105 protein-coding genes, 1 tRNA gene, 4 pseudogenes and 1 riboswitch (1 of these 111 only partly in view) are annotated in these 112,823 nt (G+C 63.0%); of the genes and pseudogenes, 64 read left to right on the top strand and 46 right to left on the bottom strand.

All coding sequences use genetic code 11. The annotated features are described in order from the left end of the window. Positions 1-99 precede the first annotated feature (99 nt). Positions 100-1,020, top strand: coding sequence for a glycine--tRNA ligase subunit alpha (locus FJ970_RS26715; RefSeq protein ID WP_181178672.1), 921 nt, complete (start codon positions 100-102; stop codon positions 1,018-1,020). Positions 1,021-1,023: 3 nt separating this feature from the next. Here the strand turns inward: FJ970_RS26715 and FJ970_RS26710 are convergent, their stop codons facing one another. Then, complete coding sequence (locus FJ970_RS26710) at positions 1,024-1,200, bottom strand: hypothetical protein (protein ID WP_181178669.1); 177 nt, start codon at positions 1,198-1,200, stop codon at positions 1,024-1,026. 313 nt (positions 1,201-1,513) lie between these two features. Between FJ970_RS26710 and glyS the strand changes: the two genes are divergently transcribed. Both glyS and FJ970_RS26700 read left to right on the top strand, forming a co-directional pair. Further along, a complete protein-coding gene (gene glyS, locus FJ970_RS26705) occupies positions 1,514-3,892 on the top strand; it encodes a glycine--tRNA ligase subunit beta (protein WP_140759991.1) in 2,379 nt (792 codons plus the stop codon). A gap of 110 nt (positions 3,893-4,002) precedes the next feature. Then, complete coding sequence (locus FJ970_RS26700; protein ID WP_140759993.1) at positions 4,003-4,293, top strand: ATPase; 291 nt, start codon at positions 4,003-4,005, stop codon at positions 4,291-4,293. 78 nt (positions 4,294-4,371) lie between these two features. Here the strand turns inward: FJ970_RS26700 and FJ970_RS26695 are convergent, their stop codons facing one another. Both FJ970_RS26695 and FJ970_RS26690 read right to left on the bottom strand, forming a co-directional pair. Continuing rightward, the gene (locus FJ970_RS26695) at positions 4,372-4,758 is read right to left on the bottom strand and encodes a hypothetical protein (RefSeq protein ID WP_140759996.1); all 387 of its coding nucleotides are present in this window, start codon (positions 4,756-4,758) and stop codon (positions 4,372-4,374) included. Between the two features lie 175 nt (positions 4,759-4,933). Further along, positions 4,934-5,398 carry a hypothetical protein gene (locus FJ970_RS26690; protein WP_227792203.1) on the bottom strand — a complete coding sequence of 155 codons (465 nt, stop codon included), beginning with the start codon at positions 5,396-5,398 and terminating at the stop codon, positions 4,934-4,936. A gap of 167 nt (positions 5,399-5,565) precedes the next feature. On the opposite strand from FJ970_RS26690, the gene FJ970_RS26685 reads away from it, so the two are divergent. From FJ970_RS26685 to FJ970_RS26670, 4 genes and pseudogenes are all read left to right on the top strand, one after another. Further along, entirely contained in the window at positions 5,566-6,540 is a 975-nt protein-coding gene (locus FJ970_RS26685; RefSeq protein WP_181178670.1) for an L-threonylcarbamoyladenylate synthase, read from the top strand. Between the two features lie 9 nt (positions 6,541-6,549). After that, positions 6,550-7,980 carry an FAD-binding oxidoreductase gene (locus tag FJ970_RS26680; protein ID WP_140760002.1) on the top strand — a complete coding sequence of 477 codons (1,431 nt, stop codon included), beginning with the start codon at positions 6,550-6,552 and terminating at the stop codon, positions 7,978-7,980. Between the two features lie 184 nt (positions 7,981-8,164). After that, a complete protein-coding gene (locus tag FJ970_RS26675) occupies positions 8,165-8,731 on the top strand; it encodes a DUF6101 family protein (RefSeq protein WP_140760005.1) in 567 nt (188 codons plus the stop codon). A 252-nt stretch (positions 8,732-8,983) separates the two neighbouring features. Continuing rightward, positions 8,984-10,837: pseudogene (locus tag FJ970_RS26670) on the top strand (ABC transporter ATP-binding protein). Between the two features lie 77 nt (positions 10,838-10,914). Here FJ970_RS26670 and ubiA read toward each other — a convergent pair. Next, positions 10,915-11,898, bottom strand: a complete 984-nt coding sequence (ubiA, locus tag FJ970_RS26665; protein WP_181178673.1) for a 4-hydroxybenzoate octaprenyltransferase — start codon at positions 11,896-11,898, stop codon at positions 10,915-10,917. A 68-nt stretch (positions 11,899-11,966) separates the two neighbouring features. Further along, positions 11,967-12,878, bottom strand: coding sequence for a LysR family transcriptional regulator (locus FJ970_RS26660; protein ID WP_140760010.1), 912 nt, complete (start codon positions 12,876-12,878; stop codon positions 11,967-11,969). 90 nt (positions 12,879-12,968) lie between these two features. Between FJ970_RS26660 and FJ970_RS26655 the strand changes: the two genes are divergently transcribed. Further along, positions 12,969-13,790, top strand: a complete 822-nt coding sequence (locus tag FJ970_RS26655) for a phytanoyl-CoA dioxygenase family protein (RefSeq protein WP_140760013.1) — start codon at positions 12,969-12,971, stop codon at positions 13,788-13,790. Positions 13,791-13,954: 164 nt separating this feature from the next. Then, positions 13,955-15,232 carry a phosphoribosylamine--glycine ligase gene (gene purD / locus FJ970_RS26650; RefSeq protein WP_140760015.1) on the top strand — a complete coding sequence of 426 codons (1,278 nt, stop codon included), beginning with the start codon at positions 13,955-13,957 and terminating at the stop codon, positions 15,230-15,232. A gap of 19 nt (positions 15,233-15,251) precedes the next feature. Here the strand turns inward: purD and FJ970_RS26645 are convergent, their stop codons facing one another. The 3 genes from FJ970_RS26645 to FJ970_RS26635 form a co-directional block, all read right to left on the bottom strand. Then, positions 15,252-16,364: a glycoside hydrolase family 25 protein gene (locus tag FJ970_RS26645; RefSeq protein ID WP_140760017.1), complete on the bottom strand. Its 1,113-nt coding sequence runs from the start codon at positions 16,362-16,364 to the stop codon at positions 15,252-15,254. A 169-nt stretch (positions 16,365-16,533) separates the two neighbouring features. Then, the gene (locus tag FJ970_RS26640) at positions 16,534-16,839 is read right to left on the bottom strand and encodes a DUF1778 domain-containing protein (RefSeq protein WP_227791923.1); all 306 of its coding nucleotides are present in this window, start codon (positions 16,837-16,839) and stop codon (positions 16,534-16,536) included. After that, positions 16,748-16,984 (bottom strand): hypothetical protein, encoded by a 237-nt coding sequence (locus tag FJ970_RS26635; protein ID WP_140760021.1) that lies wholly within the window; start codon positions 16,982-16,984, stop codon positions 16,748-16,750. The genes FJ970_RS26640 and FJ970_RS26635 overlap by 92 nt, the downstream gene beginning before the upstream one ends. A 207-nt stretch (positions 16,985-17,191) precedes the next feature. On the opposite strand from FJ970_RS26635, the gene FJ970_RS26630 reads away from it, so the two are divergent. After that, positions 17,192-18,961: an acyl-CoA dehydrogenase gene (locus tag FJ970_RS26630; RefSeq protein ID WP_140760023.1), complete on the top strand. Its 1,770-nt coding sequence runs from the start codon at positions 17,192-17,194 to the stop codon at positions 18,959-18,961. A gap of 19 nt (positions 18,962-18,980) precedes the next feature. Further along, positions 18,981-19,733 carry a crotonase/enoyl-CoA hydratase family protein gene (locus tag FJ970_RS26625; RefSeq protein ID WP_140760025.1) on the top strand — a complete coding sequence of 251 codons (753 nt, stop codon included), beginning with the start codon at positions 18,981-18,983 and terminating at the stop codon, positions 19,731-19,733. A gap of 9 nt (positions 19,734-19,742) precedes the next feature. Here FJ970_RS26625 and pdxH read toward each other — a convergent pair whose 3' ends face one another. Continuing rightward, positions 19,743-20,360 (bottom strand): pyridoxamine 5'-phosphate oxidase, encoded by a 618-nt coding sequence (gene pdxH / locus FJ970_RS26620; protein ID WP_140760027.1) that lies wholly within the window; start codon positions 20,358-20,360, stop codon positions 19,743-19,745. Between the two features lie 40 nt (positions 20,361-20,400). On the opposite strand from pdxH, the gene FJ970_RS26615 reads away from it, so the two are divergent. The 4 genes from FJ970_RS26615 to FJ970_RS26600 all read left to right on the top strand — a co-directional run bounded on the left by FJ970_RS26615 (position 20,401) and on the right by FJ970_RS26600 (position 23,458). Continuing rightward, on the top strand, positions 20,401-20,862 hold the full coding sequence (locus FJ970_RS26615) for an RT0821/Lpp0805 family surface protein (protein WP_140760030.1): 462 nt from the start codon (positions 20,401-20,403) through the stop codon (positions 20,860-20,862). A 99-nt stretch (positions 20,863-20,961) separates the two neighbouring features. Further along, complete coding sequence (locus FJ970_RS26610; RefSeq protein ID WP_140760073.1) at positions 20,962-21,894, top strand: DnaJ C-terminal domain-containing protein; 933 nt, start codon at positions 20,962-20,964, stop codon at positions 21,892-21,894. A 105-nt stretch (positions 21,895-21,999) separates the two neighbouring features. Next, positions 22,000-22,818: an enoyl-ACP reductase FabI gene (fabI, locus tag FJ970_RS26605; RefSeq protein WP_015318818.1), complete on the top strand. Its 819-nt coding sequence runs from the start codon at positions 22,000-22,002 to the stop codon at positions 22,816-22,818. Between the two features lie 52 nt (positions 22,819-22,870). Then, positions 22,871-23,458, top strand: coding sequence for a histidine phosphatase family protein (locus tag FJ970_RS26600; protein WP_140760032.1), 588 nt, complete (start codon positions 22,871-22,873; stop codon positions 23,456-23,458). 92 nt (positions 23,459-23,550) lie between these two features. Here FJ970_RS26600 and FJ970_RS26595 read toward each other — a convergent pair whose 3' ends face one another. Continuing rightward, on the bottom strand, positions 23,551-23,814 hold the full coding sequence (locus tag FJ970_RS26595) for a DUF1344 domain-containing protein (protein WP_023783490.1): 264 nt from the start codon (positions 23,812-23,814) through the stop codon (positions 23,551-23,553). A 183-nt stretch (positions 23,815-23,997) separates the two neighbouring features. On the opposite strand from FJ970_RS26595, the gene aroC reads away from it, so the two are divergent. Continuing rightward, positions 23,998-25,113, top strand: a complete 1,116-nt coding sequence (aroC, locus tag FJ970_RS26590; RefSeq protein WP_140760034.1) for a chorismate synthase — start codon at positions 23,998-24,000, stop codon at positions 25,111-25,113. Between the two features lie 91 nt (positions 25,114-25,204). Then, positions 25,205-26,305 carry a 3,4-dihydroxy-2-butanone-4-phosphate synthase gene (ribB, locus tag FJ970_RS26585; protein ID WP_140661422.1) on the top strand — a complete coding sequence of 367 codons (1,101 nt, stop codon included), beginning with the start codon at positions 25,205-25,207 and terminating at the stop codon, positions 26,303-26,305. A gap of 19 nt (positions 26,306-26,324) precedes the next feature. Here ribB and FJ970_RS26580 read toward each other — a convergent pair whose 3' ends face one another. Further along, positions 26,325-27,545 carry an MFS transporter gene (locus FJ970_RS26580; protein ID WP_140760036.1) on the bottom strand — a complete coding sequence of 407 codons (1,221 nt, stop codon included), beginning with the start codon at positions 27,543-27,545 and terminating at the stop codon, positions 26,325-26,327. 119 nt (positions 27,546-27,664) lie between these two features. Between FJ970_RS26580 and FJ970_RS26575 the strand changes: the two genes are divergently transcribed. Further along, positions 27,665-28,273 (top strand): TetR/AcrR family transcriptional regulator, encoded by a 609-nt coding sequence (locus FJ970_RS26575; RefSeq protein ID WP_140760038.1) that lies wholly within the window; start codon positions 27,665-27,667, stop codon positions 28,271-28,273. Between the two features lie 89 nt (positions 28,274-28,362). Further along, positions 28,363-29,346 (top strand): hypothetical protein, encoded by a 984-nt coding sequence (locus tag FJ970_RS26570; RefSeq protein WP_227791922.1) that lies wholly within the window; start codon positions 28,363-28,365, stop codon positions 29,344-29,346. A gap of 167 nt (positions 29,347-29,513) precedes the next feature. Here the strand turns inward: FJ970_RS26570 and bluB are convergent. Continuing rightward, positions 29,514-30,020: pseudogene (bluB, locus tag FJ970_RS26565) on the bottom strand (5,6-dimethylbenzimidazole synthase); the annotation flags it as partial. Positions 30,021-30,191: 171 nt separating this feature from the next. Continuing rightward, positions 30,192-30,371, bottom strand: a riboswitch (cobalamin riboswitch). 122 nt (positions 30,372-30,493) lie between these two features. On the opposite strand from bluB, the gene FJ970_RS26560 reads away from it, so the two are divergent. The 6 genes from FJ970_RS26560 (at position 30,494) to FJ970_RS26535 (ending at position 35,450) form a co-directional block, all read left to right on the top strand. Beyond that, on the top strand, positions 30,494-31,420 hold the full coding sequence (locus FJ970_RS26560) for a histone deacetylase family protein (RefSeq protein ID WP_140760042.1): 927 nt from the start codon (positions 30,494-30,496) through the stop codon (positions 31,418-31,420). Between the two features lie 3 nt (positions 31,421-31,423). Then, positions 31,424-31,675 carry an exodeoxyribonuclease VII small subunit gene (locus FJ970_RS26555; protein ID WP_140760076.1) on the top strand — a complete coding sequence of 84 codons (252 nt, stop codon included), beginning with the start codon at positions 31,424-31,426 and terminating at the stop codon, positions 31,673-31,675. 92 nt (positions 31,676-31,767) lie between these two features. Further along, a complete protein-coding gene (locus FJ970_RS26550; RefSeq protein WP_140760044.1) occupies positions 31,768-32,034 on the top strand; it encodes a DUF2277 domain-containing protein in 267 nt (88 codons plus the stop codon). 40 nt (positions 32,035-32,074) lie between these two features. After that, entirely contained in the window at positions 32,075-32,995 is a 921-nt protein-coding gene (locus FJ970_RS26545; RefSeq protein ID WP_140760047.1) for a pirin family protein, read from the top strand. A gap of 99 nt (positions 32,996-33,094) precedes the next feature. Beyond that, the gene (gene dxs / locus FJ970_RS26540) at positions 33,095-35,008 is read left to right on the top strand and encodes a 1-deoxy-D-xylulose-5-phosphate synthase (protein WP_140760049.1); all 1,914 of its coding nucleotides are present in this window, start codon (positions 33,095-33,097) and stop codon (positions 35,006-35,008) included. Between the two features lie 148 nt (positions 35,009-35,156). After that, entirely contained in the window at positions 35,157-35,450 is a 294-nt protein-coding gene (locus tag FJ970_RS26535; RefSeq protein WP_140760051.1) for a hypothetical protein, read from the top strand. A gap of 84 nt (positions 35,451-35,534) precedes the next feature. Here the strand turns inward: FJ970_RS26535 and FJ970_RS26530 are convergent. Further along, positions 35,535-35,935, bottom strand: a pseudogene (locus FJ970_RS26530) (GFA family protein). A 173-nt stretch (positions 35,936-36,108) separates the two neighbouring features. Here FJ970_RS26530 and FJ970_RS26525 point away from each other — a divergent pair. The 3 genes from FJ970_RS26525 (at position 36,109) to FJ970_RS26515 (ending at position 40,786) form a co-directional block, all read left to right on the top strand. Continuing rightward, complete coding sequence (locus FJ970_RS26525) at positions 36,109-36,873, top strand: TlyA family RNA methyltransferase (protein WP_140760053.1); 765 nt, start codon at positions 36,109-36,111, stop codon at positions 36,871-36,873. Then, positions 36,870-38,111, top strand: a complete 1,242-nt coding sequence (locus tag FJ970_RS26520; protein WP_140760055.1) for a class I SAM-dependent RNA methyltransferase — start codon at positions 36,870-36,872, stop codon at positions 38,109-38,111. Before FJ970_RS26525 ends, FJ970_RS26520 begins: the two co-directional genes overlap by 4 nt. 158 nt (positions 38,112-38,269) lie before the next feature. Then, positions 38,270-40,786: a caspase family protein gene (locus FJ970_RS26515; protein ID WP_140760057.1), complete on the top strand. Its 2,517-nt coding sequence runs from the start codon at positions 38,270-38,272 to the stop codon at positions 40,784-40,786. 121 nt (positions 40,787-40,907) lie between these two features. On the opposite strand, the gene FJ970_RS26510 is transcribed toward FJ970_RS26515, so the two are convergent. From FJ970_RS26510 to FJ970_RS26495, 4 genes are all read right to left on the bottom strand, one after another. Continuing rightward, a complete protein-coding gene (locus FJ970_RS26510) occupies positions 40,908-42,254 on the bottom strand; it encodes an IS5 family transposase (RefSeq protein WP_227791889.1) in 1,347 nt (448 codons plus the stop codon). A 290-nt stretch (positions 42,255-42,544) separates the two neighbouring features. Further along, complete coding sequence (locus tag FJ970_RS26505; RefSeq protein WP_415752052.1) at positions 42,545-43,090, bottom strand: transglutaminase-like cysteine peptidase; 546 nt, start codon at positions 43,088-43,090, stop codon at positions 42,545-42,547. A gap of 340 nt (positions 43,091-43,430) precedes the next feature. Next, on the bottom strand, positions 43,431-44,843 hold the full coding sequence (gene tldD / locus FJ970_RS26500; protein ID WP_140761114.1) for a metalloprotease TldD: 1,413 nt from the start codon (positions 44,841-44,843) through the stop codon (positions 43,431-43,433). Positions 44,844-45,014: 171 nt separating this feature from the next. Continuing rightward, positions 45,015-45,575, bottom strand: coding sequence for an invasion associated locus B family protein (locus FJ970_RS26495; RefSeq protein WP_140761112.1), 561 nt, complete (start codon positions 45,573-45,575; stop codon positions 45,015-45,017). A 259-nt stretch (positions 45,576-45,834) separates the two neighbouring features. Between FJ970_RS26495 and coxB the strand changes: the two genes are divergently transcribed. From coxB to FJ970_RS26420, 15 genes are all read left to right on the top strand, one after another. Further along, complete coding sequence (coxB, locus tag FJ970_RS26490) at positions 45,835-46,851, top strand: cytochrome c oxidase subunit II (RefSeq protein WP_181178702.1); 1,017 nt, start codon at positions 45,835-45,837, stop codon at positions 46,849-46,851. 38 nt (positions 46,852-46,889) lie between these two features. Beyond that, the gene (gene ctaD / locus FJ970_RS26485) at positions 46,890-48,542 is read left to right on the top strand and encodes a cytochrome c oxidase subunit I (protein ID WP_140761108.1); all 1,653 of its coding nucleotides are present in this window, start codon (positions 46,890-46,892) and stop codon (positions 48,540-48,542) included. Positions 48,543-48,617: 75 nt separating this feature from the next. Continuing rightward, complete coding sequence (locus tag FJ970_RS26480; protein WP_140761106.1) at positions 48,618-49,562, top strand: heme o synthase; 945 nt, start codon at positions 48,618-48,620, stop codon at positions 49,560-49,562. Then, positions 49,559-49,726, top strand: a complete 168-nt coding sequence (locus tag FJ970_RS26475) for a hypothetical protein (RefSeq protein WP_181178701.1) — start codon at positions 49,559-49,561, stop codon at positions 49,724-49,726. The genes FJ970_RS26480 and FJ970_RS26475 overlap by 4 nt, the downstream gene beginning before the upstream one ends. Continuing rightward, a complete protein-coding gene (locus FJ970_RS26470) occupies positions 49,726-50,358 on the top strand; it encodes a cytochrome c oxidase assembly protein (protein ID WP_140761104.1) in 633 nt (210 codons plus the stop codon). Before FJ970_RS26475 ends, FJ970_RS26470 begins: the two co-directional genes overlap by 1 nt. Position 50,359: 1 nt before the next feature. Continuing rightward, on the top strand, positions 50,360-51,241 hold the full coding sequence (locus FJ970_RS26465; protein WP_140761102.1) for a cytochrome c oxidase subunit 3: 882 nt from the start codon (positions 50,360-50,362) through the stop codon (positions 51,239-51,241). Positions 51,242-51,316: 75 nt separating this feature from the next. Continuing rightward, entirely contained in the window at positions 51,317-51,559 is a 243-nt protein-coding gene (locus tag FJ970_RS26460; protein WP_140761100.1) for a hypothetical protein, read from the top strand. An 18-nt stretch (positions 51,560-51,577) separates the two neighbouring features. Further along, positions 51,578-51,964, top strand: coding sequence for a DUF983 domain-containing protein (locus tag FJ970_RS26455; RefSeq protein ID WP_140761098.1), 387 nt, complete (start codon positions 51,578-51,580; stop codon positions 51,962-51,964). Next, on the top strand, positions 51,961-52,716 hold the full coding sequence (locus FJ970_RS26450; RefSeq protein ID WP_181178700.1) for an SURF1 family protein: 756 nt from the start codon (positions 51,961-51,963) through the stop codon (positions 52,714-52,716). The genes FJ970_RS26455 and FJ970_RS26450 overlap by 4 nt, the downstream gene beginning before the upstream one ends. A 70-nt stretch (positions 52,717-52,786) precedes the next feature. Further along, the gene (gene ispH / locus FJ970_RS26445) at positions 52,787-53,797 is read left to right on the top strand and encodes a 4-hydroxy-3-methylbut-2-enyl diphosphate reductase (protein WP_140761096.1); all 1,011 of its coding nucleotides are present in this window, start codon (positions 52,787-52,789) and stop codon (positions 53,795-53,797) included. Positions 53,798-53,803: 6 nt separating this feature from the next. Continuing rightward, positions 53,804-54,781 carry a homoserine kinase gene (locus FJ970_RS26440; protein WP_140761094.1) on the top strand — a complete coding sequence of 326 codons (978 nt, stop codon included), beginning with the start codon at positions 53,804-53,806 and terminating at the stop codon, positions 54,779-54,781. Then, positions 54,778-55,311, top strand: coding sequence for a ribonuclease HI (gene rnhA, locus FJ970_RS26435; RefSeq protein ID WP_140761092.1), 534 nt, complete (start codon positions 54,778-54,780; stop codon positions 55,309-55,311). Before FJ970_RS26440 ends, rnhA begins: the two co-directional genes overlap by 4 nt. Before the next feature lie 38 nt (positions 55,312-55,349). Beyond that, positions 55,350-55,928: a histidine phosphatase family protein gene (locus FJ970_RS26430; RefSeq protein WP_140761090.1), complete on the top strand. Its 579-nt coding sequence runs from the start codon at positions 55,350-55,352 to the stop codon at positions 55,926-55,928. 54 nt (positions 55,929-55,982) lie between these two features. Continuing rightward, a complete protein-coding gene (locus FJ970_RS26425; protein WP_411966599.1) occupies positions 55,983-56,327 on the top strand; it encodes a type II toxin-antitoxin system ParD family antitoxin in 345 nt (114 codons plus the stop codon). After that, positions 56,317-56,613: a type II toxin-antitoxin system RelE/ParE family toxin gene (locus FJ970_RS26420; RefSeq protein WP_140761087.1), complete on the top strand. Its 297-nt coding sequence runs from the start codon at positions 56,317-56,319 to the stop codon at positions 56,611-56,613. The genes FJ970_RS26425 and FJ970_RS26420 overlap by 11 nt, the downstream gene beginning before the upstream one ends. Positions 56,614-56,734: 121 nt before the next feature. On the opposite strand, the gene FJ970_RS26415 is transcribed toward FJ970_RS26420, so the two are convergent. The 3 genes from FJ970_RS26415 to FJ970_RS26405 all read right to left on the bottom strand — a co-directional run bounded on the left by FJ970_RS26415 (position 56,735) and on the right by FJ970_RS26405 (position 58,692). Continuing rightward, on the bottom strand, positions 56,735-57,211 hold the full coding sequence (locus FJ970_RS26415; RefSeq protein WP_140761085.1) for a DUF2938 domain-containing protein: 477 nt from the start codon (positions 57,209-57,211) through the stop codon (positions 56,735-56,737). A gap of 93 nt (positions 57,212-57,304) precedes the next feature. After that, entirely contained in the window at positions 57,305-57,787 is a 483-nt protein-coding gene (locus FJ970_RS26410) for a peroxiredoxin (protein ID WP_140761083.1), read from the bottom strand. A gap of 98 nt (positions 57,788-57,885) precedes the next feature. Then, positions 57,886-58,692, bottom strand: a complete 807-nt coding sequence (locus FJ970_RS26405; protein WP_140761081.1) for a protein-disulfide reductase DsbD domain-containing protein — start codon at positions 58,690-58,692, stop codon at positions 57,886-57,888. A 172-nt stretch (positions 58,693-58,864) separates the two neighbouring features. Between FJ970_RS26405 and FJ970_RS26400 the strand changes: the two genes are divergently transcribed. After that, positions 58,865-59,473, top strand: a complete 609-nt coding sequence (locus FJ970_RS26400) for a YqgE/AlgH family protein (protein WP_140761079.1) — start codon at positions 58,865-58,867, stop codon at positions 59,471-59,473. 8 nt (positions 59,474-59,481) lie between these two features. Here the strand turns inward: FJ970_RS26400 and FJ970_RS26395 are convergent, their stop codons facing one another. The 4 genes from FJ970_RS26395 to thrC are packed head-to-tail and all read right to left on the bottom strand — an operon-like array spanning position 59,482 to position 65,684. Then, positions 59,482-62,370 (bottom strand): EAL domain-containing protein, encoded by a 2,889-nt coding sequence (locus tag FJ970_RS26395; RefSeq protein ID WP_127873126.1) that lies wholly within the window; start codon positions 62,368-62,370, stop codon positions 59,482-59,484. A gap of 3 nt (positions 62,371-62,373) precedes the next feature. Beyond that, positions 62,374-62,970, bottom strand: a complete 597-nt coding sequence (locus FJ970_RS26390; protein ID WP_140761077.1) for a GNAT family N-acetyltransferase — start codon at positions 62,968-62,970, stop codon at positions 62,374-62,376. Between the two features lie 12 nt (positions 62,971-62,982). After that, positions 62,983-64,275, bottom strand: a complete 1,293-nt coding sequence (locus FJ970_RS26385; RefSeq protein ID WP_140761074.1) for a M16 family metallopeptidase — start codon at positions 64,273-64,275, stop codon at positions 62,983-62,985. 14 nt (positions 64,276-64,289) lie between these two features. Next, positions 64,290-65,684, bottom strand: coding sequence for a threonine synthase (thrC, locus tag FJ970_RS26380; protein ID WP_140761072.1), 1,395 nt, complete (start codon positions 65,682-65,684; stop codon positions 64,290-64,292). A gap of 130 nt (positions 65,685-65,814) precedes the next feature. Between thrC and FJ970_RS26375 the strand changes: the two genes are divergently transcribed. Next, entirely contained in the window at positions 65,815-66,534 is a 720-nt protein-coding gene (locus tag FJ970_RS26375) for a hypothetical protein (RefSeq protein ID WP_140761070.1), read from the top strand. A gap of 105 nt (positions 66,535-66,639) precedes the next feature. Here the strand turns inward: FJ970_RS26375 and FJ970_RS26370 are convergent, their stop codons facing one another. Further along, positions 66,640-68,202 (bottom strand): winged helix-turn-helix domain-containing tetratricopeptide repeat protein, encoded by a 1,563-nt coding sequence (locus tag FJ970_RS26370; RefSeq protein WP_140761068.1) that lies wholly within the window; start codon positions 68,200-68,202, stop codon positions 66,640-66,642. A 109-nt stretch (positions 68,203-68,311) separates the two neighbouring features. Here FJ970_RS26370 and FJ970_RS26365 point away from each other — a divergent pair, with 109 nt between their 5' ends. Beyond that, positions 68,312-68,773, top strand: a complete 462-nt coding sequence (locus tag FJ970_RS26365) for a cupin domain-containing protein (RefSeq protein WP_140761066.1) — start codon at positions 68,312-68,314, stop codon at positions 68,771-68,773. Between the two features lie 265 nt (positions 68,774-69,038). Here FJ970_RS26365 and FJ970_RS26360 read toward each other — a convergent pair whose 3' ends face one another. After that, complete coding sequence (locus tag FJ970_RS26360; RefSeq protein WP_140761118.1) at positions 69,039-69,728, bottom strand: HAD family hydrolase; 690 nt, start codon at positions 69,726-69,728, stop codon at positions 69,039-69,041. Positions 69,729-69,905: 177 nt separating this feature from the next. Between FJ970_RS26360 and FJ970_RS26355 the strand changes: the two genes are divergently transcribed. Continuing rightward, on the top strand, positions 69,906-71,039 hold the full coding sequence (locus tag FJ970_RS26355) for a site-specific DNA-methyltransferase (protein ID WP_140761064.1): 1,134 nt from the start codon (positions 69,906-69,908) through the stop codon (positions 71,037-71,039). Positions 71,040-71,104: 65 nt separating this feature from the next. On the opposite strand, the gene FJ970_RS26350 is transcribed toward FJ970_RS26355, so the two are convergent. Both FJ970_RS26350 and mutY read right to left on the bottom strand, forming a co-directional pair. Further along, entirely contained in the window at positions 71,105-71,716 is a 612-nt protein-coding gene (locus tag FJ970_RS26350; RefSeq protein WP_140761061.1) for an HAD family hydrolase, read from the bottom strand. Then, positions 71,709-72,848 carry an A/G-specific adenine glycosylase gene (mutY, locus tag FJ970_RS26345; RefSeq protein WP_140761059.1) on the bottom strand — a complete coding sequence of 380 codons (1,140 nt, stop codon included), beginning with the start codon at positions 72,846-72,848 and terminating at the stop codon, positions 71,709-71,711. Before mutY ends, FJ970_RS26350 begins: the two co-directional genes overlap by 8 nt. 53 nt (positions 72,849-72,901) lie before the next feature. On the opposite strand from mutY, the gene FJ970_RS26340 reads away from it, so the two are divergent. From FJ970_RS26340 to smc, 3 genes are all read left to right on the top strand, one after another. Further along, positions 72,902-73,402: a DUF721 domain-containing protein gene (locus FJ970_RS26340; protein WP_140761057.1), complete on the top strand. Its 501-nt coding sequence runs from the start codon at positions 72,902-72,904 to the stop codon at positions 73,400-73,402. Positions 73,403-73,565: 163 nt separating this feature from the next. Continuing rightward, positions 73,566-74,309: a DsbA family protein gene (locus FJ970_RS26335; RefSeq protein WP_140761055.1), complete on the top strand. Its 744-nt coding sequence runs from the start codon at positions 73,566-73,568 to the stop codon at positions 74,307-74,309. Positions 74,310-74,432: 123 nt separating this feature from the next. Next, complete coding sequence (gene smc / locus FJ970_RS26330) at positions 74,433-77,891, top strand: chromosome segregation protein SMC (protein WP_140761053.1); 3,459 nt, start codon at positions 74,433-74,435, stop codon at positions 77,889-77,891. A 151-nt stretch (positions 77,892-78,042) separates the two neighbouring features. On the opposite strand, the gene FJ970_RS26325 is transcribed toward smc, so the two are convergent. The 5 genes and pseudogenes from FJ970_RS26325 to FJ970_RS26305 form a co-directional block, all read right to left on the bottom strand. Beyond that, a complete protein-coding gene (locus FJ970_RS26325) occupies positions 78,043-78,798 on the bottom strand; it encodes a GGDEF domain-containing protein (RefSeq protein ID WP_140761051.1) in 756 nt (251 codons plus the stop codon). A gap of 146 nt (positions 78,799-78,944) precedes the next feature. Next, positions 78,945-79,607: a thermonuclease family protein gene (locus FJ970_RS26320; RefSeq protein WP_140761049.1), complete on the bottom strand. Its 663-nt coding sequence runs from the start codon at positions 79,605-79,607 to the stop codon at positions 78,945-78,947. Positions 79,608-80,708: 1,101 nt separating this feature from the next. After that, a pseudogene (locus FJ970_RS33955) lies at positions 80,709-80,852 on the bottom strand (ABC transporter substrate-binding protein); the annotation flags it as partial. 29 nt (positions 80,853-80,881) lie between these two features. After that, positions 80,882-81,250: a hypothetical protein gene (locus FJ970_RS26310; protein ID WP_140761044.1), complete on the bottom strand. Its 369-nt coding sequence runs from the start codon at positions 81,248-81,250 to the stop codon at positions 80,882-80,884. A 73-nt stretch (positions 81,251-81,323) separates the two neighbouring features. Next, entirely contained in the window at positions 81,324-87,362 is a 6,039-nt protein-coding gene (locus FJ970_RS26305; RefSeq protein WP_140761042.1) for an Ig-like domain-containing protein, read from the bottom strand. Positions 87,363-87,686: 324 nt separating this feature from the next. Here FJ970_RS26305 and FJ970_RS26300 point away from each other — a divergent pair, with 324 nt between their 5' ends. Further along, positions 87,687-88,640 (top strand): transglutaminase-like cysteine peptidase, encoded by a 954-nt coding sequence (locus tag FJ970_RS26300; protein WP_140761040.1) that lies wholly within the window; start codon positions 87,687-87,689, stop codon positions 88,638-88,640. 110 nt (positions 88,641-88,750) lie between these two features. Here FJ970_RS26300 and FJ970_RS26295 read toward each other — a convergent pair whose 3' ends face one another. From FJ970_RS26295 to FJ970_RS26265, 7 genes are all read right to left on the bottom strand, one after another. Next, positions 88,751-89,236: a ribbon-helix-helix domain-containing protein gene (locus FJ970_RS26295; RefSeq protein ID WP_265336198.1), complete on the bottom strand. Its 486-nt coding sequence runs from the start codon at positions 89,234-89,236 to the stop codon at positions 88,751-88,753. A gap of 145 nt (positions 89,237-89,381) precedes the next feature. Next, positions 89,382-90,671: an HlyD family type I secretion periplasmic adaptor subunit gene (locus tag FJ970_RS26290; RefSeq protein ID WP_140761036.1), complete on the bottom strand. Its 1,290-nt coding sequence runs from the start codon at positions 90,669-90,671 to the stop codon at positions 89,382-89,384. Between the two features lie 50 nt (positions 90,672-90,721). Next, complete coding sequence (locus FJ970_RS26285; RefSeq protein ID WP_140761034.1) at positions 90,722-92,854, bottom strand: type I secretion system permease/ATPase; 2,133 nt, start codon at positions 92,852-92,854, stop codon at positions 90,722-90,724. Positions 92,855-92,893: 39 nt separating this feature from the next. After that, complete coding sequence (locus FJ970_RS26280; RefSeq protein WP_140761026.1) at positions 92,894-94,339, bottom strand: TolC family protein; 1,446 nt, start codon at positions 94,337-94,339, stop codon at positions 92,894-92,896. A gap of 617 nt (positions 94,340-94,956) precedes the next feature. Beyond that, positions 94,957-95,406, bottom strand: coding sequence for a VOC family protein (locus FJ970_RS26275; RefSeq protein WP_140761024.1), 450 nt, complete (start codon positions 95,404-95,406; stop codon positions 94,957-94,959). Between the two features lie 42 nt (positions 95,407-95,448). After that, positions 95,449-95,871 (bottom strand): BA14K family protein, encoded by a 423-nt coding sequence (locus FJ970_RS26270; protein ID WP_140761022.1) that lies wholly within the window; start codon positions 95,869-95,871, stop codon positions 95,449-95,451. A 26-nt stretch (positions 95,872-95,897) separates the two neighbouring features. Further along, a complete protein-coding gene (locus tag FJ970_RS26265) occupies positions 95,898-96,320 on the bottom strand; it encodes an EF-hand domain-containing protein (protein ID WP_140761020.1) in 423 nt (140 codons plus the stop codon). A 235-nt stretch (positions 96,321-96,555) separates the two neighbouring features. Here FJ970_RS26265 and FJ970_RS26260 point away from each other — a divergent pair, with 235 nt between their 5' ends. From FJ970_RS26260 to FJ970_RS26240, 5 genes are all read left to right on the top strand, one after another. Beyond that, the gene (locus FJ970_RS26260; RefSeq protein ID WP_140761018.1) at positions 96,556-96,990 is read left to right on the top strand and encodes an EF-hand domain-containing protein; all 435 of its coding nucleotides are present in this window, start codon (positions 96,556-96,558) and stop codon (positions 96,988-96,990) included. A 27-nt stretch (positions 96,991-97,017) separates the two neighbouring features. Further along, positions 97,018-97,401, top strand: a complete 384-nt coding sequence (locus tag FJ970_RS26255) for a hypothetical protein (RefSeq protein WP_140761015.1) — start codon at positions 97,018-97,020, stop codon at positions 97,399-97,401. Positions 97,402-97,492: 91 nt separating this feature from the next. Then, positions 97,493-98,089: an RNA polymerase sigma factor gene (locus FJ970_RS26250; protein ID WP_227791919.1), complete on the top strand. Its 597-nt coding sequence runs from the start codon at positions 97,493-97,495 to the stop codon at positions 98,087-98,089. Further along, positions 98,086-98,526 carry a hypothetical protein gene (locus FJ970_RS26245; protein WP_140761011.1) on the top strand — a complete coding sequence of 147 codons (441 nt, stop codon included), beginning with the start codon at positions 98,086-98,088 and terminating at the stop codon, positions 98,524-98,526. The genes FJ970_RS26250 and FJ970_RS26245 overlap by 4 nt, the downstream gene beginning before the upstream one ends. After that, on the top strand, positions 98,523-98,927 hold the full coding sequence (locus tag FJ970_RS26240) for a periplasmic heavy metal sensor (RefSeq protein WP_140761009.1): 405 nt from the start codon (positions 98,523-98,525) through the stop codon (positions 98,925-98,927). The genes FJ970_RS26245 and FJ970_RS26240 overlap by 4 nt, the downstream gene beginning before the upstream one ends. 34 nt (positions 98,928-98,961) lie before the next feature. Here the strand turns inward: FJ970_RS26240 and FJ970_RS26235 are convergent, their stop codons facing one another. From FJ970_RS26235 to FJ970_RS26220, 3 genes are all read right to left on the bottom strand, one after another. Continuing rightward, the gene (locus tag FJ970_RS26235) at positions 98,962-99,168 is read right to left on the bottom strand and encodes a hypothetical protein (protein ID WP_140761007.1); all 207 of its coding nucleotides are present in this window, start codon (positions 99,166-99,168) and stop codon (positions 98,962-98,964) included. Between the two features lie 922 nt (positions 99,169-100,090). Continuing rightward, positions 100,091-100,165, bottom strand: a tRNA-Gln gene (locus tag FJ970_RS26225). Positions 100,166-100,293: 128 nt separating this feature from the next. Beyond that, positions 100,294-100,638, bottom strand: coding sequence for a VOC family protein (locus tag FJ970_RS26220; protein WP_140761002.1), 345 nt, complete (start codon positions 100,636-100,638; stop codon positions 100,294-100,296). Positions 100,639-100,862: 224 nt separating this feature from the next. Between FJ970_RS26220 and ppdK the strand changes: the two genes are divergently transcribed. The 3 genes from ppdK (at position 100,863) to FJ970_RS26205 (ending at position 105,663) form a co-directional block, all read left to right on the top strand. Beyond that, complete coding sequence (ppdK, locus tag FJ970_RS26215; RefSeq protein ID WP_140761000.1) at positions 100,863-103,541, top strand: pyruvate, phosphate dikinase; 2,679 nt, start codon at positions 100,863-100,865, stop codon at positions 103,539-103,541. A 128-nt stretch (positions 103,542-103,669) separates the two neighbouring features. Beyond that, positions 103,670-104,797: a glycosyltransferase family 9 protein gene (locus FJ970_RS26210; RefSeq protein ID WP_140760998.1), complete on the top strand. Its 1,128-nt coding sequence runs from the start codon at positions 103,670-103,672 to the stop codon at positions 104,795-104,797. A gap of 125 nt (positions 104,798-104,922) precedes the next feature. Continuing rightward, positions 104,923-105,663, top strand: coding sequence for a polysaccharide deacetylase family protein (locus FJ970_RS26205; protein WP_140760996.1), 741 nt, complete (start codon positions 104,923-104,925; stop codon positions 105,661-105,663). A gap of 94 nt (positions 105,664-105,757) precedes the next feature. Here the strand turns inward: FJ970_RS26205 and FJ970_RS26200 are convergent, their stop codons facing one another. Together FJ970_RS26200 and FJ970_RS26195 are read right to left on the bottom strand one after the other, a co-directional pair. Continuing rightward, complete coding sequence (locus FJ970_RS26200) at positions 105,758-106,147, bottom strand: DUF427 domain-containing protein (protein WP_140760994.1); 390 nt, start codon at positions 106,145-106,147, stop codon at positions 105,758-105,760. Positions 106,148-106,239: 92 nt separating this feature from the next. Beyond that, positions 106,240-106,593 (bottom strand): hypothetical protein, encoded by a 354-nt coding sequence (locus tag FJ970_RS26195; RefSeq protein WP_140510466.1) that lies wholly within the window; start codon positions 106,591-106,593, stop codon positions 106,240-106,242. Positions 106,594-106,926: 333 nt separating this feature from the next. Here FJ970_RS26195 and FJ970_RS26190 point away from each other — a divergent pair, with 333 nt between their 5' ends. Together FJ970_RS26190 and FJ970_RS26185 are read left to right on the top strand one after the other, a co-directional pair. Continuing rightward, positions 106,927-108,555 carry a fatty-acid--CoA ligase gene (locus tag FJ970_RS26190; protein WP_140760992.1) on the top strand — a complete coding sequence of 543 codons (1,629 nt, stop codon included), beginning with the start codon at positions 106,927-106,929 and terminating at the stop codon, positions 108,553-108,555. 80 nt (positions 108,556-108,635) lie between these two features. Further along, positions 108,636-109,421 (top strand): DUF1499 domain-containing protein, encoded by a 786-nt coding sequence (locus FJ970_RS26185; RefSeq protein ID WP_140760989.1) that lies wholly within the window; start codon positions 108,636-108,638, stop codon positions 109,419-109,421. 63 nt (positions 109,422-109,484) lie between these two features. Here FJ970_RS26185 and FJ970_RS26180 read toward each other — a convergent pair whose 3' ends face one another. Further along, positions 109,485-110,393, bottom strand: coding sequence for an MBL fold metallo-hydrolase (locus tag FJ970_RS26180; RefSeq protein WP_140760987.1), 909 nt, complete (start codon positions 110,391-110,393; stop codon positions 109,485-109,487). 115 nt (positions 110,394-110,508) lie between these two features. On the opposite strand from FJ970_RS26180, the gene FJ970_RS26175 reads away from it, so the two are divergent. The 3 genes from FJ970_RS26175 to FJ970_RS26165 form a co-directional block, all read left to right on the top strand. Then, positions 110,509-111,099, top strand: a complete 591-nt coding sequence (locus tag FJ970_RS26175) for a biotin transporter BioY (RefSeq protein WP_140760985.1) — start codon at positions 110,509-110,511, stop codon at positions 111,097-111,099. A 95-nt stretch (positions 111,100-111,194) separates the two neighbouring features. Beyond that, positions 111,195-112,220 carry an NAD-dependent epimerase gene (locus FJ970_RS26170; protein ID WP_140760983.1) on the top strand — a complete coding sequence of 342 codons (1,026 nt, stop codon included), beginning with the start codon at positions 111,195-111,197 and terminating at the stop codon, positions 112,218-112,220. Positions 112,221-112,321: 101 nt separating this feature from the next. Next, on the top strand, positions 112,322-112,823 hold the 5' portion of the coding sequence (locus FJ970_RS26165; protein WP_140760981.1) for a class I SAM-dependent methyltransferase. The gene runs 311 nt beyond the window's last position; the window shows 502 of its 813 coding nt (coding positions 1-502); its start codon is at positions 112,322-112,324; the stop codon falls past the right edge of the window.

Below are 112,823 nucleotides of genomic sequence, written 5' to 3'. Positions count from 1 at the left end.
ACGCGCCTTGCTTGACGCTTTGCCGCCGTGTCTCTAGGACGTGGCCGCAAGCTAGCCTGTGTCGCCGAGGCCATCGTGACGATTGAAATCCCAGCCCATATGCATCCCAGCCGCTCGTTCCAGGGGCTGATCCTGACCTTGCACAATTACTGGGCGGCCTATGGCTGCGTCATCCTCCAACCCTATGACATGGAGGTCGGCGCCGGCACGTTTCATCCGGCAACGACGCTGCGCGCACTCGGGCCCAGGCGTTGGAACGCCGCCTACGTCCAGCCTTCGCGCCGTCCCAAGGACGGCCGTTACGGCGAGAACCCAAACCGGCTGCAGCACTACTACCAGTACCAGGTGATCCTGAAGCCCAATCCCCCAAACCTGCAGGAACTTTACCTCGGATCGCTGGCGGCGATAGGCGTCGATCCCCTGCTGCACGACATCCGCTTCGTCGAGGACGACTGGGAAAGCCCGACGCTGGGCGCCTGGGGTCTTGGCTGGGAATGCTGGTGCGATGGCATGGAAGTGTCGCAGTTCACCTACTTCCAGCAGGTCTGCGGCATAGAATGCGCGCCGGTGGCCGGCGAACTCACCTACGGCCTGGAGCGCCTGGCCATGTATGTGCAGGGCGTCGACAACGTCTACGACCTCAATTTCAACGGCCGCGAAGGCGCCGACAAGGTGACCTATGGCGACGTCTTCCTGCAGGCCGAGCAGGAATATTCGCGCCACAATTTCGAATACGCCAACACCGCGATGCTGCTTCGGCATTTCGAGGATGCCGAGGCCGAGTGCAAGGCGTTGCTCGACGCCGGCGCGCCGGCCTCGAACGACAATTTGCCGATGCACAAGATGGTCTTTCCAGCCTATGACCAGTGCATCAAGGCGAGCCATGTCTTCAATTTGCTGGACGCGCGTGGCGTGATCTCGGTCACCGAGCGGCAGAGCTACATCCTGCGGGTACGCAATCTGGCGAAAGCCTGCGGCGAGGCATTCTTGAAGACGCAGGCCGGTGGATTGGCGGCCTGAGCCTCAAGCGCCGTTGATCATTTCGAGGGAAGCGTTGATCGGCGGCAGGATCTGGCCGCTCGGACCAGACATCGTCCGCAGCGCCTGCCGCACGCCCGGCATCGAGAAGGCGCCGTGGGCCTGCGCGGTGAAGCAGGCGCTGAGCGCGAGGATCTGAAGAAGTCTGGATGCGGTTTTCATGATCGTTCAGCCAATAGTTCCCTGCCTGAGCGTGGGTCGCTTCAGCGCTGCGTTCGGTTCATGGAAATCTTTGATCCAAGGACGGGCGGGGTCGGCTCGTCCCGACAGGGTGGCCAAAATTTCTGGAAAGGGTGACAGCGGCCAGCCGAGTTGCTATGCCCCGCGCGGACCATTTTGCCGCGTGAGCCCCAAGCATGCCTGACCTGCTTCTAGAACTTCGCTCCGAAGAGATTCCTGCCCAGCCGCGCGACCGCAGCGCCGGAGGCGCGAGGACGCGCAAACAGGAAAATGGCATGCGGGCGGAGATACGCTGATGCCGGATTTGTTGCTCGAACTTCGCTCCGAGGAAATCCCTGCCCGCATGCAGCGCAAGGCGGCGGGCGATCTGAGGAAGATGCTGACCGACGGTCTGGTCGAGGCGGGTCTGACCTACGAGGCGACGCGCGAGTACTGGACGCCGCGGCGCCTTACCCTCGATATCCGTGGCCTCAACGCACGCTCGAAGGATATTCACGAGGATATCAAGGGGCCGTCGACATCGGCGCCTGAACAGGCCGTCCAAGGCTTCCTGCGCAAGGCCGGGTTGTCTTCGATCTCCGAAGCGCATGTCCATTCCGACCCGAAGAAGGGCGACTTCTATGTTGCCCATATTTCGAAGCCGGGCAGGGCGGCCGAAGAGATCATCGCCGGACTGGTGCCTGACATCATCCGCAATTTCCCCTGGCCGAAGTCGATGCGATGGGGGCCGGCCTCGGCCAAGCCGGGCTCGCTGCGCTGGGTGCGCCCGCTGCAATCGATCCTGTGCACCTTCGGCCCCGAGACCGAGGAGCCGGTCGTGGTCGATTTCGAGATCGACGGCATCCGTTCGGGCAACATCACCTACGGCCACCGTTTCCTCGCGCCTGGCGAAATCACCGTGCGCCGCTTCGACGATTACGTGTCGAAGCTGGAAGCGGCCAAGGTCGTGCTCGATGCCGACCGCCGCAAGGAGATCATCCTTGCCGACGCCCGCAACCTCGCCTTCGCCAACGGGCTCGACCTTGTCGAGGACGAGGGCTTGCTTGAAGAAGTGTCCGGGCTGGTCGAGTGGCCCGTCGTGCTGATGGGCGAGTTCGAAGAGGCTTTCCTGGCCATTCCGGCGGAAGTGATCCGCCTGACCATCCGCGCCAACCAGAAATGCTTTGTGACGCGGCCGCAGGGAGAAAGCGACGCGCTCTCCAACCGTTTCATCCTGACCGCCAACATCGAGGCGAAGGACGGCGGCAAGGAGATCGCCCACGGCAACGGCAAGGTGGTGCGCGCCCGCCTGTCCGACGCGCTCTATTTCTGGACGACCGACCAGGGGGATCTGCCCGATCTCGAGCAGCTCCGGGCATCTGCGGAAAAATTTGGGCTCGATCTGAAGAAGCCGCTCGACCAGCGCATGGCCCGCCTCGACCATCTCAATGTCACGTTCCATGCCAAGCTCGGCACGCAGGGCGAGCGGGTGGAGCGGATTGCGCGGCTGGCGGAAGAACTGGCGCCGATCGTCGGTGCCGATCCCGCGCTCGCAAGTCGTGCTGCTGTTCTCGCCAAGGCCGATCTCACCACCGAAGTGGTCGGCGAGTTTCCCGAATTGCAAGGCGCCATGGGCCGCAAATACGCGCTGCTGCAAGGCGAGCATCAATCCGTGGCCGCGGCCATCGAAGAGCACTACAAGCCGCAGGGCCCGTCCGATTATGTGCCGAGCGACCCGGTGTCGGTCGCCGTCGCGCTCGCCGACAAGCTGGACACGCTGCTCGGCTTCTGGGCCATCGACGAAAAGCCGACAGGGTCGAAGGATCCCTACGCGCTGCGTCGATCGGCGCTAGGCGTGGTGCGGATCATGCTGGAAAACAAGCTCGAGCTTTCGCTGGGCATCGCTATCGCGGCGGCGGTCTCGTCGGCACTCGCCGCATACGAACAAAAAGGCGAGGGAGCTGTGAGCCGCGGCGTCGTCGCCATGCTCGATTCGCGCATTCGCGACGACAAGGGTGCAAGCCGATTGTTGCTGGAAGCAGGCGTGATTTCCAACTTGTTGAAAGGCGGGCTGGCCAAGGCAGGTTCGGATACTTTTGGCTCCGCTGATCAGGAGCGAGAGTTCTTTGACGGCCAGCGTCTGATGGAGCTTGAGGCATCGCTGTCGCCGCTGATCGCCGACCTCCTGTCGTTCTTCCACGACCGCCTGAAAGTCCATCTCCGCGACCAGGGCGCACGGCACGATCTCATCGATGCCGTCATCACGCCGCAGTCCGACGACCTGTTGCAGATCGTGCGCCGCGTCGAAGCGCTTGGTTCCTTCCTCGACACCGAGGATGGCAAAAACCTGCTCGCTGGCACCAAGCGTGCCGCCAACATCCTGGCCGCCGAGGAGAAGAAGAAAACGGCGGTCGCCGAAACCGTCGAACCGGCGTCGTTCCGGCAAGATGCCGAGAAGTCGCTGTTTGCGGCGGTGAATCAGGCCGAGAAGCAAGCCGGCGAAGCGATTCAAAACCAAGACTTTTCCGCTGCCATGCTGGCGCTTAGCGCTTTGCGTGAACCCGTTGATTCATTCTTTGAGCATGTTCTCGTGAATGATGAGGACTTGTCCGTGCGCGCCAACCGCCTTGCGCTGCTCACGCGCATTCGGACCGCTACCGGTCAGGTCGCGGATTTCTCGAAAATCGCTGGTTGAGAGGCGAGGAAAAATATCTTCCAGCCGGTCGTTCGAGCCGGCTTACAGTCATATGACGATGATCTCTCCGTGGCAAAAGGACATGTTCCCCAACCCAACGGAGGGCTTCCATGAATTCCGATCACGAAATCGAAGTGACAGAAGAAACCTCGGCCCCCGCCGAGGCGCTTGAATCCGCTTCCGAAACGGCCCTCGATCATGCCGCTGCCACGGCCGAAGCCGCCGATCTGTCTGATGAAGACGAGGATGGCGATGACGAAGATGGCGATGATGAAGACGGCGAAGAGTCTGACGAAGAAGATGCCGATGACGCTGTGAAGGCCGAAGGCGACGACGCCGAGGACGATGAAGAATCCGAAGATGGCGAGTCCGACGAAGACGACAAGGAAGAAGCGGCCTGATTTCAGGTGACAGGTTTTATCGAGGAAAGGGCGGCGCTTTGGCGCCGCCCTTTTTGTTGTCTTTTCAAACTGATTTGATCAGTTCTCCAGAATGCTGACGCGCACGCTGTTTTCGTAGACGTCGACCTGGATCAGCGGCTCGCCATTGACGATGGCGCGCTTGGTCGAGGAACTCATCGCGCCGGGGCGTTCCAGCATGCGCTGCAGGTCGGCACGCTGGTCGTTGGTCCTGAACCAGGCATCACCTTCGTCGTCGCTGTCGCGGCGGTGGAATTTGTGCCAGTTGGCGCGGTCCTGCCGCACCATTTGCGCGGCGCCATCCAGCGCATAGCCGTCGCTTGCCTGGTGATCGCGATCGGAAATGCGCGCGACATAGGACCCCAGCATGTCATCCGCATGGGCCGCGCCGCCAAGCAATGACGCCAGCAGAAACCCAGCCACGGTAACGGTTTTCGATTTTTTCATGAGCAACCCCCTTGCCTTGAACGATGCAATCCCGTCTGCCGGAGCCGCTTGGCGAAACTCAGGCCCCAGGGCCGCCAGCCAGATCGTCGAGACGAAATTCGCCTCATAATGGTTGCGCAGCGCGCCAGACTGCCGTCAAGCCATCGAGCATTTTGATCGGCCAGTTGGCAGCTCGCTATTTGACCTTGCCGGCTCCAGAAGCAGGCTGTTGGGCTGCCGGCGGTGTTACGGCTGCCGCCGGTGCCGCTGCTTTTCCGTGCGCCGCCGGCGCGGGGGCTGCCGAGGCGGTCGCCGTGGCGGGGGAGGTTGCCGTAGCGGGGGCGGTTGCGGCGGCCGGCGCCTTGGCTTGCACTGGTGTCGAGAAGGCGCCGCCGACGATCCCGCCGCGAATGATCATCGGGCTCTGCGGGAAGCCTTGCCTCGCCTCGGCCTTGTCCGGGATTGCCGCCACCTTTTCATAAGTGACGTCGGGCTCGCCGAGCGCAACGACGGACACCACGTCGCTCGCCTTGCCGTCGGTCGCCTTCAGCGCAAGGATGGAGGGCGTCGAGGCCGGCGCACCGGGAAAGACCAGCGACGAGGCCTGAGCCCCGCCAGCCATGGCAGCCAGACTGATAGCAAGCGTTCCCCAGATACGCATAGACACTGACATAGCTCCCCATTGCCCAGAAGCCCGCACGATAGTGCCCGGCGATTGATACCGGCTTTCATGGAAACATAGCATTTTAGGAATTGATGAATTGCCAATGCCCGCTTGCCCCGGAGACGCCGTCGTATTACGCAGCCGGCATCCGCGAGGTGACGAGAGTGGCTGAAATACTTGCCGTCGGCGAAGCGATGGAACCGGCGTTGGCGCTGCTTGAGGGCGGCGATGTCGTCGCCATTCCGACCGAGACCGTCTATGGGCTGGCAGGCGACGCCACCAGCGGCATCGGCGTGGCGCGCATTTTCGAAGCCAAGGGTCGGCCGCGTTTCAATCCGCTGATCGCCCATGTCGCCGACATGGCGATGGCCGAGCGCATCGCTCTGTTCGATCCGCTGTCGACGAAGCTCGCGCTTGCCTTCTGGCCGGGCCCGCTGACGCTGGTGCTGCCGCAGCGCCCCGGCAACGGCATTCATCCGCTGGTCACCGCCGGGCTCGACACGGTCGCCTTGCGCATGCCGAGGGGTTTTGGCGGCGAGCTGATCGCCAGGCTCGGCCGACCGCTTGCCGCGCCCAGCGCCAATTCATCCGGCAAGATCAGCGCGACGACGGCGCAAGCGGTGGCGACGGATTTAGGCGCGCGCATCAAGCTGGTGGTCGATGGCGGCGCCACACCGGTCGGGCTGGAATCGACCATCGTCAAGGCCGAAGGCGAAAGATTGCGCCTGCTTCGGCCCGGTGGCATTGCCGCAGGCGAAATCGAGGCGGCCATCGGCATGGATCTGCTGCGCGGCGGCATTGCCGGCGTCGAAGCGCCAGGCATGCTTGCCTCGCACTACGCGCCGGGTGCCGCGGTTCGGCTCAAAGTGCGGGCGATCGGCGAGGGCGAAGCGCTGCTCGCCTTTGGCAGCCAGAGAGCGGAAGGCTGGCGTGGCGCAACCGCTTTCCTCAACCTCTCGGTTTCAGGCGATCTTCGGGAAGCGGCAAGCAATCTCTTCGCCTACATGCAGGAACTCGACCGCAGCGGCGCGCGCACCATCGCGGTCGAGCCGATCCCTTTTGAAGGGCTGGGCGAGGCTATCAACGACCGGCTCTCCCGCGCCGCCGCTCCTCGTGACAACGCACAGCCCTCGACGTAGTTTTCCCACATGACCGAAACGGCAAAGACACTCGATCCCGCTCTCATCGATCGTTTCGCGGCGATTGTCGGCGATAAATATGCGCTGCGCGATCAGCAGGACATCGCACCTTATCTGATCGAGCGACGCGGCCTCTGGCATGGCGCGACGTCCCTGGTGCTGCGGCCGGGCAGCGTCGACGAGGTCAGCCGGATCATGCGGCTGGCGACGGAGAGCGGAACGCCAATCGTGCCGCAAAGCGGCAACACCGGGCTGGTCGGCGCCCAGGTGCCGGACAAGTCCGGCCGTGAAATCGTCCTGTCGCTGTCACGGCTGAACCGCATCCGCGAGATCGATGTCCTGTCGAACACGGTCACGGTCGAGGCCGGTGTGATCCTGCAGACCTTGCAGGAAGCAGCCGATGCCGCCGACCGGCTGTTCCCGCTGTCGCTCGCCGCGCAAGGCTCCTGCCAGATCGGCGGTAACCTGTCGTCCAATGCCGGCGGCACCGGCGTGCTGGCCTATGGCAATGCGCGCGAGCTCTGCCTCGGCGTCGAGGTGGTGTTGCCTACCGGCGAGGTGTTCGACGATTTGCGCAAGCTGAAGAAGGACAACACCGGCTACGACCTGAAGAACCTGTTCGTCGGCGCAGAAGGCACGCTCGGCGTCATCACCGCCGCCGTGCTCAAACTCTTTCCGAAGCCCAAGGGGCGCGACGTCGCCTTCGTCGGCCTGTCGTCGCCCGAGGCCGCTCTTTCCCTGTTCAGCCTGGCCATGGACCGCGCCGGGGCCGCGCTCACCGCCTTCGAACTGATCGGCAAGCGGCCATACGATTTCACGCTGGCGCATACCACGGACGTGACGCGGCCGCTGATGGAGGATTGGCCCTGGTATGTGCTGATGCAGATATCGTCCGGCCGCTCGTCGGAGGATTCGCGGGCGCTGATCGAGGATGTGCTCTCGGCAGGCCTCGAGCAGGAATTCGTCGGCGACGCCGTCATCGCCGCCAGCCTGGGGCAGGGCGATGCTTTCTGGAACTTCCGCGAGCTGTTGCCCGAGGCACAGAAGCCGGAAGGCGCCTCGATCAAGCACGACATTTCAGTGCCGATCGCATCGATACCGCGCTTCATCGCGGAGGCCGCTGGCGCGGTGGCGTCAGTGAGCGCCGGCGCCCGCGTGGTCTGTTTCGGCCATATGGGAGACGGCAACCTCCACTATAACATTTCACGGCCGGTCGACGGCGACGACGAGGCGTTTCTGGCGCTCTACCATGCCATGAACAAGGCCGTGCATGGCGTGGTGCGCAGCCTGCATGGTTCGATCTCGGCCGAGCATGGCATCGGTCAGTTGAAGCGCGACGAACTGATCGCCACCGCGCCGCCGATGGCCATCGATCTGATGCGCCGGGTAAAGGCTGCCTTCGATCCGGCCGGCATCATGAATCCTGGTAAGGTTATCTGATCCTTTCAACATCTTGTGGTTGGTGGCATTCCGATAACCATCCCTGAGATCAGCAAAATTTAACCGACTTTCTTAAGCGCGGCGGTAAGGAGCCGGCGCTACTGTTTCCCCATAACGAGGCCGGGAAAACTGGCCCGGAGAGAACCGGACACCGGCTCTCAGGAGACAGACAGGAAGGCACTCTATGAACACTGGACTGAAGCCAGTCTGGGCGGGACGCAACATGCGCCTCGACCCATTCCGCCTGCCGCAGGTGGTGAGCTACGCGACGCGTGACGATTACGGCGACGTGACCTTCACCATCGACCAGCGTGGCGCCGTGATCCGCCGCCTGCTCGAGATGAGCGGCCTGCCGGCGATCATCGTGCTGCCCGCCAATGCATTTCGCGGCGTCGCCGCCCGTGCGATGGAGGATCCGGAAGGCAATGTCACGGTGACCCTGGAACTCCTGCACAACGATCCGATGCTGTCGGTGCCGCTGCTGGTAGCCGACGATCTCGAAGACGTTGCCGCCGACTGGCGCGCCTGGGCCGATGCCTACCGCCTGCCGATGCTGCTGATCGAATCCGACGGCGTCGCCCGCACGCTGGAAGAATCGCTCGGCGCCGCCATCAAGACACTGCCGCCGCAGGACCGTCGCAAGGGCCGCGTTTCGACCACGCGCCGCCCGCGCTTCCTTGCCCGCCGCAGGGCCGGTGACCTTGGCCTCAGGCTGGTCATCGACGGCCAGGAGATCATTGCGCGGGAGTGAGCGTCATCCGGGTTCCGGATCGTCGAGACACCGAGGCCGCTGTGTAGCGGCCTCGGTGCTATCCACACGTGCCGCCGAGGCCAAGGAGATCAGGCAGCCGGCCTGGTGTAACGCCGCGACACCGCACGAAGACGGCCGGAGGTGCTATCGCACAGAGCCACAAAAATCGGACATTTGTCGTGTTCAAGTGAGACTGCCGCAGGGACGTTAAGGTCCTGTCTCATTTTCGCGGTTTTCTGTACAAATGGTCTTATGTCGATTTCAGATGCGATCTATCGTCGATTTGAGACTTTAATCCAGCCGCTCGATATTCCTTACCAGCCGCTGCTAGCGACAGGGCCGGTGGCGGTTCTCTTGCACTTCATTTGGATGTTCAGGGGTGTGCTGGTCGCGCTCGCCCTTTCTTCCATGGCAATCGAGGCGATCAACCTGACGATCGTCTGGGGACTTTCCGTCATCGTCGATGGCGTGACACAACAGGGTGCTTCCGCCTTCCTGCGCAACGAATGGCCGCTCCTGACTTTCCTCGGTCTTCTGATTTTTCCGGCGATGCCGGTTGCCTCCTTTCTTCTGAACACTCTCAACTCGCATACGCTTGGCGTCGCCATGCCGGCCGCCATCCAGTGGCAGGGTCACAAGGCAGTTGAGCGACAGGATATCGCGTTTTTCCACGACCTCTTTGCCGGCCAGGTCGCGTCGCGCCTGTCGCAGGTAGCCTCGGCCGTCCAGCAGCAGATCATTGCCGCCTTTCAGTTCATACCGCGTTTCCTGCTGCAGATGGCCGGCTCCGTCGTCCTGCTGACCACCCTTTCCTGGCAACTCGCCCTGCCGGTCATTGTTTGGATCGCACTCAACGTGGCGATTGCCGTCAGGATGGCGCCGATATTTGTCGAACGGTCGCGTAAAACCGCTAAGCAACGCAGTCTGGTAGCCGGCGCTATCACCGATCTCTACGCCAACATGCAAATGATCAAGCAATTCGCGGCGGAGGACAGCGAAGCCGGCGCCGTGCGCGGCATCATCCTGAAGGCCGTCCACACCCAGCATATGGAACAGCGCATCTACCGCACATCGGAACTGACCGTAGTGGCGCTTAACATGGTGCTCTGGCTCGCGATGCTTTCGATTGGTCTCTCAGGGCTCGTCAAAGGTTTCATCACGATCGGACAGTTCGTCGGCGCGGTCTATATCCTCCAGCGGTTATCGGGGCATACGTTTACCTTTCTGCAAATGGGCCAGCAGATTTTCCAGGCTGTAGGCACCATCAAGGACGCTATGCCCGTTCTCACCACCCCGCCTACGATTACCGACCAGCCGGAAGCGACGGAACTGGCGGTCAACGAAGGGGAGATCCGTTTCGAAGGCGTCTACTTCGCATACAGGCCCGGCAAGCCCGTCATCGACAACCTATCGCTGACGATCCAGCCCGGCGAGAAGGTCGGCTTGGTCGGTCTTTCCGGCGCAGGCAAGACCACGCTGGTAAGCTTGTTGCTGCGTTTCTACGACATCGGAGACGGTAAGATCTCCATCGATTGACAAGACATCGGCACGGTTACGCAAGCGAGCCTCCGTCGTGCGATCGGCGTGATCGCTCAGGATGTGGCGCTGCTGCACCGTTCGGTCGGCGACAATATCCGCTATGGTCGGCCCGAAGCGACACTGGGCGAAATCGAGCAGGCGGCACAGATTGCGAAAGCCGACGCCTTCATTACCGATCTTAGCGATGGCGAGGGGCGCAAGGGTTATGACGCCTTTGTCGGCGACCGTGGCATCAAGCTCTCCGGAGGTCAGCGGCAGCGCATCGCCATCGCGCGCGTGCTGCTCAAGGATGCGCCGCTCCTGGTGTTGGACGAAGCCACCTCTGCCCTCGACAGCGAATCCGAAGCCGCTATTCAGGAAAGGCTCAGTCTGGTGATGGAGGGAAAGACGGTAATCGCCATCGCCCACAGGCTGTCAACCATTGCGAGTATGGACCGCATTGTCGTGCTCGATCACGGGCGCATCGTGGAAGAAGGCAGGCTGGATGAACTCGTCGAACAGGACGGCCTGTTTGCCCGTCTGTGGAAGCGCCAGATTGGCGGGTTTATCCCTGAAGAAATCAACTGACCGCACCGGAAGCCGCATGGTCGGCGGCATGATCTGGCATGGCTCTACCGTGTAACTCGGCTTCTCGAGTCAATGGCCTAAACCAGCGGCTTCAGCGCCACCCACAGCGCGCCGCCGATCAGGCCGAGGAAGATCAGCCAGCCGACCTGGTTGTTCGACCGGAACAGCCGCAGGCACTGGTCCGGATCGTCGATATCCAGCACAGCGATCTGCCGGGCCAAATGGGCACCGGCGGCGATCAGTCCCGCCAGCGCCACGACCGGGGCCTGCGCCGAGGCGAAGGCGATGGCGAAGCAGATCAGCGTGCCGCCATAAAGCCCTGCGAGCCACGCCTTGGTGTTGTCGCCGAACAGCCGTGCCGTCGAGCGCACGCCGACAATGGCATCGTCTTCCTTGTCCTGGTGGGCATAGATCGTATCATAGCCGATCACCCACAGGATCGAACCGATATAGAGCATGATGGCGGGGCCATCGAGATCACCGAACTCGACCGCCCATCCCATCAGCGCGCCCCAGGAAAAGGCAAAACCGAGAAACAGTTGCGGCCAGTTGGTTATCCGCTTCATGAACGGATAGACGGCCACGATCGCCAGCGAGCAGATGCCGAGCAGAATGGCGAAGCTGTTGAACTGCAAGAGCACCGCCAGACCGACCAGAGCCTGCAGCACAAGAAACAGCCAGGCTCGCCTGCGCGTGGTCTGGCCTGATGGCAGCGGGCGCGAGCGGGTGCGTTCGACCTGGTTGTCGATGTCTTCGTCGACAATGTCATTATAGGTGCAGCCGGCGCCGCGCATGGCGATGGCACCAATCAGGAACAGCACGAGATAGAGTGGCGCCGGCAGCAGCGAAAGCAGCGGGTCGCCAGGCCGGGGATAGGCGCTCGCCGCGAGTGCGGCCGACCACCAGCATGGCCACAAAAGCAACTGCCAGCCGATCGGCCTGTCCCATCGCGCAAGTTGCGCATAGGGCCAGATCGCGCGCGGCAGCACGCGGTAGACCCAATGGCCGTTGGGTGCATCGGCGACGCGGCCCTGGGACGCTTTCGACTGGACAGGTTCCATTGACATGGAGTGGCAGCAGCGATGGAAACCGTCAAGCGGCAAGCAGGGCAGCAGCGTCCGTCAACCCGTCAGGAGGTGAAGATGTCGCGTGTGGAAAACCAGACTTTCGCCACCTCGATGAAAGCCAGCGCCGCATTCGACACGCGCTGATGCGTATCGTGGGTGAGGATGATGCGCTGCATGGGCAGCGGATCCGACAGCGGTTTGCAGACGAGGCGCAAGCCGTCATAGCTGTGGTCGCCATGCGGGCGGGTATAGCTGACCGCGACGCCGAAGCCGTTGGCCACCATGCTGCGCTGGAGTTCGAAGGAGCTTGTACGCATGTCGGCGACGGGCGACAGGCCACGGCTGCGAAACAGGTCGAGCATATGCTGCCAGCTATGCGGCTGGTCGGTCGTGATCAGCGGGTAGGCGGCCAGATCCGCCAGGCTGACCTCGGGGCGGTTCGCCAGTGCATGGCCCGCCGGCAACAGCGCATGCGGCCGCAGCTCATGCAGCAGGATGCGGGCGAAATGCGACGGCAGGCCGAGATCGTAGCTAAGGCCGAGATCGACGGCGGCGTCCGCCAGGCGTCGCCCGAGCGTCTCGAACGTCTCGTCGCGGATGATGACGGCGACCGCCGGATGGCGTTCGGAAAAGGCGCGGATGAGGCCCGGCGCGAAATAGGGCGCCAGATCCTCGAAGCAACCGAGCACCAGTTCGCCGCCGATCGCCGAGTTGACCTTCCCCAGGCCCAGGAGTTCGTCCGTCTCGGCAAGAACCTGTCTGGCCTTTGCCACGGCGACACGACCGAAGGAGGTGAGCGAAACACCGCTTCCCCGCTGGCGCACGAACAGTTTCTGGTCGAAATCCTTTTCGATGGCATCGATCGCCACCGAAATCGACGGCTGCGAAATGTTCAGCGCCCGGGCCGCGCCCGTGACACTGCCATGGCGGGCGACGGCGATGAGATAGCGCAATTGCGTGAGCGTCAGACTCATAGTCAAAACCTATGTGCCAGATGAGAAGTTATTATTTTACTGGATGAGCGGCCGTTGCGATAGTCGCCTCGATCCTGAAAGGAGGACATCATGGCTTCCCAAACCGCTACACGGGCAATCGACACCGAAATCATCGATGCGCAGACAATCGCCGACTACCAGCGTGACGGCGCGGTCTGCATCCGTGGCGCCTTCAAGGGCTGGGTCGAGACGATTGCCACCGGCATCGAGCGCAACATGCAGAACCGCAGCGCCACGGCGTCCGACATCGCCAATGGCCGCGGCAGTTTCTTCGACGATTACTGCAATTGGGAGCGCATCCCCGAATTCGTCAAGCTGGTGCGCGAATCGCCTGCTGCGCGACTGGCAGCCGCGGTGATGCGGTCGCGCACCGCGCAGTTCTTCCACGACCATGTCCTGGTCAAGGAACCTGGTACGCAGAAGCCGACGCCGTGGCACCAGGACATCCCCTACTATTTTGTCGACGGCCAGCAGACGGTGAGCTTCTGGATTCCAATCGATCCGGTGAAGGAGGCGACGCTGCGCCTGATCGCCGGCTCCCACAAATGGGACAAGATGATCCTGCCGGTACGCTGGCTGGACGACGGCAATTTCTACGCCGCCGAAGGCGATTATCGTCCGGTGCCGGATCCCGACAAGGATCCATCGATGAAGGTTCTCGAATGGGAGATGGAGCCGGGCGACGCCATCCTGTTCGACTTCAGGACGGCGCACGGCGCGCGCGGCAATATGACCGCGGCACGGCGCCGGGCGCTGTCGCTGCGCTGGGTCGGCGACGATGCCCATTATGTCGAGCGGCCGGGCCGCACCTCGCCGCCCTACCATGGCCATGGCATGCAGCCGGGGCAGAAGCTGCGCGAGGATTGGTTTCCGGTGGTCCACCAGGGCTGAACGAGAGCCAGAATAGGAGCGCCGGTGGCCGGCGCCCCCTGTTCTGGCAGGGATAACGTTCCCGTGCGCAATTCCGATCAATCCACCCTGATGCCTTGACCCGTCGTCCAGAGAGCAATAGCGGATTGTTCTCTCTGTGGGATAGTCGGTATCAAGAGGTGGCTATGAACGTTCTTCTTCTCGGCTCCGGCGGCCGCGAACATGCGCTGGGCTGGAAGATCGCCGCTTCGCCGCTGCTGACCAAGCTCTACGCGGCGCCCGGCAATCCGGGCATCGGCAGCGAGGCCGAACTGGTGAAGCTGGATATTGCCCATCACGGCGCCGTAGCCGCCTTCTGCCGCGAGAAAAAAATCGATCTCGTCGTGGTTGGCCCGGAAGGGCCGCTGGTCGCCGGCATTGCCGATGATCTGCGCGCCGAAAACATCCGCGTCTTCGGGCCTTCGAAGGCCGCCGCGCGGCTGGAAGGCTCTAAGGGTTTTACCAAGGATCTCTGCGCCCGGTATAACATCCCGACCGCCGCCTATGGCCGGTTCGGCGACCTGGCCTCCGCCAAGGCCTATGTCGAGAAGACCGGCGCGCCGATCGTCATCAAGGCCGACGGGCTCGCAGCCGGCAAGGGCGTCACCGTCGCCATGACGATGGCTGAAGCACAGGCGGCACTCGATGCCTGTTTCGATGGATCGTTCGGTGCCGCCGGCGCGGAGGTGGTGATCGAGGAATTCATGACCGGCGAGGAGGCGAGCTTCTTCTGCCTCTGTGACGGCACGACGGCGCTTCCCTTCGGCACCGCGCAGGACCACAAGCGCGTCGGCGACGGCGACGTCGGCCCCAACACAGGCGGCATGGGCGCCTATTCGCCGGCCCCGGTGATGACGCCTGACATGATCGAGCGCACCATGCGCGAGATCATCGAGCCGACCATGCGCGGCATGGCTGCATCAGGCGCGCCGTTCGCCGGCATTCTGTTCGCCGGGCTGATGATCACGGAAAACGGACCGAAGCTGATCGAATACAACACCCGTTTCGGCGATCCGGAATGCCAGGTGCTGATGATGCGGCTGAAGGACGATCTTCTGGTGCTGCTCAACGCCGCCGTCGACGGCCAGCTTGCGCATACCTCCGTGCGCTGGCGCGACGAGGCGGCGCTGACCGTTGTGATGGCGGCGAGGGGCTATCCCGGTACACCGGAGAAAGGCTCCGTCATCCGCGGCGTCGAGGACGCCGGGGGCGAAGGCGTCGAGATTTTCCATGCCGGTACCGCCATCAATGGCGGCGCGCTGGTTGCCAATGGCGGTCGTGTGCTCAACGTCACGGCGACCGGCGCCACGGTCGGCGAGGCGCAGGCGCGGGTCTATGCCGCGCTCGACCGCATAGACTGGCCGGACGGGTTCTGCCGCCGTGACATCGGCTGGCAGGCCGTGGCGCGCGAGCAGGCAGGCTGAAGTTCCGACCTGGTGGCGGTTACCGGTGGCTACGATCGAGTTCGGTCGAGGCCGTGCTCAGCGGGTCGGCGGCCGCGGCAAAGGCGGCGTCGAGCTGTTCGGGCGAGCGCTGCCCGGCCCGCTTCCAGGCGACATATTGGACAATGCCGAAGCCGGGCCGTCGCGGCACGGTCTTTACGACAGGCATACGGAACCCGTCGCGAAATTTCGACCAGCGCGAACCGATCACGGCGGCCATTTCCTCGAATGTCGGCGGCGTCGCCACATCGGCATAGATGATGGTCGCCTTGCCGGCCAGTGCGGCTTCCCGCGAGAGCGGCACCGGCACGCTGGCAAGATAGTCGGACGGCACGTCGATCAGCCCGCCAAAAGGCCATTGCTGGCGCAGCGTGCCGGCATCCGTGGGTGCTACGTTGACGTCGATATTGTTGGGCGTGCCGGCAACCCTGTAGGGGCAACGGAAGCGGCCGCAATTGGCCTGCGCCGAGAACTGCCAGAGTGTATAGCCCTGCCAGTTGCCCATCGGAAAATGCACGTCGATGTCAGGCTTGTAGCGCGCGTACCAAAGCGGCAGCCGCGACAGGAGCCGGTATTTGTAGCGGTTGTCGGCGATGTACTGGGCGGTCTTGCCGTTGGTGTAGAGCACCGGGAAGCGGCCGACGCGCCGATGCACCTGACGCGCGAACTCCTCGGCGTCGTCGAGCGACATCCATTGCGAAGGATCGACGCCTTCGATGTCGAGGGCCATGAGATCGTCAGGCGCGGGGTCGGCGAGATCGAGGAAATTGTTGGCCTGCTCGACCGGATTGCCAGGACGGGCGAGGTGATAGGCGCCCCATTTCATGCCGAGCGCCTTGGCAACGACCCTGCGTGTCTGGAACAATTCGCGCGTCACCGCATGGCGTTTCCACAGCGCCTTGCAAAGCTTTACATCGGCGTCGCTTCCGAAACAGAAATAGGGCGGCGGCATGCCGTCGGACGCCTTGTTGATGAAGGCGACGACGCGCTTGTCCGTGGCAAGTTGCGCCCAGTCGATGGAATTGTACTCGTAGGCGTCGACGACGAGCGCGCGGTCGGCGCTCTTCCATGGCTCGGAGAAGTCCGAAGCTTTTGCCGCCATCGACAGCGCCATTGTCGCCGCAAGAACGAGAAGCGCTGTGCGGCGAAGGAAACACGCCGTCCTTTTCAAACAGGGAATCCCCGTTGTTCAAAGGCAATCCTGGACCGCTATGGTTAAGGAAATGCTTCGGGAAGAGGCAGGGTCGACGCGGCCTTTGCCGGATAGCTGGCAAGCGCGAAATTTATCGGGAATCCACGACGAGCCGTTTGTAAGCATTGGCGGCTGCGCGCAGCGCTTCATTCGGTTCGGGCGGATTCAAAATCGCCTCCGCCAAGGCGATCTGATCCTCGATTGAAAGGCGCATGACTGCGGCCTCGCCAGTGGAGGGCAGCGCTGATTGGGCACGGGCAATAGCGGCCTGCTTGTTTGGCATCATGTCTTTTCCGGCCCAGCATTTACCGCCGGCTGAACGGCTGAAATTCAAACGGGTCAGGCGCAGGCTCTTGCCGCAGCGTGCCCTCTGCAGCGCGCTTGCGCTGATGAGCAAGCGAGCATTGCGGCGAGCACAATATGCCGCGATCCGACCAGTAGGCGGCGCCGTTTGCCACCTCGCCGTGATAGTAGGAAAACCCCGCTGCTCGGTAGGGCAGGCCGCATTCGATACAGCGATGGGCGTCAGGTCTGGCAAGCATGGGAGTGTTCCGGCTGGTTTTCTGTTGCCGGTCGATTTGATCCGGCATCGGTCCAATTTAGTACGGGCCAGCCCGATTGCAAAATCCACGTGACAAAGTTTGACGTTTACGTAAAAAGAAGGTGGGAGACCGCCCAAAGGCGGATGGTTTTGCGGCGGCACTGGCTCTAGGGTCGGCGAGGCCGGTGCATCAGGAGGATCGAGCGGCATGTATCGGGCACCGGTCGAGGATATCGCGTTCACCCTGAAGCACGTGGCCGGCATGAAATCGGCCCTCGATGCCGGAGCGTTCGGCGATCTCGGCGAGGATCTGGTCGATGCCGTCCTTGGCGAGGCAGGCCGTTTCGCCACCGAGGAGGTGGCACCCCTTTACAAGATCGGCGACGAACAAGGCGCCGTGTTGAAAGATGCCGCGGTCACCACGCCGCCGGGCTGGAAGGAACTCTATCGCCGCTGGATCGATGGCGGCTGGAACGCGCTTTCCGGGCCTGAGGAATATGGCGGCCAGGCGTTGCCGACCATGCTCGGCGTCGCCGCGCTCGAAATGTGGAATTCGGCTGCCATGGCGTTCGGCATCGGCCCGACGCTGACCATGGGCGCGGTCGAAGCGCTGGACAAGCACGCCTCCGAGGAACTCAAGGCCAAATATCTGGCAAAGCTCGTCTCCGGCGAATGGATGGGCACGATGAACCTGACCGAGCCGCAGGCCGGCTCCGACCTCGCCGCCCTGCGCGCCCGCGCCGAGCCGGCCGGCGACGGCACCTACCGCATCTTCGGCCAGAAGATTTTCATCACCTATGGCGAGCACGATTTCACCGACAACATCGTCCATCTGGTGCTGGCGCGGCTGCCCGATGCGCCGGCCGGAACGCGCGGCATCTCGCTGTTCCTGGTGCCGAAATTCCTGGTCGGCGACGATGGCACGCTGGGCGCCCGCAACGACGTCTTCTGTTCCGGCCTCGAGCACAAGCTCGGTATCCATGCCTCGCCGACCTGCACCATGATCTATGGCGATGGTTTCCAGGGCGCCAAGCCGGGCGCCATCGGCTGGCTGATCGGCGAAGAGAACAAGGGCCTCTCCTGCATGTTCACCATGATGAACAATGCGCGGCTTTGCGTCGGCATGCAGGGCGTCGCTGTCGCGGAAGCCGCGACCCAGAAAGCGATCGCCTATGCCAATGACCGGCGTCAGGGCAAGGCGGCAAACTTTGGTGGCGCCGGCATGGCGCCGATCGTCCATCACCCGGACGTGCAGCGCAATCTTCTGACGATGAAGGCGCTGACACAGATCGCCCGCGCCATCAGCTATTCCTGCGCCCACGCCATCGATCTCGCGCGCGTGTCGTCCGGTGACGAGGCGGCGCATTGGCGCGACCGTGCCAATCTCTTGACGCCGCTCGCCAAGGCGTTTTCCACCGATGTCGGCGTGGAAGTCGCCTCGCTTGGCGTCCAGGTGCATGGCGGCATGGGCTTCATCGAGGAAACCGGTGCGGCCGCGCTCTACCGCGACGCCCGCATCGCGCCGATCTATGAGGGCACCAACGGCATCCAGGCGATCGATCTGGTGATGCGCAAGCTGCCGCTCGGTGGCGGCGAGCACGTGCATGGCTATATCGACGAACTGGCTGGTATCGCCAATGCGGTGCGAACGTCGAACCTCGAAGGTTTTGGCCGCACCGCCGATGCTCTCGATCAGGCGCTCTCCAATTTGAGGCAAGCAACGCGCTTCCTGCAGAAATTGTCGGCTGATGGAGAAACGGACAAGGCGCTGGCTGGCGCCACGCCGTATCTGCGGCTGATCTCGCTTGCCGCCGGCGGCGCCTATCTGGCGCGGGCCGCTCTTGCCGACCAGGGCCGCATCGCGCTTTGCCGCTTCTTCGCCGAAAACCTGCTTGGCGAAGTCAGCGCTTTGAAGGAGCGCGTCATCGACGGCGCCGAAAGCCTGGCTGCTGCCGGCAAGGCACTGATTTCCGCCTGACCTTCACAAGGAAAAGACCGTGACAGACCACATCCTCGTCGAGCGCCAGGGCGCCATCCAGATCATCCGCATGAACCGCCCGGACAAGAAGAATGCGCTGACGCGCGCCATGTATGCCAAGATGTCGGCGGCCCTTGCCGAAGGCGACGCCGATCCGGCGGTCCGCGTCCATGTCTTTCTCGGCGTGCCCGGCGCCTTCTCATCCGGCAACGACCTTGCCGATTTCATGATCGTGGCCACCGGCGGCGATGGCGGCACGGAGGTCTGGGATTTCCTGCTGGCGTTGGCCCGTGTCGAAAAGCCCATCGTCTCTGGCGTCGACGGCATCGCGGTCGGCATCGGAACCACGATCAACCTGCATTGCGACCTGACCTTCGCCACGCCACGCACGGTGTTCCGCACGCCCTTCGTCGATCTCGGCCTCGTGCCGGAGGCTGGATCGAGCCTTTTGGTGCCGCGCATCCTGGGTCAGCAGGGCGCTTTCGCCCTTCTCGGCCTAGGCGAAGGCTTCTCGGCCGAGCGCGCGAAGGCCGCCGGGCTGATCTACGAGGTGGTCGAGGAGGGCGCTCTGGAGGCCTCGGTGCTGTCGGCAGCCGGCCAGATCGCGGCCAAGCCGCCGCAGGCGCTCAAGATCGCGCGCGACCTGATGCGTGGCTCACGCGACGATCTGGTCGCCCGCATCGGGGTGGAAAGCGAGCATTTCCGCGAGCGGCTGAAGTCCGACGAGGCGCGTGCCGCGCTCACCGCCTTCATGACCAGGAAAAAGGGCTGAGGTTCCTTTTCAGGGATAAAGCCGCGTCTTATCCCAGCCGCCTTTTGCATCGCGGGAAAAGACCACCCGGTCATGCAGCCGGAACGGCCTGTCATGCCAGAACTCGATCGTCTTCGGTACGATGCGGAAGCCCGACCAATGTTTCGGTCGCGGGATCTCGCCGATGGCGTAACGGGCCGTGTATTCGGCGACCGCCTTTTCCAGCGCGAAGCGGCTTTCCAACGGTCGCGACTGCTTCGACGCCCAGGCGCCGATGCGGCTGCCGCGTGGCCGCGTCGCGTAATAGCTGTCGGCTTCGGCGTCGCTGACGATTTCCACCGGACCGCGGACGCGGACCTGGCGGCGCAGCGATTTCCAGTGGAAACACATCGCCGCCTTCATGCTGCCTAGAATCTCCTGGCCCTTGGCGCTCTCGAAATTCGTGTAGAACACAAAGCCGCTTTCATCGAACCCCTTGAGCAGCACCATCCGCACGTCCGGCATGCCCTCGGCATCGACGGTCGCCAGCGCCACGCCGTTGGCATCGTTGATTTCGCTCTTGGTGGCGTCGTCCAGCCATGCGGCGAAGAGGCGAAACGGCTCGGCCGCATCAGTAAAGTCACTGGTTGTTAACGCTGCATCACTCATAGTTTTTCTCAAATTGTCACGAGATCAGGGAGGTTGCCGATTGTCGCGTATCGCGCAAGCTTTTGACAGCAGGCAATGGGGCGTTATCGCTTCGGCCAGCGCGAGAGCGGCGATCGTGGCAATCGTCCTGCCGCTTGCCGGCTGCGGTGCTGGGGGTTTCAGCCTGGACAAGGCCGAAGTCGATCGTTCGATCCTGACCAGCAGCACATCGGCTTCGGTCAGGCCGGCCGATTCGGATCGCGACTCCGACCAGACGACGATCGGCAATGCGGTGTCGTCCGTCGACATCGAGCAGCTCGGGGGCCAAGCCGTGCCCTGGGCGAACACCGGCACCGGCTCGCGCGGCTCCATCACGGAACTGGCGGAATTGAAGGACAGCGGCCAGACCTGCCGCCGCTTCAAGGCTTCGCGCGAAAGCTTTGACGGCGTTGCCATGTTCGAGGGCGAACTCTGTCTTGCCAGTGCCGGCGGCTGGCGTATGCAGGGCTTCAAGGCACTCTGATTTTCCGCCCTCGATGTGACGCCCCGCTACTGGAATTTCTTCCTATGCGAGCGCATATAGGGGGCAAGTATGGACTCACTCCTTTCCAGGGCAGGAAGCATGCGCGACCCCTATGAGGTGCTGGGCGTTGCAAAGAACGCATCGGCCAAGGACATAAAATCGGCGTACCGGAAACTCGCCAAGAAGCATCATCCGGACCAGAATCCGAATGATCCCAAGGCGAAGGACCGTTTTGCCGCGGCCAATCAGGCCTATGAGGTCATCGGCGACGAGAAGAACCGCGCCGCTTTCGACCGTGGCGAGATCGACGCCGACGGCAAGCCGCGTTTCCAAGGTTTTGAAGGTGCGGCCGGCGGTGGCGACCCCTTTGCCGGGTTTCGCCGTCAGCAACAGGGCGCCGGCGGCTCGCGATTCGAGTTCCGATCGGGCCGCCCCGGTGGCGATCCTTTCGACGGCAACAGCGACATCTTCAGCCAGATTTTCGGCGACGCCTTCTCCGGCGCACGCGGGCCAGGCGCAGGCGATCGCCGCCAACCGGCGACATCAGCTGACCTGAACGTCACGCTCGACGTCACCATCGAGGAAGCGGCGAACGCCGAGAAGGTAACGGCGATGTTCCCGGATGGCCGCAAGGTTGCGGTCAAGCTGCCGGCCTATGTCGAGGATGGCCAGACCATCCGGTTGAAAGGCCAGGGTGAGCAGGGACCAGGCCAGCCCGGCGATGCACTGGTCAAGATCCACATCCGCCGGCATCCGCGCTACCGCATCGAAGGTCGCGACCTGCACGCCGATCTTCCGGTTTCGCTGGCCGATGCGGCGCTGGGCGCTAAGGTGCCGGTCGAGACGCCGACCGGCAGGCTCGCGGTCAACGTGCCTGCCTGGTCGAGCTCGGACAAGGTCCTGCGGCTCAAGGGCAGGGGCTTGCCGGAGAAAGCCGGCGGCCATGGCGATCTCTATGCCCATGTGCGCATCATGCTGCCGGAAGGCGGCGACAGTGCATTGGAATCGCTGTTGCGCGGCCAAAAAGGCTGATCGAGAGCTTTTGTCCCCCGAACTGTCCGGTTTGAACGCTTGAAGGGGCTGTGTGCCTGTGCGATAGGCACTCCACAAAGCAGATATCTTGCGGAGAACACGCATATGGCGGGTGGACAGGGCCTGATGGCCGGCAAGCGCGGCCTTATTCTTGGCGTCGCCAATAACAGGTCGATCGCCTATGGCATTGCCAAGGCCTGCGTCGATCACGGCGCCGAGATCGCGCTGACCTATCAGGGCGAAGCCTTCAAGAAACGGGTCGAGCCGCTGGCGGCGGAGCTGGGCGCCTTTGTCGCCGGCCATTGCGACGTCACCGATCCTGCGAGCCTGGACGAGGTTTTTGCCAATGTCGCCAAGCATTGGGGCAAGCTCGATTTCCTCGTCCACGCCATCGCTTTTTCCGACAAGGACGAGTTGACCGGCCGCTATGTCGAGACGACGCGCGACAATTTCCTGCGCACCATGGACATTTCGGTCTATTCCTTCACCACCATCGCCAAGCGCGCCGAAGCGCTGATGACCGAGGGCGGGTCGCTGCTGACGCTGACCTATTACGGCGCCGAGAAGGTGATGCCGCACTATAACGTCATGGGCGTCGCCAAGGCGGCACTCGAGGCCAGCGTGCGTTACCTCGCGGTTGATCTTGGCGCCAAGAAGATCCGCGTCAACGCGATTTCCGCTGGCCCGATCAAGACGCTTGCCGCCTCAGGCATCGGCGATTTTCGCTACATCCTGAAGTGGAACGAATACAATTCGCCGCTGAAACAGACGGTCACGCAGGAAGAAGTCGGCGATTCCGGCGTCTATTTCCTGTCCGACCTGTCGCGTGGCGTCACCGGCGAGGTGCACCATGTCGATTCCGGCTATCACGTCGTCGGCATGAAGGCGGTCGACGCGCCGGATATTTCGACGGTCAAGGATTAGGTCTCTCCGCCTATCCTCCGTCCAGGCCCTGGCCCGATCTCCGGAAGAGCTGATGTACCCGCTGGTTTATATCGTGCGCCACGGCCAAACCGCGTGGAACGCCGAGTTCCGGCTTCAGGGCCAGGCCGACACCGATCTCAATGCTCTCGGCCGCGAACAGGCGACAGGAAACGGCCATCGGCTGGCCGAACTCGTCTGCGATCCCGAGAATTTCGATTTCGTCGCCAGCCCGATGAGACGCACGCGCGAAACGATGGAACGCATCCGCACCGCCATGAAGCTCGATCCGCTCGCCTATCGAAGCGATGTCAGGCTCATTGAAGTCAATTTCGGTGATTGGCAGGGTTTTACCTTTGCCGAGCTCGAGACGCGGTCTCCCGGGGCAAGCAGGACGCGTGCTCGCGACAAATGGAATTTTCAGCCGCCGGGCGAAGGTGCCGAGAGCTACCAGATGCTGCTTGAGCGGGTAAAGCCTTGCTTCGACGAGATCGACCGCAGGACGATCTGTGTGACACATGGTGGCGTCATGCGCACCCTCTTTCGCTTCGTGCTTGATATGCCCGAGGACGAGGCCGCGAACCTGGAGATACCGCACGATCGCGTGCTCAAACTTGATGGCAAGAGCCTGGAGTGGCTTTAGTACGCCTGGTGACGGCCAATTCCTAATGCATGTCGCCCAAAAGTGACCTCCGTTTGGGGAAGTCGCATGAATCCGTTTCGACGCGACGCGCTTTAGTTCGTGTCGCTGTCTCCCGGCAACTGCATGTCGGTGACGACGTTTTCGCCATCGGTCACATCGTAAGCGATGACGATGTCCATGCCCGGCTTCAGCGCGTCGAGATCGGTCTCGGCGTTCAGCTTGTAGGATTTGCCGTCGTCCAGCGTCAGCGTCAGCGCATCCTTGTCGACCTTCTTGATCAGGCCCTCGGTCTGGCCGGCAAAGGCGGCAGTGGAAAGCAGCAGCGTGGCGGCAACAGCGCCAATCAGGGTACGCATCATCGTCCTCTTTGGTCATTGCGCCGGCCTGGGTGGCGGCGGATCCTCAACGGCGAATGGAGCAGAGCAGAAACCAACCGAATGTGTCAAAACTAAATCCGCCAGATCACAGTTTGACCACTGTGGAAAACGCCAATAGAAGGCTGGCTTCAGCCGGTTTCGATGCCGGGCAGGGCACTTTCCATGTCTCACAACACGTTCGGTCATCTTTTCCGCGTCACCACCTGGGGCGAGAGCCATGGCGCGGCGCTCGGCTGCGTGGTCGATGGCTGTCCGCCGGGTATCCGTTTCACGCGCGATGAAATCCAGGCCGAACTCGACAAGCGCCGCCCGGGCCAGTCGCGCTTCGTCACCCAGCGCCGCGAGCCCGACGAGGTGAAGATCCTCTCAGGCTTCGTCCTCGACGAGGACGGCGCGACGATGATCACCACCGGCACGCCGGTGTCGATGCTGATCGAGAATGTCGATCAGCGCTCGAAAGACTATGGCGAGATCGCCCGCCAGTTCCGGCCGGGCCATGCCGACTACACCTACGACGTCAAATACGGCATACGCGACTATCGCGGCGGCGGCCGCTCTTCCGCGCGCGAGACAGCGGCCAGGGTCGCCGCCGGCGCGCTCGCCCGCAAGGTTGTGCCGGGCTTGGTGGTGCGCGGCGCACTCGTTTCGATGGGCGAGAAGTCGATCGACCGCGCCAACTGGAACTGGAATTTCATCGGCGATGCCGAGAACCCGTTCTTCACCCCCGATCCCGCTTCGGTTCCCGTCTTCACGCAATATCTCAATAGCATTCGCAAGGCCGGTTCCTCGGTCGGCGCGGTGATCGAGATCGTCGCTGACGGCGTGCCTCCCGGCCTCGGCGCGCCGATCTATGCCAAGCTCGACCAGGACATTGCCTCCGGCCTGATGTCGATCAACGCCGTCAAGGGCGTCGAGATCGGCAACGGTTTCGAGGCCGCCCGCATTACCGGCGAACAGAATGCCGACGAAATGCGCATGGGCAATGACGGCAAGCCGGTCTTCCTGTCCAACAATGCCGGCGGCATCCTCGGCGGCATCTCCACCGGCCAGGCGATCGTCGCGCGCTTTGCCGTCAAGCCGACCTCTTCGATCCTGACGCCGCGCAAATCGATCGACAAGGACGGCAACGATGTGGAGGTGATGACCAAGGGTCGCCACGACCCTTGCGTGGGAATCCGAGCCGTGCCGATCGGCGAGGCCATGGTTGCCTGCGCCATTGCCGACCACTATCTGCGGCATCGAGGACAGACAGGAAAGGGAATAGGCAGTAGGGATTAGGCAGGAGGCCAGTCTGCCCGCCCGAAAGAGCCAAAATTTCCTTTTCCCTACTGCCTATTGCCTATTCCCTGCGAGCGAAGCGAGCATTTCCATGCCTTACGACCAGAAGAAGATCGTCGAAGCAATCCGGGCTTTCGAACGCGGCGAGATTGTCGTCGTGATGGACGATGACGGGCGTGAGAACGAGGGCGACCTGATCGTCGCCGCCGTTCACTGTACGCCGGAGAAGATGGCCTTCATCGTGCGCAACACGTCGGGCATCGTCTGTACACCAATGCCGCGCGAGGAGGCCAAGCGGCTGAACCTCGCTCCGATGGTGGCCGACAATGATTCGGCCCACACGACCGCCTTCACCGTCAGCGTCGACTTCAAGCATGGCACGACGACAGGCATTTCGGCCGACGACCGCACACTGACGGTGCGGAACCTTGCCAACGGCAATGTCGGCGCCTCCGATTTCGTCCGCCCTGGCCACATCTTCCCACTGATCGCGCGCGAGGGCGGCGTCTTGATGCGCTCGGGCCATACCGAGGCGGCCGTCGACCTCTGCAAGCTCGCCGGCCTGCCGCCGATCGGTGTCATTTCCGAACTGGTCAATGATGACGGCACCGTCAAGCGCGGCCCGCAAGTCGCGGCCTTCGCCGAGGAGCACGGCCTCAAGCAGGTTTCGGTCGCCGATCTAATCGCCTACCGGCAGCGCAAGGAAACGCTGGTCGAGCGCGTCGCCTGCTCCGACATCGAAACGCTGGGTGGCAAGGCGCAGGTCTTCACCTACACGCTGCCCTGGGACACGATGCATCACGTCGCCATCGTCTTTGGCGACATTCGCGACGGCGAGGAGGTGCCGGTGCGGCTGCATTCGGAGGATGTGGTGACCGACGTGTTCGGCACCAGCCACCGGCTCGATGGCATCATGAAGGCGATGGGCGAGCGCAAGCGCGGTGTCATCGTCTATCTGCGCGAGGGCTCGGTCGGCGTCGCTCACCAGGAGCGCAACCGGCCGGCGCCGGGCGATCGCGAGGATCATGAAGAGGCGCGCCGGCGCGAGAGCGAATGGCGTGAGATCGGCCTTGGTGCACAGATCCTGAAGGATCTCGGCATTTCCTCGATCAATCTGATCGCCTCGCGCGAACGCCATTATGTCGGCCTCGAAGGGTTTGGCATTCACATCGCCAAGACCGAGATTATCTGAGCTCGACAAATCCTGGCTGTCATTCGGCCGGGATTGCCGCCTCGCATCCTTCCAGCTCGCATCCGTGGGTGGCGAGGCTGCGCTGGCCGAGCAGCACCGTGATCAGTGCGATAACGCCTGACGCCACCGAAACCCAGAACCCGCTCTGGGCGCCGAACGCGTCTACCACCGCACCGGCGGCGAAAGAGCCCAGCGCCATACCGATGCCGATGCCGGTCATCACCCAGGTGATGCCTTCGGTCAGCATCGTTTCAGGGACATGCCGTTCGATCAGGCCGAAGGCGGTGATGAAGGTCGGCGAGATCGCCACGCCGCTGATGAAGACAGTCAGCGCGAGCGCAGGCACGGTGCCGGCGGTAAGCGGCAGCAGCGTGCCGAGCGTGACCAAAGCGACCGCGATGGCGAGCTGGCGCTGCAGCGGTGCTTTCAGGTTGAGCGCGCCGATGATGATGCCGAGCACGAAGGACCCCAGCGCATAGACGCCGATGACGAGACTTGCGGCGCCCGGCTGGCCGAATTCCTTGGTGATCGCCACCGTGCTCACCTCCGTCGTCGCGAAAGTCGCGCCGATGAAGATCATGGCGAAGGTGATGATTTGAACCGGCCCCAGGCGGATTGCCGAGCCCGTTGAGCCATGGTCCACCGGTCGCACTTGCGGTTCGGTCGAACGCTGCAGGATGAAGGCTGTCGAGCCAAGGGCGAGGAACAGCGTGCTGACGAGCACGCCCGCTTCCGGGAACAGCGCGGCACTGAGGCCCACCGACAGCGATGCGCCGGCGATGTAGACCAGTTCGTCGGCCGCCGACTCGAAGGCGAAGGCGGTGTTCATCTCGGGTCGGCTCCGGAAAATCTCGGTCCAGCGCGCACGCACCATGGCCGGCATGCTTGGCATCGCCGCCGCCGCCAATGCCGACACGAACAGCGTCCATACCGGCCAACCCCGGTTGGCCGATGCGATCAGGGTCGCGAATGCGAGCACGGAGATGACGGTGGTGGGTACGACAACCCGCGTCTGGCCTAGGCGGTCGACCAACCTCGATATTTGCGGCGCCAGGAAAGCGTTGGTCAACGCGAATGTCGCGGAAACCGCACCCGCCAGCCAGTACTCGCCACGCGTCTGCGACAGCATCGCCACGATGCCGATCGGCGCCATGGCGATCGGCAGGCGCGCCACGAAACCGGCGGCGGCAAAGCCCTTGGCTCCGGGAGCGCGAAAAATTTCCGAATAGGGGTTTTGCATGATCCTGTTCCTCGACAAGGGGCGATTCGACGATTACATACGACACGTATGAGTGTTAAATAGACCATACGCCCCGTATGTCAATTGGCATACGGGGCGTATGTAGATAAGGCCAGGACATGCATCGACCACGCAAGGAGATGATCGCGGAGACACGCGCCAAGCTGATCGCCGCGGCACGCCAAGCCTTTGGCACCATCGGGTACGCCGAAGCGTCGATGGACGATTTCACCGCGTCGGCCGGACTGACGCGCGGCGCCCTCTATCATCACTTCGGCGACAAGAAGGGACTGCTCGAGGCGGTTATCGCGCAAATCGATGCTGAGATGGCGGCGCGGGTGAACGAGGTCGCGTCGAGGGCGCCGACCCGCTGGCAGCATTTCGTCGACGAATGCACCACCTATATCGAGATGGCGCTCGAGCCGGAAATCCAGCGCATCATGTTCCGGGACGGTCCGGCGGTGCTGGGCGATCCGGCACAATGGTCGAATGCCAATGCCTGCGTCGGTTCAATGACCGATCATCTGACCGCGCTGCAAAAGGAAGGGGTGGTCGTGCCGGCGCTCGATCCGGAGACGGCCGCGCGGCTGATCAACGGAGCGAGCAGTCAGGCCGCGCAGCGGATCGCCAATTCGAACGATCCCGAAGCGACGTCGAGGAAGGTGGTGGCCGCGTTCAAGCAATTGCTTGAAGGCCTGCTCGAGAAGCCGGAAGCGCGGCCAAACTGAGCCACCGTGGCCCTCCCGCCGCCGCCTGCAATTGACAATAGCCGGTTTGAGCGCATCCTCCACAGCCATCTCTGAGGGGAGATTCGGGCATGTGGGATTTCGATATCGGCAGGTCGGTCTCCATCATGATGCGGACCTGGCCTTTCATTGTCTTTCGCATGATCGTCTATTTCGGCATCACGCTGGCCTACATCATGGCCACCGGCACCGGTGCCTCGGTCGGCTATGGCGTCGGCCATATCTCCACCGACCCCGACGGACCGCTGTCCTTTGCCATGTGGGGCGGCGTGGTCGGTTTCGGCCTCGTCTCGATCGCCGTCTATTGGATCCGCGAATACATCCTCTACGTCGTCAAGGCAGGTCATATCGCCGTCATGGTGCATCTGATCGACGGCCATGACGTTCCCGATGGCCAGAACCAGATCGCCTACGCCAAAGAGGTTGTGACCGAGCGTTTTGCCGAGGCGAACATCCTTTTCGTCGTCGACCAACTGGTCAAGGGCGCCATCCGCGCCATCACCGGCCTGCTCGGCGGCATCGCAGCCTTCCTGCCCATTCCGGGCCTGAGCGGCCTGGTCTCGTTCATCAACACGGTGATCCGCCTGTCGCTCACCTATGTCGACGAGATCATTCTCGGCTACAACATCCGCATCAATTCGTCCTCGCCGTTCGAGACGGCGCGGCAAGGCGTCGTGCTCTACGCCCAGAACGGCAAGACAATGGTCAGGAACGCGGTCTGGCTGGCGGTCATCATGTGGGGCGTCTCCTTTGTCATCTTCCTGCTGATGCTGGCGCCGGCAGCCACTATTCTTTACGTCATGCCCGGTCAGCTCGCCGGTTGGGCCTTCGTTCTGGCCATCGTCTTTGCCTGGGCTTTCAAGGCGGCCTTCATCGAGCCGTTCGCCATTGCCTGCCTGATGCAGGTCTATTTCAAGACCATCGAGGGCCAGGTCCCCGATGCCGCCTGGGACGCCCGGCTCGCCGAAGCCTCGTCAAAGTTCCGGGAACTCAAGGACAAGGCGCTCTCCACCTTCGACGGTTCGCGCTGGGGTACGGCCGGCGCGACGCGCTGATCGGCGAGGTTTGCCGGCGCAGCGGCTACGGTGTTGAGGCGGGCCACCGTGGATTTGAGCGACGCCTCACCCTGGCCGCAAAACGTCTCGCTCATGATCAGGTCGGGCAGCGGCAGCCGTCGGCCCCAGCCATGCGTTTCGAGGTCGGGTTTGGGCGCGAACTCGGAAACACGGCCAACGCAGAGATAGGCGATCGGCGTCACGTGCTCGGGGATAGATAGAAGGCTTTTCAGCGCTTGCGTCTCGATGATGCTGACCCAGCCGACGCCAACGCCCTCGGCGCGTGCCGCCAGCCAGAAATTCTGCACCGCGCAGACCGTGCTGTAGAGATCCATTTCCGGATTGTGCCAGCGTCCCAGCGGCGAGCCTTTCGAACGCTCGCGGTCGCAGGTGATGCAGATGTTGAGCGCGCTTTCGCAAATGCCTTCGAGCTTGAGCTTGCGGTAGAGCGCCCGCCGGTCTGCCTCGATTGCCGGCAGTTCCTGTTCGCGGGCGGCCAAGAACAGGTCGCGCACCTCCCCCCGTCGCGCGGCATCGCGAATGACGATGAAATTCCAGGGCTGCATGAAGCCGACCGACGGCGCGTGATGGGCGGCAAGCAGCAGCCGCGCCAGCACCTCGTCGTCGATCGTCTCCGATGTAAAATGGCTACGCACGTCGCGCCGCGTGAACATGGCGCGGTAAACCGCGTCGCGCGCAATCTGGTCGAATCCATCGCCCATTGCAGCGGTCATATCTTCCGGCATCGCTTGTCCCCTTGCGATTGCAGCAGTTCAAATTTTCAGAGCGTACTTTGTGCGTCCAAGAGAACGCACGTCGCTCTGACGTCATCCGCCTGACCATGCGGATGACGATGCCTGCCAGGCCGGTCTTCTGGCTCGGGATCAACCCACGTCCGGTGCCTTCCCGTCATCGACAGTGGCACTTACCGGCGCAGTCCCCCTCACAGCGTTGGGCACGCCACGGTATCAAACCGTGTTCCCGATTCTCCCGCTTTCGCGGGCACCAGGCAGTAGCGGCAGTCTTACGCCGAATGGCCGGCGACGCCAATGCCCGCAGCGACATGAATGGACGCAGGTTCGATTTTCCCCAGCGATCAGGCCGCAACGCATGGCCATCGCCGCGCCGGGGCACTAGATAGGGGGACATGGCCACTCGTCTCTACACGCACCCGATCTTTCTCGAACACATCACCCCGCCCGGTCACCCCGAGCGGCCCGACCGCCTGCGCGCCATCGAACGCGTGCTCGACGACGAAGCTTTCGCCGCGCTCGACCGTGTCGAGGCACCGCAAGGCGACGAGGCGACCATCCTTTACGCGCATCCCGCCGATTTCGTCGCGCGTGTCCGCGCCGCCATCCCCGACGAAGGCATTGCCCGCATCGATGCCGACACCACCGCCAGCCCGAAGAGCTGGCAGGCCGCGACCACGGCGATCGGCGCCGCCAACGCCGCCGTCGACGACGTCTTTGCGGGCCGCGCCGACAATGTCTTCGTCGCCGCCCGGCCACCTGGGCACCATGCGGAAAAGACCACGGCCATGGGCTTCTGCTTCTTCAATACGGCGGCAATCGCTGCCCGCTATGCGCAGAAGAAGCATGGCGCCGAGCGTGTCGCCGTCGTCGACTGGGACGTGCATCACGGCAACGGCACGCAGGATATTTTCTGGGACGATCCTTCGGTCCTCTATTGCTCGACGCACCAGATGCCGCTCTATCCCGGCACCGGGGCGAAGAGCGAGACCGGCGCCGGCAACATCGTCAACGCGCCGCTGGCGCCGCGGACCGGCAGCGAGGTGTTTCGCGATGCCTTCCTGTCGCGCGTGCTGCCGGCACTCGACAATTTCGCGCCCGACCTGATCATCATTTCGGCTGGCTTCGACGCGCACCATCGCGACCCGCTGGCGGAAATCAATCTGACCGAGGACGATTTCGACTGGGCGACCGGCCAGCTGATGCAGCGCGCCGCACGCCATGGCGGCAACCGGCTCGTCAGCCTGCTCGAGGGCGGCTACGATCTGCAGGGATTGGCATTTTCGGTCGCCGCCCATGTCGGGCGACTGATGAAAGGATGAATGATGACTGGTGAGATCAACGAAGACGTCAAGGCGATGAGCTTCGAACAGGCACTCGACGCTCTGGAGAAGATCGTCGATGATCTGGAGCGTGGCGACGTGCCGCTCGACCAGTCGATCCGGATCTACGAGCGCGGCGAGGCGCTGAAGATGCATTGCGACCGGTTGCTGAAGGCCGCTGAGGACAAGGTCGAGAAGATCAGGCTGTCGCGCGACGGCAAGCCGGTTGGAACCGAGCCGCTCGACGCGGACTAGGGAGCCGAGCAGCTTTACCGATTTTTGGACACGATCATGATCGAGGATACAGTTCGTCCCGATTGAAACGGACAAGAGGAGATACGGAAGCGATGTGCAGAAACATCAAGACCCTGTTCAATTTTGATCCGCCGGCAACCAATGACGAAGTCCGCGACGCGGCACTCCAGTTTGTCCGCAAGCTGAGCGGTACGACGCGGCCTTCCGCCAAGAACCAGCATGCATTTGATCACGCGGTCGACGCCATCGCGGCATCGGCACGCGAGCTTCTCGATTCGCTCGAAACCCACCAGCATCCGCGCAATCGCGAAGAGGTGGCGGCTAAACTAAGAGCAAAGGCGGCGATCCGGTTCGCCTGATATGCCCAAAGCGCCCACTGACCGCTGACCAGGAGAGTTCATGAGCTTCTTCCCGGGGAAAGACCCTGAGGCCGGCGATGCCTTCGCCAGCGACCAGATCGAGCTGATGGTCATCCCGAACGCCAAGGATATTGGCGGCTTCGAGGTGCGCCGCGCCTTGCCGACCGCCAAGCGGCGCCTGGTCGGGCCGTTCATCTTCTTCGATCGAATGGGTCCCGCCATCATGCGCGCCGGCCAGGCGCTCGACGTTCGTCCGCACCCGCATATCGGCCTGTCGACCGTAACCTATCTGTTCGACGGCAAGATCAGGCACCGCGATTCGCTCGGCACCGAAATGGTGATCGAGCCCGGCGACGTGAACCTGATGACCGCAGGCCGCGGCATCGTCCACTCCGAGCGCACGCCGCAGGAATTGCGCGGCGCGCCGATGTCGATCTCCGGCCTGCAGACGTGGCTGGCGCTGCCCGACGGCAAGGAAGAGGTGGCGCCGGTGTTCGAGAACACAGCTGCGCTGCGACTTCCAGAGATCGATGCCGAGGGCGTCAGCGGCCGTGTCGTCATCGGCGATTTCCAAGGATTGCGGTCTCCGGTGCGGGCGGATTCCGAAACGCTCTACGCTGATTTGCGGCTTGCGCCCGGTGCCAGCGTCAAGATCCCGGCCGATGCGGAAGAGCGCGCCATCTACACGCTGGAGGGCGAGGTCTCGATTTCAGGCGACGTCTTTCCGGCGGAACGGCTGCTGGTGTTCCGTCCCGGCGACGAGATCGTCATATCGTCGCCGACGGGTGCGCATTTCATGCTGTTCGGCGGTGCCTCGCTCGGTTCGAAGCGCTACATCTGGTGGAATTTCGTCTCCTCGTCCAAGGAGCGCATCGAGCAGGCCAAGCAGGAATGGAAGACCGGCCGCTTCGATATCGTTCCTGGCGATGAGAAAGAATTCATTCCGCTGCCGGAAGGCTGAGCGGATCGGTGAGGGGCTGACCATCCGCGTCACCGACACGCATTTACTTTCGGCGGCCGGCGGCCTATCCCGCCGAAGAAAAGAAAGTCTGGGCCCAACGTGAACGCAACGCTGCATACGCCGCTTCTCGACAAGGTTCGCGTCCCGGTCGACCTGCGCACGCTGGCCGAGAGCGAATTGCCGCAACTGGCATCCGAGCTTCGCGCCGAACTGGTCGATGTTGTCTCCCACACCGGCGGCCATCTCGGTGCCGGCCTTGGCGTAGTCGAACTGACGGTGGCGCTGCACTATGTCTTCAACACACCCGATGACCGGCTGATCTGGGATGTCGGCCACCAGGCCTATCCGCACAAGATCCTGACCGGACGCCGGGACCGCATCCGCACCTTGCGCCAGGAAGGCGGCTTGTCGGGCTTCACCCGCCGGGCCGAGAGCGAATACGACCCGTTCGGCGCCGCCCACTCCTCGACATCGATATCGGCGGGTCTCGGCATGGCCGCCGCCCGCGACCTTTCGGGTGGTCGCAACAATGTCATTTCAGTCATCGGCGACGGCGCCATGTCGGCCGGCATGGCCTATGAGGCGATGAACAATGCCGGCGCGCTCGATGCGCGCCTCATCGTCATCCTCAACGACAATGACATGTCGATCGCGCCGCCGACCGGCGCGATGAGCGCCTATCTGGCGCGCCTGGCTTCCGGAAAGGCCTATATCGGCTTGCGCGACTTCGGCAAGAAACTGACCTCCTATCTCGGCAAGCGGGCCGATCGGGCCATCACCCGGGCGGTCGAGCACGCGCGCGGCTATGTCACCGGCGGCACTTTGTTCGAGGAACTCGGCTTCTATCACATCGGCCCGATCGACGGCCACAATCTGGAGCATCTGATTCCGGTCCTGAAAAATGTCCGCGACAACGGCAAGGGGCCGGTGCTGATCCATGTCGTCACCCAGAAGGGCAAGGGCTACGCGCCGGCGGAAGCGGCCGCCGACAAATACCACGGCGTCAACAAATTCGACGTCATCACCGGCGCGCAGACCAAGGCGCCGGCCAACGCGCCTGCCTACACCAAGGTGTTCGCCGAAAGCCTGATCCAGGAGGGCCGCGAGGACGATCGCATCGTCGCCGTCACCGCCGCCATGCCGAGCGGCACCGGCCTCGATCTGTTCGGCGAGGTGTTCCCGTCGAGGACCTTCGATGTCGGCATCGCCGAGCAGCATGCGGTGACCTTCGCCGCCGGCCTCGCGACGGAAGGCTACAAGCCGTTCGCGGCGATCTATTCGACTTTCCTGCAGCGCGCCTACGATCAGGTCGTCCATGACGTCGCGATCCAGAAACTGCCGGTGCGTTTCCCCATCGATCGCGCCGGCTTCGTCGGCGCCGACGGCGCCACCCACTGCGGCGCCTTCGACACCACCTTCCTGGCAAGCCTGCCGGGCTTTGTCGTGATGGCGGCGGCCGACGAAGCGGAACTGCGCCACATGGTGCGCACCGCCGCCAGCTATGACGATGGCCCGATCGCCTTCCGCTATCCGCGTGGCAACGGGGTCGGCGTCGACATGCCCGAGCGCGGCTCGGTTCTCGAGATCGGCAAAGGCCGCATCGTCCGGGAAGGCAGCAAGGTTGCCCTGCTGTCCTTCGGCACAAGGCTGCAGGATTGCCTTGCCGCGGCCGAGGAACTCGGCGCGGCCGGGCTTTCCACCACGGTCGCCGATGCCCGCTTCGCCAAGCCGCTCGACCAGGATCTGATCCGGCGGCTGGCCCGCTCGCACGAGGTCCTGGTGACGGTGGAGGAGGGCGCTATCGGCGGCTTCGCCAGCCATGTGCTGCAGTTCCTTGCCCATGAAGGATTGCTGGAGAACGGCCTGAAGGTACGCCCGCTGGTTCTGCCCGACGCCTTCACCGACCACGCCAAGCCGGAGAAGATGTATGCCGATGCCGGTCTCGACGCCGCCGGGATCGTGCGCACCGTTTTCACGGCCCTCGGCCAAACAGTCCGCGCCCAGCGCGCCTGAATCAAAACCTCAACAGCTTGAATCAGTTTGCCGGCTTGATACCGTAACGCACTGTTAACGCAGCCGTTTGGCGTTTCGCTTACCGTGTCCCTTGGCGGTTTTTCAACTGCGCCCTGCTAGATCACTGCCAGGCAGGGAGACAACAACAATGAAGACGCTTCTGTGCGGCGCGGCCCTTTTGGCCGTGATGGTCGTGCCGGCTGCCGCCGAAACGCGCTACGACCGCAATCTCGAAAAGGCGGTGGTCCGCATTGTCGCCGGCAAGATCGGCGATATCCGCGGCGGCTTTTCCTACAGGCAGGTGCCGCAGCTCGTGATGCTGCCGGACCCTTCACCTCAGCCCGCTGTTGCGACCGAGCATCCGCGTCAGCAAGCGTCAGAGGATGGGGACGACGGTTTGTCTCCAGCCGTCGAGCGCCAAGTGTCCCGCACGATCTTCTAGAGAAATTCCAGGAAAAGTGCGTAGCGGTTTTCCCGGGAAAAGCGCGCAGCGCTTTCCCTAGGGAATTGCGTGAAAACAAAGAGTCTAAAACCACATATCGCGCACGCAGCGGCCATCGCGTGGCAGATCGTCGTAAGAGTCGAGACCGTCGAAACGGTCGATCGGCAAGTCGGCAACGGCTTCGGGCGGCGCCAGCCCACATTGACGGCGATGCGTATTCGGCCAGAATCGCTGGCGCGCATGCCGCGCCATGCCAGCACGCAGGCGCAGATCGGGCAAAACAGGATTTCAAGCGACGGCTTGTCCTTTGCGGCGCGCGTATAGCTGGCCGTCGGCCCCGAAACGCGAATGCGCTCGTCGACATAATCATAAGCCCAGAGCGCGCCATAGCGACGGCAAAGGGTGCAGTTGCAAGCCGTCACCGGGCCGGGATCGCCCTCCAGGGTCCAGTGGGCAGCGCCACAGTGGCAGGTTCCCGTCAGCATGCGTTCTCCCCGGTTCCGACGATGGAGGCTCTACTCGACGACCATTTTGCCGGACCCGATGCGATGCGCGCAAGCCGCGGCTTGGCTCGCTACACCAGCCGCTCACGCACGACGTCACCTTAGTTCCGTGTAATGTCCTTGCCTTCACCGCGGGCTTTCGCCAGAGAAGGCCGATGAATTCGCCTCCGCCAGCCAGCACACGCCAGCGGCTCGACGACCTGCTCGTCCAGCGCGGGCTGTTTGCCAGCCGTTCGCGCGCCCGCGACGCGGTCGAGCGCGGCGCGGTGATGGTTGACGGCGCCATTGCCCGCAAGCCCGGCCAGAACGTTTCGCCGCAATGCCTTGTTGTCATCGACGATCCGGCGCGAGGCTATGTTTCGCGCGCGGCGCTCAAACTGATCGGCGGACTGGACCATTTCGGCCTCGATCCCGCCGGCCGCGAAGCCCTCGACATCGGCGCCTCGACAGGCGGGTTTACCCAGGTGTTGCTCGAACGCGGCGCGTCCCATGTCACGGCCATCGATGTCGGCCACGGCCAGATGCATCCCGATGTCGGCGGCGATCCGCGCGTAACCGTGATCGAAGGCTTGAATGCGCGCGATCTCACGACCGCCGATCTTGCCGGCCGCAGTCCGGATTTCATCGTTTCCGACGTCAGTTTCATCTCGCTTAAACTGGCGCTGCCGCCGTCGCTTGCTCTTGCCAAGCCCGGTGCCGGCGCGGTCTTTCTGGTCAAACCGCAATTCGAGGCCGGTCGCGAGGCGATCGGCAAGGGCGGTCTGTTGAAGGATCCCTTCGATGCCGCCCGTGTCGCGGGCCTGCTACAGGATTGGCTGGATGCCGTTCCCGGCTGGCGCTCGCTCGGCCTGCATCTGTCGCCGATCGAAGGTGGCGACGGCAATCGCGAATTCCTGCTCGGTGGGATCAAGGACCGATGAGCACACGCTTCACGATACGAAAGCTCGGATCGCAGGGTGACGGCATCGCCGAAACCGAAAGCGGCGATCTGTTCATTCCCTTCACGCTGCCGGGCGAGACCGTCACTGCCGCGCGCGAACGGGATCGCGCCACGCTGATGGCGGTGCTGGAGGCCTCGCCGCTGCGCATCGAAGCCGCCTGCCGTCATTTCACCGAATGCGGCGGCTGCGCCCTCCAGCATTTCGAGGCCGAAGCCTATCGCCAGTGGAAACGCGAAAAGGTGGTGCACGCCCTGAAGGGCAAGGGGATCGAGTGCGAAATCGGAGAGTTGGTTGCCTGTGCGCCGCAGTCGCGCCGCCGTGTCGTGCTTGCCGCCCGGCGCACCGAAACAGGCATGTTGCTCGGCTTCAATCGCCATCTGTCGCCGGAAATCATCTCAATATCCGAATGCCCGATCTCGCTGCCCGAGATCGTCGCGGCACTCGGCCAGTTGAGGGCGCTGGCCGAACTGATATGCGCCACCACCAAATCGTTCCGGATGGCGGTCACCGTTACGGGTTCCGGTCTCGACATCGCGGTGCATGACTCCGGCAAGCTCGGCGAACACCAGCGCCGTATCGCCTCCAATTTTGTCATTGCGCAGGGCTTTGCCAGACTGTCCATCGATGACGAGATCGTCATCGAGCCAAGGAAGCCCGTGGTCATGTTCGGCAGCGTCGCGGTGGCGCTGCCGCCGGGCGCCTTCCTGCAGGCGACCGAGGCTGCCGAACGGTCCATGGCCGAGATCGTCGGCGGACATCTGAAGCGCGCCAAGAAGATCGCCGATCTTTTCGCAGGCTGCGGCAGCTTTGCGCTCCGGCTTGCGGCGAAGTCGGAAGTCCACGCGGTCGAAGGCGATGCGGCCGCACTTTCGGCGCTCGACCGGGGATCCCGCTTCGCGACAGGCATCAAGCGGGTGACGGGCGAGCGGCGCGACCTGTTTCGCCGGCCACTGACGTTCAAGGAGTTGAACGCCTTCGACGGCCTGGTCTTCGATCCGCCGCGCGCCGGCGCAGAGGATCAGTCGAAGCAGATCGCCCGCTCGGATGTTCCATTCGTTGCCGCGGTGTCCTGCAACCCGGTGACGCTGGCTCGCGACCTGCGCATCCTCATCGACGGCGGATATGCGTTGAAAAGCGTGACGCCGATCGACCAGTTCCTGTGGTCATCCCATGTCGAGGCCGTCGCGCTGCTGGAGAAGCCGAAGCGGCGGCGGTAGTTCACGACCTCCGGTTCGCAGGAAATTTCTGAAGCCTCTGTTCTTTCGACGAAATTGCGCCCCAAAAGCCGCCTTTGTGCGGGCTCCTAATTTCGCATCTTTGGGAAACATTTCGGCCCATTCGTCGTTACTAATATAAACCGATGGCGACAACGGACATGCAGATGCTTCAGAAATTCACCGGCCTCATAGTCGTTCTTGTCTTTTTCGCGGTCAGTTCCGCGACTGGAGCCCTCGCGCAAGGTGAAAAGCGCTTGGCCTTCGTCATCGGCAATGGCGCGTATCAGTCCGGCGAACTCGCGACCGCCGCCAATGATGCGGGCCTGATCGCGCAGACCTTGCAGGCGGCTGGGTTCGATGTGGTCGGGGCGCGCGATGTCGACCAGGAATCGCTGCGCGGCGCATTGCGCGATTTCCTCGGCAAGGTCTCCGCCGCCGGCCCAGACGCGATTGTCTTCGTCTATCTTGCCGGCCACGGCGTGCAGTTCGAAGGGGAGAATTACTACTTGCCGATCGATGCCCAGATCGCCAGTCCGGCCGACGTGCCGCTTCAGGCGATGCGGCTCTCCGATGTCACCAAGTCGCTGGCCGGATTGCCGACCAAGGTCAACGTCGTCGTGCTTGACGCGGCGCGGCCAAATGCCTTCCCGAAGTGGAAAGAGCCGCTGGCCGGCGGCCTTGCGTTGGTCGATCCCGATCCGAACATGCTGATTGCCTTCAACGCCGCTCCCGGAACGGTCGCGCCCGAGAGCAAAGGCCCCTACGGCGCCTATGCCCAGGCACTGGCCGAGATGATACGCGAAGGCGGATTGTCGCTTGACGACGTGTTCGATCGCACACGACTGCGTGTCAACGCGGTGACGCAAGGTGCGGAAGTGCCGTGGAACGCCTCGAAAATCATCACGCCGTTCGTCTTCTTCGACCGTGCTGCGGATGCGCCCGCGCCCAAGGTTTCGGAGGCCGAATCCCGGTCCAATCGGACCAGGGCGATCCGCGATTTCAACGCTCATGACGCCTATGTCGCGGCTCTCGACCGCGACACGATGCGCGGCTACGAGGATTTCCTCGTCACTTATCCACACGATCCGATGGCCAAGCGCGTGCGCGCCATGATCGCCGCGCGGCGCGAGGCGATCACGTGGCGCGAGACCTGGCTGCAGGACATGCCGGAAGCTTACTGGTCTTATCTGCGGCGCTATCCGCATGGTCCGCATGCCTGGGACGCGCGCCGGCGGCTCGAACATTTCGACGCTGCCCTGGAGCCCCCGGCGGAGTTCACCGTCTATGAGTATGATTTGCCGCCGCCGCCGGAGGAGGAAATCGTCTACGTCGACAGGCCGGTGCTCTATTTCGACGATCCCGATTTCAACTTCGAGCCGCCACCGCCGATCGCGGTGATCTTCCTGCCGCCGCCGCCGCCGGATTTCGTCGTGCTGGCGGCGCCGCCGCCGCCGGTCGACGTCTTCGTCCTGCCGACGCCGGTGTTCGTGCCGATACCTGCGTTCATCAACCCGCCGCGTCACATCGTGCCGCCGCCGAACGACATCATCTTCAACAACATCCACAACACGACCGTCATCAACAACATCAACAATACGACGATCAACGAGACCGCCAATCAGGCCGGGCAGCCAAGCGGCGGTCTCACCACCGGGCAGAAGATGGCCGTTGGTGCGGGCGCGGCCGCGCTCGCGGCCAAGGTGGCGCTGCCGCCTCTGCTGCAGAAAAAGGCCGTGCTGTCGAAGCAGAGTCAGGGCGGCCAGCCTCTGAAGCCCGGCCAGGCTGCCACGCGAGGCCAGCAGCCGGATGCGACGCCACAGTCGAAGACGGGCAAGCGCTCTACCGACCACGCCTTGCCGGGGGCCAATGGCAAGACGCTGCCGCTCGTCAACGGCAAGCCGGTGCTCAACGGCCAGAACGCGCCAAACCGGAAAGTGCCGGGCAAGCAAGGCACGGTGAGCGGCAACCAACAGCCTACCGGAAATGCCGGTGCCGCCGTTACCGGCAATGGCCAGCAGAACGGAGCTGTCAACGGTCAGGGCAAGAATGGCAAGTTCCGCAAGCCGCCGACCGTCAATGGCGCGCAGGGCGAGAACGGGCAGAACGCCCAGCAGAGGCTCAGGAAGAACAACCCGAATGCGTTGTCCGGCCAGAACGGAGGCAGGCCGAAGAAGCTGACCCGCAAGGATCTTTCGGCAGGCCAGACGGCTGTCGGATCCAGCGATCAAGGCTCGGCCAACGGAAGCGAAAGGGGCAAGAAGCTCCGCAAGCTGCCGACCGTCAATGGCGCGCCGGCCGACAACCGGCCGAGCGCGCAGGAGCGGCTCAGGAAGAACAATCCGAACGCGTTCTCCGGCCAGAATCAGGGTTCGGCCAATGGGAACAGGAGGTTCCGCCGGTTACCGAACGGTCAAGATGGTTCCGCCGGTGCGAGCACCAACGTCCAGCGCAACTTCAAGCAGCAAAGGCCGAACGTGCAGGTGCTGAGGCCGCAAAGACCGGAGTTCCAGGCGCAGCCGAAGCCTCAGGTGCAAGAGAGACGCCTGCAGCAACAGCCGAGGCCTCAGCCTCAGGAGCAGCAACGACGCCTGCCGCAGCAACCCAGGGAGCAGCCGCCACAGGGAAACAAAAAGCCGACCTGCGGGCATCCTGGGGAGCCGCCCTGCAAGCAATAGCCCGGCAGGCTTGCTCGGCCGAGGGCGGCAACGCCCCGTTCATGGGCCGGATTTTACGGCCCGTGAACTTGCGAGGTAGAGGCATCAGGTTGATGAAGTCGTCCGTGAACAATGAAGTGGGTCAGGCTGCGCTGGATCTGGGGCGGCTTTGGAGTGCTGTGATGAGAAGCCACAAAAGCAGCCTGAACCATTTGATCAGGAGCGAGAAGTTGTAGCCGGCGGCGGCGAGGATGGCGTTGATGGCGTCGCCCTGTTCGCCGGCGAGGTAGTTGCGGCCCATGCGGTGCTCGGCCTTGATGTGGCCGATGACGGGTTCGACTGCCGATCGCCTGCGCATCTGACGCTTGATGGCAGGTGTGACGCGGCGCTTCTGGCCGGCGGTGAAGACCCTGAGCTTGTGGCTTTCAGGTGCGTTGTGGCCGCGATATCCGGCGTCGGCGAGGATGCGGCCGATTTCGTTGCCGATGGTCTTTTCCATGTCGGGGATAACGGTCGCGAGCGTATGGCCGTCATAGGGATTGCCGGGCAGTGCCTTAGCGTGCAGGGCGAACTGGCCGCCCTTCGAGCGTTCGAGCGTCGTGGCGATCGAGACCTTGACGCCGAACTCGTAAGGGGCATGCGCCTTGCCCTTGCCGATGCACTCGACCTCATGGGCGTGCAGGCTGTAGATTTTGCGGCCGCGCTGGCGCTGACGTTGCTCCAGAACCGCCGAGGCCTGGTAGAGCGGCCACTTGAAGCTCGCCTCGAGGTCCGTTTGGCCGGTGATCCGGCGGGAGATGTCGCGAATGGTGCGGCCGAGATAGGTCTTGAGCTTGCGCAGCGCCTTGTTGGCCCGCTTGAACTGCTTGGCGTGCGCGTAGCGCTGGTGCTTGATCAGCGCCAGCTTGCCGACCCGCACGTAGGTCTGGCGCAAATCGAGCCCCGCCTTCTTGGCCAGCCGCACCAGCCGCTCGCGCGCCCGATTGACGAGCTTGGCGTCGGTGGGGAACATCACGTTCTTCGGCTGCACGGTCGTGTCGACGATCACCCGGCGCGTATCGGCCGGCTTCATCGCTCCGCTCTTGACCGCCACCGCCAGGCTTTCTTGCAGGAGCGCCGTGATCGGCTCCTCGCCCATGCGCTGGCGCCAGCGCGTCATCGATGAGCGCTCGAAGGAGAGCTCGTGGCGGAAGAACTCTTCACCGCACAGATACTGGAAGTAGGGGTTCTCCACCCAGCGGGCGCACAGCTCCTCGTCCGACAAGTCGAAAGTGTGCTTCAGGATCGCAAGGCCCGCCATCAGTCGCGTCGGCAAGGGCGGCATGCCAGGACCGTCCGAATAGACCGCGCCGAAACGCTCCTCCAGCACCGGCCAGTCGATCGCCTGCGCCAGCCGCACCAACTCGTGCTTCATGTTGATGATCTGATCGAGCCTGGAGCGGAACAGGTCCTGCTCTCCCGTCTCGCGCTTCTCGCGTGGCCTGGACATTCGCCGTCCCCTCGATTCGCCCGCCAAAACGAGTGAATCACGCATCGGCGCACAAGGGAATCGTCAAATCGAATTGCAAGAAAACGGCAACCAGACACCGCAAATGTTGCAACGCTATTCCCGCATTCCTCGCCGATTAGGAAACCAGATCAAAGCCTTGCGGATAGTTCACCGACGACGATGAAGCGTCAGGCGGTCGAAGAAGACCGCTACGGTCCCGGCGAGAGCAATTCCGGGAAACCGGCGACTTCGCCCTGGCCTCCATTCGCAATTTAAGCAAGTTCCAGCCTTTACGAGTCGGGCAATATTCGCTTCGCGGTGCCGCCTCGCTGGTTGACCGACAGCCAGATATTCGGATTCTGCTGCGATTGACGTTTCAGGAAATAATAGCCGGTCGCGTTCCAGGGCCTGATTTCGTCGACCATATTGTCGAGGATGAGATCGCCCTTGTCCGTCTTCACCGTCAGGATGGTGTGGCCCTCATTGTTCAGATCGCGCACCACCGTCATCAGCAGCGCCTGCCGGGGAAATCCAGCCTCCTGAAGGAGCTTGCGCTTGTAGAGCGCGTAGATCTTGCAGTCGCCCTTGCCGTCCACCGGATAGTCCCAGTGGTCCATCATCGTGCCCCAGTGCTCGTAATTGCTCACGGGTTTGATGGAACTGTTCGCCTTCTGATTTATCCGTTTGAGGATGCGGAGGGTCCGCGCCGTCAGCTTGACGTTCACGGCCGGCAGAGCAGGCACCTTGCATTCTTTTGGTCGGCGATGACAGAAATCGATCCAACCGTAGGGGACGCTGGTGCTTCCACCCACGGAGGCCGAGCGCAACCCGCCCATGGCATATTGGGTCGATCGCGACCTGAACAATGTCGACTGCGCCGACGCCGGGCTGGCTAGCAGCGATGTCGCGCCAATCAACGAAACAAGGCCAAGCTGGAGAGCCAGGACGGGGGAGTACCGCATTGCCAAAACCACCACCGCAACGAGGAGCTGGTGCTGCGTTCGTGCGCAAAAGGCAGCCCAGGCAGTCAAAGACCTAATAATTTGTTAATGGGATTGTGTTCACTTCAAGGTCCGGCCGCCGAAATGCCCGCACCTGTCAGAACGACGATGGGCATGGTCGAGGGCGCCTGCGTCCGGAAACATCACTCAGCGGGTGATGATACCGGACCGAGCCTCAAACCCGCGTGCCGCCGACCGTCATCTGGTTCATCCTCAGATGCGGCTGGCCGACGCCGACGGGTACGCCCTGGCCGGCCTTGCCGCACATGCCGATGCCATTGTCGAGCTTCATGTCGTTGCCGACCATCGTGACGCGGTGCATGGCGTCAGGCCCGTTGCCGATCAGCATGGCGCCCTTGATCGGCTGCGTCACCTTGCCGTTCTCGATCATGTAGGCCTCGGTGCAGCCGAACACGAATTTGCCCGACGTGATGTCGACCTGGCCGCCGCCGAAGGAGACGGCGTAGATGCCGTTCTTGACGGAAGCGATGATCTCGTCCGGCCCCATGTCGCCCGAGGTCATGTAGGTGTTGGTCATGCGCGGCATCGGCTGGTGCGCATAGCCTTCGCGCCGGCCGTTGCCGGTGGCTTTCATGCCCATCAGCCGGGCATTCTGCCGGTCCTGCATGTAGCCGACCAGCTTGCCGTCCTCGATCAGCACGTTGCGGGCCGAAGGCGTGCCTTCGTCGTCGACGGTCAGCGACCCTCGCCGTTCGGGGATGGTGCCGTCGTCGACGACCGTAACGCCCTTGGCGGCCACCTGCTGCCCCATCAGGCCGGCGAAGGCCGATGTCTTCTTGCGGTTGAAATCGCCTTCCAGTCCGTGCCCGACGGCTTCGTGCAGCATGACGCCCGGCCAGCCGCTGGACAGCACGATGTCGAAAGTACCGGCCGGGGCCGGGATCGCCTCCAAATTGACCAGCGCCTGCCTGAGTGCCTCCCTGGCGGCGTGCTTCCAGCTATCCTCGATAAGGAAGTCGCCGAACGCCTTGCGTCCGCCCATGCCATAGGAGCCGCTCTCCTGGCGGTCGCCGTCGCCGACGACGACCGAGACGTTGACGCGGACCAGCGGCCTGATATCGCGCACCACCTGGCCGTCGGCGCGAACGATCTCGACATGCTGCCAGGACGCGGCGATCGAGGCCGTCACCTGGCGCACGCGCTGATCCTCGGCGCGCAGCCAGGCGTCGATTTCCTGCAGCAGCTTCGCCTTGGCCTCGAAGGAAGGCGAGGGGATCGGGTTCTCGTCGCCGTAGAGGTGGCGGTTGGTTCGGGCGGGGGCTGCGGCAAGCGTACCGGAATAGCCACCCTTGACTGTCGACACGGCTTCGGCCGCGCGCAGCAGCGATGCCTCGGACAGGTCGCTGGAATGGGCGTAGCCGCTGGCTTCGCCCGCGACCGCACGCAGGCCAAAGCCTTGGTCGGTGTTGAAATTGGCGGTCTTGAGCCGGCCGTTGTCGAACATCAGCGCTTCGCTCTCGCTGTATTCGAGGAAAAGCTCGCCGTCTTCGGCGCCCTTGATGGTGTCGGCGACGATCTGCTTGATGCGGTCGTCTGAAATGTCGAATTGGCCGATCAGGCTGTTCATGGCGCGTCCGTCCGTGGGATGATTGCTTTACCCCGATGTAGGCGTGAAGCCGCGCCCGCACAATCGGCAATGAAGATCGGCGCCGACGAATGACACCGTCCGCTGGATGCAAGGCATGCGTCTGGGGTCGGCAAAAGCCGCGTCCAGGTCTGGTTCAGCGCGAAGCCGCGATCAGGGCAGGGCGGCGAAACCCTCGGCGAAACCCTTGAGGTCGACCGGGATGCCGATGCCTTCCTCAGGCGTCTGGAAGACGATGAACGTTGCCGACGTGCCGGTCTTCAGCGTGTCGAGCAGCGGCTTTTCGAGAATGACCTCGGCATAACAGCCGTCCTGGAAGCAGCGCACGAAATAGGCGCGGCCGATGTCCTTGCCGTCGACGTTGAGGCCGAGGCCGTTCGGCAACAGCACGCCGAGCGGCGCCAGCACGCGCAGGATCTCGGCCTTGTTGTCGGCGGTGCGCAGCACGACGACCGAAAGCCCCATCTCCGGACGGTCCTCGGCGACGACGTTCTGCATCATCACGCATTGTTCCGAGGTGGCTCCGGCCGGCGTGTCGCAGATGATCGACCAGGCGCCATGCGTCGACTTGACCGTGCCGCTCGGCTGGGCGGCATCGGCTTGACCAGCGACGAACAGACCGGCCGCGGACAGGACGGCGAGAAACACGGCGTTCGCCAGGGTTCTCGAGAGGCCCGGTCGCGTATGCCTCAGTCTCGAAAGCCAAGAGTTCATGACGGCTCCATTGCGAATCACGGCACTTTAAGCCGCGCCAATGCCAAGTAAAGGACGAGACCGCGGCCGGACTGTCCCGAAACAGGCAATGCAGCGCTTTTCCCTGCCAAATTCGCCTGAATTACGACGCTTTGCCCGCGTCGCCGGCATGGGACGGACAGCCCGCCGAACATACGCGATTCGCCACCATGGCCATTGCCCCGCAAGAGCCACGTCAGCTCGCGCGCAAAAATGCCGCACGGTTTCGACCGCTCCTTTCTTGCGGAGGGAAAAAGAGTATGGTTTGAACCACCTTGAGACTGTCGGGATTCCCGTCCCGGCATTGTTCGTTATTCTCGTTGGCAAGGCCGCGAGGAACTGGGAGACGAAGAGGGCGATGAGAAATTTCCTAGCTGGCGCCAGGTTTCTAGCAAGTGCCAAGTTTCTGAGTGCTTGTGCCGCCGCCACGATTTTTGCCGGCACATCCGCCCATGCCGATCAGCCCGTGGAGTGGGAGACCACCTTCCAGGCGCCGGCGACCGACATGATGCGGCAGATTGAGTGGTTCGGAAACTACACGATGTGGTTCATCGTTCCGATCACCATCCTGGTGCTCCTTCTCCTCGCCTACTGCATCGTGAGGTTTCGTGCGAGCGCGAACCCGGTTCCCTCCAAGACCAGCCACAACACGCTGATCGAGGTGATCTGGACCGTCGGTCCGGTCGTCGTCCTGCTCTGCCTTGCCATTCCCTCGTTCCAACTCCTGACCGCGCAATACACCCCGCCGGAAGAGGCCAAGCTGACGGTCAAGGCGACCGGCAACCAGTGGAACTGGGACTACGAGTACCAGACCGACAACACGCTCGCCTTCAACTCCGCGATCCTCCAGGACGGTGACCGCGCCGCCGCCGGCAAGGAAGACCGCAAGGTCTATCCGCGCCTGCTCGCTGTCGACAATGAGCTGGTGGTGCCGGTCAACACCATGACCCGCGTGCTCGTCACCGCGACCGACGTGATCCACTCCTTCGCCATGCCGTCTTTCGGCATCAAGATCGACGCCATTCCGGGCCGTACCAACGAGACCTGGTTCAAGGCGGAGAAGGAAGGCCTTTATTATGGTCAGTGCTCGCAGCTCTGCGGCAAGGACCACGCCTTCATGCCGATCGCCATCCGTGTCGTCTCGGATGCGCAGTTCAAGACCTGGCTGGCGGCAGCCAAGACCAATCTGCCGGGCGCCAACAAGACGCTCATGGCCGAGGTCGATGGCCAGAACAAGGTAGCGGCCGCCGGCAATTGATGCCGCAGGTTAGCAAGATTTAGGGAACGGAGCGGAACATGGCAGACGCTGCAGCTCACGACGGGCACGACCACAAGCCGTATCATGGCTGGGTGCGGTGGGTTTATTCGACCAACCACAAGGACATCGGTACGCTCTACCTGATCTTCGCGATCATGGCCGGTATCATCGGCGGCGCGCTGTCGGTCGCCATCCGCATGGAGCTGCAGGAGCCTGGCATCCAGATCTTCAGCGGCCTGGCGCAGATGGTCTACGGCATGAACGGTGACGCCGCGGTCGATGGCGGCAAGAGCATGTACAATGCCTTCGCCACGGCGCACGCCCTGATCATGATCTTCTTCATGGTCATGCCGGCGCTGATCGGCGGTTTTGCCAACTGGATGGTGCCGATCATGATCGGCGCTCCGGACATGGCGTTCCCGCGCATGAACAACATCTCGTTCTGGCTGCTGCCGCCGGCCTTCATCCTGCTGCTCACCTCGATGTTCATGCCAAGTGCACCAGGTGCTTACGGTGTTGGTGGTGGCTGGACGCTCTACCCACCACTGTCGACTTCGGGCCAGCCCGGACCGGCGATGGATCTGGCGATCCTGTCGATCCACATCGCCGGTGCGTCCTCGATCCTGGGCGCCATCAACTTCATCACCACCATCTTCAACATGCGCGCCCCGGGCATGACGCTGCACAAGATGCCGCTGTTTGCCTGGTCGGTGCTGGTCACCGCGTTCCTGCTCTTGCTGTCCCTGCCGGTTCTGGCCGGCGGCATCACCATGCTGCTCACCGACCGTAATTTCGGCACCACCTTCTTCGCTCCCGATGGCGGCGGCGATCCGCTGCTGTTCCAGCACCTGTTCTGGTTCTTCGGCCATCCGGAAGTGTACATCCTGATCCTGCCGGGGTTCGGCATCATCAGCCACGTCATCTCGACCTTCTCGCGCAAGCCGGTGTTCGGTTATCTCGGCATGGCCTACGCCATGGTCGCGATCGGCGCCGTCGGTTTCATCGTCTGGGCGCACCATATGTACACGACCGGCCTGTCGCTCGACACGCAGCGCTATTTCGTCTTCGCCACCATGGTCATCGCGGTGCCGACGGGCGTAAAGATCTTCTCCTGGATCGCTACGATGTGGGGCGGGTCGATCTCGTTCAAGACGCCGATGCTGTGGGCGCTGGGCTTCATCTTCCTGTTCACCATCGGCGGCGTCACAGGCGTCCAACTGGCCAATGCCGGCCTCGACCGTTCGCTGCATGACACCTATTTCGTCATCGCGCACTTCCACTACGTGCTGTCGCTGGGCGCGGTGTTCGCCATCTTCGCCGGCTGGTATTATTGGTTCCCGAAGATGACCGGCTACATGTATTCGCCTGTCATCGCCAACACCCACTTCTGGGTCACCTTCGTCGGCGTCAACCTGATCTTCTTCCCGCAGCACTTCCTCGGCCTCGCCGGCATGCCGCGCCGCACCATCGACTATCCCGACGCGTTTGCGGGCTGGAACTATGTGTCGTCCATCGGCTCTTATATCTCGGCCGTCGGCGTCCTGATCTTCCTCTACTGCGTGTTCGAAGCCTTCCAGAAGAAGCGGGTGGCCGGCGCCAACCCATGGGGCGAGGGCGCAACGACTCTCGAATGGCAGCTGCCTTCGCCGCCGCCCTTCCACCAGTGGGAGCAGCTGCCGAAGATCAAGTAAGGCGGCTCCCACTCGAATGCGAAACCGCCGGTCCGCCGGCGGTTTTGGCCAACGGAATAATGGACTTGAGTACGCATGGCCCTAGTCGACAAAACCAGCATTGACGAAGCGGGCTTCCGCATGTCGGAAGCGACGGCGGGCGATTTCTTCGCCCTCCTGAAGCCGCGCGTCATGTCGCTGGTGGTGTTCACCGCCTTTGTCGGGCTGGTCGCGGCACCGGTGACCATCAATCCGCTGCTGGCGGTGATAGCCATCCTGGCTATTGCGATCGGGGCTGGCGCCTCGGGTGCCCTCAACATGTGGTACGACGCCGACATCGACGCGGTGATGACCAGGACAGCCAGCCGCCCGGTTCCGTCCGGTCGTATACTGCCGCACGAGGCGCTTAGCTTCGGCCTGGTGCTTTCGGTCCTGTCGGTGATGACCCTCGGCGTGCTGGTCAACTGGCTGGCCGCTACGCTGCTGGCCTTCACCATCTTCTTCTATGCCGTCGTGTACACGATGTGGCTGAAACGCTCGACGCCGCAGAACATCGTCATCGGCGGTGCCGCGGGCGCCATCCCGCCGGTTATCGGCTGGGCCGCGGCGACCGGGTCGGTCAGCCTCGAAAGCATCATCCTGTTCCTGATCATCTTCCTGTGGACGCCGCCGCATTTCTGGGCGCTAGCGCTGTTCAAGTCCGAGGACTATGGCCGCGCCGGCATCCCGATGATGCCGAACGTCGCCGGCCATGCATCGACCCGCCGTCAGATTTTTGCCTACGCACTGGTGCTGGCCCCGGTCGGCGTGCTGCCCTGGCTGCTCGGCTACACGACGCCATTCTATGGCGTGGCCGCTCTGCTGCTGGGCGTTGGTTTCGTCTGGTATGCCTGGAAAGTGCTTGGCATGGCCGATGACGACCGCGCCATGAAGCCGGCCAAGGCCCTGTTCGCCTATTCGCTGCTCTATCTCTTCGCCATCTTCGCTGCCTATCTGGCCGACTGTGTCGTCGAACGCGCGCTTGCCATGGGTGGGGCATGACCATGGTCGAGAAAGAACTCGAGACGGTCACCTTGACCGATCGCCAGAAGAAGGCCCAGCGCAGCCGTTCCATTGCGATGGGCGTAGCGCTGGCTCTGCTGGTCGTGATTTTCTACATCGCGACGATCGTGAAGTTCGGCCACAATTTGTCGGGCAAGATGTGATGAGCGTCGAGACGCCCAGAAAGACGGCCGGCAAAACCGGCAATCTCGTCGTCGCGGCTGTTTGCCTCGCCTTCTTCACCGGCATGATCGGCATGGCCTACGCAGCCGTGCCGCTCTACAAGATGTTCTGCCAGGCGACCGGTTATGGCGGCACGACGCAACGTGTCGAGAAGCAGTATGCCGGCCACGTGCTTGACCGCGAGATCACCGTCCGCTTCGACGCCAACATTGCCGGCGTGCCTTGGGAGTTCCAGCCGGTCCAGCGCTCGATGACCATGAAGATTGGCCAGACCGTGCAGGCGCATTACCAGGCGACCAACAAGTTCGATCGCGTCGTCACCGGCCGCGCCACCTTCAATGTGCAGCCGGAACTGGCGGGTCCGTACTTCAACAAGGTCGAATGCTTCTGCTTTACCGATACGACGCTGAAGCCCGGGGAGACGCTGGATATGCCGGTCCTGTTCTATGTGGACCCCGATATCGTGAATGTGCCGGAACTGAAGGACATCAAGACGATCACGCTGTCCTATACGATGTTCCCGGTCGAGAAGAACAAGCCGGTCGCCTCCTCGGAGCCGGCCAAGGGCAATAGCAAGACAGTTTCAGATACCGAAGGAAATCTCGGGGGTTGATATGGCAGACGCGCACGCAAAACCACACCATGACTACCATCTCGTCGACCCGAGCCCGTGGCCTTTCCTGGGATCGGTCGGGGCGCTTGTCACCGCTTTTGGCGGTGTCTGCCTCATGGAATATTTGAAGGGCGGTTCCTTCCCGATCTTCGGCTTCAACATCGCCAATCCCTGGCTGTTCTTCATCGGCATCGTGATCGTGTTGTACACCATGTTCGCCTGGTGGTCGGACACGATCAAGGAAGCGCATGAGGGTCATCACACACGCGTCGTGTCGCTGCACCTGCGCTATGGCATGATCATGTTCATCGCCTCGGAGGTGATGTTCTTCGTCGCCTGGTTTTGGGCCTATTTCGATGCCAGCCTTTTTGCCGGTGAGGTGCAGAACTACGCACGCCACACGTTCACCGGTGGTGTCTGGCCGCCGAAGGGCATGGAGGTTCTCGATCCCTTCCACCTGCCGCTCTACAACACCGTCATCCTGCTGCTGTCGGGCACCACGGTCACCTGGGCGCATCACTCGCTCATCCATGGCGACCGCAAGGGCCTGATCAACGGCTTGGTGCTGACCGTCGGCCTCGGCATGCTGTTCACCATGGTGCAGGCCTACGAGTACATACACGCGCCGTTCGGCTTCAAGGATTCCATCTATGGCGCCACCTTCTTCATGGCGACCGGCTTCCATGGCTTCCATGTCATCATCGGCACCATCTTCCTGCTGGTCTGCCTGATCCGCGCGATGAAAGGCGACTTCACTCCCAAGCAGCATTTCGGCTTCGAGGCGGCCGCCTGGTACTGGCATTTCGTCGACGTGGTCTGGCTGTTCCTGTTCGCCTCGATCTACGTCTGGGGGTCGGCCGGCGCGGTGATCGAAGGTCACTGATCCCACCTTTGGGATTTCGATTTTAGAGAAGGCGGCCGCGGCGACGTGGCCGCCTTCTTCTTTTCGGCGCAATGATTGTCGATCGATGACGATGCGGCTGACTTCGGCAGTTTGCGCATTTGTCGTCTTGGCATTCCGGCTCTTGCCGCTGAGAAGATGATCTGGTGCGTGTCCGCAAGGCCGAACGGCTTCGGCTGGTGGGGTTGGCTGCTTCAATTGGTCGACTGGACCGATGGCCGCATTGCGGTTACGGACTCCGACAAGGACGAAATCTGGGCAATGGTGGCCGATGGGACACCGATCGACATCGAGCAATGACCATGAATGAAGACAACCATGAGTGAAGATAGGGCGATCTGGCCTCCGATCGATCCGATTTCGGCCGGCCTGCACGGCCGTTGTCCGCGTTGCGGCGAGGGGCGGCTGTTTTCCGGCTTTCTCACAGTCGGCAAGCGTTGCGTCAATTGCGGCCTCGACTATTCCTACGCCGATGCCGGTGACGGGCCGGCGGTCTTCGTCATCCTGATCATCGGCTTCATCATCGTCGGCCTGGCGCTCTGGGTCGAGGTGACGCTGAGCCCGCCGCTCTGGCTGCATCTGATGATATGGATTCCGCTGGCCCTGGTGCTGTGCCTGACGGCGCTCCGGTTGATCAAGGGCGTGCTGCTCACCCTGCAATACCGCAACAAAGCGGCCGAGGGCCGGCTGGACCGCGGCGAATGATCGAGGCTTCCGTCAGGGCCGGCGGCCGTTCGCGGCCGAGATCGGCGCTGTTGCTCGCCCTTGGCCTTGTGCTGTTCTTGGTCCTGCTGGCGCTCGGCACCTGGCAGGTCCAGCGCCTGCATTGGAAGGAAGGCCTGCTGCAGACCATCGACCAGCGCACGCATTCGGCGCCGCTGCCGCTGGCCGAGGTCGAGAAGGAATTCGACTCGACCGGTGACGTCGACTACACGCCGGTCACGGTTACCGGCACTTTCCTGCATTCCGGCGAACGGCATTTCTACGCGACCTGGGAAGGGGATGCCGGCTTCAATGTCTACACGCCGCTGGCCCTCGACGATGGCCGGTTCGTCCTGGTCAACCGTGGCTTTGTGCCCTACGACCTCAAGGACGCCGCCAAGCGCGCCAAGGGACAGGTAACGGGCAAGGTCACGGTCACCGGGCTTGCCCGCAACCCGCTGCCGGCAAAACCCTCGATGATGCTTCCCGACAATGATGTGGGGAAGAACATCTTCTACTGGAAGGATCGCGACGTCATGGCCGCGAGCGCCGGCCTACCGGCCGGGTTCACGCTGGTGCCGATCTTCATCGATGCCGACAAGACGCCAAATCCTGGCGGCCTGCCGGTCGGTGGCGTCACCATCATCGACCTGCCGAACAGCCATCTGCAATACGCTGTCACCTGGTATGGGCTTGCCGCGGCGCTTGCCGCCGTACTCATCCTACGGCTTCGCCGGCCGGCGAAAGAGGACTGAACGCGAGCGATACCCTTGACAGGGCAGGGGTGGGCACCTCATTTCGGCGCTGACGAACCGGCAGGATTTAATGCTTCACACAATCGCCAAGCCTCCTCTGACGATCCGGCTCTGCCAGCCGCGCGGTTTTTGCGCGGGCGTCGACCGTGCCATCCAGATTGTAGTGCTGGCACTGAAGAAATATGGCGCGCCGGTCTATGTCCGCCACGAGATCGTGCACAACCGCTATGTCGTCGAGGGGCTGCAAAGCCTCGGCGCCGTCTTCATCGAGGAACTTTCCGAAATCCCGGCCGAACATCGGCAGTCGCCGGTCGTCTTCTCGGCACATGGCGTGCCCAAGTCGGTGCCGGCGGACGCGCAGGCCCGCAACCTTTTCTATCTCGACGCAACCTGTCCGCTGGTCTCCAAGGTCCACAAACAGGCGATGCGTCACCAGCGGCTTGGCCGCCACGTTCTGCTGATCGGCCACGCAGGGCACCCCGAGGTGATCGGCACCATGGGACAGTTGCCGGAAGGCGCGGTAACGCTGATCGAGACCGAAGCCGATGCCGCCCGGCTTGCGCCAGCCGATCCCAAGGCACTCGGTTTCGTCACCCAGACCACGCTCTCGGTCGAGGATACCGCCGGCATTATCCGCGCGCTGCAGGAGCGCTTTCCGGACCTGCAGGCGCCGGCGGCGGAATCGATCTGCTACGCCACCACAAACCGTCAGGAAGCGGTCAAGGACACAGCCCCGGGTGCCGACCTCTATCTGATCGTCGGCGCCCCCAATTCCTCGAATTCGCGCCGCCTCGTCGAAGTTGCGGAACGCGCCGGCGCCGCCATGTCGCTTCTCGTGCAGCGAGCCGCCGAAATTCCGTGGAATGACATCGGCGGCATTTCGACCCTCGGCCTGTCGGCGGGGGCATCGGCGCCGGAGATCATCGTCGACGAGATCATCGACGCGTTCCGCCAGCGTTTCGATGTGACCATCGACCTGGCCATCACGGCCACCGAAACAGAGGATTTTCCGGTCATGCGGGTATTGCGCGATGTCGAACTGACACCGGCCGACATGGCCTTCGTCAACGGGGCCGCGTGAACGGCCATGGCGGTCTATACAGACGTCGCGGAGGGCGAACTCGGCGCTTTCCTGAAGCACTATCCGGTCGGCAATCTCCTGTCCTACAAGGGCATCGCCGAAGGCACCGAGAATTCGAATTTCCTGCTGCACACCTCCAGCGGCTCCTACATCCTGACGCTCTATGAAAAGCGGGTCGAGAAGGCGGATCTGCCGTTTTTTCTCGGATTGATGGGTCATCTCGCAAACAACGGGGTATCCTGCCCGCTGCCGGTGACCGCGCATGACGGCAGCGTCATCGGCACGCTGGCCGGCCGGCCAGCGGTCGTCATCACCTTCCTTGAAGGGCTTTCGCTGCGGCGACCGGCCGCAACGCATTGCGCCGAGGTTGGCAAGGCGCTGGCGGCGCTGCACCTGGCCGGCGCCGATTTTTCGATGAGGCGCCCGAACGCGCTCGCACTCGACGGCTGGCGCAAGCTTTGGGATGCGTCTCGCGGCCGCGCCGACGAGGTCGAGCCGGGCCTTGCGGCCGAGGTCGACGCCGACTTCGCCGATTTCGAGCAGAACTGGCCCAAGGGCCTCCCCGAGGGCATCATCCATGCCGACCTTTTCCCGGACAATGTCTTTTTCCTCGGCGAGAAGCTTTCGGGTCTGATCGATTTCTATTTCGCCTGTGATGATCTCTACGCCTACGATGTCGCGACCTGTCTCAACGCCTGGTGCTTCGAGAAGGATTTTTCCTTCAACCTTACCAAGGGCAAGGCATTGCTTGCCGGTTACCAGAGCGTGCGCCCCCTGAGCACCGAGGAGAAGGCGGCGCTGCCGATGCTGGCGCGCGGCTCGGCGCTGCGCTTCATGCTGACCCGGCTCTACGACTGGCTGACCGTGCCCGATGGCGGCCTGGTGATGAAACGCGACCCGACCGAATACATCAGAAGGATGCGGTTCCATCGGGCGATCAGGTCTCCTTCGGAATATGGATTGGCCGAAAATGGGGCATCATGAGCAAGCACGTTGAAATCTTTACCGATGGCGCCTGTTCAGGCAATCCCGGCCCCGGCGGCTGGGGCGCCATCCTGCGCTTCAACGGCACCATCAAGGAGCTTTCCGGCGGTGAGGCCGAAACCACCAACAACCGCATGGAATTGCTGGCGGCCATTTCGGCGCTGAACGCGTTGAAGGAGCCTTGCACGGTCGAGCTTCATACCGACAGCAAATACGTCATGGACGGCATTTCCAAATGGATCCACGGCTGGAAGAAGAATGGCTGGAAGACCGCCGACAAGAAGCCGGTCAAGAACGGTGAGCTCTGGCAGGCGCTGGACGAGGCCAACCGGCGCCACAAGGTCACCTGGAACTGGGTGAAGGGCCATGCAGGCCATACCGAGAACGAGCGTGCCGACGAACTGGCAAGGGAAGGCATGGCGCCGTTCAAGAAAGGGCCTTTCAGGCCGGCGGCGGCAGCGCCAAAACCTGATGCCCAGGCAAAACAACCGCTGGCCTCGAAGGCTCGTCGTTCGACCCAGAGCTATTGAGCTCCCGTTTCGCGGCGGCCGGCTGGAGAGTTTCTGTCATGCCGATCGCCTACTACATCACCCATCCCCAGGTTCAGATCGACGCCACCATTCCGGTACCGGATTGGGGCCTGTCCGACGTCGGCCGGGCCAGGGCACACGCAATGCTGGACCAGCCGTGGATCGCATCGATCGGGCGTGTGGTGTCGTCGGGCGAGCGCAAGGCCATCGAAACCGCCGAGGTGCTCGGGCGGCATCTAAATCTTGCCGTGCAGGTCAGGCAGCGGATGCATGAGAACGACCGGTCGGCGACGGGTTTCCTGCCGCCTCCGGAGTTCGAGGCGGTCGCCGATCAGTTCTTCGCCAATCCACACGAAAGCGTTCGCGGCTGGGAGCGGGCCATCGATGCGCAACAGCGCATCGTGAGCGAGGTCGAAGCCGTGCTCGACGTCAACGACGCCGGCAACATTGCTTTCGTCGGACATGGAGGCGTGGGAACGCTCCTGCTGCTGTCGCTGAGCGACAGGCAGATCAGCCGCGAAGCGGATCAACCGGCGGGCGGCGGCAACTATTTCGCTTACGATCTCGGCGCGCGCCGCCTCATCCATGGATGGCGGCCGATCGACAGGCTGTCTTGACCGGGCGCTCGGCAGCGTAGGCATGGCGCACAGGCTCTTCTGGTGGCATAGCAGTTGCTCAAGGATATGGATGGGAGTAATATTTCCTACTATGGAGCAATGCAGGAAGGACGCAGCGTGGCAAACGTTGAAAAAATGAGCGTGGCTGTGACCCCGCAACAGGCAGCCCTGATGCGCGAGGCTGTGGAAGCAGGCGAGTATGCCACCGCAAGCGAGATTGTGCGTGAAGCGGTGCGGGATTGGCTGGCCAAGCGCGAACTGCGGCATGACGATACCCGCCGGCTGAGACAGCTGTGGGATGAAGGCAAGGCAAGCGGCAGATCTGAGCCTGTGGATTTCGATATGTTGCGAAAGGAAGCTCGGCGAAAGCTGACGGAAGCCTCGCCGAATGGCCGTTAGGCTGGTCTGGTCATCCGCAGCCACGGCTGACCTCATCGATATCTACATCATGATAGGCAGCGAAAACATACGGGCGGCCGATCGTTATTATGATCAGTTGGAAGCGCGGGCTCGGCAACTGGCGGACCAGCCGCGCATGGTGTCAGGCGACCGGATATCAGGCCCTCCGCACGAATGCTGGTGGAGGCGCCGTTTGTACTGCTCTACGAAACCATTCCGGACACGGACGATGGCCCAGTCGACTGGGTTGAAATCGTCCGTGTGGTGGACGGGCGTCGGGATCTGAACCGTCTGTTCTAATGCATGTCGCCCGGAAGTGTCCTCGGTTCCGGGATAACGACATGCATAAAATCAGAAGCTTACAGCAGGTCGGGCGAATCCTATTCGCCGCGACATGCTGTAGCTGTCTAGCGGATCAGCAGCGCCGTGCCCCAAAGCCCGAGCGCGAACACCGTGTGCGACACGAGGTTGAGGGCGCGGATCCGCATCGGGTTCGGCCGCTTTGAAGCCGCCCAGCCGGCGCCCATGCCTGGCGCCAGCAGAAACCAGCCGGCCCCGACGGTGACGATGCCGAGGATGAAGGCGGGCAAGAATGTCGGCGCGGCCAGCCAGCCTGCGCCAACCAGCACTACGAGGATGATGCCGTAGACGATGCCGACGAAGTAATGGAAAGCCCAGCCCAGCGCCTTCTCGTGGGCATAGGGCGCCGCATCGCCGATGTCGTCGTGAAACACCTTGTCGCCGAGATGCCAGACCCAGCGCCCGACCGGCCCCCAGTTCGGCCGTGGCTGGCCGAACGCCTTGTGCAGGAAGAAGGCCCAGATATCCATCAGGACAGTGGCGCCGACGCCGATCGCGATAGCGCGCCAGAAGATGTCAGACATCATTGATCCCCCGGGGAGCCGGCAGTTCTGGAGCGCAGCCGCTTGTCAAGCGAGGCTGGCCGTTGCGGCCTCGCCCTGACTGGCCGTCGAACTTCAGAGCTGGCCGAGAATATGAGCCGCACCGGACTCGTCGACGCCGGGTTTGGTCTCGACATTGAGCGCGGTGACCTTGCCGTCGTCGACAATCATCGAAAACCGCTTTGAGCGCAGGCCCATGCCGCCACCGGACAAGTCCGCGTCAAGACCGACCGCCTTGGCGAAATCGCCATTGCCGTCAGCGAGGAACAGGATCTTGCCTTCGCCGCCGGTGAAGCGCGCCCAGGCGCCCATGACGTGGACGTCGTTGACCGAAACGACGGCGATGGTGTCGACGCCGCGCGCCAGGATCGCGTCATGGTTCTCGAGATAGCCGGGCAGATGGTTGTTGCTGCAAGTCGGCGTGAAAGCGCCGGGAACGCCGAACAGCACCACCTTCTTGCCCGGGAAAATCTCGGCCGACGTGATCGGCTTGGCGCCATCGGCTGTCATGGTCTTGAAGGTCGTCTCGGGCAGCTTGTCGCCAACGGAGATGGTCATGAGTTCCTCGCTTGGGGATTGGGGAAGGACGCGTTTTGCGATAGCGAAACGTGCCTGTTTCCGCAACTGGCCAGCAGCCGGTATCGAGACGGCCAAGCTCAAGGAAAAGGCAGCAGCCCTTCGACCGCGCCCGCCGAACTCGTCAGCGTGTAGTGGAGCCCGCCGTCCGTCGGCGTCGTCGAGGGGCGATCGAGGATCGGCACGGTGAAGATCAACTTGCCGTCCTTTTCCGCGCGGGAAGGACTACCGAACATATAATCGCGCTCGCCGGCGACGAAGAAATCCGTTGCCTGCGGATCGCCAGGAAAACTCGCCTCGACCACCAGCGTCTCGTGATCGCCCGGGAGCACCTTGACGCCGAAGTCAGGTTTTGCAGCCGCCGGCAATGCAGTGACACTCGCCTTTACCAATGCCGCGTCGTCGGCATTGTCGGGATCGGAAGCGGGATCGACGCTCAGCCGTGTCTGCACTGGGATGCAGATGGTTTCACAAATGCCGAGAAAGATGTCGGCATCGATAACAGCCGGCTGGTTTGGCGTCGCCAGCGTGAACGTCACCGGCAGCGAAACCGGGTGGTTGTAGCCGGCCCATTTGCCATAGCCATCGTCGTGGCGCTGCGGCGCGGGAAAGGACAGTGTGGCATCGGCAATATTGGTGCTGGCCGATATGTCGAGCTGCGGCGGCACACCTGCGTCCCCCGGGTCGCGCCAGTAGGTCTTCCAGCCGGGTTTGAGCGCGATATCGAGAACACCCTGGATACGGCCGGCATCGTCCGGCTTGCCTGATGTCACCAGCCGCACCTTGCCGCCCTCGCTATTGTACCAGGCGGATGACGAGGCGGTGGCGGGAAGGGAGGTTGCCAATCCGATGGCGGCGCCGAGCAACAGGAGTTTCAAGCTTTGCATGGCGATGATTTGATCGTCCGTTCGTGGCCGCGCAATGATTTCATGGCCTTGCTGATATCATATTTGCGTGACCTTCGCGGGCAAGCCAAGACCGGCCTGGCAATATGGGCTTTGGTCGAATCCGGTACGGCGCATCTTTTCGACGCCCGGGAAACACGGTACCCTGCCTGGCATGGATTTGTTGCGCCACAAGAAGACAGCCGCCGGCGGCGGCTTTCTCGACGATCAGTTCCTGATTGCCATGCCTGGCATGAAGGATGATCGTTTCACGCGCTCGGTCATCTATATCTGCGCCCACAGCGATGAAGGCGCGATGGGCCTGATCATCAACCAGACACAGCAGATGCTGTTTCCGGACCTTCTGGTGCAGCTCGGCATCATGAACGAGCTGGAGGCGATCCGCCTTCCGGCGCAGGCGCGCGATTTCGTCGTGCGCAACGGCGGGCCTGTCGACCGCAGTCGGGGCTTCGTCCTCCATTCGGGCGACTACCGCGTGGACTCCTCGCTCACCGTTTCCGACGACATCTGCCTGACCGCGACCGTCGACATATTGCGGGCGATATCGTCAGGGCGCGGGCCGCGCCGCGCGCTGATGGCGCTCGGCTATTCCGGTTGGGGCGCCGGCCAACTGGAAACCGAGATCGCCGAGAATGGCTGGCTGACCTGCCCGGCGACGCCGGAATTGCTGTTCGACGCCGACATCGAGCGCAAATACGACCGGATTCTCGCCTCGATCGGCATCGATCTCGCCCATCTCAGCATGGCCGCCGGACACGCCTGAGATTCTTCTCAAGCCTGGGTTAGCGGATACTGCTCCTTCAGCGTCTTCAGCACCTGGTCGCCCGGCATCGGCGCGCCGAACATGAAGCTCTGCACATATTCGCAGCCCATCTGGCGCAGCTCCAGCGCATCGCGCTCGTCCGATATGCCCTCGGCGACCACCGACAGGCCGAGCTCATGCGCCATGTTGACCATGGATTTGAGTAGCACCGCGCGTTTTGGCGTGCTGTCGTCGACGAAGCTCTTGTCGATCTTGATGGTGTCGAAGGGGAACCGCGTCAGATAGGCGAGCGACGAATAGCCGGTGCCGAAATCGTCCAACGACAGGCCGATGCCGAGCTGCTTCAGCTTGGTCAGCACATGGGCCGTCTGCTCGGGATTGTCCATGACCAGGGATTCGGTGAGTTCGAGCCGGAAGCAGCGAGGCTTCAAATTGGCGCGTGCGATCACGGAACGCACATCGCTGACTAGGTCGCGGCGGATGAGCTGGCGGCTGGACAGGTTGACCGAGACCGACAGCGGCGCATCGCCGATCTGCTTTTGCCATCCTGCGAGATCCTCGGCTGCCTGCTGCATGGCAAACAGCCCAAGCTGCACGATCAGTCCGCAGCTTTCGGCAACCGGGATGAAATCGGCCGGCGGAATCATGCCGCGGCGTGGATGGTCCCAGCGCAGCAACGCTTCGAAGCCGGCGACGCTGCCGTCTTCCAGGCGCACGATCGGCTGGTAGGCCAGCGTGAACTCGCGCCGCTCGATGGCGCGCCGCAGGTCGGATTCGAACTGCAGACGGTCGGTGCCGACGGTGCGGAACGCAGGGCGAAACGGCTCGATCCTGTCGCCGCCGAAGCGCTTGGCCTGATGCATGGCGAGTTCGGCGTCCTTGACCATGTCCTCGGCCGAGGTCTGCGCCGAGGTCCAGGTGATCAGGCCGATAGAGGCGGTCAGCACGATCTCGCGCTTGGCAAAGGTGATCGGGTTGTTGATCGCATGCTTGATCGCATCGGCCACGCCGGCGATGCGGGCCGGATCCTGCTCGGACAGCAGCATCAGCGCGAACTGGTCGCCGGCGAAGCGCGACAGCGAATCCTTCGGCTTCAACAGCCGATGCAGGCGGCGCGCTATGGTGAGCAGGATGGTGTCGCCGGCCGAGATGCCGAGCCCGTCATTGACCTGCTTGAAGCGGTCGATGTCGATGACGAAGACGGTCGGCCGCACCTTCTCTTCGGTGCGGGCGATCGAAATGATCGCCTCCAGCCGGTTCATGAACAACTCGCGGTTCGGCAGGCCGGTCAGATTGTCGTGCACGGCGTCGTGCAGCAGTCGCTCCTCGGATTTCTTCTGTTCGGTGACGTCGACCATGGTGCCGACGCAGCGAATGACCTCGCCGTCCGAGCCGATGACCGGGCGTGCGCGCAGGGCAAACCAGTGATAGTGCCCGTCGGCTCCGCGCAGGCGGAAATTCTGCGCCACCTTGCCACGGCGATGCTCCAGAACGACGTCGAGCGTCGTGCGGAACGTGTCGCGGTCATCGGCATGCAGCACCGGCAGCCAGTTGCGCGCGGCCCCGCCCAGGCTGTTGGGGGCAAGGCCGAGCTGGATGCTGACATCAGGTTTGGTCACCACGCGGTCGCGCAGCACGTCCCAGTCCCACACCGTATCGCCCGATCCCGCGACGGCCAGCGCCTGTCGCTCGAGATCGGAGAACAGCCCCTGATGCAGCGCACCGCCTGCAAAGGCGTGCTGCATGACGGTGAAGCCGATCAACAGGATGATCAGGATCAACCCGCCCCCAAGTGCCGGTTGGGCGATGTCGTTGTCGAGCATGCCGGTGATCGCCATCCACGACCCGCACAGCCACAACAGCACCATGACCCAACTGGGCACCAGCATGATGGCTCGGTCATAACCACGAATACCGAGGAAGATGATCAGGCCGAGCCCGGTTAGCGCCGTGGCGGCAAACGAGATGCGGGCGATGCCGGCGGCGACCGCCGGATCGACGATGGCGACGCCGGCGATCAGCAGCAGGCCCAGAATCCAGACAAGGGCGCCATAGCTGAAATGGCCGTGCCATCGGTTGAGGTTGAGATAAGCGAACAGGAAGACCACGAAGGTCGCCGCCAGCGCCACCTCCGTTCCGGCCCGCCACATCTGCTCGTTGCCGGGCGAGATCTCGATGACCTTGTTGAGGAAGCCGAAATCGACGCAGATATAGGCAAGCACCGCCCAGGCAAGGGCCGCCGTCGCCGGGAACATCGACGTCCCCTTGACGACGAACAGGATGGTCAGGAACAGCGCCAGAAGGCCGGCAATGCCGATGACGATGCCGCGAAACAGCGTGTAGGAATTGACCGAATCCTTGTAGGATTCCGGATCCCACAGGTAGACCTGCGGCAGCTTCGGTGAAGCGAGTTCGGCGATGAAGGTGATCACCGTGCCGGGATTCAGCGTCACCCGGAACACGTCGGCGTCGGGGCTGGTCTGCCGGTCCAGTGCGAAGCCTTCGCTGGGCGTGATGGCGGCGATGCGCGTCGAGCCCAGATCCGGCCAGAAGATGCCGGAATTGACCAGCCGGAAATGCGGCGCCACGATCAGCCTGTCGAGCTGCTGGTCGGTGGTGTTGGCGAGCGCGAAGACCGCCCAGTCGCCGGTCGAGCGGGCATCGTTGGCCTCGACCTCGATGCGCCGCACGATGCCGTCCGGCCCGGGCGCGGTCGACACCTGGAAGTTCTCACCCTGGTTGCGGTAGATCTCGACGGCGCGCGACAGGTCGAGCGCGACATCGTCGCGGGCGATCTTGATGGGTTCGACGGCAAAGGCCGACGAAGCCGCGCACAGCGTCAGCATCGTCGCCAGCAGAAAGGCGAACAGCGGCCCGTTTCGCAGGAAATTCGTCAAAAATCAGTCCTTCGTTCCAGCGCCCGGCGGATCGTCGGCGATCCGGGCGTAGAGGTAGTGGTCCTGCCAGATGCCGTTGATCCTGAGATAGGATCGCAGAAGTCCTTCGCGCCGGAATCCGGCTTTTTCAAGCACGCGGATCGACCGGATATTGTCGGGAATACAGGCGGCTTCGATCCGGTGCAACCTCAGCGTATCGAAGGCGAAGCGGGTCACCACCTTGACCGCGTCGGTCATCAGGCCACGGCCGCCGAAGCGCTCGCCGATCCAGTAGCCGACATGGCCGCTTTGCGAGACGCCATGGCGTATGTTGCCGAGCGTAATGCCGCCCGCGAGCTTGCCGCTCGACTGCTCGAAGATGAAGAAGGCGATCGCTGTTCCTTGCGCATAGTCCTCGCGGTAGCGGCTGATGCGCAGGCGCCATGCCGTGCGGTCGAGTTCGTCGGGGGTCCAGCGCGGCTCCCAGGGCTCCAGGAACGCCCGGCTTTCGCCGCGCACCGTCGACCACTCGCGGTAGTCGTTGGTGAACGGCACGCGCAGCGTGACGAGGTTGCCCTTCAGTGCCGGCAGGTCACGGCGAAAGAAAGGGAGCGCGAACACGGCGCTTGGGACTTAGACGGCGAGCCTGCGGGCCGTGGCCTGCGTGCCCGGAAGCGAATCGAGGATCGCCTCGTATGGTGCCAGCGTACCCACGGGCCCGACAGCGGTAAGCGTCGGCTTGGTCGAGAACATCCGCGACGACAGATCGGTCAAGCGCTCGACCGTCAGTGCCGCCAGCCGCTCCATCAGCTCTTCCTTTGCGATCGGACGGCCGAACAGGAGCAGTTGCCGCGCGATCTGCGAGGCGCGGCTGGCCGGGCTTTCGGCGGACATGATTAGCCCGGCGCGATACTGGGCGCGCGCGCGGTCGAGTTCTTCCTGCAGGATGCTCTCGCCGGCCTTCTGCAACTCGTCGACGATGACGGGCACCAGCTTGGCGATGTCGCTCTGTCCCGTGGCGGCATGGACGCCGAATATGCCCGTGTCGGAAAAGCCCCAGTGGAAGGCATAGACCGAGTAGCACAGGCCGCGCTTTTCGCGGACTTCCTGGAACAGACGCGATGACATGCCGCCGCCGAGAATCATCGACAGCACCTGAGAGGCGTAGAAATCGCGCACATGGTAGGCGCGGCCCTCGAAACCCAGCACGATCTGCGCGTCCATCAGGTCGCGGTCCTCGCGGAAATCGCCGCCGACATATTGCGCGTATTGCGGAATGGTGCTGTCGGCCTTGCTGCGGAAACCGCCGAGCCGGTTTTCGACCTCGCGCACGAACTTGTCGTGCTTGATGTCGCCGGCGGCCACGATCACCATCCGCTCGGCGCCGTATTGGCGTTCGATGAAATCGTGCAACTGCTTGGAGGTGAAGGATTTTACCGTCTCGGGCGTGCCCAGGATCGAGCGGCCGATGGTCTGGTGGCGGAAGGCCGTCTCGGTGAAACGGTCGAAAACGATGTCGTCGGGCGTGTCGTGCGCGGCGCCGATCTCCTGCAGGATGACGTGCTGCTCGCGCTCGAGTTCCTGCGGGTCGAATTCGGACTCCTGCAGAATGTCGGACAGGATGTCGACGGCCAGCGGCACATCGTCGGAGAGCACCCTGGCGTAGTAGGATGTGGTCTCGACGCTGGTGGCGGCATTGATCTCGCCGCCGACGTCCTCGATTTCCGAGGCGATCTCGAAGGCGCTCCGCCGCTTCGTCCCCTTGAACGCCATGTGCTCGAGCAGATGGGCCATGCCATGCTCTTCTTCGCGTTCATTGCGGGCACCCGACTTGACCCAGGCACCCAAGGCAACCGATTCGATACTTGGAAGGGTTTCGGTGGCGACTGTCAGGCCGTTCGACAGACGGCTTACCTCAACACCCATATGGCTCGTACTCCTTAACGCGCCGCCCGCGCGCGGCGGCTGACGTAATCTTCCACCATTTTGAGGTCGGATGGAAGTACCGTGTATTTTTCCTCAAATGTCATCAATCCCCCTAGCCATGCGGGCAGGGCGGGCGAGACCCCGCTGGCGGCCTCGACGGCGGCCGGGAATTTCGCCGGGTGGGCGGTGCCCAGCACCACCATCGGCACCGCGCCAGCCTTGCCCGCCGCCACGTGCATGGCCGCCGCCGTGTGCGGATCGAGCAGGTAGTTGCTGTTTGCCAGCGTCGAGCGGATGGTGGCGGCAACCTCGTCCATATCGGCGCGGCCGGCGTCGAATTCGGACCGCATCCCGGCGATTTCCGCGGCTTCGATGGTGAAAGCGCCCGATTGCTTCAGGCCGGCCATGTAGCGCCGCACCGTTGCCGCATCGCGATTTGAGGCCTCGAACAGCAGGCGTTCGAAGTTCGACGAAACCTGGATGTCCATCGACGGCGAGGTGGTCGCAAAGACCCCCTTGGTCCGGTATTCGCCGGTCGCAAAGGTGCGTGCCAATATGTCGTTGTCATTGGTGGCGATGACCAGCCGTTCGATCGGCAGGCCCATCTTCTTGGCGGCATAGCCGGCGAAGATATCGCCGAAATTGCCGGTCGGCACCGTGAACGACACCGGCCTGTCCGGTGCGCCGAGCGAGAGTGCCGAGGAGAAATAATAGACGATCTGGGCCATGATCCGTGCCCAGTTGATCGAATTGACCCCCGACAGCGACACCTGGTCGCGAAAGCCGTGATCGTTGAACATATCCTTCAGCAGGCCCTGACAGTCGTCGAAATTGCCCTCTATCGCCAGCGCATGGACATTTTCAGCCGTCGATGTGGTCATCTGCCGCTGCTGAACCGGCGAGACGCGGCCATGCGGAAAAAGGATGAAGATGTCGGTGCGGCTGCGCCCGGCAAAGGCGTCGATGGCCGCGCCACCGGTATCGCCCGACGTGGCGCCGACGATGGTCGCGTGCTGGCCGCGTTCGGCAAGCACATGGTCCATCAGCCGGGCAAGCAACTGCATCGCCACGTCCTTGAAGGCCAGCGTCGGCCCATGAAAGAGTTCGAGGACAAAAGTGTTGGCGCCGGTCTGCACCAACGGGCAGACGGCCTCATGGCGGAAGGTGGCATAGGCTTCGCGGACGAGGCGCTCGAAGACTGGCGCGGCGATCTCGCCGCCGAGAAACGGCGTCAACACGCGTATGGCGAGGTCGGGATAGGCAAGGCCGCGCATGGCGCGGATGTCGGCCTGCGAGAAGTGCGGCCATTCGCGCGGCACATAGAGCCCGCCATCGCGCGCCAGCCCAGTCAGGATGGCGTCGGAAAATCCAAGCGCGGGCGCTTCCCCGCGGGTACTCACATAATGCATGTCACAGATCCGTTTGCCGCCTGATTTTTCCGTTCACCACAAGGTGGTTAATTTCTGCACCGGCTCTAGTCGCATTTTTGCCGCGCGGTTGATATACGTCACCAGCTTTGCGAGAGGGAAGTGCAGTTTCATGGCGTTTCGTATATCAAGTGGTCGCTTTTTGGCGGGTCTTGCGCTCACGGGCTTTATGCTTGCCGCCGCCGGCTGCCAATCAGGCGACAATGGCATCCTGAACCTCGGTTTCGGCAAGAAGGACCCGACGGCGCCTCCGCCGCCACAGGATCCCAAGGTGCTGGCCAGCCAGCTGAACGCCTATTGCCCTAGGGTGACCGTGCGCGATGGCACCGCCTTCTTCAACACCTATGTCAACGAGGTCCAGAAGCCAAAACCGAAGCTCAAGAAGACCGGCGACGCGGCCGCGGATGCCGCGGCCCAGGCCGCGGCTGACGCCGCTGCTGCTACGCCGCCCGACGATTCGGCGAGGATCATTTATCAGGCGTCGATCAGCGACGTGACCCGCGATTGCAGCCGTGCCGACGGACAACTGACGATGAAGATAGCGGTTGCCGGCAAAATCGTACCGGGACCGAAGTTCACGCCGGGCACCATCACCATGCCGATCCGCACGGCGGTAATGCATGGCACCGACGTACTTTATTCGCAGATCCACCAGTACCAGGTTCAGGTGACCGATCCCTCGGTCGCCACCCAGTTTGTCTTCACCGATTCCAATGTCGTCATACCAGCGCCAACGGCCGCGGACTATCAGGCCTATGCCGGTTATGATGAAACCGCGCCCAAGGCGACGACCGACAAGCCGAAGCGCAAGAAGAAGAAAGCAACGAACTGAACGAAGCCCAGGTGCCTCGCGGCGAGTTTGCCGAGGCGCATCGTCACATGCAGGGGACAACGGCGGCATCGCTGGCCGACCAAGACCCCCACGCAGTCAACCGAGCTACTCGGGCAGTCCCGCGCGTCGTAGTGCGCTTCCAAGAGCCTCCGCGAGCGCGGGCGCGCAATTCACGCCTGCGAACTGGCGGCTGTAGCGAAAGCCAGGCTGAAGCTCGAGCACGCGAGCGGCGGCCACCTTCGCTTCATCCAATCGGCCAAGGTTGGCCAGCGCGGCAGCCAATTGCACATAAGTGATACTATGCGCCGGGTTGGCTTGAACGGACTTGTAGGCCGCACGGCAAGCTTCTTCGTAACAACCGCGCAGCAAATGGCTCATTGCTTGAGCGTCAAATGCCGCCCAAGTCCACGAATCGAACGGGCTTAGCCGCATACCCTGCTCGCTCCATTCTATCGCGCGCTCGGCTTCGCCGCTCCATCCGAGGATGACGCTGCCAAGAATGTAGGTCAGCGCCGATGACGGACTGATGGCGAGCGCGGCCTCCAATGCAGTAAATGCAGCGGCGCGATCGTGAGCATCCATTCCGATGGAAAAGCCGGCCCAGGTCAGAGCGAGCGCATCATCCTGTCCATGGACAATGGCAGACCGGGCGTGACGGATCGAAGATGCACGGTTGATCTCCTGCAAGCCGGCGCGAAGAAACAGGCAATGGTGGCACATCGCGGCATTGCCATGTGCCAGCGCATAAGTCGGCTCGAGTGCGATAGCGCGGTCAAGAAGCAGCAGCGCTCTGGTCACTTGCTTCGGCATGCCTGAATCGACGTCGGGCTGGGCTTGCAGCACGAGATCGTAGGCATCGAGGCTGTCAGGCCGCTTCCGCCTGACACGTTCGATTTCGGCTTTCCGCACGCTCGGCGCAATTGCGCCCACTGCTGACAGCGCGATCTCGTCTTGAAGCGCAAATATGTCTTCGGAGCTTCGGTCGTAGCGCTCGGCCCATACATGCGCACCGGTCGATGCATCGATCATCTGCCCGGTAACACGCACATTACCGCCGGCCTTGCGCACACTGCCTTCGAGGACATAGCGAACGCCGAGCTCGCGACCGACCTGCTTCACGTCCACGACACGACCCTTGTAGGTGAAGGTCGAGTTTCGTGCGATGACGAACAGCCACTTGATGCGTGCCAGGCCTGTGATGATGTCGTCCACCATTCCATCGGCGAAGTATTCCTGCTGCGGATCGCCGCTCAAGTTGGAGAACGGCAGGACGGCGACGGAAGGCTTCCCGGGCAAGGTCGGTGCCGACGCGGCGCGGACGGCGGCCGAGGCATCAGGAACATTCCTGGTGACAGCCGGTCCGACATAGCGATAGCCGCGGCGCGGCAATGTTTCGATCCAGCTGTCGACATTCGCCGTGTCGGCCAGGACGCGGCGCAAGGTTGCGATCTGAACCGTCAAATTGTTATCGGCAACCGCCAATCCGCCCCAGCCCGCCTCGATCAGCGTGTCCTTGGATACGGGAACGCCCGCATTCTGGATCAGCAGGCGCAGCAGCGCGACGGCGCGTTGCCCAAGTATGGTCGGCTCACCCCAGCAAAAAAGAATGCCCACCTCCGGATCGAGGCGGAACGGGCCGAACTGGTAGAGGTCGCCCCTTACGGTCATCAGAGTCTTTTAGCAAATTTTTGGGAACGGATTCACGACTTTCCGCCACGAACGGCCGATGTTGCACAAATGCTTGTTAAAAGCATGCGCCCAGCCAAAGGAGGGTCATATGAGCGCCAATGCCTTCATCCGCAGGCCCGATGAGAAGAAAGGCGTCATGCTGCGTGGTCATCCCATGGCTTTCCTCGTAACCGGCGAGAATACCAAGCACACCAGCATGTTCGATTGGACGATCCCGCCACAGTTCGCCACCGGGCGGCATGTGCACCGGGTGCAGGAGGAGACCTTCTACCTGCTCGACGGCGAGTGTGAGTGGCATTTCGGCGACGAGACGATCCGCGCGACGCCTGGAACCTTTCTGTTCATCCCGCCGGGGGTGCCGCACAACATCACCAATGTCAGCGAGAAACCGGCTCGCGTGCTGATGACCGTTTCTCCGCCTGGCCATGAGCATTATTTCGAAGAGCTCGCCAGCCTCGCGGCGCAAGGGGCGCCGGATCCAAAAGCGCTCGCCGATCTGCGAAATCGCTACGACACCGACCAGCTCTCGACTTTGACGACGCGCGCGTAGGCTCGTCACCAGACTTCGATGGCCGCTCCGGGCCTTTCTGAGTTCGGACCGTTCTTCCGCGAGCCGCCGGACGCGCTTCGGGAACGACACCGGCTAAGCAAGGGTCGGACGCGCTGGAAATCTTCGCGGGCAGAGTTTCCAGCGAGCCGCCCTAGAGCCGGATGATTTCAGGTCGAGTCGACCTGAAATCTGAATCCGTCTCTAAATCAAAGAGATAGAGGATGATGTCGTCCGAAAACCGCTTCACACTTTTCGGCATCATGCTCTAGGCGTCTTCCGACCATTCCGACAGCGCCGCGATCACGCTTTTCAGCTCCGCCCAGCGGCGGATCACCGTCTCGGCGCCGGCCTCCGTCAGGGCATCGGCATGGCCGGGATAGCTGTGGCTGGCACCCGTAAAACCGATCACGCGCATGCCGGCGGCCTTGGCGCCGGTGACGCCATGCACGGAATCTTCGATGACGAAGGTGTTCGCCGGGTTGGCGGCGAGCTTTTCGGCGGCATGCAGGAACACGTCCGGAGCCGGCTTGGTCTTTCCGGTCGGCGTCTCCATCGCCGAGAAGATGCGCCCGGCGAAGAATGGCAGCAGATGCACCTTCTCCAGCATGAATTCGATCCGCTCCGAACGTGAATTGGAGCAGATGCAGCGCTGCGCCGTGACCGAGGCGACCGCTTCGCGCACACCCTCGATGGCACGCACGTCGCTGCGCAGTTTGCGGTCGACCAGTTCCTCGGCGCGATCGATCAGCGACACCTGGAACGGGATCTTGGACTTCTCCTCGATCCGCATCAGTATGTCCTTGAAGGTCAGGCCGGCATAGGTCTCGGCAATTTCCTCCGCCGAGATTTCATATCCGGCCAGGGTGATCAATTCGGCCTCGACCCGCGCGGCGATGATTTCGGAATCGACGAGCACGCCGTCGCAATCGAAGATGACAAGGTCTGGCTGGGGCATGGTGATCCGGACGATGGAGGATGGAGGGATGGCCGCTGAGGGCTCGAGCGGCGCGGCATACACCAATGGCCGGACCTTCGCAAATCCGGTGGCCATCCGCGCGCCTTCACCGAATATTTACGCTGATCGGTAACCATAACGGGGAGTAAACAGTAACGCGTGCATTGGGTGTAAAAAATGTCAGCCGTGCGTCTTCTCGACGAGCTCTCCCACGCTCCCCAGCAATCCGAATGGCTGGACACCATCCTGAAAGGCGATTGCGTCGCGGCGCTCGACCGCCTGCCGGAAAAGTCGATCGACGTTATTTTTGCCGACCCGCCCTACAATCTGCAGCTCGACGGCGATCTGCACCGTCCCGACCAGTCCAAGGTCGACGCGGTCGACGACGACTGGGACCAGTTCGAGAGTTTTGAAGCCTATGACGCCTTCACCCGCGCCTGGCTGCTGGCGGCGCGCCGCGTACTGAAGCCCAATGGCACGATCTGGGTCATCGGCTCCTACCACAACATCTTCCGGGTCGGCGCCAAGATGCAGGATCTCGGCTTCTGGATTCTCAATGACGTGGTCTGGCGCAAGACCAACCCGATGCCGAATTTCCGCGGCCGCCGCTTCCAGAACGCGCATGAGACGATGATCTGGGCCTCGCGCGACCAGAAGGGCAAGGGCTATACCTTCAACTATGAAGCGCTGAAGGCATCGAACGACGACATCCAGATGCGCTCGGACTGGCTGTTCCCGATCTGCACCGGCGGCGAGCGCTTGAAGAACGACAATGGCGACAAGCTGCATCCGACGCAGAAGCCCGAGGCATTGCTCGCCCGCATCATGATGGCCTCGACCAAGCCCGGTGACGTGGTGCTCGACCCGTTCTTCGGTTCGGGCACGACGGGTGCCGTGGCCAAGCGCCTCGGCCGCCACTTCGTCGGCATCGAGCGCGAGCAAGCCTATATCGACGCCGCCAATGCGCGCATCGATGCCGTGCGGCCGCTCGACGAAGCGGATCTCACCGTGCTTACCGGCAAACGCGCCGAGCCGCGCGTCGCCTTCGTCAGCCTGATCGACACCGGGCTGGTGACGCCCGGCGCCACGCTCTATGACGCCAAGAAGCGCTGGGCCGCCAAGGTTCGCGCCGATGGCACGGTAGCGATCGGCGACAGCGCCGGCTCGATCCACAAGATCGGCGCCGAGGTGCAGGGGCTGGACGCCTGCAACGGCTGGACCTTCTGGCATTATGAGCGCAGCGGCGGGCTGACCCCGATCGACGAGTTGCGCCGCATTGCCCGCCTCGGCATGGAGCGGGCAGGGGGCTGACTCCCTGCCGCTTGCCTCATATTCGTTGATTCAAAATCTCAACGGATCGCTGCAAGCGATAGAGATCACGCATTGATTCCAAAGCGTTGAAGATCTGCTTGCAGCGTCCCGGCATCGGTGAACAGCACCGCTTGCCAGCCGGCGGCCTTGGCGCCGTCGACATTCTTCTGGCTGTCGTCGATGAACAGCGTCGCGGACGGCTCGAGGCCGAACGCAGCCACGTGATGGTCGTAAATGCCGCGGTCCGGCTTGATCTTGCCGATCTCGCCGGAGATAGTGACGCCGCGCGGGCGATCCAGGAAATCGAAGCGTTCGCGCGCTTCGGCAAGCGTGTCGGAGGCAAAGTTGGTCAGCATGGTGACATCATGGCCGCTTTCGATCAGGCCGAGCATGATGGCGACGCTGTCGTCATAGGCGTGCGGAACCATCTCGTGCCAGTGGCGGCGGAAATTGCGGATGTTTTCGGCGTGCTCGGGGTGCTCCGCAACCAGTAGCGCCTCGGCCTCTTCCCATGTCCGGCCGCGATCCTGTTCGATGTTCCAGTCATGCGTGCAGACATTGTCGAAGAACCATTTTCGCTCTTCGGCATCGGGAATGAGGCGACTGAACGGGATGTTCGGATCGTAGTGGATCAGCACGCGGCCGATGTCGAAAACGATGTGGCGGATTTCAGTCATGGGGCCTCTTTGTACTCAATGGCGACGGCTTTTTCGTCGCGCCGGGTATCGCAGCCTCGATTGCCTTTTTCATGACAGTGGGCAGCGCCTCGCCCGAAATCTCATGGGCGGGCGACCAGAAATACCCTGCCAGTGCATCACCTTTGATGTGGGCGCGAAAGACTTCGAGTTCGAGAGCAAAATGGGTGAAGACATGCATGATGGTTCCAGCGTACCGCCAGTCGCCGGGAAAAGGCGCCGCGGCTTGCGTCGTGGCTCCGTCGACCCGCGCTGTCCAGGCGGTGGTCGGCACTTCCGTCATGCCGCCGAGCAACCCCTTTTCCGGTCGCTTGCGCAAAAGAATGGCGCCGTCCTCACGCGTGGCCACGAAAGCCGCGCCGCGCCGCAGCGGTTTGTCGGCTTTCGGCAGCCGCACCGGGAAATTCTCGGGGCCGCCTGTAATGACGGCGCTGCAGTCCTCGCGCAGCGGGCACAGCATGCAGCGCGGCCGGCGTGGCGTGCAGATCGTGGCGCCGAGATCCATCACCGCCTGGGCGAAGTCGCCGGGCCTTGTCGCCGGCACCATGCGCTCGACATGGGCCCGTATCTCGGCCTTGGCTTCGCTCAGCGGCGTCGTGATCGAAAACAGTCGTGAGATGACGCGTTCGACATTGCCGTCGACAACGGCGGAGGGACGGTCGAAGGCGATTGCCGTAATGGCCGCCGACGTATAGGCGCCGATCCCCGGCAATTCCCGGAGTCCGGTCTCGGTGTCGGGAAACCGGCCGCCGCGCGCCGCCACCAGATCGGCACAGGCCTTGAGATTGCGGGCGCGGGAGTAATAGCCGAGCCCCGCCCAGGCTTTCATCACATCCTCTGTCGGCGCCGCGGCCAGCGCTTCGACGTCGGGCCATTTCTCGACAAAGGCACGGAAATAGGATTTCACCGCTTCGACGGTGGTCTGCTGCAGCATCACCTCGGACAGCCAGATACGGTACGGGTCGGGCCGCACACCGCGTGCATGCTCGCGCGGGGTGATGCGCCACGGCAATTCGCGATGATGCGTGTCGTACCAGGCGAGCAGGTGTGACGCCGTATCGTCTGAGATGGCTTTGCTTGTCGGGGCCTTGCGGGTCTGGTCTGCTGGTGCCATTGATCTTGCGTTGGCCTGGCCGGTATCTGCTGGGTCGTGGCTGGAGAACGCACATGGCAGGGAAAAGGCCCTTCGGCAATCCCGTTCCGGTGAGCGATCTCGCCACCGAGATCCTCGACCCGGTGCTGCGCAGGCGGGCAGGCATATCGATCGGTCTCGTCCAGTCCTGGGAAGAGATTGCCGGACCGCGCCTGGCCATCCACTCGCGGCCCGAAAAGATCCAGTGGCCGCGCCGCCTGCACGAGGATGATCCGTTCGAGCCGGCCGTGCTGGTCATCGCCTGCGAAGGCATGGCCGCGCTTCATCTGCAGCACGAGACCGGCGAGATCATCAACCGGGTGAACGCCTTCCTGGGCTTTACCGCGATAGGTCGCATCAGGATCGTGCAAAGGCCGGTAAGCTCCGGAAAGGCCCGGCCCAGGCCTGCCCTCAGGCCACTGAGCGCGGCGGAAAAGGCGAAATTGGCCGATACTGTCGGGCTGATCGAGGATGACGGGCTGCGCGCCTCGCTGGAAAGGCTGGGTGCGACCATTTTGGGCGGAAGGAAAGCCTAGTTCCGACTGGAAACAGTCATAGGTTTGTCGTTAATCTCGCGCATTCGTGATCACCCTTGTCAGGTTTCGCGATTGGATTGGGGACAGGGATGCCTTAATTCGCGCCAACTCTCGCTTTTTCGTGCCTTTGCATTGCAAAATTAACCCTTATCAGGTGATTCGTATGAGCCGTACCCCGTTTGGCCAAAGCTTCTCTCGCAGAAACGTCCTGACTTCGCTGGCCGCCATCCCGGCGGTGGCCCTGCTCGCCGCCTGCAGCGATTCCGGCGAACAGGCCAAGGCTGCGGACGTCAAGCCCGCGGACCCGGCGACGGCCGCAAAGCCGGCCAGCCCCGCCGCGGTCCAGGTGCCGGAGGCGCAAGGCACGGTGGATATGGCCGAATTGCTGAAGCCGGGTGCGCTGCCCGACAAGCAGCTCGGCAAGGATGACGCCAAGGTCACCATCGTCGAATACGCCTCGATGACCTGCCCGCACTGCGCGCATTTCGCCGAGACCACCTTCCCGGAATTGAAGAAGAAGTACATCGATACCGGCAAGGCCCGCTACATCCTGCGCGAATTCCCGTTCGATCCGAGCGCAGAAGCCGGTTTCATGCTGGCGCGCTGCGCCAAGGACAACTATTTCCCGATGGTCGATGTCCTGTTCAGGCAGCAGGCGAACTGGGTTGGCGTCTCCAACACCAAGGAGGCGCTGCTGCAAATCTCCAAGCTGGCCGGTTTTACACAGGAGTCCTTCGAGGCCTGCTTGACGGACCAGAAACTTCTGGACGATGTGAGATCGGTCCAGAAGCGTGGCGCCAATGAATTCAAGGTCGACTCGACACCGACCTTCTTCATCAACGGTAAGACCTACAAAGGGGCGATGTCGATTGAGGAAATGTCGGCCATCATCGACCCTCTGCTCTGACATCGGCTCAGCGGCGAAGCGGCAGCGCTCCGGCGCTGCTTGCCTCTCTATCTGTTCACGCGCCATGCGCCCTGCCGCAAAACCCCGGTACAGTTTTGCGGAACCGGTGTATGAGGCGCGTGAATGAAGTTTTCGCGCCTCCGCCTTCTTGGTTTCAAGTCCTTCGTCGAACCCGGCGAGTTTGTCATCGAACGCGGCCTGACCGGCATTGTCGGGCCGAACGGGTGCGGCAAGTCGAACCTCGTCGAGGCGCTGCGCTGGGTGATGGGCGAAAGCTCCTACAAGAACATGCGCGCGTCCGGCATGGACGACGTGATCTTTTCCGGTTCGGGCACGCGTCCCGCCCGCAACACCGCCGAAGTCACGCTGTTCCTCGACAACAGCGACCGCTCGGCTCCATCAGCCTTCAACGATGCCGACGAACTGCAGGTGTCGCGCCGCATCGAACGCGAGGCCGGCTCGCTCTATCGCATCAATGGCAAGGAAGCGCGCGCCAAGGACGTGCAGCTTCTGTTCGCCGACCAGTCGACCGGCGCGCGCTCGCCCTCGATGGTCGGGCAGGGCCGTATCGGCGAACTGATCCAGGCCAAGCCGCAGGCGCGCCGCGCGCTTCTCGAAGAGGCCGCCGGCATTTCCGGCCTGCATACCCGCCGCCACGAGGCGGAACTGCGGCTCAAGGCGGCCGAGCAGAACCTCGAACGCCTGGACGATGTCGTCGGAGAGCTGGAAAGCCAGATCGAAAGCCTGAAGCGCCAGGCTCGCCAGGCTTCCCGCTTCAAGAACCTGTCCGCCGACATCCGCAAGGCCGAAGCCACGCTCTTGCATCTGCGCTGGACACTGGCCAAGACGCAGGAAGGCGAGGCGCGTTCGGCGCTGGCTACGGCCACGGCGCTCGTCGGCGACCGCGCCGCCACGCAGATGAACGCGGCCAAGGAGCAGGGCATCTCCGCCCATCGCTTGCCCGACCTGCGCGACGCGGAAGCCGCGGCTGCCGCGGCCTTCCAGCGACTGTCGATCGCCAGGTCGCAGATCGAGGAAGAAGCCGGCCGCATCCGCACCCGTCAGGCCGAACTCGAGCGCCGGTTGCAGCAGTTCGACGGCGATATCGCCCGCGAAGAGCGGATGGTGCGCGACAACGCCGACGTTCTCGAGCGCCTGCGCGCGGAAGAGGCCGCGCTGAACTCCGAAAACGCAGGCGCCGCGGAGCGCGAGGCCACGACCCGCGCGGCATTCGAACAGGCCGCCTCGACGCTTGCGCAAAGCGAAGCCAGGCTCGCCGCGCTGACCGCCGAGCGCGCCGAGGCTGCCGCCTCGCGCCATCAGATCGAACGGACTTTGCGCGAGACCGCGGAGCGGCGTGATCGCTTCGCCCGCCAGCTCGCCGATGTCGACCGCGAATTGTCGGATATCCTCGCCAAGGTGGCCGGCCTGCCGGATCCGGCCGAGAAACGGATCCTGGTCGAACAGGCGCTGGCATTGCTTGAAGAGTCGGAGGCTGCGGTGGCGCAGGCCGAGCAGTCGGTCATCGACGCTCGTGGCGCCGAAAGCGCCGCTCGTCCCCCGCTTCAGGACGCCAGGGCGGAACTGGCCGGGATCGAGACCGAAGCGCGTACGCTGGCCAAGATCCTGAACGCGGCCAGCGGTGATCTTTTCCCTTCCGTGCTGGAGCAGATCAGCGTCGAGCGCGGCTTCGAGACGGCTCTGGGAGCGGCCCTGGGCGAAGATCTCGACGTGCCGCTCGACCGCAGCGCACCGGCGCATTGGGGCGAAAGCGAAATCCAGCCCGGCGACGCCGCGCTTCCGGAAGGGATCAAGAGCCTGGCCAGCGTGGTACGCGCGCCGGCACAACTTGCCCGCCGCCTGGCGCAGATCGGTATCGTCGAGGCCGTTGACGGCCGCCGGTTGCAGGGGCTTCTGGCTCCCGGCCAGCGCCTGGTCAGTCGCGAGGGCGCGCTGTGGCGCTGGGACGGCCTGACCGCCAGCGCCGATGCACCGACCGCGGCGGCACAAAGGCTGGCGCAGAAGAACCGCCTTGCCGAACTCGACGCCGAAGCGGTGCAGGCGACGCTCGTCCTGTGCCAGGCCGAGGAAGCGCTGGCGCAGGCCGAGCAGGCGCTGCGCCAGGCAAGCGAAGCGGAGCGAACCACGCGCCAGGCCGGACGCGACGCCCAGCACCGGCTGGACGCCGCCCGCAATGCGCTGGCCGAGGCCGAAAAGGCCGGGGGTGAACTGTCGAGCCGGCGTGCCGCGCTGGACGAGGCGCGCGCCCGCATCGTCGACAGTCACGAGGAGACGTCGGCGGCTTTCGTCGAAGGCGAGATGTTGTTGCAGGACGCGCCGGATCTCGGCGATCTGCGATTGCAGCTCGAACAATCCTCGGCCAATGTCTCTCGCGACCGCGCCGCACTGGCTGACGCGCGCGCCGTCCATGAAGGCTTGCGGCGCGAAGCCGAGGCCCGCACGCGACGGCTGGACGCTATCGGCGCCGAGCGCAGCAACTGGCTGGTGCGCGCCGAAAACGCCTCGACACAGATCGCCTCGCTCGGCGAACGCAAGGCCGAGGCCGAGGCCGAGCGCGAACGGCTGGCCGACGCGCCCGACGAGATCGACGCCAAGCGTCGTGCGCTGCTGTCGCAGCTCACCGAAGCCGAGACCTTGCGCAAGGCGGCCGCCGACCGGCTGCAGGAGGCGGAGACCAGGCAGGCCGAACTGGACAAGGCGGCCACATCAGCCATCCAGTCGCTGGCCGAGGCGCGCGAAACCCGCGCCCGCGCCGAGGAACGGCTGACGGCGGCGGACGAACGCCGGCTGGAGGTCGAGGCGCGCATCCAGGAAACGCTGAACACGCCGCCGCATCTGGTCATCCGCCACACCGGCCTGGAAGCCGACGATCCGATGCCCGAGATGCCCGAGATCGAACGCCAGTTGGATCGGCTGAAGATCGAGCGCGAACGGCTCGGCGCCGTCAATTTGCGCGCCGAGGAAGAGCAGAAGGAGCTTTCCGATCGCCTGGAGACCATCGTCTCCGAGCGCGAGGACATCATCGAGGCGATCCGCAAGCTCAGACAAGCGATCCAGAGCCTCAACCGCGAAGGCCGAGAGCGGCTGCTGGCCGCTTTCGATGTGGTGAACAGCCATTTCCAGCGGCTGTTCTCGCATCTGTTCGGTGGCGGCACGGCGGAATTGCAGCTGATCGAATCCGAGGATCCGCTGGAGGCGGGGCTTGAAATCCTGGCCCGTCCGCCCGGCAAGAAGCCGCAGACCATGACGCTGCTGTCGGGCGGCGAGCAGGCGCTGACGGCGATGTCGCTGATCTTTGCCGTGTTCCTGACCAATCCGGCGCCGATCTGCGTGCTCGACGAAGTCGACGCGCCGCTCGACGATCACAATGTCGAGCGCTTCTGCAATCTCATGGACGAGATGGCCAAGACCACCGAGACACGTTTCGTCATCATCACCCATAATCCCATCACCATGGCGCGCATGGACCGGCTGTTCGGTGTGACCATGGCCGAGCAGGGCGTCAGCCAGTTGGTCTCCGTCGACTTGCAGGCCGCGGAAGCGATGCGCGAGGCGAGCTGACGCCGAAAGCGCCGCGGCCCGTAGGAGCTGCGCGTTAGGCGTTGCGAAGGATCGTAGCGAAAGGATCGCGGGCGATAAGCCACGGATTTAGGCATCGACTTTCCCGGTTATCGCAAAAGTCGCGGCAAACCCGAACAAGTCCTGGAAGGCGTCAGGCTGAAGCGCGTTGAATACGCGACAGTGCAAAGCCGCCTTTGCCCGACAAGCTCTCTTCCGCCGGCCGGAACATGTCCTCGAAGTCCAGGTCCTGCTCGAAAACCACGCCCCCGACGGTGACGGCCAGGATCTCCTCGGCGCCCTGAGGGGCAAAATAGACCTGCGAGATATTGGCGCGGATACGCTCGCCAACCGTCCTGGCTTCGGCCTCGCTCGTTCCGGGAAGGAAGACGCCGAACATGGACGCGCCTATGCGGCCGACGACGTCTTGCGAACGCACGCCGGACCGGATGGTCGAGGCTATGAGGCGCAAGGCCTCGTCGCCCCAACTCAGGCCGAAGCGCAAATTGATGGCGTTCAGATGTTCAGGATGAATGACCAGGAAGGCGCCCGATCGCTCGCCTGGAACGGAAGGCTTGATCGCCCGTCTCTCGATCAGCGACGTGAAGACCCTGCCGTTCAGGCAACCGGTCAGCGTATCGAAGGTGGCGGCCCTGTTGAGTTCCCGCCGATAGCGACGAATCTCGGCCAGCTTCAGGCCTATGAACACAAAAAGCGGCAGGCAGATCACCAGAGGCAAAAGCGTTGCGGTGATCATGCTGCGCCCGAAAGGCGTCAGCATCTCGCTGAACAACATCAGGTAGTTCAGGGTCAGGGAGACGCACAGGCTGCCTATGGTTCCAAGGAACGCCAACCAGGCGACGTTCTTCCATTCGTGATGGGGCGGGACATCAGCTGCTGCGTTGCTCATCGTCGATCTCCGTTCGAACGCCAAGCATAAGACCGGCAAGTTACGATTTCGGTTTCGAAGAACAATACAATTTGACGCTTCGGGTAGATCGCCAAGCTTTCTGAACAGAGGATGCGGCCCTTTGTGGCGAATCCGGTTGCTGCCGCCTATGGGGGGCCGAAGATTCCCATCTCCGCCGTTCTGGCTGTTGCTTCGGCCTTGCCATAGATGCCGCTCGGCAAGGCCAGCGCCCAGCCATTTGATACGAGCCAGGCGCCGACATCCTGTCTGCCCAGCCTGCATGTCGCCGCGACAGGGAAGCGGTCGACCGCCGGAGGCACGAAACAGGTCAGCGCCCGCCCGCGCATCCAGTTGTTGAAAGCCGCGCGCGCCCGCTGCCCGCAAGGCCAAGCACTATCGTGAAACAGGCAGACCCGGTCGGCCTCGACGCTCTGGGTTCCGCTGATGAACAATTTCCGCCCCATGGAGTCGAAACCAGCCGACGACGTGGCCACTGGACGATACAGCGGTGTTTCCGGCCAGTCCTTGGGCATCGATGGCTTGGGCTGTAAGGCGAGGCCGAGGTCGCCAAGGGGCAGACGAGGTTCCACCCGCTCCATGTCGGATCCCTCGATCTGCGGCGGTGCGATGAGATCCTCGGCAATCTTGCGGGCTGAATTGACGATCGATCGAACCGGGTGTTGCGCGGCTTCATCGCTGACGCCCGGGGCCGGGTCGGTGACGGTCCGTTCGACAGGGAACAAGGTCGCTGCCTTGACCAGCAGCAGGATGCCGACGAGAAGCTCGAGGCTTGCGACCGCGACCATCATGCGAAGGCGCGCCGTTTGTCTCATTAGGCCGACGCGCCCAATTCGCTAGAAACTGGACGTCGATTTGGCAACCAGTTTGAGCGCACCTTTTTCAATCCGGTAAAACGGCATCGAGCGTTCGCTGGATCCATCCGCGCGGAACCTGAACAAGCCGGTCGATCCGCGAAATCCACTCCGGTTCTCGAAAACCTGCCTGTTGAAGCCGTTGGGTCCGGCAGCGCTCGCGATCCCCGCGGTCAGGGCAACCATGTCGTAGGCATAGGCGACATTGGTGTCGGCCTGGTAGTTGAAGGTTGCCTTGAAACGATCCGAAATGGGACCTGTTTCGTGTTGATCGAGCGTCGCGATATAGGCGCCTTCGAAAAGTGGACTGGTCGGGTGCTCCAGCCAGCGGTTCGTGCCAACCACGGAGGTCGATTTTCCGGGAATGCCCTTTGCCTTCAGGGCGAGCAGGATTGGCGACGGATTGCTGTCGCCGCTGGCAACGACCACGGCATCGGGCGCGTCCACCAGCGAACCCATGTCCGCCACCGCCTTTGCCGCGCTGTCGGCGCTCGTATAGGGTATGGTGATCGCCAGTGCGGCTCCATACACGCTGAGGCTGTTGGCGACCCGCTTCTCGACGACATCGGCACCCGCGCCCGCTGGCACCAGCAGGACGAACTTCTTGCCGCCCTTGGCCGCGACCGCGCCAGCTCCCGCAGCCGCGCTGTCCGCCTCGCTGAGGCATACCGCATAGACGCCCGGGCCACCGGCAAAATTGTCCGCAAGAGCCAGAACCACCGGCCGGTTCGAGCCCGACAATTTCGCGACATGCTGCGCCGCCGCCAGTTCGGTCGGACCGATGACCACTTTCGCTCCCGACGTTATGGCCTTTACCGCAAGTTGCTGGGAGTAGGTCGCGTCTCCCCTCGTGTCCTCGATGGTAAGCGTCAGCAGCGGGTTGCCGAGGTCCGTCATCGCGAGCTTGGCGGCGTCGAGCATCTTTCTGCCGTTTTCCCCCTCGGATCCGGAGGCGGACAGCGGCAGCAGCATGGCGACTTTTGTGGGGCCGGTGCCGAGAGACTGCGTTGCCATGCTTGCGTTGGCGACAGCAACCGCAGCGGGCTGATTGGGGGCCTGGATGGCCGCGGGATCGAGCGCGTCGGACACCGCGCCTTTCGACTGGCAGCCGAGCAACGACATAGCCAGCACGGAAGCGACCACGCACGTTCGCAAGCTGTGGACCTGCCGGTCAGATTCCATTTTCTGCCAGCGCGCTTTGGCTCTTGCGGTCAGTTCATGTACTCGACCATGCGGTCGTGAAAACACTCGCACTTGTTGAGCGTGTCTTCGTCCTTGTAGTTGGTCTTCAGGTAGCCGTAAGCCATGCCGCAGGCGACCTTGGCTTCCGAAGCCCAGACGAAGACCGGCCGGGATGAATGGATCCATTCCGGGCTGTCGGCGACGGCGACCGACTCGTCCATCAGCTTCACGACCTGTTTCGTGAGGTCGACCGTGTTGTCGGTCAGCACGAGGTTGGACGTTCCAACGGTGCGGCAATAATCGGCCGTCGGACCTTCGATGATGTCGGCGGCAAAGCCGGTCGATCCAGCCAAGAGCAGCGCCGTGGCCGAAATCAGCAATCTTGAACGAATTTCCATGTAAGCCCCTCTCTCCAATCCCCAATTCATATCTTGCTAATGCATAGCATGGCAGCACAACCCTGCATAAGTGCTAAATCGTGACATGCTGCTGCGTGTGTGTCGCGTCGTCATAGAGGATGTTGATCGTACCGGCTGCGGGTGCGTTCTGCAGTACGGCCACATCCACGAAGTTTGCCGCGTTGCCCGAGCCGCTGGTATCGACGCTTACTGTGCTGGTTGCGCTGTTGTAATGCACATAGTCGGCGATGTTGCCAGCCGGCGCCTTATCGAAAAGCGCCGTCAGGTCGATCTTATCCCCTTCGTTGCCGTGGTAGTCGACGATCAGATCCTTGATGTTCAGATTGTCGATCTTGAACGTGTCGGCCCCCGAAGTGCCGTCGATGGCCACGGACGGCTGCGTCGGGGCAACCAGCGAAGTATTGAGTTCCACCTCGACATAGTTGCCACTCGTGCCGTCGGCCATTTGGAAAGTGCCGTTGCCGGTCACGGTCTGCCCGTCGATTTCGCCGACAGCCGGGTGCGCTACTGTGCTGATGGAGACAATACCGTTGTCTGCGAGGTGCGACAATTCCCCGGCGTCGCTGATGCCGTTGGCATTGGCGTCGTTCCAGATCAGCAGGCTGCTGAACGCCGCGTCGTTGTGGTCGATCACGCCATCGTGGTTGCTGTCGAGCGATGCCAAAGCGGCCGCGCCGCTGGCGAAGTTGCCACCGCCGAAATTCGGCGTGAACAGTTCGGTGCCGTCATTGATCTTGCCATCATGGTTGAGGTCGACAGCCAGCATGCCATCATGGGATGTGTTCCAGGCGAGCTGTTCCTTGGTGCCATCGCCGTTCATGTCGAACTGAACACCGTGGCTGACATCGGAGAAGGCGAAACCATTGTGGTTCAGGTCGAGAATGATGGGGTCGACGGATCCTCCGATGAGGGCGTTCAGGTTCGCTATGGTGACGTTCTGCAGATCGACCAGCGCACCGACTCCGGCATTCGTGGTTGTCTGAGTATAGACATAGGTGTGGTTTACCCCTGAGATCGTTGCCGTGAATGCGAGCGTCGCCCCGGCGTTGCCGATGTCTGTGCCCATGAGATACTGGACAGCCGCGGCGACGCCTGACGTTGTGGTGATAGCCAAGGGCGAGGCGCCGGCATCGGTTCCGAAGAAACTGGCGATGCCATTCGTGACCGAATGAGACTCAACCGTGTCTCCGCCGATCGTCAAGACGGAGTCACCTGCGCCGTCGACGAGGCCGGCTGTGGCAGCCACCAGCGCACCCGGCAGGGTCAGCTTGTCGGTGCCGGCGACGAAGTCGGTGATGATGTCATAGCCGGAAATCGTCCCCGCATTGCCAGATCCGCCTATGACGGGCGTCGACTCCCCAACCCCAATCACGAACGTGTCGGCGCCTCCTCCACCTGTCATCGTGTCCGCGCCCGCTCCGCCGATCAGGGTATCCTTTCCATCGAGGCCCGCGAGTGTATCGTTACCCTGTCCTCCGGATAGGATCGTATCGTGTCCATTGATGCCGGTTAGATGATCGTCGCCATCCTGGCCAAGCAAAATGGTCTTCGCCGCGGTCGCTACGAGATTGTCGACGCCGTTGGTGCCTTCAAGCGTTGTGGCGGTTGGGTACAGATGCGCGGTCACGCTGCCGGCCGATGTATCGCTGTCGCCATCCGTTCCCGTCACCGGGATCTTGATGTCGAACGGGTCAACCGCGTTGGCGGTAGCGAAACTGGCCGAACCAAGCTTGAAGGTTCCTGACGATGCCCCCGAGATCTCGACCGCGCTAAACGGGTCAGAACTGGCCGTGACGGTGAAGGTGTCGCCTTGGTCCAAACCATGAAGCGTGAAAGTGCCGTCGCCATTGTTCGTCAGCGTGGGCGCGGCGCCGCCAGAACCGTTCACAAAAGTCACCGTGATTCCTGCAGCCGTGGTTTCCCCCGAGCCGTCACCGACGAAAACCTTGTCGTCGTCAGCATTTACGGCTCTGATGGTGATATCCACCACGCCATTTGCTTTGGTGATCCCCTGGGTGAAACTCGATACCTCGTAGTGAGTGGTATAGTTGGTTCCGGCGATGGTCCCGTTGGTCGATGCGTTCGTCACGAAGTCGAAACGGATTGTCTCCCCGTTTGTAATGCTCTGGCCGTTACCGACCCCGAAGTTTCCGGTGCTGGTATTGACGTTGTTGGAGCCATTTGCCGTCACCAACAAGTCGTTCGGCGTATCCGGGCTGGTGAGAGCTGTGAAAGCATTCACCTGGTTGTTGCCGCCCGTGGCTGTGGCGCCTGCCGTCGTAAATTGAGATCCGTTGAAGATCGTGCCATTCAAGACAAACGACCAGGTGTCGGTTGCCGGATTGAGTGTGGCGGTGAATCCGAGATCGTTGCCATTCGCCACCGACGATCTTCCCTCGATCGTGTGACCATCCGCGGAGACTTGATAGAACAGCTGCTCCCCGTTGAGGTAGACGTTCGCGCCGCTGACGTCTTGAACGGCGGCACCCGTCGTCACGTTGAACACAACATTTCCGACACCGTCTGCCCCCGCGCCCGGTGCAAAGTTGAGGTGTTCAGTCAGCGCGGTGTGCAATGAGTCCGGCAGACTGATGCTGTCGCCGGCGAAAGGCTGCGGAGTGTCGTCCAGAACCGTCAGGTTGACTGCGCCGGAGACATGATCACCGCTGGTGTCGGTTGCCACCACCTGAAGACCATTGATGGTGATGTTGCCAGAGCCGGCGGTATGCTGGAGCTGATCGGTCAGTGTGGCGGTGACCACAGGAGTCAACGAGCTATTGGCGCCGGCGCTGGTGTTCGATAGCGCTAGATAGATTGATGGTCCGAGGTTGGTGGCACCTTGCATCAGTGTGCCGACAAGCTCGCCCCCGCTGAGTGCCCAGCTGATCGAATATCCAGCGGCCAGACCGGAGACCGTCGGCGCTACCCAGTTCGGATCACCTGTTGGGTTGGCAAAGGCGACGGTGATCGCCTCGCCCGTCGTGGTGAACGTAATCCCGCTGATCGCTTGTGCCGATTCGCCAGGGCTGGTGGGGTTGGTCCCGGTCACCACGCCCGCGTGGAGGTCCGTGGCATCTTGGGTGGTGTCGAGAGCGGCTTCGTTCAACGACAGAGATGCAGTGCCGCCACCCCCGGGAACGGTATTGGTCTGCACGTTCACCGTCACAGTAGCGGTCGATGTGTCGCCGTCACCGTCCTTGATAGTGTAGGTGAACGAGTCCGATCCGACATAGATGCCTGTCGGCGTATAGGTGAATGTTCCGTCGTTGTTGTAAGTGACGGTGCCGTGCACGCCGTTGGTGGTTGTTATCACCCCGGGGGTGGTTGTTGCGACGCCGTCGGCGCCGAAGACATCGTTACCCAGGAGGCCGGTCAGCACTGTAGGCGCGGTGATCGCTGGTGCCCAACTGTCATTATGGGCGGTCGGCACGTCGTCGACGATGTTGATGGTGAGGTTGCCGGCGGGGGCGGTGTCGCCGTCGGCGTCGGTGACGACGACCGCGAAGGAGGTGCTGGTGTTGTCGCCCGAAGTGTTGGTGGTGAGCGTGTAGGCATAGCTGATCGAGCCGATGCCGGTGGCGGCATTGTAGGCATAGCTGGCCGTCATCGAGCCGGTGGCGTCGGTGAAGGTCTGCGGCACGCCGGTCAGCACATGGCCGCCGAGCGAGACGGCCTGGATGCCGTCGGGCGAGGTGAAGCCGATGGTGCCCGATGTGGTCTCGGACGTGTTGGAGTTGTTGTTGGGATTGCCGTCGGCGATCTCGCCGGAGCCGGCCGGCAGCCCGCCATGCGGCGGCAGGCCTGCTTCATAGACGGTGGTCGTCGCGCCGCCCGGCGCCGGGATGCTGTCGGTCGGGGTGGAGTCGCCGATCGAGATGGTCAGCGTGGTGTGCGACAGATCGCCGTCGCCGTCCTTGATGGTGTAGGTGAAGACGTCGTTGACGCCGCCGAGCGAGCCGGCGTTGCGGGTGTAGGAATAGTCGCCGTTGGCGCCGAGTGTCAGGTCGCCATAGGTGCCGTGGATGACGGCACCGATGGTTGCGGCGCTGTCGAGATTGGCATTGGTGGTGCCGGCGGCGACGCCGGCGACGGTTGCGCCGTCGGCGCCGAGCACGTCGACGCCGGCGACCGGCGAGGTGGTGCCGACCGCGGTCAGCACGTTGCCGGCTTCTGCCGTGAACTGGTTGGCGGCGACGCTGTCGGTGTCGGCATTGGCGGTCGGCACGTCGTCGACGATGTTGATGGTGAGGTTGCCGGCGGGGGCGGTGTCGCCGTCGGCGTCGGTGACGACGACCGCGAAGGAGGTGCTGGTGTTGTCGCCCGAAGTGTTGGTGGTGAGCGTGTAGGCATAGCTGATCGAGCCGATGCCGGTGGCGGCATTGTAGGCATAGCTGGCCGTCATCGAGCCGGTGGCGTCGGTGAAGGTCTGCGGCACGCCGGTCAGCACATGGCCGCCGAGCGAGACGGCCTGGATGCCGTCGGGCGAGGTGAAGCCGATGGTGCCCGATGTGGTCTCGGACGTGTTGGAGTTGTTGTTGGGATTGCCGTCGGCGATCTCGCCGGAGCCGGCCGGCAGCCCGCCATGCGGCGGCAGGCCTGCTTCATAGACGGTGGTCGTCGCGCCGCCCGGCGCCGGGATGCTGTCGGTCGGGGTGGAGTCGCCGATCGAGATGGTCAGCGTGGTGTGCGACAGATCGCCGTCGCCGTCCTTGATGGTGTAGGTGAAGACGTCGTTGACGCCGCCGAGCGAGCCGGCATCGCGCACATAGGTGTAGGTGCCGTCGGCATTGAGCGTGAGCATGCCGTAGTCGCCATGGACCTGGGTGCCGACATTGGCGTCGGCGCCGCCCACGGTCGTGCCCTTGGCCACGCCCACGACTCCGCCAGCTGCGTCCTTGCCGTCGGCGCCGAAGACGTCGTTGACGAACACATCGCCGTTGAGCGCGGCATTGCTGCCGGACGGCACGTTGCCGACGTCGGCATTGGCGGTCGGCACGTCGTCAATGATCTGGACTGACAGTGTCCCGGGAGCCGAGATGTCTCCGTCGGTGTCGGTCACCGTCACTGTCATGTCGTCGAAGATGGAATCGGTTCCCGCACCGGGGTGAACCGCGCCATGGACGAGCGTGTAGGTGTAAGTCACCTGCCCGGTGCTGGCGTCGTAGCCGGTGACGGTGAGCGTGTTGCCGAGTGGGGTGGTGATATCGATGGGCGTGGTGCCGCTGTTGGCAAGGGCAGCGCCAGAAATTACCTGGCCGGCGATGGTCAGCGAACCGATACCGTCGGGTGAGGTGATGGTGAATGTGCCTGTGTTGTGTTCAGACGGGTCGCCGTCAGCGCCGGGCGCGGCCAGTTCGCCCGAGCCTTCCGACCCCGAAGTTGCCGGCAGGCCCTTCTCAGAGACAATGGTGTCGCCGCCGTCGACCGCAGGCGTCAGGTCGAGGATCGACGGCGTGTGGTTCGGTGCCAATCCCGCAAACAACTCGCGATGATCCGGCTGCCCAAATTGCAGGTCCGTCGGCGGCAGGAGCGCCGAAAGGCCGAAGCCGTCGCCGATCCCGCCCGCAGGCTGTTCGAAATTGCCACCGGCGCTCGAGGTCGAACCTCCCGGACCCGCCGAGATGGAACCATCCGTGCCGAAGGCGACATCGACATGGCTCGCTTCCAGCGCTGCGATCAAGGCCACGCGCGGCACTTCGACTTCGCCGATGATGAAGGTCGGCACATTCAGGGCACCGTCCTTGATGACGATGACCGAGCCGTCCGCCTGCTCGAGCACGAGGTTGTGACCGTCGACCTTGATGTTGTCGATCGAGACATTGGCGGGAAGCTTTACGACGTTGCTTGCGTCCGCGACGTATTCGTGCGGGGCATTTGCCGCTGGCGGAGCAGCCGCGGGCGCGCCGCCGCCGACATCGACCGGCACAGGCTCGGCCGCGGCCGGTGCTGTTTGAGCCGGAGCGGCCGCTTGCTCGGCCGGCGCGGCCTGGGCCACCGACTGGATCGGGGCCGTCAGGTCGTGGTGATCGTTGGAGACGGAATGCTCGTCCCACGAGTTCGAAACGTTGTCCAATTCAATACTGGTCGCCATAGCTTAAACCCCTCCGGCATTTCCCGGAAAGAGACAGGTGGCGGCTTGACTTTGCAACGGTCCGTCAATCCATTCTATATATTTGGATATGCGTTCGATGACTTTTTTTAACGCTTGGTAAACTGTGAACATATAATCTGTTATATCATGCCTGGAATGCACGGCGCCTTGTCGCGAGTAACGCGAAAAACTTGGTAAATATAAGTATAAATACGTATAAAATTTTACACAAAATAGCAAAATCACTTTGCGGGAAAGTTATCCACCTTCCTTTCCAGTAATTTGAGACAAGATTGGTAGCGTCCACGGTCAAAGGTGGGCGTCATGAAAAAACAAAAGAATGCTCCGGGGAAGCGCGAACTCAAGTTGCTTCTGCTGGCACTGGGGATAGCCGGCTCGGCGCAGCCGGCCCTTGCCGGGCCAGCCGTCAGGGATTTCCTGCCCGAAACAGCACTGCTTGCGACGGTCCAGGCGCCGTCTGGTCTCGGTGGCATTTCGCTGCAAAGGTACCGGCCCTGGCAGCCGGCCGCCCCCTACCGGATCAGCCTCGTCCTGAACGGCTACAGTCCCGTTCCGGCGCAAGACGGGTCCGCCGCCGCGATGGCGCAGGAAGCCAGGGGTGTCGACCCGATTCAGACTGCGTCGATTATCCCGGGGGTGTTCGGATCGGTTGCGCTGTCCATGCGCAATTTTCCGGTTTCGGCGCGCTGGGCACCGGTCTACCAGGCCATAGTCGATTGCACCGCGGGCAGTCCCTGTGATCACGAGAGCCCGGCCTTCGTGGCCATGGTCTCGGCTGCCCAAGGCAAGGGGTTCGTCGAGAAACTGTCGTTCATCAACAGCGGCATCAACCACCTGATCGCCTACAGGAAGGACAGTGTCGTCTATGGCAAGCTCGACTACTGGGCGAAGCCTTCGGAAATCCTCGCCAATCGCGCCGGTGACTGCGAGGACTTCGCAATCCTCAAGATGACGGCGTTGCTGAGGGCCGGCATTCCGGCACGCAGTATGTCGCTCGTCGTTCTCCAGGACCGCAAGCGAGGTTTCTTCCACGCCGTGCTTGCGGTGAGCACCGCAAGCGGCGCTTACATTCTCGACAGTCTCGACAATATGGTGCTCAAGGACAGCGCGCTTCCGGACTATCAGCCCCTATACTCGTTCAGCACCGACCGGGCATGGATCCATGGGTCCAAACCGGGGGCCGCGCAGGTGGCCGACGTCAAGGGCGGTTTCGAAACCGTCGCGCCTGGCGAAGGCGCGCAGATGGAAGTTAAGTAAAGACAACGCGCGGTCGCTTTTTGTCCTGGCCGAATGCCCAGAGCAATTCCTAGGGAAAGCGCTACGCGCCTTTCCCGGGAAAACCGCTACGCACTTCTCCTGGAGTTGCTCTAACCGTTGAAGACAAAAGCCATCAGCAATTCCAGGTCCAGCGCCGGCGCCCGCACCACGTTCAGCTGGCCCCGGTAACGGCGCTCGCCGGCGCCGATCACAAATCCGCTCGCAACGGCAACGTCGCCGTTGGTGTCGAGGCGCGCGAATATATCCGCCACGTTGAGATCCAGCGCCAGCTTCAGGTCCTGCCGCGTGTCTCCGTCGAACGCCGTCGGCAACTGCCGTTTGACCAGTTGCTGGAACGGCGCATTGAACGTCACGATCTTCTTCGTCGATGCCAAGGCGAAAGCCGGCGACGGACAGGCAAGCAGAATGGCGTTTACCGTCCTGATCGACGCAAGCCTGCGCAAATTCAGGTTCTCGTGTCCCAACGCGCGTATGCAGGCCACCCGAATTGCCGAGGTCAGGTTTCCTTTCTCCGCGTGACTTTCGGCGATCTCGTCGACCAGCATGCCGATGGTGCATTTGCGGCTCTCGGCCATCTGTTTCAGCGAAAGCCAGAAAGCCCGTTCCAGACGGATGCCGCGCCTTGTGCCGCCGCGCGCCACGACGCGGAACTCGAGCTCGAAATCGTCTGTCGGGAGCGGCAGAAGCAAACGGTCTTTCGGGGGCGGGGGAGAGATGGCGCTAGCGCTCACTCATTGCCTCCTGACGTGCTTTGTTGATCGGCTTCAGCAGGTAGCTCAGGATCGTCTTGCGCCCGGTCTTGATATCCACGGAACAGATCATGCCGGGGATGATCGAATATGCCTTTCCGTCTCGTTCCAGTGTCGATCTGTCGGTTGAAACGCGCACCTGATAATAGGGTTCGCCCGTCTTCTGATCGACCAGGCTGTCGGCGGTTATGTTGGAAACCTTGCCTTCGATGCCGCCAAAGATCGAGAAATCGTAAGCCGTGACTTTTATCAAGGCATCCTGATCGGGGCGGATAAAGGCGACATCGCGTGGCGAAACACGCGCTTCGACCAGCAATGTCTCGGAAGTGGGGACGATGCCGGCTACGACAGTACCGGGCTGGACGAAGGCGCCGACGGTGTTCAGTTCCATCGTGTTGACGATACCGTCCACCGGAGAACGGATATCCGTTCGCGCGACTTTGTCGGTCGCGCCGCGAATGGTTTCGTCCACCACCGAAAGATCGGCCAAGGCCTGCGTCAGGTCATCGAGTGCTTCCTGCTTCAACTGCAGCCCGAGTTCCTCGACCTGGAGCTGCGCCTCTGTGATCGCCGACTTGGCTTTCTTTATCGTCTCGCCGGCCAGGTTCAATTGGCCGTTGAGTTCGGTTTGCTCCTGCTCGACCTTGAGCTGCTCGGTCCTTGCCATCAGACCTTTCTTGACCATCGCCTCGACCAGCTTCGCCTGCTGGTCGCTCACAGCCAGGTTTTTTGTCAGGCGGTCGACATTGGCGTTCGCCTCGTCGAGTTCTTTTTCGCGCTGGTCGAGGCGCGACTTGAGCACCGACAGCTTGTTGTCGAAGTTTTCGCGCCGGGCAACGAGGAGATTTTGCTCGTTGTCGCAGATTTCCGGCGCCACCGACTGAATGTCCTGCGGACACGGAAACGATCCGGTGATGCTGCCGCTCTGTTCGTATTTGAGCCTGGCGATGCGTGTTTGCAGGGCCCGCGCCTTGGCTTGCTGTTCGCCGAGGCTGGACGTGTTCAAAGTATTGTCGAGACGAATGATGAGGTCGTTCTTCCTGACGACCTGCCCCACCTTGACAGCGATTTCCTGAACGACGCCCGGCTCGCTGGCTTGGATGACCTGGGTCTTGGAGGCCGGTATGACCTTGCCATCGCCACGCGCGATCTCGTCGACCTCGGCGAATGATGACCAAGCGACAAAGGCGACGAAGAGCGCCGCTATGATGAATATGGACGCCGTCGCAAAAAGCGGCGGGCGGTCTTCCCTGGCAAGCATTTCCTACGCCTCGTTATCATATCGGTTTCAGCCCGATATAATTTGTTCATTCAGGAATTCGTTCTCTGCAGCGCCTGAATGACTTGTTCTTTTGGTCCATCGGCAACGATCTTTCCTTGCTCGACAACAATAAGGCGATCAGCCAATTCGAGCATGCTGAAGCGATGCGTCGAGACGATCAGCGTCGTGTCGCGGTCAAATGCTGTCTTGAGTTGTTTGATCAGCTGTCGTTCCGAAGCCAGATCCATCGAGCCGGACGGTTCATCCAGGAAGACGATCTTCGGCTTGGTCAAGAGCAGCCGGGCAATCGCCACCGTCTGTCTCTGCCCGCCGGAAAGATTGGTGCCTCGCTCGCCGACATTCATGTCGTAGCCGCGCGGATGGCGAGAGACGAACTCGTCGACGCCTGCGGCTTTTGCGGCTTCGATAATCTGTTCGTCGGTCGCCTCGGGAGATGCCATGAGCAGGTTCTCCTTCACCGTGCCCGAAAACAGATCGCCAGCTTGCGCAACGATGCCCACTGCGGCGCGCACCTCCGAAGGGTGATACTGGCGGATGTCGATGCCATCCAGCAGCAGCTCGCCGGAACTCGGCAGGAAAAGCCTTCCGATCAGGCGTCCCATCGTCGTCTTGCCTGACCCGATGCGGCCGATGATGCCAATACGCTCCCCCGGCTTCACCGAGAAGTTCAGGCCGGACAGAACCTCGTTTTCCGATCCGGGATAGACGAAGCCGACATTCTTGAACGTCATCGCTCCATTGCGGATCGGGCGATTGACAAAGCCCACCGTGTCCGGCCGGTCCTCCGGCTGGGACATGATGGAATTCACCATTCTCAAGGAGAGCATGGCCTGGCGAAATCTCGACAAGGTGATCGCGATCTGACCGAGTGGAGCCACGGCCCGGCTCGCCAGCATCACCGTTCCGATGATGGCTCCTGTCGAAACGTGCCCTTCCGAAAAGGCATAGGCTCCGGCCACGACCAGGGCGACCGTCACAAGCTGCTGGATGGCCTGGGTGATGTTGCCGGCCGCCGCCGAGAGCTGCTTGATCTTCTCGGAGGTGTTGGCCGCATTCTTCGAATGCTCGCCCCACTTCCTCAGCAAATAGGCTTCGGCGCGCAGGGACTTGATTGTTTCCAGCGTGGAGATGGACTCGACCAGCAAGGCCTGGCGCTGGGATGCTTCGTTCATCGAGGCGGCGACCCGCTTGCCGATGCGACGTTGCGTGACGAGGCCGACGATTACCGACGCCACGAATGCCAAGGCCGGTATGACGACCAACCAGCCGCCGATCGCGTAGATGACCAGCAGGAAGATGAAGACGAAGGCCGTGTCGATGAAGACGCTGATGGTGTTGGAGGTGAAGAACTCCCTGACGAACTCATATTGAGTGACACGGTTGGCATATTCGCCTGTCGAGCCCGGGCGCGCGGACAAGGATGAATTCAGCACCTTCTCGAACAGCAGATACGATATCCGCAGGTCCGCCTTGCGCCCGGCATAGTCGATGAGCGAGGCCCGGGCCGTCTTCAGCAGCAGGTCGAAGAGAATGACGGCGCCGATACCGATCGCCAGCACCCAGAGCGTCGATATCGCCTTGTTCGGCAATATGCGGTCATAGACGTTCATGGTGAAGATTGGCGAGGCGATGGCCAGCAGGTTGATGAAGATCGCCGACAGCACGACCTTCGAATAGGTGCGCCAGAAAGCGCCCATCGTTCCCGTCAGCCAATGGCGCCGTTCGATCTGCTGCGCCGACCCGACCTTCATGCCTTCGGTGGCGTTGGCATAGGTGATCGAGAAGGATACGCCGCCACTGATGTAACTTGCGGCCAGTTCGGATTTGCCGACGGTCGTGCGCCCGTCTTCCTGCGGCGCCGTGAGATACCCGTCGCCGTCGATTTCCGCCAGCAGGGCGATCGGCAACTGACTGACACGGAAGAGAATTGCCGGAAGATCGACGCGGCCGCGCAAGAAGTCGCGATGGTTGAATTCGCGGGTCTCGAGACCGATGCGTTCGGCAAGATGCCTGATCTCGGCGACCTCGATGCGCGTGTCCGAAATCGGCACCCCGGCAAACAGCACGGTCTCCGCGCTCGGCCTGCCGAGATAGGCGGCGACCGCCGAAAAGCAGGCCTTGAATGCCTCCTTGGGCGACAGAATGTTTGGCTGCTGATTCACGACCCGCCCGCCAGGACCCTCAACCCTCGTTACACCGGCTCATTTCTTCCTGACCGGGGCAAGGATGTCGAAGGGTATATCGTTCGTCTGTTCCGACGGGGTCCGGGCATAGGTTTCGGTATCCGCGGTCGCCGGAACAGCAAATTCATCCTTGGCGTAGGCCGTGGCCTGCTTTGGCGGATGGATGTCCATCGTTTTCAGCAACTGCCCGGTCGCCGCCAGAAGCCGATATTGGGCAAAGAGGGATGCGTAGGACGCGGTGTCGGCCAGCGTGGCTGTGTTGAACCGCGTATTCTGCGCATCCAGCACGTCGAGCAGTGAGCGCTGTCCGACCTTGAACTGCTCGCGATAAGAGGCAACCAGCTTCTCGTTGGCTGCGGCTTGCAGCTTCAGGGTCTTTGCCAGGTCGGCTTGCCGGAAGCGGCGATCCCACGACGTGCGAACGGCTTCTTCGATCTCCCGCAGAACCTGATGCAGCCCAAGCCGCTGCTCGCTGGCGCGGCGGATTTGCTCCTGCTCATTCGCCTTGTCGATGCCGCCCCGGTACAGGTTCCAACGCAGCACCAGCCGTGCCTGCAAATCGGACGTGTCTCCATTGTCGCCGTCAATGTCATATCCGGCCCGGGCAGTGCCTTCGGCGACGATCGAAGGGCCGTATTTCGCCCGAGCGGCGTCAACCTGCGAGGCGGCGGCGGCAATATCGCTATTGGCCATGTGGACGCGCGGATTGTTTTCCCGCGCAATGCCCAGCGCGTCGTCCAGGGACCTTGGCAGCGCGGAGGAAACATCGCCTGGCCTCGAAGCATTCGTCAGCGGTTTCCCGACGGTCTTGAAGAAGCGTATCCTCGAGGCCTCGAGTTCCTCGGAGGCTTCCTGCATGCGGGCCTTGGCCGCGAACAAGCGCTCCTCGGCCTGTTGCCTGTCGGCTTCGTTCAACCCGCCGCCTGCTATGCCTTCCCTGATGTCGTGGAGAATCGCTTGATGAAAGCCCAGATTCTTCTTTGCCTCGGCCACGATCGAGCCCTGAAGCATGTATTCCAGGTAATCCTGGACAACCGAAAGTCCGATGAACTCGGATCGCTCCAGCACGCGGAACGAGGCGCCATCGACTCGTGAGGCCTGACGGTTGAGTTCGGCTCGCCTTGCGCCGCTATCATAGAGCGTTTGCGAAACCGTCAGATCGGTCTCCGCGGGATAAAGCGCGTCGTGCTCGATGGAGAGCGCGCGGCGGGTGGAGTTGTCAAGGCGGCGAGCGCCGGTAGATGCCTCCAGGTCGACGCTTGGGAGATACAGCCCCTTTGCCTGCCGCAGCTCGAACTCGATTGCCTCGCGGTTTTCGATGGCCTGGCCGATCTCCGGGTTGGATTCAACCGCAACCGCCATGGCTTCCTTGAGTGTCAGCGCATGCGTGCCCCAGCTCAGCATGGTAGCCGCCATCAAGAGGCCAACGCCCATGGCCTTGGTTGACAGACCTGTCGTTTTCATTTTCCCACCCGCGTTTCCCCGCGCTTTTTAAGAGCGCCCCAGCCGGGCTCGGCGCCTGGCTTTGTCCGCTATCTTACAAAATAACGTGGACGTTTCATTATTAAGCTGTGACTAAATGATAGATTTTGGGCAGACGGCCAGAAAATGTAGCAAAAATGGCACACATTTGAGATGTTGGCGGGATCAAGTGCCGGTGTCGAAACTTGAAGCACCGCAACAAGATATGGAATGTATGCAAATAAGGTTGCTCTTGCGGAGGCAATAAGGGCACCCTCATCAATTCGGGTGCAGTAGGGGCTGGTCCGGCCCATCCCGACTGCCAACATCTCGCGCCTGGCGCGGCGTTTTGAGCAGGGCCGATTCGGTGCGTGCTCAGTCTCAATGAATGTCTGCGCTTGGCTGGGGTTCTTGGAAGCTTTTCGAACTTTCTGGATCGCGCCGCAGCCCGAGTTGCAGTTGCTTATGGACAAGGTGGGTCAGTAGATTCGACCTTCGGGTAAGAGGCGTCGACCTCTGGCACGTGTGCCTTGCTGATAGCGCGCGTCAGCCCGAGCACTTAAGTATTCCCAACTGCAGCTTTGCGCCCGTTCAGGTGGCGGCATACGTCAAAACAACGCTTAAAACGTGTCGTCTGAATCCGTTTCGACGTGACGCTCGGCTCTGCCGCCCCATTCCTCGGGCGCGACATCGGCGATCGTTTGCGAGAAGGTCCAGGCGTGGCCGGCGAGATCGCGGCAGGAATATTGCCGTTCGCCATAGGGGTAGCTCGTCGGCGCGGTCAGCGCCATGGCGCCACGGCGCATCGCGCAGCGGTGGTGCGCATCGACATCCTCGACACGCACCATGACCGAGAATTCCTCGTCGCCGGGCGACGGCGCGGATCCACCGCTCTTCAGGGTCGTGACCACGACGGCCCCGTCGCCGAAGCCGAGATGGACGCGATGATTGCCGATCGTCAGCCGCAATTCGAATCCGAAGGCTTCGCAGAGCCAACGACTCGCCGCTTCCACGTCTGGGTAGGCAAGCACCGGTATGACCGTATTGGCAGGCATGGAGCGGTTCTGCATGGGCGAGCCTCCTTCCGGCGTCGATGACGGCAGCGCCGAGTTTCAATTATAGGGCGACCAGCATTGCTGCCGAGGGCCGTCATAGGGCTGGTAGCTGTTATCCCAGGCGCGGTAGGAGCGGTAGCGATCGTAGCACCAGCGCACATGGGCGGCCGCCAGGCGCGCCGCGGGGGGCGGGGGTGGCGCGACCGTGGCGGCCCCCACGCCGGCCGCGAAGGCGGCGGCCGGGAACCAGTAGCCATTGTAATAGCGGTAGCCGGGCCGCACCCGCCAATAGCCCCGGTAACCATTGTAGTAATAGGCGCCGCCGACGACGTAGAAGCCGCGCCGGTACCAGATCGGCGTTGCCTGGCTCGTCACGGACGTCGGCGCTGCCGGCGCCGCAAGCGGCATGGCCTCGGCCGGCGAGGCAAGGGCCGTAGCGCTGAGCATCGCGCCGCACAAAGCAGTGATCGTTCTGTTCATCGATTGTCTCCTCTGGTCTGGTGTGGTCACTGGCGCCGCAGCGCCCGCAACTCGGTGATCGACAATGCTTTGTCGCCGTCGGTGTCGGCCTGCAGCAGCCTGTCGGGGACGGCAGCCGTAAATTCGTCGCGCGAGATCTTTCCGTCGCCGTTGCGGTCCATGCGGCTTGCTTCGGCCTGCAGGCCGGTGAACCGTGCAGCCTGCACATCGCGCTTCGACTTGATCTCTTCGATTGCCGCCCGCACCTCGCCAGGCTCGAGCACGCCATTGTGATTGACGTCCAACCGGTCGAACATCTGCGCCCGCGCTGCCTGGATTTCGCTGAACTCGAGCTTTCGGTCGCCATTGGTGTCGATGCGTCGGAACGCCTCCCTGGCGCCCTGGTCGGCAGCGAACGCGCTGCAGCCGCACAGAAGCAGTCCCGCAAGGGCGGTCACGATCTTGGTCATCTGGGTCTCCGCTGTAATCGACGGCCCGCCGCGGACCGTCCTTGCAGCGTCTCCTACGCAGGCATTCGATGACTCCTACGCGCCGCCTGCGTTTTTTTCGCGAGTTCGACGCTTGGGACACTGACGCTAAGTGGGCCAACGAAAAAATCCGGCCGCCGGCGTAGGAGTGCGAGCCGGGCTGCGTATTGACCGACAGTCGCTCACCCCGCGACGTCACAATCGAAAGGAACAACCCATGAAACGCTCAGCGATCTTTGCGTGCCTGCTTCTAGGCCTCACGCCGATCTGCGCCGCCGCGGCGCAGGACATCCCCGGCCAACGCATCCTCCAGCGCCTCGACACCAATAGCGACGGCGCGATCTCGAAGGACGAGATCCTTGCCGCCCGCGAACGCATCTTCAAGAGGCTCGACCGCAACGGCGACGGAGTCATCGACGAGAAGGAGGTCGAAACCGCCCGGCAGGCCGTAGAAGACCGCGCCGAAGCGGCCGAGGCCCACCTCGGCAATCGTTTGCGGCGCATGGACAGGAATGGTGACGGCAAGGTCACCGAGAACGAGTTTCAGGCGAGCACGCCGCTCTTCGATCTCGCCGACCGCAACGGCGACGGCAGGCTCTCCGCCGACGAGATCGCGACCATTCGCAACATCGTCTCCGCTCACGCCAACTGACGCGCGACCTGGAAGGAAAAACGTGACATGATTTCCATAGCCAAACTTGCACTGCTAAGCCTCGGCGCAGCGGTGGTCTGGTCGGCGGCTTCCCCTGCCTCGGCGGAAGACTGGACACGCAAGACCGCCCGTGGCGGCGAGTTGAGCCGCAGTGTCAGCCGGGACGGCAACATCTATACCGGCTCGACGACGCGAATTGGACCGAACGGCGGCACTTACACGTCCGGTTCCACTTGCAAGGCCGGCGTTGTTGACCGCTGCTCCAGGAGCTATTCTGCCACGGGGCCGAACGGCAAGACCGTTTCGGGCCAGCGCTATTCCGCGGCCGGGCCGTTTCGCGGCCGTTCGGTCGGCAGCGTCACGGGCCCGAACGGCAATACGGTCCGCGGCTTTCGCCGCTGGCGCCGCTGACATCTGGTGAGGGACTTGACGTCGGAATTCGCCCTTCTGCCGAGCCGGATCGTCGCGGTTTTCGTCCTCGCCGTCGATGCTTCGTCAACCGGTGCCGGCCGCCGTGCCGGGTGAAGCGTCCCGCGGCGATGACGAGCTTCTGGCCCACATCGCCGCGGGCGGTCAGGCGGCTTTGTCCGAGCTCATGGCCCGCCATGGCCGTGGGCTGCGGACGTTCGCCACGCGCTATCTCGGCCATGCCGCCGATGCCGAGGATGTGGTGCAGGAGGTGTTCGTGACCGTCTGGAAGCAGGCCGCGCGCTTCGATCCCGGCAGAGGACGCGCCTCGACGTGGCTCTACCGGATCACGGCCAACCGCTGCATCGACCAGCGCCGGCGCCGCGCGCTGCGCAACTTCTTCGGGCTGGACGACATCGGCGAGGAGCCCGCCGCGCCGGAAGTAAATGCCGAGACCGCGACGGCCGCCAGGCAGGAACTGGCGATCGTGCGCAATGGCCTGTCTCGCTTGCCGGAGCGCCAGCGGATGGCGCTGCTTCTGAGGGCCGTGGGCGAGCTTGACATCGGCGGAATAGCCGAGGTGATGGGCACCAGCGCGGGTTCGGTCGAGCAACTGCTCGTGCGCGGGCGTCGCAAGCTCAGGGATCATTTGGCAGATGCGGCCCAGGGCCGCGAAAGGAAGTCCTCATGACACGCGAGGAATTCGAGAAGAACCGGCGCCGCTTCGGCGACGATATCGATGCCTGGCCGGCACCCTTGAGGGGACCGGCTCTGGCGTTCATGGCGCTTGACGGCGATGCCGGCGCCGACGCGGCACTCGACAGGCTCGTGCGGCAGGCCGCGCTGGTCGAGAGCGACGATGATGCTCTGGCGCGCGAGGTGATGGCACGGATCCAGCGTGGCGCGGTGCGGCCGTCCCTGCTCCTGCGCTTCCTTGTTGCGCCGGCGGGCCTCGCCGCTTGCACCGCCGCTGTCCTCGTCGCCGCGACGGTCGCCGGCTACCAGGTGGCGCGCCTTCAGGACCAGCCCCAGGATTCCGAACTTCTGGCGCTCGCTGCGGGCGCCAGGCTTGCAGATGATGGAGGGTCGGCGATCGCGGCCGACCCGGGCGAGGGGGACCAGCTATGACCAAGCGCTCATGGATCTGGGCGGCCGTGCTGGTTGTGCTCGCGCTGTCGCTTGCCCTCAACTTCTTCTTCATCGGCTATGCCGCGCATGGCCTGCGCCAGGCGGCCGTTGCGCGCGGGCTGCTGGCGGAGGTCGCGGGCGCCTATTCGCCTGAGGTGCGCAAGGAGTTCCGCGCGGTCATGCGCGACAACCGCGCCCGCACGTTCGAAGCGCTGCGGCAGCTGCGCGCGGCGCGCGCTGACCTGACGGCGGCCGAGAAGGCGCGGCCCTTCGACGAAGCGGCGGTCAGCCAGGCGATGGCCGCGGTGCGCGCCGCCACGACCAATCTTCAGGCAACGGTGCAGGATTATCTGCTTGCCGCCATGAAGAACGTCAATGCGAAGCCGGCCGGCGGCGGATGAGCGGTCGCCGCACTCGCGGCACAATTGCCGTGACCTATTTCAACATCGGAAACACGATGACGGTCCAATGCGGCACGACGGGCTTGTCCTGATATTGCTCTGGCGCGAGCTGGTCGCCGGCCTGCGTGCGATGCGGCGCCGCGATCTTGCCTGGATTGCGTTCGGCGGCAGTGGTCTTCCGGCCTATGCGGTCGCCAATATCGTGATCGCCTTGGATACTGGGGCGCCGAAACTCCGCCACGACCAACTTCTATGGACTGTCGGCCTGCCACTTGCCTTGGCGGTGCTCGGAGTGCTCGCCGGCAAAGCGGTGTCCGAGCTCTGCCTTCAACGCGCCTTCGCGCCCTTGCTCAGGGCGCTGCCGCTTGCGCCCGGCAGCGCTGCCATATGGCCGGCGTGGCGACGCTCGTGCTCGCAGCACCGCTCGTGCTGTTGGTTGCCGTTTCGGCCGGCCTTGCCTGCGCTGTGATTGGCAAGCCGTTGGCGCTCGCCGGGGGCTTGGGCGCTGCGATCATGTTTGTCGCTGAGATCAAGAAGGCAAATACGTCTACTATCACTGCACGGGGCATACCAACAAAGGCCGGGGCGGGTACGGTGATTGCTGCCGGAAATATGTCCGCGAGGAAGTGCTCGATCAGGAATTCGCCAACCTGCTTGACCGGTTGCATTTCGACGAAGAGATACTGGAATGGGTCAAGGCAGCCCTCATGGCCAGCCGTGCCGACGAGCGCCGCGAGCATGAACAGGCAATCCATCGATACCAGGTCGAGTACAAGCGGCTCGAGGATCGGCTGCACGCCATGTATCTCGACAAGCTCGATGGCCGCATCGACAACGCATTCTATGACCGGATGTCAGCACAGTGGCGAACCGAACAGACGCGGCTGCTTCGCGAGATAGAGCGCCATGGTAGCGCCGAAGAATCATACATGGAGGACGGCATCCGGCTGTTGGAACTGGCGCGCAATGCCAGCCGACTGTCTGTGAAACAGCCTGTGCACGAGAAAAAGCGACTCTTGAATCTCGTGCTGCCGAACTGCCAATGGCACAAAGGCGAGGGTCACGCCGTATTCAGGCAACCCTTTGATCTACTTGCGGAAACGGTCGCGTCCGGAGCGGCAACTAGCGCACAGCAAACAGCGTTGCCGACGGGGAGTCCAGTTTGGCTGGGGCGCCAGGATTCGAACCTGGGAATGTCGGTACCAAAAACCGATGCCTTACCACTTGGCGACGCCCCAATAGCCGTCAGAGTCGCTGTGCGGGCGCGTTATTAGCAGAGCAGCCGAAAAGCACAATGCTTATGAGCGACCGCGAAGGCACTCGGCTGACCAGCAGTGCGATTGCCGCCAGGTGATCCACAAACGGACTATACGGACCACACAGCCAACTCGTTGCCGGCCGGGTCGACAAAGTGGAAGCGTCGGCCGCCCGGGAATGCGAATATCGGCTTGACGATCGTTCCGCCGGCGCTTTCGACCGCGCCAAGGGTTTCTTCCAGATTCTCACTGTAAAGCACGGGCAGCGGCTTGGCCGGCGCTTCCTCTGCATCGGCCTGAAAACCTCCTTCCAGCCCCTCGGCAAAGGCCGAATAGGTTGGTCCATAGTCGGTGAACGACCAGCCAAAGGCAGCACTATAGAAGCCTTTCATCCGGTCCAGCGTGCCGCCTGTCGCCGGCATTTCCAGATAGTCCAGTTTTCCAGGTTGTTGCATGAGGCACCTCTTTGTTCCCTTTATGTTCTAGGCGTCGAACCGTGAGGTGGCAAGTCTTTTTGACGCATCCCGGGGGATGGCTTTTTCTTAATCGATTGTAGCGGCGAAACGGCTTGCCGGGGCGCTTGCCTTTCGCACTGCAGCATCATATCGCTCCAAAGTCGGACACGGGTGAGCTTCCGTTTCGCCAATCTTTCCAATCTCCTGCAACCGGAGAGCAAAGCATGACCAAATGGGTTTTCACCTTTGGCGATGGTGCGGCGGAAGGCCGTGCCGGCGACAGGAATCTGCTGGGCGGCAAGGGCGCCAATCTGGCCGAGATGTGCAGCCTGGGCCTGCCGGTGCCGCCGGGCTTCACGATCACCACCGAGGTCTGCAATGCCTACTATGCCAATGGCCGTACCTATCCGGCGGGATTGGAAGCCGACGTCGCCGTCGCGCTCGACCATATCGGCCGGCTGACCGGCCGCCGGTTCGGCGACCCGTCGAAGCTGCTCCTGGTTTCGGTGCGTTCCGGCGCCCGGGCGTCGATGCCCGGCATGATGGACACCGTGCTCAATCTCGGATTGAACGACGAGACGGTCGAGGCGCTGGCCTCCGATTCCGGCGATGCGCGATTTGCCTATGACAGCTACCGCCGTTTCATCCAGATGTATTCCGATGTCGTCATGGGCCTCGATCACGAGGTATTCGAGGAAATCCTGGAAGACCAGAAAGCCAGCCTCGGCCATGAGCTCGACACCGAGCTGACGGCCATCGAATGGCAAGGCGTCATCGCGCTCTACAAGGCCAAGGTCGAGGAAGAGCTGGGCAAGCCGTTCCCGCAGGATCCGCACGAGCAGCTCTGGGGCGCGATCGGCGCGGTGTTTTCGAGCTGGATGAACAACCGCGCCATCACCTACCGGCGCCTGCACGATATTCCCGAAAGCTGGGGCACGGCGGTCAATGTCCAGGCCATGGTGTTCGGCAATATGGGTGAGACCTCGGCCACCGGCGTTGCCTTCACCCGCAACCCGTCGACCGGCGAAAAGCAGCTCTATGGCGAGTTCCTGGTCAACGCGCAGGGCGAGGATGTCGTTGCCGGCATCCGCACACCGCAGAACATCACCGAGGCGGCGCGCATCGCTGCGGGCTCCGACAAGCCGTCACTGCAGAAGCTGATGCCGGACGCCTTCCGGTCCTTCGTCACCATCTCCGACAGCCTGGAAAAGCACTACCGCGACATGCAGGACCTCGAATTCACCATCGAGCGCGGCAAATTGTGGATGCTGCAGACAAGGTCCGGCAAGCGGACCGCCAAAGCGGCGCTCAGGATCGCCGTCGAGATGGCCAGGGACAGGCTGATCACCAAGGAAGAGGCGGTCGCGCGCATCGATCCGGCTTCGCTCGACCAGTTGCTGCACCCGACCATCGACCCAGAAGCAGCGCGCGACGTGATCGGTGTCGGCCTGCCGGCGTCTCCCGGGGCCGCCACCGGCGAGATCGTCTTTTCCTCCGGCGATGCCGAGGATCTCAAGGCGCAAGGGCGCAAGGCGATCCTGGTGCGCATAGAGACCAGTCCGGAAGATATCCACGGCATGCATGCGGCCGAGGGTATCCTGACCACGCGCGGCGGCATGACCAGCCACGCCGCGGTGGTCGCGCGCGGCATGGGCAAGCCTTGTGTGTCCGGCGCCGGCTCGCTGCGTGTCGATTACAGGGCCGGCACGCTGATCTCGATGGGACAGACCTTCCGCAAGGGTGACATCATCACCATCGACGGCGGCAACGGCCAGGTGCTCAAGGGCGCCGTGGCGATGCTGCAGCCGGAACTGTCAGGCGATTTCGCCGCCATCATGGAGTGGGCGGACGCGGTGCGCCGCATGAAGGTGCGCACCAACGCCGAAACGCCGCTCGACGCCCGCATGGCGCGCTCCTTCGGCGCCGAAGGCATAGGGCTATGCCGCACCGAGCACATGTTCTTCGACGGCGCCCGCATCGTCGCCATGCGCGAGATGATCCTGGCCGACACCGAGAAGGACCGGCGCGCCGCGTTGGCCAAGCTTCTGCCCATGCAGCGCTCGGATTTCCTGGAACTGTTCGAGATCATGGCCGGCCTGCCGGTGACGATCCGCCTGCTCGATCCGCCGCTGCACGAATTCCTGCCCAAGACCGAGGCCGAAATCGCCGAAGTCGCGGCCGTGATGAATGTGTCGCCCGACAAGCTTAGGCAGCGCACCGAGGCGCTGCACGAATTCAACCCGATGCTCGGCCATCGCGGCTGCCGGTTGGCCGTGTCTTACCCCGAGATCGCCGAAATGCAGGCGCGCGCCATTTTCGAGGCGGCCGTCGAGGCCGGCAAGAAAGCCGGCGCACTGGTGGTGCCCGAGATCATGGTGCCGCTGGTCGGCCTGGTGAAGGAACTCGATTATGTGAAGGCGCGCATCGATGCGGTCGCCAAGAGCGTCATGGACGAGAGCGGCGTCAAGATTGATTACCTCACTGGGACCATGATTGAGCTCCCCCGCGCGGCGATCCGCGCCCATGTCATCGCCGAGACGGCCGAGTTCTTCTCCTTCGGTACCAACGACCTCACCCAGACAACCTTCGGCATCTCGCGCGACGATGCGGCCTCCTTCCTGGAAACCTACCGCCAGAAGGGCATCATCGAGCAGGATCCGTTCGTCTCTCTCGACATTGACGGCGTCGGTGAACTGGTGCGCATGGCGGCGCAAAAGGGCAGGGCGACGCGGCCCAGCATCAAGCTTGGCATCTGCGGCGAGCATGGCGGTGATCCTTCGTCGATCCGCTTCTGCGAGGAGGTCGGGCTCGACTACGTCTCCTGCTCACCCTATCGCGTGCCGATCGCCAGGCTGGCTGCGGCGCAGGCCGCTGTGCAGGCGGCAAAGGTAGGACACGGATAGACCGGTACGAAGCTTGCGGTTTGTATGAAAACTCACGCGGACGTACTGGCGACATGAGCGCAATCTCGACATTGTTTGCGATCAATTTGCGGATGACCGCCAATTGTCTCCGGAAACAGACGTTTTAGATGTCACCCGCTCCGTTCCGCTCGATCCTGATTATTCAAACGAAGTTCATAGGCGATATCGTCCTCGCCTCGACGCTCGCCGGAAACCTGCAGCTCGAATTTCCCGGTGCCAGGATCGTGTTCCTCTGCGAAGCCCACTTCGAGAGCTTTGTGGTTGCGCATGGCATCGCTTCCGAGGTGGTTGCGTTCAGGCGAGCCCGCATTCGAGGCAACCCGCTGGAGCGTGGAAAAGAGCTCTATGCCGTGGTGCGGGCGCTGCGCCGCTTCCATTTCGACCTGACGATCGATTTGACCGATTCCAAGACCTCTCGGGTGGTCAGCGGCTTCGTCAACGCCAGGACACGTATCGGCTACAATCCTCCCGAGAGGCCGCTGAAGCTGTTGGAGAGGCAGCCCGCCAATGTGTTTGCCAGACCATTTGGGTTTGGCGGCCAGCATTTTGTCTATCGCTACCTCTCCCCGCTTGAAGCGCTCGGCATCGATCTGCGCGTGACGGTACCGAGCATCCAGCCGTTGCCGTCCGAGGCCGCGAAAGCCTTGGTGCTTCTGGACGGGCACCATATCCACTCGAACGCCTTCGTCGCCGTCCATGCGGGCGCGAGTTTCAAGGGCCGGCAATGGCAGCCGGAACGGTTTGCCCAGGCGATTGACGAGATTGCGGCCGAAACCGGACTGGGTGTCGTCCTGGTGGGAGGGCCTGACGAACGTGAAACCGCCGCACGGATCGTTACCGGGACGGCGGCGCCGGTGGTCGATCTGGTTGGAGCGCTGTCACTCGAGAGCCTGCTGGCGGTCCTGGAACGGGCCCGGCTGTTTCTCGGCAACGAAAGCGGCCCTATGCACATGGCCGCTGCCGCGGGCACCCCGGTTGTCGGCCTTTTCGGCCTGACGCATCCGGCACGCTGGGGACCTGTCGGCGTGCCCAGCATCGTGCTCCGGCCGCCAATGCCGTGCGATTGCGTGGCCAGGGATTTGTGTCGCCGAACCGATCCCAGCAAGGCGTGCTGCGTCTGGCGTCTTGAGGTGAAGCCGGTCGTCGATGCGGCGCTCGAGATCCTCGCACGCACCGAGCTGGAAAAGGAACGCGCTGTCCGAGGGCAATGGACCGGCCGGACTGTCGCCGAATGACGCGTTCACCAAGCGGAAGGTCAAATTGCCGCGCCATGCGTTTTTCTGCTATCCCTCGTCCGATTTTCGCCTTCATGCGGGTTTTGGGATAGCGGCTTGAAGTCGCGGGTCGGGAATTAGGTTTGATGCATCTGCTGCAAAAACATGTCTGCATGATCGCCGTGTCGGTGGCGTTGATATCCAGCGCCCATGCCGCGCCGCTGGTCGAACCCACGCTGCATATCAAGCCGGCTGCAAGCGGAACCGGCCGCGTTGCGCTCACGCTCGATGCCTGCGGCGGCAAGACCGACACGCGCATTCTCTCGGCGCTGGTGGAGAACAAGATACCGGCCACCATTTTCGTCACCGGCATCTGGTTGAAGCGCAACGCCGATGCCGTCGCGATCATGCGGGCGCATCCCGACCTGTTCGAACTGGAAAATCACGGCGGTCGCCATGTTCCGGCGGTCGACACGCCACGGAAAATCTATGGCATAAGCAGCGCCGGCAGCCCGGAGGCTGTGCTCGCCGAGGTCGAGTCAGGGGCCGCGGCTCTGGCCACGACCGGCGAACCGGCGCCGAAATGGTTCCGCGGCGCAACCGCCGAATACAGCCCCTCGGCCATCGCGATGATCCGCAAACTCGGCTTCAAGATTGCCGGCTTCTCGATCAATGGCGACGGCGGCTCGCTGCTCGGCGCCAAGGAGACGGCCAGGCGTATCGCCGCGGCCAAGGATGGCGACGTCATCATCTCTCACATCAACCAGCCGACCCATGCCGCAGGCGAGGGCGTTGTGCAGGGCCTGCTGGCACTCAAGGACAAGGGCATGACCTTCGTGCGGCTCGACGACGCCGATGGGACGGGCGATCACGGTACCACCGAGTAGGGCTGTTCAGTGTTTGATGGAATCGCCGAACCGCTCTAACGACTGGGCCTGATCTGAATCTCAATGCACCCGTAGATGCGTCGGGCCGAAGCGTTCAGTCCGGCTTGGCTTCGATGGTGACCTTGCTGGCGTAGAACGCGCCGTGGTCGCGGATGTCGGCCATCTCGTCGAACGGCTGCCGGTAGGCCCACATCGCGTCCTTGCCCGCTTCGCCCGCCGGCAGCACGCTCCAATAGCTGGCATCACCCTTGTAGGGGCAGTGGGTCGAGTGGTCCGTTCGGCTGAGCTTGTCGAAATCGATGTCGGCGAACGGAACGTAGAAGGCTGCGGGGTAGGGGGCCTCCGTCAGCACCTTAGCCTTCGTGGACGACGCGATGACCGTATCGCCGGCGCGGACCGTGACGGTGCCGGAATACGGCTCTATCGTGATGACCTTGTCGGGATTGCGTTGGAAGCCGGGTGCCGGGTTGGCGATCTTGTCCATGCTGGTTCTCCTTGCCCCGACCTTAAGTGTGGTGGGCAGCCGGATAGAACAAGGCCCGTGGCGCAAGACTAGCCTTCGCGTTGCCGCGGAAATCAGGCGGCGGTTTTGAAGGCGTCCATCAGCCCGGCATAGGCGGCCGCGATGCCGGCCACCGGGTTGCTGCTTCTCGAAATGGTCTCGACTTTCAGCGCCCCGCCGCCGGTTGGCAAGGTGAGCAGCAGGAACTGGCGATTGCCGCCATCGCCGACGGATGCCGCCGCGACATGCTGGCCTTCCCCTTCGTTCTGGACGCACATCTTGAACAGCAGCGTGCCGCCGACCGCTTCGAGCGCGCCGCCGACAACTTCGACGAACTCGTCTTCGGAAACTGTCTTTTCGTCCGGCACCAGATCGGCCAGGCTTTCGGCAAGAGTACTCTCGAGAACCTTATCGTCGAGCGCGTCCATGCGAACCTCTTTCAGTCGCCAATCGCACCCCTTTGCCCGTTAACGAAGATTAACGCCGACGATGGCCGGATTATGGCACTTTTTGCGGTTGGTCCGATCACGAGAGTTTGCGCCGGCGTAATGTATTTGAAGCCCCTGCCATTCGAATGGCAGCAGGCCAGCCAGGCAAAATCAAAAAGCGGCCGGATTCAATCATTTGCCAAATACAGGCCGAACTCCGACTTTCGTCAGCCGCGCCGGTGGGTGGCTGGACAATTCGCCGGTTCGCTTCACAATGCGGTCAAAAGCGCGAGGCGAAAAGCTCGGGGCAAAAAGCGTCAGGGAGGGAACGGCATGCTGGGACTGATGCAGGAATGGCCGCTGCTGTGCCACAAGCTGATCGACAATGCCGAAAGGCAACATGGTGTGCGCGAAATCGTGTCGCGTTCGATCGAGGGGCCGATCGTGCGCACCACCTACGCCGACATCCATCGTCGTTCCCTCAAGGTCGCCCAGCGCTTGGAGCGCGACGGCTTTGCCTTGGGCGACCGCATCGCGACGCTGGCCTGGAACACCGCCCGCCACATTGAGGCCTGGTATGGCATCATGGGCATCGGTGCTGTCTACCACACCCTCAACCCGCGCCTGTTTCCCGAACAGATCGTCTGGATCATGAACCACGCCGAGGACAAGGCCGTCTTCGTCGACCTTACCTTCATCCCGTTGCTGGAGAAAATCGCGGGTGCCGTCCAATCGCTAAAGAAGGTAATCGTGCTCACCGACAAGGCGCACATGCCGCAAACGACCCTGCCCGGTGTCGTTGCCTACGAGGACTGGCTTGACGAGGTCGATGGCGACTTCGCCTGGAAGACCTTTCATGAAGGCACCGCGGCCGGCATGTGCTATACGTCCGGCACGACGGGCGACCCGAAGGGCGTCGTCTATAGCCATCGCTCGAACGTGTTGCACGCCATGATCGCGGCCATGCCCGACGCCATGGGCCTGTCGGCGCGCGACACGATCCTGCCGGTTGTGCCGATGTTCCACGCCAATGCCTGGGGCCTTGGCCAGAGCGGTCCGATGACCGGCGCCAAGCTGGTCATGCCAGGCTGCAAGATGGACGGCGCCTCGATCTATGAGTTGCTCGATCAGGAGAAGGTGACCTTCAGCGCCGCCGTGCCGACCGTTTGGATGATGCTGCTGCAATATCTGGAAGAGACCGGCAAGACGCTTCCCTATCTGAACAAGGTCGTTATCGGCGGTTCGTCCTGCCCGCGCGCACTGATGACGAAATTCCAGGACAATTACGGTGTCCAGGTCATCCACGCCTGGGGCATGACCGAAATGTCGCCACTCGGCACGCTATGCACCTTGAAGCCGGACTATGCCAGCCTTGACGGCGACGCCCGGCTCGACGTCCAGAGCAAGCAGGGTTACCCGCCCTTCGGCGTCGAAATGAAGGTGACCGATGACGAGAACAACGCGCAGCCCTGGGACGGCAAGACGTTTGGCCGGCTCAAGGTACGCGGCCCGGCCGTGGCCCGCGCCTATTATGGCGATGCCGGCGCGGAGCAGTTCGATGAGGAAGGCTGGTTCGATACCGGAGACGTCGCTCATATCGATGCCGGCGGCTACATGCAGATCACCGATCGCGCCAAGGACGTCATCAAGTCCGGCGGCGAATGGATTTCGACCATCGACCTGGAGAATCTGGCCGTCGGCCATCCCGATGTAGCGGAAGCGGCGGCCATCGGCGTCCAGCATTCGAAATGGGGTGAGCGGCCCTTGCTGGTCGTCGTCGCCAAGCCGGGCAAGGAACCGACCAAGGCCGAGATTCTGGATTTCATGGATGGCAAGGTGGCCAAATGGTGGATGCCGGACGACATCGCCTTCGTCGGCGAGATACCGCACACCGCCACCGGCAAGATCCAGAAGACCACCTTGCGTCAGCAGTTCAGGGACTATCGCTTGCCGACGGATTGAGGGGATGTTGCGTGTTTCGGCTTCAAGCCGCCGCAAAAAGGCACTAGACCTCCATCCGGGTTGGGGCAGCGCAGAGAATAATGGTTAGCATTCCCGAACGGCAAACGTCGAAGGCTGCCGGCTGGTCGCGGCGCACGGCCGCCTTTTCGATGGTTCTTTTGCTGACGAACTTTGTCGGCCATCGCTTCGGCCTCGTCCAAACGTCGGTGTTCCTGTGGGTGCTGGGCATTGCCGCCCTGCTGGCGGCGTTGGCGCTGCTGTTTGCCGGCCTGGCCTTTGCGAGGCTGTGGAATTTTGGTGACCGTGGTGGCCGTGATCTCAGCGTCGGCGCCTTGCTGGCGCTGCTGGTGCTCACCCCCTACGGCGTTGCCGCCTACTGGGCGACGATCTATCCGCCGCTGCGGGACATCTCGACCGATTTCGACGAACCGCCCGCGCTCGATGTCGGTGACCGGACCAAGGACATGAACGTACTGTCCCCGCCGACGCCGGGTGAGCAGACGTTGCAGACCGACAGCTATCCATTGGTCACCGCGCGCAGCTACGACCTGCCATTCGAGACCGTCGTCAATGCCGTTGAAACCGTGCTCGACCGGCGAGGCTGGGACCTTTCGGAGCCTTATCCCGAACTCGCCGGACAGACAGAGGTGACCATCACCGCCGTCGCCCCGAGCTTCGTTCTTGGCCTTCCTGCGGACGTCGCCATTCGCGTGAGGGATGACGGCGACACGGTCATCGTCGACATGCGGTCGGCCTCGCGCTACGGCCGCCACGACCTTGGCGACAATGCCGCGCGCATCACCGATTTCCTGGCGGAACTGGATCAGGAAGTCGCCGGCCAGGTCGGCGCGGCGCCGGCCGAGTAGCCATGTCCGGGCGAATTCACGCTCGCGACAATGGCAGGATCAACGCGTGGGTGGTGGGCAGGCCTATCGGCCCGGCGTGAAGATGCCGTCGATGGCGGGGGCGGCGTCCGTCGCCACCACACCGCGCGCCACCAGGTCCTCCAGATGGGCAAGCACCGACAGGCCGGCGGCACCGTGGAGCCGGGGATCGGTATCCCTGTAGATCGCCTTGACCATGTCGGGAATGGTCCTGTCGCCGGCCCTGATCCGCTCCAGTATGGCTCGTTCGCGCATCTTGCGATGGGTCTTCAGCCCGCGCATGAAAGCGCGCGGCGCCGCCACCGGTCCACCATGGCCAGGCAGCAGCAGGCGATCGCCGCGCTCGATCAGCCGGTCCAGCGATGCCATGTAATCGGCCATTGCCCCGTCCGGCGGCGCGACGATGGAGGTTGCCCAACCCATGACATGATCGGCTGAAAACAGGATGCCGGTGCCTTCCAACGCGAATGCCGCGTGATTGGCGGTGTGGCCGGGCGTCAGGACCGTCCGGATCGCCCAGCCGTCGCCGCTGACCAGTTCACTGTCCGGCAACGCGATGTCGGGAACGAAAGCGGTGTCGGCGCTGGCGTCGAGCGCATTGGTTTCGCCGATATGCAATGGCCTTGCCGGCCGGTGCGGTCCTTCCGCCAGCACCTGGGCGCCGGTGTGCTCCTTCAACCGGGCTGCCAGCGGAGAATGGTCGCGATGCGTGTGGCTGACGAAGATGTGGCTGACCGGCCGTCCGGCGATCACGTCGAGCAAGGTCCGGAGATGCGACCCGTCATCCGGCCCGGGATCGATCACCGCCAGCGTGTCGCGCCCCACGACATAGCTGTTGGTGCCATGAAAAGTGAAGGGGCTGGGATTCCGGGCCGTGACGCGCTGCACGTCGGGGGCCACGCTTACGCCCTGGCCATATGCGGGGTCGAAGCTGGTATCGAATTTGAGAGCCATGTCGGCGCATTGTTCCAAGAACGGCAAAACCGATTGCCGCATAGCACGCAAGCCAATATAGGAAAATGCAAGACCGCGATTTCTGGTTCGCGGCAAGATTGAATTGGGGAAGACCATGACAACCGCAACGACGACGCGCCCGCTTGTTTTTCTGGCCTTGCCGCAGGAAGGTCCTGCGCGACTGGCGACGCAGTTTTTGCTGGCGATCGCCGGCACACTGCTGTTGACCCTTTCGGCCAAGACCAAGGTGGTGCTCGGGCCTGTCGATATCTCGATGCAGACGCTCGCCGTCTTTCTGATCGCCGCCGCCTTCGGCATGCGGCTCGGCGTCGCCACCCTGCTGCTCTACATGGCGGAAGGCGCGATGGGCTTCCCGGTCTTCCAGGGCACGCCGGAAAAGGGCGTCGGCATCGCCTACATGCTCGGCTCGACCGGCGGCTATCTCGCCGGCTTCGTGGTCATGGCGGCGATTGTCGGCTGGGCCGCCGACCGCGGCTGGGACCGTCATCCGATCAAGCTTTTCAACGCCATGCTGGTTGCCGAAGTGGTGATGATGGCGATGGGTTTTGCCTGGCTGGCGCTGCTCATCGGCCCGGAAAAATCCTGGCAGTTCGGCGTCGTGCCGTTCATCGTCGGCGACCTGATCAAGGTCGCTCTCGCGGCCAGCCTCGTGCCGGCCGTCTGGTCATTGCTGAAGCGCTCCTGATTTGAGAGCATCCGGCCCGGATCACTCCGGGCCGGGGCTTGGCCTGCGATGAGCTCGGGCCTGTTCCCCAGGCATGTCACGGACGGGCGTTTCTGATGAAGGTTCTGGTCACCGGCGCCGCCGGCTTCATAGGCTATCATGTCGCCAGGCGGCTCCTGGAGCGTGGTGACGAGGTTGTCGGCATCGACAGCATCAACGACTACTACGACCCCGACATCAAGCAGGCGCGGCTGCGGCTGCTGGCCGAGGCGAGCCGCGGCACCAATGCCGGCTATCATTTCATCCATGGCAATCTTGCCGACCGTGGCGTGGTCGATGGCTGCTTTGCCGACCACGCCTTCGACCGGGTGATCCATCTCGCCGCCCAGGCAGGCGTCCGCTACAGCCTGGAAAATCCGCGCGCTTATGTCGAGAGCAACATCGTTGCTTTCACCAACATGCTCGAGGCCTGCCGTGGCAGCCGCGTCGGGCACCTGACCTATGCCAGCACCTCCAGTGTCTATGGCGCCAACACCGACATGCCGTTTTCCGAGCATCGCCCGGCCGACCATCCCTTGCAGTTCTACGCCGCCACCAAGCGCGCCAACGAACTGATGGCGCACAGCTACAGCCATCTGTTCGGCCTGCCCACCACGGGGCTCCGTTTCTTCACCGTGTACGGTCCCTGGGGGCGACCTGACATGGCTCTGTTCCTGTTTACCAGGAGCATCCTGGCCGGCGAGCCGATCAAGCTGTTCAACAACGGCAACCACACGCGCGACTTCACCTATGTCGAGGACATAGCCGAGGGGGTGATTCGCGCCAGCGACAGTCCCGCCGCGGCCAACCCGGCCTGGGATTCCAGCCATCCGGATCCGGCGACCAGCAGTGCGCCCTGGCGCATCTTCAACATCGGCAACAACAACCCGGTGAAGCTGACCGCCTATGTCGAGGCGCTGGAAAACGCGCTTGGCCGCAAGGCCGTGGTCGAACTCTTGCCGCTGCAGGCCGGCGACGTGCCCGACACCTTCGCCGACACTTCGGCGCTGCAAGCGGCGGTCGGCTACCGCCCCCGCACCTCCGTCACCGAGGGGGTAGGGCGGTTCGTCGAGTGGTACCAGGATTATTTTGGGCGGGCGTGATGAACGCGCTCTTGGCCGCGTAGCGGCCGGTTCCCGGTCGAAAAAGACCAGGAACAAAAATATGTGCTAGTCTCCCAAGTCATCAGACGGTGGGGATTGCCATGTTGGAAACGGACAAGCTGTTCGCGGGCTCGATCCCGGAAAACTACGACCGCTACATGGTGCCTTTGATTTTCGAGCCGTTCGCCGTCGATATCGCGCAACGAGCCGCGGCTCTGTCGCCGGGCGCGGTCCTGGAAATCGCCGCGGGCACCGGGGTCGTCACCCGCGCATTGGCGCCAAGATTGGCCCCTGGCGCAAGCTATTTGGTGACCGACCTGAACCAGCCGATGCTCGACTATGCCGCCTCACGACAGACACCCGACAGCCGCATCGAATGGCGCCAGGCGGATGCGATGGCGCTCCCGTTCGAGGATGCGGCCTTCGATCTCGTCTGTTGCCAGTTCGGTGCGATGTTCTTTCCAAACCGCACCTCCGCCTACCGCGAAGCCAGGCGGGTCTTGAAGCCGGGAGGACGGTTCTTGTTCAACGTATGGGATCGCATCGAGGAGAATGTGTTCGCCGATGACGTGACCAATGCGCTGGCGCGGATTTTTCCCGACG

The sequence above is a fragment of the Mesorhizobium sp. B2-1-8 genome, from assembly GCF_006442545.2.
Taxonomy (GTDB): Bacteria; Pseudomonadota; Alphaproteobacteria; order Rhizobiales; family Rhizobiaceae; genus Mesorhizobium.
The sequence above is the reverse complement of the archived record's forward strand: the minus strand, read 5'-3'. Positions and strand labels throughout refer to the sequence as shown.

Bases quoted from the DNA above. Each gene is read 5' to 3' on its own strand.
- FJ970_RS26415 (WP_140761085.1), bottom strand. From the start codon at position 57,211: ATGTCTGACATCTTCTGGCGCGCTATCGCGATCGGCGTCGGCGCCACT.
- FJ970_RS26655 (WP_140760013.1), top strand. From the start codon at position 12,969: ATGGCTTCCCAAACCGCTACACGGGCAATCGACACCGAAATCATCGAT.
- FJ970_RS26210 (WP_140760998.1), top strand. From the start codon at position 103,670: ATGTCACCCGCTCCGTTCCGCTCGATCCTGATTATTCAAACGAAGTTC.
- FJ970_RS26305 (WP_140761042.1), bottom strand. From the start codon at position 87,362: ATGGCGACCAGTATTGAATTGGACAACGTTTCGAACTCGTGGGACGAG.
- FJ970_RS26420 (WP_140761087.1), top strand. From the start codon at position 56,317: ATGGCCGTTAGGCTGGTCTGGTCATCCGCAGCCACGGCTGACCTCATC.
- FJ970_RS26195 (WP_140510466.1), bottom strand. From the start codon at position 106,593: ATGGACGCGCTCGACGATAAGGTTCTCGAGAGTACTCTTGCCGAAAGC.
- FJ970_RS26205 (WP_140760996.1), top strand. From the start codon at position 104,923: ATGCATCTGCTGCAAAAACATGTCTGCATGATCGCCGTGTCGGTGGCG.
- FJ970_RS26520 (WP_140760055.1), top strand. From the start codon at position 36,870: ATGAGCACACGCTTCACGATACGAAAGCTCGGATCGCAGGGTGACGGC.
- ispH (WP_140761096.1), top strand. From the start codon at position 52,787: ATGCTTCACACAATCGCCAAGCCTCCTCTGACGATCCGGCTCTGCCAG.
- FJ970_RS26690 (WP_227792203.1), bottom strand. From the start codon at position 5,398: ATGCGTATCTGGGGAACGCTTGCTATCAGTCTGGCTGCCATGGCTGGC.
- FJ970_RS26340 (WP_140761057.1), top strand. From the start codon at position 72,902: ATGGCAGGGAAAAGGCCCTTCGGCAATCCCGTTCCGGTGAGCGATCTC.
- FJ970_RS26275 (WP_140761024.1), bottom strand. From the start codon at position 95,406: ATGCAGAACCGCTCCATGCCTGCCAATACGGTCATACCGGTGCTTGCC.
- FJ970_RS26570 (WP_227791922.1), top strand. From the start codon at position 28,363: ATGTGGGATTTCGATATCGGCAGGTCGGTCTCCATCATGATGCGGACC.
- FJ970_RS26645 (WP_140760017.1), bottom strand. From the start codon at position 16,364: ATGGCGCTGTCGATGGCGGCAAAAGCTTCGGACTTCTCCGAGCCATGG.
- FJ970_RS26180 (WP_140760987.1), bottom strand. From the start codon at position 110,393: ATGGCTCTCAAATTCGATACCAGCTTCGACCCCGCATATGGCCAGGGC.
- FJ970_RS26715 (WP_181178672.1), top strand. From the start codon at position 100: ATGCATCCCAGCCGCTCGTTCCAGGGGCTGATCCTGACCTTGCACAAT.
- FJ970_RS26635 (WP_140760021.1), bottom strand. From the start codon at position 16,984: ATGCTTGCCAGACCTGACGCCCATCGCTGTATCGAATGCGGCCTGCCC.
- FJ970_RS26515 (WP_140760057.1), top strand. From the start codon at position 38,270: ATGCAGATGCTTCAGAAATTCACCGGCCTCATAGTCGTTCTTGTCTTT.
- FJ970_RS26175 (WP_140760985.1), top strand. From the start codon at position 110,509: ATGACAACCGCAACGACGACGCGCCCGCTTGTTTTTCTGGCCTTGCCG.
- FJ970_RS26660 (WP_140760010.1), bottom strand. From the start codon at position 12,878: ATGAGTCTGACGCTCACGCAATTGCGCTATCTCATCGCCGTCGCCCGC.
- FJ970_RS26400 (WP_140761079.1), top strand. From the start codon at position 58,865: ATGGATTTGTTGCGCCACAAGAAGACAGCCGCCGGCGGCGGCTTTCTC.
- FJ970_RS26550 (WP_140760044.1), top strand. From the start codon at position 31,768: ATGTGCAGAAACATCAAGACCCTGTTCAATTTTGATCCGCCGGCAACC.
- FJ970_RS26455 (WP_140761098.1), top strand. From the start codon at position 51,578: ATGAGTGAAGATAGGGCGATCTGGCCTCCGATCGATCCGATTTCGGCC.
- FJ970_RS26430 (WP_140761090.1), top strand. From the start codon at position 55,350: ATGCCGATCGCCTACTACATCACCCATCCCCAGGTTCAGATCGACGCC.
- FJ970_RS26300 (WP_140761040.1), top strand. From the start codon at position 87,687: ATGAAAAAACAAAAGAATGCTCCGGGGAAGCGCGAACTCAAGTTGCTT.
- FJ970_RS26350 (WP_140761061.1), bottom strand. From the start codon at position 71,716: ATGACTGAAATCCGCCACATCGTTTTCGACATCGGCCGCGTGCTGATC.
- FJ970_RS26630 (WP_140760023.1), top strand. From the start codon at position 17,192: ATGTATCGGGCACCGGTCGAGGATATCGCGTTCACCCTGAAGCACGTG.
- FJ970_RS26170 (WP_140760983.1), top strand. From the start codon at position 111,195: ATGAAGGTTCTGGTCACCGGCGCCGCCGGCTTCATAGGCTATCATGTC.
- mutY (WP_140761059.1), bottom strand. From the start codon at position 72,848: ATGGCACCAGCAGACCAGACCCGCAAGGCCCCGACAAGCAAAGCCATC.
- FJ970_RS26480 (WP_140761106.1), top strand. From the start codon at position 48,618: ATGGCCCTAGTCGACAAAACCAGCATTGACGAAGCGGGCTTCCGCATG.
- FJ970_RS26505 (WP_415752052.1), bottom strand. From the start codon at position 43,090: ATGGGCGGGTTGCGCTCGGCCTCCGTGGGTGGAAGCACCAGCGTCCCC.
- FJ970_RS26450 (WP_181178700.1), top strand. From the start codon at position 51,961: ATGATCGAGGCTTCCGTCAGGGCCGGCGGCCGTTCGCGGCCGAGATCG.
- thrC (WP_140761072.1), bottom strand. From the start codon at position 65,684: ATGCATTATGTGAGTACCCGCGGGGAAGCGCCCGCGCTTGGATTTTCC.
- rnhA (WP_140761092.1), top strand. From the start codon at position 54,778: ATGAGCAAGCACGTTGAAATCTTTACCGATGGCGCCTGTTCAGGCAAT.
- FJ970_RS26365 (WP_140761066.1), top strand. From the start codon at position 68,312: ATGAGCGCCAATGCCTTCATCCGCAGGCCCGATGAGAAGAAAGGCGTC.
- FJ970_RS26385 (WP_140761074.1), bottom strand. From the start codon at position 64,275: ATGGGTGTTGAGGTAAGCCGTCTGTCGAACGGCCTGACAGTCGCCACC.
- FJ970_RS26200 (WP_140760994.1), bottom strand. From the start codon at position 106,147: ATGGACAAGATCGCCAACCCGGCACCCGGCTTCCAACGCAATCCCGAC.
- glyS (WP_140759991.1), top strand. From the start codon at position 1,514: ATGCCGGATTTGTTGCTCGAACTTCGCTCCGAGGAAATCCCTGCCCGC.
- FJ970_RS26245 (WP_140761011.1), top strand. From the start codon at position 98,086: ATGACACGCGAGGAATTCGAGAAGAACCGGCGCCGCTTCGGCGACGAT.
- FJ970_RS26440 (WP_140761094.1), top strand. From the start codon at position 53,804: ATGGCGGTCTATACAGACGTCGCGGAGGGCGAACTCGGCGCTTTCCTG.
- FJ970_RS26710 (WP_181178669.1), bottom strand. From the start codon at position 1,200: ATGAAAACCGCATCCAGACTTCTTCAGATCCTCGCGCTCAGCGCCTGC.
- FJ970_RS26360 (WP_140761118.1), bottom strand. From the start codon at position 69,728: ATGCCCCAGCCAGACCTTGTCATCTTCGATTGCGACGGCGTGCTCGTC.
- FJ970_RS26295 (WP_265336198.1), bottom strand. From the start codon at position 89,236: ATGGCCGAGAGCCGCAAATGCACCATCGGCATGCTGGTCGACGAGATC.
- FJ970_RS26185 (WP_140760989.1), top strand. From the start codon at position 108,636: ATGGTTAGCATTCCCGAACGGCAAACGTCGAAGGCTGCCGGCTGGTCG.
- FJ970_RS26610 (WP_140760073.1), top strand. From the start codon at position 20,962: ATGCGCGACCCCTATGAGGTGCTGGGCGTTGCAAAGAACGCATCGGCC.
- FJ970_RS26560 (WP_140760042.1), top strand. From the start codon at position 30,494: ATGGCCACTCGTCTCTACACGCACCCGATCTTTCTCGAACACATCACC.
- FJ970_RS26525 (WP_140760053.1), top strand. From the start codon at position 36,109: ATGAATTCGCCTCCGCCAGCCAGCACACGCCAGCGGCTCGACGACCTG.
- FJ970_RS26545 (WP_140760047.1), top strand. From the start codon at position 32,075: ATGAGCTTCTTCCCGGGGAAAGACCCTGAGGCCGGCGATGCCTTCGCC.
- FJ970_RS26265 (WP_140761020.1), bottom strand. From the start codon at position 96,320: ATGACCAAGATCGTGACCGCCCTTGCGGGACTGCTTCTGTGCGGCTGC.
- FJ970_RS26600 (WP_140760032.1), top strand. From the start codon at position 22,871: ATGTACCCGCTGGTTTATATCGTGCGCCACGGCCAAACCGCGTGGAAC.
- FJ970_RS26190 (WP_140760992.1), top strand. From the start codon at position 106,927: ATGCTGGGACTGATGCAGGAATGGCCGCTGCTGTGCCACAAGCTGATC.
- fabI (WP_015318818.1), top strand. From the start codon at position 22,000: ATGGCGGGTGGACAGGGCCTGATGGCCGGCAAGCGCGGCCTTATTCTT.
- FJ970_RS26355 (WP_140761064.1), top strand. From the start codon at position 69,906: ATGTCAGCCGTGCGTCTTCTCGACGAGCTCTCCCACGCTCCCCAGCAA.
- ctaD (WP_140761108.1), top strand. From the start codon at position 46,890: ATGGCAGACGCTGCAGCTCACGACGGGCACGACCACAAGCCGTATCAT.
- FJ970_RS26270 (WP_140761022.1), bottom strand. From the start codon at position 95,871: ATGAACAGAACGATCACTGCTTTGTGCGGCGCGATGCTCAGCGCTACG.
- purD (WP_140760015.1), top strand. From the start codon at position 13,955: ATGAACGTTCTTCTTCTCGGCTCCGGCGGCCGCGAACATGCGCTGGGC.
- FJ970_RS26695 (WP_140759996.1), bottom strand. From the start codon at position 4,758: ATGAAAAAATCGAAAACCGTTACCGTGGCTGGGTTTCTGCTGGCGTCA.
- FJ970_RS26290 (WP_140761036.1), bottom strand. From the start codon at position 90,671: ATGCTTGCCAGGGAAGACCGCCCGCCGCTTTTTGCGACGGCGTCCATA.
- smc (WP_140761053.1), top strand. From the start codon at position 74,433: ATGAAGTTTTCGCGCCTCCGCCTTCTTGGTTTCAAGTCCTTCGTCGAA.
- FJ970_RS26465 (WP_140761102.1), top strand. From the start codon at position 50,360: ATGGCAGACGCGCACGCAAAACCACACCATGACTACCATCTCGTCGAC.
- ppdK (WP_140761000.1), top strand. From the start codon at position 100,863: ATGACCAAATGGGTTTTCACCTTTGGCGATGGTGCGGCGGAAGGCCGT.
- FJ970_RS26680 (WP_140760002.1), top strand. From the start codon at position 6,550: ATGACCGAAACGGCAAAGACACTCGATCCCGCTCTCATCGATCGTTTC.
- FJ970_RS26595 (WP_023783490.1), bottom strand. From the start codon at position 23,814: ATGCGTACCCTGATTGGCGCTGTTGCCGCCACGCTGCTGCTTTCCACT.
- FJ970_RS26335 (WP_140761055.1), top strand. From the start codon at position 73,566: ATGAGCCGTACCCCGTTTGGCCAAAGCTTCTCTCGCAGAAACGTCCTG.
- tldD (WP_140761114.1), bottom strand. From the start codon at position 44,843: ATGAACAGCCTGATCGGCCAATTCGACATTTCAGACGACCGCATCAAG.
- FJ970_RS26535 (WP_140760051.1), top strand. From the start codon at position 35,157: ATGAAGACGCTTCTGTGCGGCGCGGCCCTTTTGGCCGTGATGGTCGTG.
- FJ970_RS26240 (WP_140761009.1), top strand. From the start codon at position 98,523: ATGACCAAGCGCTCATGGATCTGGGCGGCCGTGCTGGTTGTGCTCGCG.
- ribB (WP_140661422.1), top strand. From the start codon at position 25,205: ATGCCTTACGACCAGAAGAAGATCGTCGAAGCAATCCGGGCTTTCGAA.
- FJ970_RS26375 (WP_140761070.1), top strand. From the start codon at position 65,815: ATGGCGTTTCGTATATCAAGTGGTCGCTTTTTGGCGGGTCTTGCGCTC.
- FJ970_RS26370 (WP_140761068.1), bottom strand. From the start codon at position 68,202: ATGACCGTAAGGGGCGACCTCTACCAGTTCGGCCCGTTCCGCCTCGAT.
- FJ970_RS26220 (WP_140761002.1), bottom strand. From the start codon at position 100,638: ATGCAACAACCTGGAAAACTGGACTATCTGGAAATGCCGGCGACAGGC.
- FJ970_RS26470 (WP_140761104.1), top strand. From the start codon at position 49,726: ATGAGCGTCGAGACGCCCAGAAAGACGGCCGGCAAAACCGGCAATCTC.
- FJ970_RS26700 (WP_140759993.1), top strand. From the start codon at position 4,003: ATGAATTCCGATCACGAAATCGAAGTGACAGAAGAAACCTCGGCCCCC.
- FJ970_RS26320 (WP_140761049.1), bottom strand. From the start codon at position 79,607: ATGATGGTCGCGGTCGCAAGCCTCGAGCTTCTCGTCGGCATCCTGCTG.
- FJ970_RS26280 (WP_140761026.1), bottom strand. From the start codon at position 94,339: ATGAAAACGACAGGTCTGTCAACCAAGGCCATGGGCGTTGGCCTCTTG.
- FJ970_RS26575 (WP_140760038.1), top strand. From the start codon at position 27,665: ATGCATCGACCACGCAAGGAGATGATCGCGGAGACACGCGCCAAGCTG.
- FJ970_RS26255 (WP_140761015.1), top strand. From the start codon at position 97,018: ATGATTTCCATAGCCAAACTTGCACTGCTAAGCCTCGGCGCAGCGGTG.
- FJ970_RS26555 (WP_140760076.1), top strand. From the start codon at position 31,424: ATGACTGGTGAGATCAACGAAGACGTCAAGGCGATGAGCTTCGAACAG.
- FJ970_RS26310 (WP_140761044.1), bottom strand. From the start codon at position 81,250: ATGGAAATTCGTTCAAGATTGCTGATTTCGGCCACGGCGCTGCTCTTG.
- FJ970_RS26675 (WP_140760005.1), top strand. From the start codon at position 8,165: ATGAACACTGGACTGAAGCCAGTCTGGGCGGGACGCAACATGCGCCTC.
- pdxH (WP_140760027.1), bottom strand. From the start codon at position 20,360: ATGAGTGATGCAGCGTTAACAACCAGTGACTTTACTGATGCGGCCGAG.
- FJ970_RS26510 (WP_227791889.1), bottom strand. From the start codon at position 42,254: ATGTCCAGGCCACGCGAGAAGCGCGAGACGGGAGAGCAGGACCTGTTC.
- FJ970_RS26580 (WP_140760036.1), bottom strand. From the start codon at position 27,545: ATGCAAAACCCCTATTCGGAAATTTTTCGCGCTCCCGGAGCCAAGGGC.
- FJ970_RS26475 (WP_181178701.1), top strand. From the start codon at position 49,559: ATGACCATGGTCGAGAAAGAACTCGAGACGGTCACCTTGACCGATCGC.
- FJ970_RS26325 (WP_140761051.1), bottom strand. From the start codon at position 78,798: ATGAGCAACGCAGCAGCTGATGTCCCGCCCCATCACGAATGGAAGAAC.
- ubiA (WP_181178673.1), bottom strand. From the start codon at position 11,898: ATGGAACCTGTCCAGTCGAAAGCGTCCCAGGGCCGCGTCGCCGATGCA.
- FJ970_RS26260 (WP_140761018.1), top strand. From the start codon at position 96,556: ATGAAACGCTCAGCGATCTTTGCGTGCCTGCTTCTAGGCCTCACGCCG.
- aroC (WP_140760034.1), top strand. From the start codon at position 23,998: ATGTCTCACAACACGTTCGGTCATCTTTTCCGCGTCACCACCTGGGGC.
- FJ970_RS26495 (WP_140761112.1), bottom strand. From the start codon at position 45,575: ATGAACTCTTGGCTTTCGAGACTGAGGCATACGCGACCGGGCCTCTCG.
- FJ970_RS26410 (WP_140761083.1), bottom strand. From the start codon at position 57,787: ATGACCATCTCCGTTGGCGACAAGCTGCCCGAGACGACCTTCAAGACC.
- FJ970_RS26405 (WP_140761081.1), bottom strand. From the start codon at position 58,692: ATGCAAAGCTTGAAACTCCTGTTGCTCGGCGCCGCCATCGGATTGGCA.